Below are 112,491 nucleotides of genomic sequence, written 5' to 3'. Positions count from 1 at the left end.
CCACACCAGCCACATGCGGTGCAGCCATCGAGGTGCCGCTGTAAGACGCATACGCCGCATTCCCCGGTACCGTGGTGCCGCTGTTGAGCGTGGAGACGATGGCCTGCCCCGGCGCTGCAATATCCACGCCTTTGCCGAAGTTGGAGAAGCTGGCCTTGGCGCCCGCCGAGGTGGTGGCCGCCACTGCGATTACGTTCGGGCAATTGGCCGGCACGCTGGTGGCCACATCCATATTGCTGTTGCCTGCCGCCACCACCACCGAGCTACCACGCGTCACCGCACCGGCGATGGCTGTGCTCAGCGTTGTCGAACAACTCCCCGCACCACCCAGCGACAGATTGATCACCGTGGCCGGATTCGGATTGGCCGGCACACCGGTGACCTTGCCGCCCGATGCCCAGACGATCGCATCGGCGATATCGGACATGTACCCGCCGCAGCGGCCCAATACGCGCAGCGGCAGCAACTTGGCATTGAACGCCGTGCCGACCACGCCGCCGGCATTGTTGCCGACCGCCGCCACGATGCCGGCCACATGCGTGCCATGCCAGCTGGAGCTGGAGGCGGACGCACCGGCCCCGCACTCGTTTGCCGCCGTCCAGTCGCCCTGGTCGGCGGCATTAGCGTCGCGCGCATTGCCGTCGCGCGCCGTCGCCGGGTCGACGATGAAGTCGTAGCCGGGCAGCACATTGGCGTCCAGATCCGGATGCTTGGTGATGCCGGTATCGATCACCGCCACCACGATGCCCTTGCCGGTGGTGCGGTCCCATGCCGGCCGGATGTTGAGACCGGCGGTGCTGGTGCCCATCGCCCACTGCTGCGGCACGCCGGGATCGTTGGGCACCAGCAAGGGGCGCATCAATACGTCCACTTCCACACGTTTGACGGCCGGGTCGGCGGCAAGGCGCCGCATCAGGCTTTCCGCATCCACGCGATCCAGTTTGCGATCGGCCACCAACAGCATCGGGCCGGTGCTGAGCCGGCGCGTGGCGGACAACCCCAGCGCGCGCCCGCGCTGTGCAGGCACGGCGCTGGCGATCTCGCGCCACGGCGCAGACAGGCCGGTCGCACGGCTGCTGCCGACACGGTCCTTGTAGCTGACGATGAAACGTTGATGGGTGGAACTGGACGCCAGCCCTTGCAGGCTGACCTCGCCGGCAGTGGCATAAAACGTGCAGGACAACGCACAGACAAACGCAGCGTGGCGCAGCACACCAACCGAGACATGCGACATGGATCAACCCTCCCCAAGGAGCTGAAAATTCGGAAGACAACGCGCTGACGCCCTCTGCGACGCGCACTGCCTGATCGTGGGGCGGTTGCACACGGCCATGCCTCACGTGCGGTGGCTATCGGCGCGCCGTTTGCGGGGCTGAAGCGGCAGCAAGGCTCCCCCATGCGCTTTGTTCAGCCATTGCCTCCGCCGGTTGGCCGACGCCCAGTCGTGGCCTATGCCCAAACGCACACTGCCCCGCCGAAGCGGGGCAGTGCAGGATTCAAAACACCGACAGCTGCGTCGGGGCCGGCCCGACGTCGATGCCGGCGGTCAGGCCGGCATCGCGCCTCGCCTTCGCCTTACGGGGTCTGGCTGACCGCACCCGCCGCGTTGACGATACCGGCGCCGCAGCCGCCCGAGCAGGCGCCCGGCAACGGACGTGCGGTGTTCTTCAGCAGGGTTTCCACCGCCGCCGGCGTCAGCGGACGGCTGGCCGCCGATTGCACCAGCGCAACCACACCGGCCACGTGCGGGGCCGCCATCGAGGTGCCGTTGTAGGACGCGTAGCTGGCGCTGCCCGGCGTGGTGGTGCCGCTGTTCAAGGTCGACAGGATCGCCGAGCCCGGGCCGGAGATGTCGATGGTGGTGCCGAAGTTGGAGAAGCTCGAACGCGCACCGGCCGAGGTGATCGATGCCACCGAGATCACGTTGGCGCAGCTGGCCGGGGTGAAGTTGGCCACGTTGGCATTGCTGTTGCCGGCCGCCACCACCACCGTGGTACCGCGCGACACCGCACCGTTGATGGCGTTCTGGTAGGTGCTGGAACAGGTGCCGTTGCCGCCCAGCGACATGTTGATCACCTCGGCCGGATTGGCGTTGGCCGGTACGCCGGACACCGTGCCGCCGGACGCCCACACGATGGCGTCGGCGATATCGGATGTTGTGCCACCGCAAAGGCCCAGGGCGCGGATCGGCACGACGCGCGCATTGAATGCGGTACCGGCAACACCGGTGCTGTTGTTGGTGACCGCGGCAATCGTGCCGGCCACATGGGTGCCGTGCCAACTCGAATTGGCGGCCGGCACGCCGGTTCCGCACTGGTTGGCAGTACGCCAGTCGCCCTGGTCAGCCGGATTGTTGTCGCGGCCGTTGTTGTCGCGCGCGCGCGCCGCATCGCTGATGAAGTCGTAGCCCGGCAGCACGTTGGCATTGAGATCCGGGTGACTGGTAATGCCGGTGTCGATCACCGCCACCACCACCCCGGTGCCGGTGGCGGTATCCCAGGCCGGACGCACGTTGATGCTGGACGAGGTGGTGCCGAAGCCCCACTGCTCGGACAGCCGCGTGTCGTTCGGGGTCAGCGTCGGATACATGATCTGATCGATTTCCACGTAGTCCACGCTCGGATCGGCGGCGATGCGGCGCATCAGCGTCTCGGCTTCGGCACGGTCCAGGCCACGGCTGGCCTTGAGCACTTCCGACCCCAGCGCGGTGCGGCGCACGTGGCTCAGACCCAGCGCGCGACCGGCGCGGGCCGGCACGGCGGAGGCGACCGAATTGAGCGATGCGCGCATCGACGTCGGGCTCACTGTCGGGCTGCTGCCGTCCTTGTACTTGACGATGAAGCGGTCCAGCGTGGGCTGCGATTCCAGACCGGACAGATTGACCTGACCGGCAAACGCCGGCACGGCCAGCAGGGAGGTCAGCGCGGAAACACCCAGCACTACCAGTGCGCGTGTAGGTGCACGACGTTGCGACACATTGGACATCGATCGTTCCTCAAGAAGTAGAAGTGCCGCAGCTGCGGCGAGATGACCGAGCCCTTGCCGCAACACCGCGGATCGGGCCGGACGAAACGGGCGCTGGCGCCCGTCGAAACGACTGACCGGTGTCCATTCCGGCCGAGCGGCAATGCCCTGCCTGCGCCTGCCGAAACGGCAGACGTGGGCGGACATCGCAGATGGGGTGTCGCGCTGGGACAGCGCTGCCTGGCCACGCGGCCAGACAGCGCAACAGCGTCGAACGGCAACGTTTAGTAGCTGGCGCTCAAGGTCACGCCAGAGAACGTGCTGTACGCCTTGACCCGCACGTAATACGTGCCGGAGGGCACGCTGATGTTGCAGGTTTCGGTATTGCCGCTGAGGTACGGACGGCAGGCGTAGGTGGTGTCGGTCGGTGCACTACCGGCGCGCACGTACAGGTCTGCATCGCCGGTGCCGCCGCTGATCGCCACGGTCAGCGTGCCGCTGCCGGCGGGAACAGCGATGGTGTAGTTCAGCTCCGCACCGCTGGCCGCGCCCAGGCCGCTGACCGGCGTGCCGTTGGTCAGCGTGTTGCCGGTTCCGCCACCGCCACCACCGTTGCTGCCGCTGATGGCCGCCGTCACCGCGGCGTCGGCATTGACGATGCCGGCACCACACCCGCCGGAACAGGCACCCGGCAACGCGCGTGCGGTGTTCTTCAGCAAGGTTTCCACCGCTGCCGGAGTGAGCGCGGTCGGCGCGACCGACTGCACCAGCGCGACCACGCCGGCCACATGCGGCGCCGCCATCGAGGTGCCGTTGTAGGACGCGTAGCTGGCACTGCCCGGGGTGGTGGTGCCGCTATTGAGCGTGGACAGGATCGCCGAGCCGGGCGCGGACACATCGATGCCGGCGCCGAAGTTGGAATAGCTGGCCTTGGCACCCGCCGAGGTGGTGGCCGCCACCGCGATCACGTTGGCGCAGTTGGCCGGCAGCGAGCCGGACACGTTGGCCGAGCTGTTGCCGGCCGCCACCACCACAGTAGTGCCGCGCGACACCGCACCGCTGATGGCGTTCTGCATGGTGGTCGAGCAGGCACCGCCACCACCGAGCGACATGTTGATGACCTCGGCCGGGTTGGCGTTGGCCGGAATGCCGCTGACGCTGCCGCCCGACGCCCACACGATGGCGTCGGAGATGTCCGACAACGAGCCGCCGCACTTGCCGAGCACGCGCACCGGCACGACCTTGGCGTTGTAGGCGGTACCGGCCACGCCGGTGCTGTTGTTGGTCACCGCAGCGACCGTGCCGGCCACATGGGTGCCGTGCCAACTGGAATTGGAGGCCGGAATCCCGGTGCCGCACTCGTTGGCGGCATACCAGTCGCCCTCGTCTGCAGGGTTGCTGTCGCGGCCATTGCCATCGCGCGCAGCCGTCGCGTCGCTGATGAAGTCGTAGCCGGGCAGGATATTGGCGCTGAGGTCGGCATGCGTGGTGATGCCGGTGTCGATCACCGCCACCACGACGCCGGTCCCGGTGGCCTTGTCCCAGGCCGGACGGATGTTGAGGCCGGCATTGGTGGTGCCAAAGCCCCACTGCTCGGACAGCCGGGTGTCGTTCGGGGTCAGCGTGGCGCGCAGGATCTGGTCCACTTCCACGCTCTGCACGTTCGGGTCGGCGGCCAGTTGCCGCATCAGGGTCTCGGCCTCGGCACGGTCCAGCGCGCGGTCGGCCTTGATGAGCTCGGGCCCCAGCGCCAGACGGCGCACCGCGTTCAGACCCAGCGCCTTGCCGGCCTTGGCCGGAACCGCGCGTGCGGCGGTGCGCAGCGAGGTGCTGAGCACAGTGGGACTGGCCAGCGCAGTGCTGCCGTCCTTGTAGGTCACAATGAATTTCTGGTGGGTCTGGGCAGTGGCAAGACCGTCCAGGTAGACCTCACCGGCAAACGCAGGTGTTGCCAGCAACAGGGAGGTCAGCGCGGTGGCGCCCAGGACGGTAAGCGTGCGAGGACGCTTGCGGAATGACTCGTTCGACATCGAATTCCCTTCCAAATCAAAGAGAACCGCCTTGGCGGTGTAATCCGGCACCGCCTGCATAGGTCGGCGCCGAGTCCCCGAATCAATCCCCTGTTATTGATCCGTTCAGCGAACCTATCCCACTCCAACCAGACTGGACAATACGAAATCGACACTTTTGAAACTTAAATATCAGTTTTGTGACAAGCGTCATGTCTGCTCAGTCCGCTTCCCACAGTTTTTTGACGGGATGCATGTCGCTCTGCTGCATGGCAGGCAAAAAAAAGCCCCTGCGCTGACGCGCAGAGGCCTGTTTTTGACGCTGTAGCGCTGACTCAGGACAAACGTACCAACCAGCCATGCCGGTCCGGCACGCGGCCGTACTGGATATCGGTCAATTCCTGGCGCAGCGACATGGTCACCTCGCCCGCCGGCGCGGACAGATCGCCCACCGCAAAGCCGTCGCCCTTGAGCTCACCGATCGGGGTGACCACCGCGGCGGTGCCGCAGGCAAACACTTCGACAATCTCGCCCGACGCCACGCCCTGCTTCCATTCGTCGATGGACACCTTGCGCTCGACCACACGCATGCCGCGGTCGCGGGCCAGCTGCAGGATGCTGTCGCGGGTGATCCCTTCCAGGATGCTGCCGGACAGTTCCGGGGTCACCAGGCTGCCGTCCTGGTAGACCAGGAACACGTTCATGCCGCCCAGTTCTTCGATGTACTTGCCTTCGACCGGATCCAGAAACAGCACCTGCGAGCAGCCCTGCGCATAGGCTTTCTGCTGCGGCAGCAGCGAAGCGGCGTAGTTGCCGCCGCACTTGGCCGCGCCGGTGCCGCCCTTGGCCGCACGTGCGTATTCGGTGGACAACCAGATCGACACCGGCGCCACGCCCTTGGCGAAGTACGGGCCGGCCGGACTGGCGATCACGTAGTACGAGGCCTTGTGCGCGGCGCGCACGCCCAGAAAGGCCTCATCGGCGATCATGAACGGGCGGAAATACAGGCTGGTCTCCGGCGCCGACGGCACCCAGCCGGCATCCACGGCCACCAGCTGGCGCAGCGATTCGACAAACAGGTCCACCGGCAATTCCGGCAGCGCCAGACGACGCGCCGAGCGCTGCAGGCGTTCGCCGTTGGACTGCGGGCGGAAGGTCCAGATCGAGCCATCGGCATGCCGGTAGGCCTTGATGCCTTCGAAGATCTCCTGGCCGTAATGCAGCACCGACGCGGCCGGGTCCAACTGCAGCGGGCCATAGGCACGCACTTGCGCGTCGTGCCAGCCCTGCTCGTTGTTCCAGGAAATGGCGACCATGTGGTCGGTGAAATGCAGCCCGAAACCGGGCGCGGCCAGGATCACGGACAGTTCGTCGGCGCTGCGCGGCGACGGAGAACGGGTGGAAGCGAAGGACACGGACACCGGAAGATTCCTGTATGGCGGGCGAAAGGACACGGCGCCACATCTGCGGACATGGCGCCTGACGATCAGAGCATGCCGGTCTCGAGACGGGCCGCTTCGGACATCATATGCCGGCCCCACGGCGGGTCGAACACCAGCTCGACATCGGCCTCGGCAATGGTGGGGATCATTTCCACCTTGCTGCGCACGTCGTCGACCAGGATCTCGCCCATGCCGCAGCCGGGCGCGGTGAGCGTCATCTTGACGTCCACCCGGCGCTGATTGTCCTCTTCGCGATGGCTGACCACCGCTTCGTAGACCAGGCCCAGATCGACGATATTGAACGGAATTTCCGGGTCGAAGCAGGTGCGCAACTGCTGCCACACCAGTGCTTCCACTTCTTCGTCGCTGGCGTTGGCGGGCAATTCCAGCCCCGGCGGGGCCTCCTTGCCGATCGCATCGCCATCCTTGCCGGCAATGCGGAACAGATTGCCTTCGACAAAGACCGTGTAGCTGCCACCCAGGGCCTGGGTGATATAGCCATAACTGCCTGCGGGCAGGGTCACCGAATCGCCCTGCGGCACCATGACGGCATCGCAATCGCGTTCGAACTGGACGGGTTCGCTGCTACGGGAGTACATGGGCTGGATATGGGGCCGCGCCGGACGCGCGCAAGTCGGCCATTCTAGCCGACCGCGATGGCGCCGCCGCCGCTGGCCGCCAATCCCTTCAACGACGCTGCATTCCATCTACCAATGCAGTGCGTCGCAAAGTGCGGCATGCGCTCTATCATGTGTGCACTGTCAGGAGCTCCAATGCCGCCCACCTCCGCGTCCGCCAGAAGCGCCCACTGGCTCTGGCCCCCGCTCCTGTTGCTGGGAAGCGTCACCGCCCTCATCGCCTGGCTGCTCATCGCCCTTGCGCTCGGCAACCAGGCCGGCTGGATGGCGGTACTGGTTGCACTGGAAGTGGTCTGGATGCTGCGCCTGGGCACACTGCGCGCCGGCAGGTTGCGTATCGGCGTGGCGGTGGCGACCACCGCATTGATCATCGTCGGTGCCAACTGGGGCATTGCCTCGGCGCAACTGGGCGGGTCGCTGGGCCTGGACCCGTGGACCTCGGCCCAGAAAATGGGCCCGCGCCTGGCCTGGACCCTGCTGCAACTGGCCAATAATGCGTTCGACCTGCTGTGTTATTTCGCAGCGGTGGTCGTGGCGTGGTGGGCTGCGCGCTGAGCAAGGCGCAGTTGTCGCGGTAGCCGAAGCAGCAATGCGTTGAAGCGGATGCCTCGGTCATACAGATCCAGATGGCGCTGTTCTTCGAAGGCTGTCGTGCCTCTTTGTGACGACGCAGCGATGCCCGGAGCTCTGCGACTTGGCTGCAGGGCCCTTGCCCGCCCACCGTCGCGGGACACGCTGCAAGTACGCCCTTGTAAGCTCTTTGGCGGCATCCATGCCGCCAAAGGTCCCGCGACGGTGGGTGGGCAAGGACCAGTCAAGCTGGTCGGTGTGTGTGGTTGCGAGCAGGGCATGACGTGCGCTGATCGGGTCACTGTGCGTCGACCAGCTTCTCACCACCTTCTCATCGCAAGCCGAGCAGCAGACCGGCTTCAAACACGCAATCCAAACACTTTCATTTGCATAGCGCGGCGCAAGACCCGCAGCACGCTTTCAAGAAAGCAGCCGACCAACTCTCTGGTGCGGTGTCCTCGCCGATTGCGGGACCCTTGGCGGCATGGATGCCGCCAAGGAGCCTCCAAGGACGGATTCACGGCGTGTCCCGCAAGCGGTGAGGGCACCGCACCCTCGACGAGCTGAGCGTTGGACTACCTCTGGACACTGCTGCGACTCGAAAGCTCGGCAGCTTGTTTGCGACTGGCTGGAGATTGCGGATAGATCACGCGTGAGCTGCCGATCTGCGCCTCAGCTGCAAGGAACTTGGCAGCGAGCACACCGCCCTCGACCAATCGGCTTCTCAAGTGCATCCGCGACATCAGTCTTACGAGACCTCAATGCCCGCCCCCATCCAGCGCCTTTAGCTCGCTGACCAGCGCGCTGGCCGCTTCGGCACCGTCGCCGTAGAGCATGCGGGTGTTGTCGGCGTAGAACAGCGCATTTTCGATGCCGGCAAAGCCGGTGCCCTTGCCGCGCTTGATCACCACCGTATTGCGTGAATTGACCACGTCCAGGATCGGCATGCCGTAGATCGGGCTGGCCGGGTCGGTCTTGGCGACCGGGTTGACCACGTCGTTGGCGCCGATCACCAGCGACACATCGGTGCTGGCGAACTCGGGATTGATGTCGTCCATGTCGGCGATCAGGTCGTACGGGACGCCGGCTTCGGCCAGCAGCACGTTCATATGCCCCGGCATGCGCCCGGCGACCGGGTGGATCGCAAACTTCACCTTGACCCCGCGCGCGATCAGCCGCTGCGCCAGCTCCCAGATCTTGTGCTGCGCCTGCGCCACCGCCATGCCGTAGCCGGGCACGATCACCACCCGTTCGGCGAAGGCCATCATCGCGGCCACATCGCTGGCCTCGATGGGTTTTTGCGCGCCGCTGATCTCCTGCGCCTGCCCGCCGCCACCGAAGTTGGAAAACAGCACGCCGCTGATCGGCCGGTTCATCGCCTTGGCCATCAGCCGGGTCAGCAGAATGCCGGCCGCGCCCACCATCATCCCGGCAATGATCAATGCCTCATTGCCCAGCACATAACCTTCAAACGCCACCGCCAGGCCGGTAAAAGCGTTGTAGAGCGAAATCACCACCGGCATGTCGGCACCGCCGATCGGCAGCGTCATCAACACGCCCAGCGCGAGCGCCACGGCGAAGAAGGCGATGATCGCCAGCGGCTGCAGGCTGGTGGCGGCCCAGATGCCGAGTGCCAGGACTGCCAGCGCCACCAGCAGATTGACCGCCTGCTGGCCGGGGAAGGTCACCCGTCGGTCAAGCCGGCCGTCCAGTTTGGCCCAGGCGATGATCGAGCCGGACAACGACACCGCCCCGATCGCCGAGCCGATCACCGCCAGCATCACCGTGGTGGTGTCCGGCCGCCGCGCCGCCAGTTCGGCGATCGCCTGCGCGCTCCAGTGCGCAGTGTCGCGATTGGCGAAGAAGGAAAACCGCAGCAGCTCCACCGCGCCAATCGCCGCCGCCGAGCCGCCGCCCATGCCGTTGTACAGCGCCACCATCTGCGGCATGTCGGTGATGGCCACCTTCTTGGCCGACCACCACGCCACCCCGGTGCCGATGGCCAGCGCTGCCAGGATCAGCGGCACGTTGTGCAGTTCCGGCAGGAAGAACGTGGCCACCGTGGCGATCAGCATGCCCAGCCCCGCCCAGCGGATGCCGCTACGCGCGGTCCTGGGAGAGGCCATGCGTTGCAGGCCGAGCAGGAACAGGGTCGCGGCGATCAGGTAGCTACTCTTGATGAGGATCGGCAAAAGGTGCATCAGCAGCCACGCTCCAGAGAAGGACATCTGCCCGAACGGCAGCACATAAGCCAGGAAGCCCAGCGCGAAGCCGAGCAGCGGGACAAGCACGGCCGCGGCCAGCACCGCTGCGATGCGATGCGTAGGCGCCGTACGTTCAATCTTTCGCGTCGCGCTTGGCCGGATCCGGCTTGCTGGATTTGAACATGTCCAGCATCCGCTCGGTCACCACATAGCCGCCGGCTGCATTGCCCGCGCCCAGCACCACCGCGACGAACCCCAGCGCTTTTTCCAGCGTGGTGTCGGCATGCCCAAGCACCACCATCGCGCCGATCAGCACGATGCCGTGGATGAAGTTGGAGCCGGACATCAGCGGGGTATGCAGGATCACCGGCACCCGCGAGATGATCACGTGGCCGGCGATGGCCGCCAGCATGAAGATGTACAGCGCTACGAACCCGTCGCTCATCGTCTTTCGCTCCACTGGCCGGTGCGGCCCGCCGATCATACCCACGCATCGGGCATGTCAACCGAATCGGCGCTGGGCCGTTGACGTCGTATCGTCTTCGCGGAAGCTACGCTGTGCTGGTGGGAACCCCTTTCGATCCGCAGCCTTCTACAACGGCCGCCGCCGTCCCCGTGTCGCTGGATGCCTTTTTGGCGGGCATCGGTCCGCGTGCGTTCCGTTTTGCCGAGGCCGGTCTGCGTCACCGCGAAGACGCGCTGGATGCCGTGCAGGACGCCATGGTCAAGCTGCTCGGCTACCGTGAACGGCCGGCCGAGGAATGGACACCGCTGTTCTGGAGCATCCTGCGCAGCCGCATCATCGACCTGCAGCGCCGCCGCACGTTCCGGCTGAAATTCTGGGCACCGGCCGAGCGCGCCGATGACGAAGGCCCGATCGAGTGGGCCGACCCCGGCATCGGCCCGGTCGGCGCGCAGCAACATCAGCAGGCCTACCAACGGCTGGTTGAGGCGTTGCGTAGCCTGCCGGCGCGCCAGCGCGAGGCGTTCACGCTGCGCGTGCTGGAAGACCTGGATGTGGCCACCACCGCCAAGGCGATGGGCTGCTCCGAAGGCTCGGTCAAAACTCACCTGTCGCGCGCGCGCGACGCGTTACAAAAACAGTTCGAGGATTTCCTGTGAACCGCTCCCACGATCCGGCCCAGTTCGATGCGCAACTGCGCCAACTGCATGCCGCCGCGCTCACCAGCCTGCCGCCGCAGACCCTGGCACGCCTGCGCCAGGCACGCCACGCGTCGGCGCCGCGTCCACGCCGCGGCTACTGGTTGCTGGCCACCGCCTGTTCGGGTCTGCTGGCCGTCGCTATCGGCCTGCAACTGCGACCGGGCGACACTGCACCCACAAGCGTCGCGCCGACCCAGGCAGTGGCCGGCAACAGCGCCGGCACCGACACCGACGACCTGCTGACCCAGAACCCCGACCTGTATGTCTGGCTCGGGTCCGATACCGCTTTGGCCATGGAATGAGCACGATGACCCGCACCACCCGCCTGCTGTTGACCCTGCTGCTCTGCGCCGGGCCGTGCGCGTCGCTGTTGGCACAGGACCGCCCGCCGCCGGGCCCGCCAGGGCCACCGCCGATGGACGGACACGGCCCGCATGGCCCAGGCCCACGCAACGAGACGCCGATGCCGGAGTGGGACAAGCTGACCCAGCAACAGCGCCAGGTGTTGATCGATGCGCTGCGCGAGCGCTGGAACGATGTGCCCGAAGAACGTCCGCGCATGTACCGGCATGCCAGTCGCTGGCTGGACATGACTCCCGAACAGCGCAAGCAGGCCAAGGCCGGCATGGACCGCTTCCGCAACATGAGCCCGGACCAGCGCCGCGAAGCCAAGGCCTTGTTCGACCGCATGCGCGCGCTCAACCCGCAACAGCGCAATGAGCTGCAACAACGCTGGCAGAAGATGAGTCCGGCCGAACGCAGCGCCTGGTTACGCGACCACCCTCCGACGGACGATTGAACGCCGCCGCACTGGCGGCGCAGCAGCGCGACGGCGTGCAATCAAGCCTTGACGGTCACCCCCATCGCGCACCAGCGACACTTAGAACAGCCACTGCGCGACTCAAAGCGCACGCAGCGCGCTAGGCCGCCAGTGTGGCCGACCAACGCGTCTTCGCCAGCAACTCATCGTCCCAGTCGAATGACAGCGCACCGTCGCTGATCAACAACGCGGCGAACGCGTAGACGTTGCGCGCGAACATCTCGCTGGCATGCACGGCGCCCTGGCTTGCCAGATTGAGCGGCCCGGCGACCACCACGCCATCGAGATCGACGGTTTCGCCGGGACGCGTGGCCGCGCAATTGCCGCCGGTTTCCGCAGCCAGATCCACGATCACGCTGCCGGCGCGCATGCCCTGCACCATCTCCGTGGTCACGATCTTTGGCGCCGGTCGCCCCGGCACGGCCGCAGTGCAGACCACCACATCCACGCCTTTGAGATGCTCGGCCAGGCGGCGCTGCTGCTCGGCGCGTTCGTCGTCGGTGAGTTGGCGTGCGTAGCCGCCTTCGCCGGCAGCGCTGACGCCCAGATCCAGAAAGCGCGCGCCCAGGGATGCGATCTGCTCGCGGGTTTCCGGGCGCACGTCGAAGCCTTCCACCTGCGCGCCCAGCCGTTTGGCCGTGGCGATCGCCTGCAAGCCGGCCACGCCCGCACCGATCACCACCACCTTGCAGGGGCGCATCGTGCCCGCGGCGGTGGTGAGCATCGGGAAGAACCGCGGCGCCAGTTGCGCGGCCAGTAACACCGCCTTGTAACCGGCCATGCCGGCTTGCGAACTCAGCACGTCCATCGATTGCGCACGCGTGGTGCGCGGCAGGCGCTCCAGCGGAAATGCGACCAGTTCGCGCGTGGCAAATGCCTGCGCACGCGCCGGGTCGGCATCGGGTGCGAGCATGCCGATCACCACCGTCTGCGGTTTGCACAACAGCAAGACCTCGGTCGGCGGTGCCTGCACACAGAGCAGCATGTCGGCCTGATCAAGCGTGTGTACGGTGGCAAGTTGCGCACCGGCCTGCAGATACGCCGCATCGTCCATGCTGCTGGCGCGGCCGGCGTCCGGCTCGATCCACACGCTGGCGCCAAGCGCGACCAGCTTCTTGACCGTTTCCGGCGTTGCCGCCACCCGACGTTCGCCCGCTGCGTGTTCTTTCAGCACCAGCACCTGCACAGCCATGGGTTGCTCCGGTCTCGCGCTCAGTGCGGCGATGCTAGCAGAGCGCGGCCGCGGCGCCTGGCACGTGTGCTGCGCTGGCTGTCGGCCAGGTCGCACGTCAGCCGGTACCGCGTTTTCCTCGCAGATCGCGCCTCAGGGTTCAAGCACCGCATGCAGCAACGGGGCGAACACCAGTTCCGGCGCAAACGCGCGCAAGGCGTCGTGCTTGCGGTCGATCGCCAGCGACGCATAGCCGTGCACTGCGCTCCACGCCAGCAGGGTGCGCTGTTCCAGCAGCTCGGCGTCTGGCGCGCTGCCGTGACGGGCACTCCACTGTATGCGCACCGTGTCGCGCAGACAGGCCATGGCTGCCTCGCTGGCCTGTAGCAGCCGTGGCAGGCTGCGCGAACGCAGGTCCAGGCCCAACATCAGCCGGAACTGCTGCGGATAGTCGATGGCGAATCGCAGGTAGCCCAGTCCACAGCCCAGCAGCGGGTTGGCAAGTTCCTGCTGGGTTGCGTGGATGCGCGCGAGCATGCGTTCGTAGCCATCGGCCGCCACTTCCGCCAACAACCCGTCCAGCGAGCCGAAGTGGTGCGCGGGTGCGGCATGCGAGACCCCGGCGCGGCGCGCACATTCGCGCAAGGTCAGCCCACGCACGCCCGATTCGCCGACCAGCTCCCAGCCAGCGCGACGCAATGCGGCCGGCAGATCGCCATGGTGATAGCCAGCAGGAACGTCTGATCGCGACATGGCGGCTTCGTTTATCGGGAGCTCAGTGGAGCAGATCATCTTGACGCTGACAAGATTCAATCGGCAGACTTGTGTCGCATCTTGTCGGCGACAAGATGTTCGACGCGCCCTCCCCTACAAGGACTCCCCCATGAGCTCGTCCATCGCCAAATTGCGTGCGCGGCTGCTCCGCGGCCTAATGAGCGGCATCAGCCGGCTGGCCCCCGGCCCGACGGGCCGCTCTCTGGCGCGCCGTTTCGTCACCCCGGGTGCGGCCGGGCGCCGGCAGGCGGCCACCATCGCCGCGACGTTGACCGATGTGCAGCAGCAAACCCTGCGCATCGACGGCATCGACATCGCCGTCTACCGATGGGGCGACCCTGCGCAGCAGCCGTATGTGCTGCTGTCGCATGGCTGGGCCAGCTATGGCCTGCGCTTTACGGCCTGGGTGCCGCAGCTGCGCGCACTTGGCTATGCGGTGCTCGCGTTCGATCAGGCGGCACATGGCCTGAGCAGCGGCAGGATCAGCAACATGCCGCATTTCGTAAAGATACTGCGCCAGATCGGCGAGCGCTTTGGCCGCCCTGCGGTGTTCATCGGCCACTCGCTGGGTGCGGCATCGGTGGTATTTGCCGACGACCCGGCATGGCGTCCGGCCCGTTATGTGTTGATCGCCCCGCTGGTGGCGCCAGCCGCCAGCGCGCAACGTCAGTTCCGCGCCTTCGGCATCGCACCCGGCGCATTCGCACCGTTCGAAAATTGGCTGATCCAGCTCACCGGCAAGTGTTTTGCCGACTTCGATGCGACCGCGCATCTGCCGCACTTCGATCGCCCGGCGCTGATCATCCACGACCGCCGCGACCGCGAGACGCCGTGGGAAGAAGGCGCACGCTTTGCCGCACTCTGGCCAGGCGCGCAGCTGTTCAGTACCGAAGGACTGGGCCATAACCGGATGGTCGATCACGCCTCGGTGATCGCGCGGGCGCTGGAGTTCATTGGCCCGGCATCGGGCTGAAGACTGCGCTCTGGGATGCAGTCATCGCGGGCGTGGTTGCCGGAGTGCATGCGTCAGGGCAATGCGTCGGTTAAGAGCGGCTGACAAAAGGACTGTGCTCACCGCCAAGCGGGCGCGGCCGGTGCTCGGTGCGGCATGTACCACGCGTACACTCCGGTTCCTCCGAGCCGTCCACACCCACCTGGCGAATGCTCGCTACGTTTTGTTAGCCGCTCTAAGCGTGTTGCGCAATCCGATCGCAAATGCAGCGCTTACATATTGCGCGACAAGGCAGCACACGTCGCGTTTGCTGCTGCAATGATTCCGCGCCTGCCGATGAGTCACTTCGAAAGAGTCGCCTGGCCATCCGAACCGCCACGACGCCTCAAACATCCGGCGCCTGCCGCAGGAGCCCGACGGCTCCAGGAGCCCAAACGCCGGCACAGCAAGACCCTCGCGATGGTCGCGCCAGCGACGCATATCCACTCTTCAAAGCACGCTCGCCGAAGACGGCGATACAGCCTCCGTCGCGCAGCGACAGCGCTGCGCAGTCCGTGCAATCGCTCAGTGCACCGTGCCGTTGTTGTGCAGCGGATCCAGCCGGTCGATCACGCCCTGCATCGCACTGTCGAACGCGCCATCGTTGATGTGTTCGCGCAGGCGCCCCAGCCGCACCATCACCGCCAGTTCTTCCGGCGAAGCGACGCAGAAACGCACACCGCGGCGGTTGACGAACAACAGCCGCTGCGAGATCGGGCTGACCCACGACAGCTTGCCGGCCTGCACCTTGCCGTCCTTGTCGACGAAATCCAGCCAGGTGCCGATGTCCATCGCACGGAACCGTTCGGCGTCGGCACTGTCGATGCTCTGCGCCACCGCTTCGGCACCCAGCACTACGCTGACGCTTTCGGCCGCTGGCGGCGGCAGGTTGACCTGCGGCAGTTCCGGCAAGGCTTTTTCCAGCTCCGGGCGTGCCTCGGCGATGGCCTGCAAGGTGTCGTGCAATGCGGTGATCGCCACCACCACCGCGTCGCCATGCAGACCAACGCTGGCGAACACGCGATGCAGCGCCGGTTGCCAGACCTGCAGCCACGGCTTGCCGATGATGTGGCGGCGCGCCTCGCTCAGTTCTTCCAGCACGCCATCGGCCAGCGCCAATGCCTCGACCGTGCCGGGACCTTCATCGCCGTCGCGCAGGATCGCCATGGTCAGGTGATGCAGCCACGGCTGGCGCAGGAAGTCTTCCACCGCCTTGGGCAACGGCGCACCGGCCAGCACGCGCTGCTCCAGCTCCGCCAGCGCGCGGTTGCGCGCCAGCTCCAGTTTTTCCTGGCCGCGCTGGGTTTCGGTGGCGCGGCGCTCGGCAATTTCCACACGGCGGCGGTGCTGCGACAGGAAGTCGCGGAACTCTTCTTCCAGGGTCAGGAAGATCGCCAGGTTCTCGTTGAATTCGGCCACCAGACGGTCGACGATTTCTTCGACCTTGCCCATCAGCACGCGCTCGGCGGCGCTGTCGCCGTTGTTGCCCTCGCAGGCCTCGGCAAGCGAATTGAGCAGGCGCCGCGCCGGGTGAGTCTTCTGCACGAACATCTTGCGGTCCAGCAGCGCCACTTTGACGAAGGGCACTACCAGCCGGCCGATCATTTCGCGCGAGCGGTTTTCCAGATCGCGCTCGTCCAGCATCACGTCGAACAGCATGCCGACCAGGTCGATCGCATCCTCGTCCATCGGGTCCAGCTTTGCGGTGGCCGGGTCCACGCCCAGACGCGTAGCGCTGTTGAGCACTTCGTTCTTCAGACGCTGCGCAAGCGATTCGTTGTCGTCGCCGATGGCCGCCTGCAGCGTTGCGCTGGGCGTGGCCTGCAGCAACGACAGCACCGACATCATTTCGCGCTGGCTCAGCGGGCGTTGCTGGCCCACTGCTACCGACGCAGCCGAGGCCGTGCTGTCGCGCACGCTACGGGTCTGCTGCAACAGTTCATGCAGTGCATCCAGCAGCATGCCCTGGCTGCCGCCAGGATGATCGGCCTCGCCTTCCATGCCGCCAGCGCCGCCACCATCGGCATGGCCGCGTTGCGCGGCGGCCTGCATGCGGCCGCGGCTATGCGCCCAGCGGTCCAGGAAGCGATTGGCCCAGGCTGGCGCGTATTGGTCGTTCTGATCGTCGCCGCCCATTTCGGCATCGCCGCCATAAGCGTCGGCCTGCGCGCGCGCTTCGGGCGTCTCGCCACGTGGCTGCATGCGCGGCGGCGGGCGCTTGGGCTGCGAAATTTCCGGCATCACGCCGGCCTTGACCAGAGTTTCGTCCAGACGCGCATACAACTTGCCGATCGGTTCGGCCAGGTCGCGCTCGCACAGCTTGATCACGACCAGGCGCACTTCCGGCGCCAGATCGCAGGTGGCGAACGCTTCGTGGATCGCCACGCCAAGATGTTCCGGACCGAACGGATTGGTGTCGGCCACCAGTTCCAGGCCACCGGCAATCCAGCCCAGGCGGCGATCGACACGCGCCAGCACCTGCTTGAAATCGCGCAGCAGCACGGTGGCCAGGTTGCGCACTGCCAGCCGCGATTCGAGTACGTGCTCGGGCACCAGACTGAGCGGGCCGGTGCCCATGTCGCCGGCCAGTACCACTTCGGCCGACAACGGCGTGCCGAGCAACAGCGCCTGCCAGCCGTCTTCCAGCTGTTGGCGGAATTGGGTGGTCACGTCTTCGCGCTTGCGGCGCAGCTCGCGCATGCCATCGAGAAACAGCAACTGTGACGCGCCGGCGGATTCGGCGCGATCGAACAGGACATCATCGAAATGTGCGACTGCAGCTGCAAACACCTGCACCAGCGCGGGCACGAACACGTCGTGCGCCTGCTCGAGCAAGCGTTGGTCACGGCCCGGATGTCCCGACGGACTGGGCTGAAAAGTCATGCGCAAAGGCTCCCCGCCTCTGCAGGCGTGAAAATATTCAAACGAGTAAAAACAGACGCGGCCCCAAATTCCGCCCTCGCATGGTAGGCGTTTCGCTCGTTCGTTAAGTGTGACGCAGCTCTCACTTTACTCGTGACCGCCCAGGGTTTGCGTGTCAAGGAGACATCGTAGCCCGCAACCTTGCGGTGGAGCCTGCCGGCACCCGTTATACGCCTGCGGGGGTTAAGCCTTGAGGGGGGTCAGACGCGTCCAGCCCGTCGACCACGTCCTGCATAGCGCTGTAGAAAGCGTCTTCTTCACGGTGCAGGCGCAGGCGATCCAGCCAGACCATCATGGCCAGCTCTTCCGGCGAGGACACGCACAGCCGCCCGCCGCGCCGATTGACGAACATCAGCCGCCCGGAAATCGGGCTGATCCACGACAGCTTGCCCGGTTGGACACGGCCTTCGCGGTCGACGAAGTCCAGGCTGGTGCCGATTGCCATGGCGCGAAAGAAGTCAGCGGTGATGCGGTCGAACTCCACCTGCCCGCCCGCATCGAGCATCGGAGTCAACGGCTCTGCCACCGGGTCGGCGGGGCTGGGCACCAAGCTCAATGCGGTCAGGGTGGGGGCAAGCGCTTCCGCATGGGCAGCAGCTGGCGTGGGCACCAGCGCGCGCAGCAATTCCTGCAAGGCCTGTTCGGCCTCGCGCGGCCCCAACCCGGCCAACGCAAACGCCTGCAGCAACGGCGCACGCTGTGCATCCAGCCCGGTATCGCTGCGCGCAGGCGTCAGCTGCGCCAACACGGCGTCGCCCACTGCAATGGCGGCGTCCGGGCCCGGGCCGGCGCCATCGGCGCGCAACGCAGCCTGTTGCACGCTCGGATGCCAGACGCGGCTGAGAAAGTGCTCCACCACCGGCGGCAGCGATCCGCGTGCCAGCCGCTCGGCCAGCGCCTGGGCGGCAATGCTGCGTGCCCGTTCGCGGCGTTCTTCGGCACGTTGCAATTCGTTGGCGCGGCGCTCGGCAATCTCAACGCGTCGCCGGTACTGCTCGTAACTGGCGCCGAACTCGGCTTCCAACGCCAAGAACACCGCTGGATGCTCGTCGAAGTCGCGCACGATGGTGACGACTGCCGCCTCCACCTGCGCCAGCAAGGCCTGTTCGGCCGCGCTTTCGCCGCCATTGCCGTCGCAGGCATCCACCAGCAGATTGAGCAGACGGCGCGCCGGGTGGCCATCGCGCACGAACAGATGGCCGTCGAGCATCGCCATCTTGGCCATCGGCACCAGCAACTGCCCCAGCAGGCGGCGTTGCGCATCGGAAAGCTGGCTCTGCACCAGAATCGCGTCGAACAGCAGCGCGATCAGGTCCAGCGCATCGGCATCGTTGGGGTCCAGGCAGGTGGTGACCGGGTCGACGCCAAGCGAGGCAGCCGCGCGCATGAGGTGCTGCCGCAGTGCGTGCGGCAAGCCACGCTGCCCGTCGTCGATGCTGTCGAACCCGGCGCCGGGCATGGTCTGCAGCAGCGACAACGCCGAAACCACCTCGCGGGGCGACAGCCGCCGCTGCGCGGCCGACTCCAACCGCCCGGTATCGGGCTCGCGCAGGTGGCGCGCCTGTTGCAGACGCTGGTGCAACGCGGCCGGCAGCACTTCGCGGCCGCTGCGCAGATGCACGTCGATCACCTTGACGTCGACCAATGCCCCCTGCCCGCCGGACCAGTCGGCAAAGAACCGTGCGATCCAGTCCGGCGTCTCGGTGGTGTCCTCGTTGCCGGTCTTGCCCTGGCGCGGGATGCCGCCGCGGCGATGGCGCGCTTGCGGCAACTCGCGCAGGCTGGCAACCTGCGCCAACGCCTGTTCCAGCTCTGCGTAGCGCTGGCCTACGCGCGGCATCAGCTGCTGCTCGCAGACCTTGATGACCGCCAGATGCACCTTCGCCGCCAGCGTTACGCCCTGGAAGGCCTCGTACAGCGCCACGCCTAGGTGCTCAGGGCCGAACGGATTGCTGTCGCCATCGATGCGCAGCCCGCCGGCGATGAAGCCCAGATAGCGATTGAGCCGCATCAATTCCGGCCGCCATTGATGCTGCAACGCGCCGGCCAGATTACGCACCGCCAGACGGACTTCAAGATCCTGTTCGGGCAGCAGGGTCAGCCCGGCCGCGCCGCGTGCCAACGTGCGTTCGGCCGACAACGGCCGCGCGGACTCCAGGCCCTGCCAGGCCTTGGCCAGATGCCCGCGAAAGCGCGCGGTGATCGGCTCGCGCTGCTGCCGCAAGGCCTGGATGGCTTCCATGAAATCGTTCTGGGCCGCGCCGGCATCGGCCGCCAGGCGGAACAACGCCTCGGCCAGCGCGTCCTGCACGTCGATAAACGCATCGGCCAACGGCACCAGCACGATATCGCGCACCTGATCGAGCAGTTGCGGGTTGCGGCTGGGCAGAGGATCGGTGGACACGAACTGGGTCATCGGACAACGCTGAAGGAGCGGGCAGGAAGGGGCGATGCCATTGCAGCAGGCGTCACCCGGCCGGCCATCATGCGGCGGGCGTTGGGAAGGGCCCGTCTATAATTGACGCATTCGTCGCCCAGAACCGCAAATTATGCATGCACCGTATTCGCTACAGGCGCTGGACGCGCGTCGTTCGGTCCCCTCCAAACAATTGGGCGAGCCCGGCCCGGATGAAGACACCTTGCTGCGCATGCTGACATCGGCCGTGCGGGTGCCCGACCACGGCAAGCTGGTGCCGTTCCGTTTCTTGCGCATCAGCGGCGACGCGCGGCATGCCCTGGGCGACTTTCTGGCCGAACGCACCCAGGCCGCTGATCCGCTGGCACCACCAGCCGTAGTTGAAAAAGACCACAACCGCTTCAGCGACGCACCGTTGGCGATCGTGGTCATCGCCTCGCTGCGCCCCGAGCACAAGGTGCCCGAGCAGGAACAGCTGCTCACCGCCGGCTGCGTGTGTTTTGCATTGCTGCAGGCCGCGCAGGCGCATGGCTTCGGCGCGCAGTGGCTGACCGCCTGGATGGCCTACGACCCGGCCGTCAGCGGCTATCTGGGCCTGGGCGAAAACGAGCGCATCGCCGGCTTCATCCATATCGGCACGCCGCGCATGCAGGTGCCGGAGCGCGAGCGTCCGGACCCGCGCGCCTTGTTGCGCGACTGGACCCCATGAGTACGCTGCCGGGTGCCATTGCCGCGGCGCTGCCGGGCGGTCCGCGCCCGGAGCCGCTGTATCTGATCGATGCCAGCCTGTACGTGTTTCGCGCCTGGCATTCGATCCCGGACGAGTTTCAGGACGCGCAAGGCTGGCCGACCAATGCGGTGCACGGCTTTGCGCGTTTTCTGCTGGACCTGCTGGAACGCGAGCGCCCGCAGTACATCACCATTGCCTTCGACGAAGCGTTGGACAGCTGCTTTCGGCATGCCATCTACCCAGCCTACAAAGGCAACCGCGAGCCGGCGCCGGATGCATTGCGGCGCCAGTTTGCGCATTGCAAGGCGCTGTGCGCGGCACTGGGCCTGAGCGTGCTGGCGCATCGCGAGTACGAGGCCGACGATCTGATCGGCAGCGCCTTGCACAGCGTGCGCGCGCAAGGCTTGCGCGGGGTGATCGTGTCGGCCGACAAGGATCTGTCGCAGTTGCTGTTCGAGCACGACGAACAGTGGGATTACGCGCGCAACTTGCGCTGGGGCATGGACGGGGTAAAGGCCCGCCATGGCGTGCATGCGCATCAGATTGCCGACTATCTGGCGCTATGCGGCGATGCGATCGACAACATACCCGGCATCACCGGCATCGGCGCCAAATCGGCAGCCGTGCTGCTGGCGCATTTCGGCAGCCTGGATGCCTTGCTGGAACGCATCGACGAGATCCCGTTTCTGCGCTTGCGCGGCGCCGCGCAAATGGCCGTGCGGCTGCGCGAACAGCGCGACCATGCGTTGTTATGGCGCCAGCTCACCACCATCGCATTGGACGCACCGCTCGGCTTGACCGACGCCGGCTTCACGCGCACGCAGGCCGATGCGGACATGCTGGCCGGGTTATGCGACAGCCTGCGTTTCGGGCCGCTCACGCGCCGACGCTTGCTGGCCGTGTGCGACGGCGCCGCACTGCCGCCCCCTCCCGCTTCCCTGTCTCAAGGCACCTACCCATGAACCGACACGACACCCCGCCCACCGTGGTTTACGAAGGCAAGTACCAGCGCATGGTCGTGCGCGGCACCTGGGAATATTCCGAGCGTGTGCACGCCGGCGGCCTGGCCGCGATCATCGTGGCGGTGACGCCGGACGATGCGATGTTGTTCGTCGAGCAATTTCGCGTGCCGCTGCAGGCGCGCACCATCGAAATGCCGGCCGGGCTGGTGGGCGATGTGCATGCCGATGAGTCGATCGAGCTATCGGCGATCCGCGAACTGGAAGAAGAAACCGGCTGGACCGCCGAACACGCCGAGGTACTGATGATCGGCCCCACCTCGGCAGGCGCCAGCAGCGAGAAGATCGCCTTCGTGCGCGCCACCGGGCTGCGCAAGGTCGGCGCTGGCGGCGGCGATGCCAGCGAAGACATCACCGTGCACGAAATCCCGCGCGCGCAGGTCGGCGCGTGGCTGGTGCAAAAGATGGCCGAGGGCTATCAGATGGATCCCAAGTTGTGGGCCGGGCTGTATCTGGTCGATCACGCACTGGATGGCACGCCGCGTGGTTGATGCCGCTGCCGGTCACTTGCTTGGCCCCGAGGATCCGCCAGCGTTCACCGTGCACAACGCGCAGGCGGCATCGCCGTGGCTGTTGATCGCCGATCACGCCGGCCAGCGTGTGCCTGCACGGCTGGCCAATCTGGGCCTGCCGCAGCAGGAGCTGGACCGCCATATCGGCTGGGATATCGGCATCGCACAGGTCACCCGTCTGCTGGCCAACGCGCTGGATGCGATCGCCATCACCCAGACCTATTCGCGCCTGGTGATCGACTGCAACCGGCCCGATGGCGCGGCCAGCCGAATGCCGGAGATCAGCGACGGCACATCGATTCCCGGCAACCTGGCGTTGACCGACGCCGATCGCCAGCAACGTATCGATGCGATCTTCGCGCCCTACCACGCACGCATCGCGGCCGAACTGGATGCACGCGCGCAGCGCGCCCAACCGACGCTGCTGGTGTCGATGCACAGCTTCACCCCGGTGATGGCCGGCAACGCGCGTCCCTGGCATGCCGGCGTGCTGTACCACCGCGACACGCGACTGGCGCATCGTTTGCTGGATACCTTGCGTGCAGAAGCGGATCTGGTGGTTGGCGACAATCAACCGTACGCGGTGAGCGACGCCACCGACTACGCCATCCCGGTCCATGGCGAAGGCCGCGGCCTGCTGCATGTGGAACTGGAAATCCGCCAGGACCTGATCGGCGACGCCACCGGGCAACAGGCATGGGCAGATCGATTGGCGCGCATCCTGCCGCCGCTGGCCCAGGCGCTGTTGCCGCGCTGAAACGACAATCCCCGTAGGAGCGTGCCTGCGCGCGAGGAAGCGTTATCGATAACGCCTGAGCTAAGCCGACCTGCGAATCGGTTTCGGCTTGAATGAATTGTTAGGCCGCAGGCACTGCATGGGCCGCCCACAGAATCTCAAACGTTTGAGAGCTAATGGAAATGCCATTGAACTCGAGTGATTCGTTGATCTCGGTAAGTGATGGCACCTCAGCATTGCCCAGCTCTGTCCCAGGGGAGTTTCGGTCCTGGGATGCAAAGCCGACCTTGCCGCCCGAGAAGAACTCAAGCTTACGGATCTCATAGCGACGGTGATCCAGCTCAGATACCAGTCGCACTGGTTCATTAGAGTCTTGATGCAACCACTCAACGTCGATGTATTCCATGGCGCCTAACTCCAAGACTGAGCCGACCCACGAATCGGTTTCGGCTTGAATGAATTGTTAGACTGCGCGCCAAGCAGCCGGCACTTTAGATCACTGACATCCAATCATGCTCATCAAGTAGTGCGATGAACGCGTCAATTGAGTCACGTGACAACTCTAGTGTTGCGCGGTAGCCGCCCCGAGGATGTATATTCACCAGCGTAACGTCTGCAACACCAGGGGCGCTCTTAAGAAGATCAAGAAGCTGGCGGCGCTCGTCGTCTGAGTAGGTATTGGAACCACGTCGTCGCATGAGACGTTGATACTGGCGCATGATCCAAAGACTCTTGTGACACCGATTAAGCAACCTAACGGCTTGATAAGCCGGCCTGCGAAGCAAATCTGGTTTTAATGAACTGTCAGGCCACGCCACCGGGCAGGATTGTGGCTGCAACTTCTTTTTCAATGAGGATAACGCTTCCAGGGAGCAGATCGCCCTTTGATGCTCCTGTGAATAAAAGAACAATTCGCCACCGCTGGTCAGCCGAAACCTCTGGGTCAGGAATGTTGAAGTGAATTCAACAAAAACGGCCAGTCAGCTCGACCCTAGCGCCGTCGGTACGAAGGACGGTTACATCCGCTGAAAAATCGTTCCAACGTCCAGGCGGCACCGCGAAGTCTGGGGTGACGGCCAGGCCGATGGAGGACAGATCGAAACACTCTTTTACGGCCAGTAATTCAACCTGCGTCATGTCAGCCCATCGCCTCTTCGCATGCAGGCATGCTCCCACAGGTCATGCACCAGTGTGGGCTGGCGCATGCCGTGACGGCGCTTGACCGGCGTCGCTCAGGCAAACCCGTCGGTCGCGCGCACCAGTGCATCGACATTTTCCGGCTCGAAGGCCGAATGTCCCGACGCCGGGCTGATCTGCAGCTGCGCCTTCGGCCACGCCTTGTGCAGATCCCAGGCACTTTGCAGTGGGCACACCACATCGTAGCGGCCATGCACGATCACCCCGGGGATGTCGGCAATGCGGTGCGCATCGCGCAACAACTGGCCTTCCACCTCGAAGAAGCCCTTGTTGACGAAGTAGTGGTTTTCGATACGTGCGAAAGCCAACGCAAAGTGCGCGTCCTCATGCCCGGTGACGAAGTCTTCGTCCACATGCAGAAAGCTGGTGGCACCTTCCCACACGCTCCAGGCCTTGGCGGCGGCCAGACGCGTGGCCTCGTCGTCGCTGGTCAGGCGGCGATGGAAGGCGGCGACCAGATCGCCGCGTTCGTCGGCCGGGATGGCGTTGATGTAGTGCTCCCATGCATCCGGGAACAGCCGGCTGGCGCCTTCCTGATAGAACCAGTCCAACTCGAAACGACGCAGCAAAAAGATGCCGCGCAGCACCAGTTCGGTGACCTGCTGCGGGTGGGTTTGCGCATACGCCAAGGCCAGCGTCGAGCCCCAGCTGCCACCGAACACCTGCCAGCGGTCGATGCCCAACTGCGTGCGCAAGCGCTCGATGTCGGCGACCAGATCCCAGGTGGTGTTGTCGGTGAGATCGGCATGCGGGGTAGACCGCCCGGAGCCGCGCTGATCGAACAGCACGATGCGGTACTTGGCCGGGTCGTGGAAGCGCCGCATCTTGTCGTTGCAGCCGCCGCCCGGGCCGCCGTGCAGCATCACCACCGGTTTGCCGTGCGGGTTGCCGCACTGTTCGAAATACAGCGTGTGGCGGTCGTCGACCTTCAGGCTGCCCTGCTCGTAGGGCGTGATCTCGGGATAGAGCGTGCGCATGCGTCGGTCCTGGGCGAAAACCCGCATTGTAGCGATCGACGATGGAGCCAACGGCGGTGTCTTCCCGTGGCGAGGTGTGACTGCGCATGCCGGCGCGCAATGACTGCACCGTCGGCGACGTTGCACCAGCCAGCACTACCGCGTAGCGCCCTCCTCCCAGCAGCCCAACGTCACCCGATCGCGCTGTTCCAGATCCTGATGCGTGGCCACCTGCGCAAACCCGCGCGTGCGCAGCAACTCGGCCACGGCCGGGCCCTGATCCCAGCCATGCTCGAGCAGCAGCCAGCCGCCTGCGCGCAGATGCGCGGGCGCATCGGCCACGATCGAACGGATGTCATCCAACCCGTCGCTGCCGGAGGCCAGTGCGCTGGCCGGCTCGTAGCGCAGATCGCCCTGCGCAAGATGTGGGTCGCCGGCTGCGATATAGGGCGGATTGCTGGCGATCAGATCGAAGCGCTCGCCGGCCAGTGGTACGAACCAGCTGCCCTGCCGGCACTCCACGTTCGATAGGCGGTGGCTGTCGGCGTTGCGCTGGGCGATGGCGAGCGCGGCCGCGCTGGCGTCGGTGGCGATCACCTGCGCCTGCGGCCGCTCGCTGGCGATCGCCAGTGCGATCGCGCCGCTGCCGGTACCCAGATCGGCCACGCGCCGGGCGGGCGCCTGGTCCAGCCGCTCCAGCGCCAGCTCGACCAACGCTTCGGTGTCGGCACGCGGAATCAGCGTGGCCGTGGAGACGGCAAGGTCCAGGGTCCAGAACCCGCGCGAACCGGTCAGGTAGGCCACCGGCTCGCCAGCCTGCCGCCGCTGCACCAAGGCGTCGAAGGCCTGCGCGATGGTCGGCGGCACCGGGTCGCGGCCGTGCGCGAACAGCCAGGCGCGGTCGCGGCCCAGTGCATGCAGCAGCAGCGGCTCGGCATCGGCACGCTCGATCCGCAGCGCAGCCTGCCGCAGCAGCTGTTCGGCGGGGATGCCTGCAGGATCGTCGCTCATACGGGTCATTCACTCATGCGAAACATCGGCCGACCATTATCGGAGATGGAACGGCCCACCCGCAGCGCCAGATGCCGTCTGCAATATCGATAGCCAAAACCTATCTATACAATTCCATTAATCGATTTGAGAAATCTATCGATCCTGCCTACCATGACGGCTGTTCCATCCCCTGCCCCCCTTTCATCGCACGAGGAAACTCAATGTCTCTCATCAACACCCAGGTCCAGCCGTTCAAGGCGAATGCGTACCACAACGGCAACTTCATCGAAGTCACCGAGGCCAGCCTGAAGGGCAAGTGGTCGGTGCTGATCTTCATGCCCGCCGCATTCACCTTCAATTGCCCGACCGAAGTGGAAGACGCCGCCGACAACTATGCCGCGTTCCAGAAGGCTGGCGCAGAGGTGTACATCGTCACCACCGACACGCACTTCTCGCACAAGGTGTGGCACGAGACCTCGCCGGCCGTGGGCAAGGCGCAGTTCCCGCTGATCGGCGACCCGGCCCACAAGCTGACCCGCGCCTTCGGCGTGCACATTGAAGAAGAAGGCCTGGCCCTGCGCGGCACCTTCATCATCAATCCGGAAGGCGTGATCAAGACCCTGGAAATCCACGACAACTCGATCGCCCGCGACGTCACCGAGACGCTGCGCAAGCTGACCGCAGCGCAGTTCGTGGCCAACAATCCTGGCCAGGTCTGCCCGGCCAAGTGGAAGGAAGGCGCCAAGACCCTGGCTCCGTCGCTGGACCTGGTCGGCAAGATCTAAGCCGCCGCGCATCCCTGGCCCGGTTCATCGGGCCGGGGGTGAACCGGAGCCGGTGCCAGGCTGCCCGCCTGCCAGCGCCAGCACGCATCCCGACCTCGCGCCGGCTGCGGTTCACCTCCTTCCTTCCCCGGCGACCTGCCTTTCGGCAGCGACGCCACGCCTTCCCCTTGCCCATTCCCAGGAGTTTTCCATGTTGGATGCCAATCTCAAGACCCAGCTGACTGCCTACCTGGAACGGGTCACGCGCCCGATCCAGATCCACGCCTCGATCGACGACAGCGACGGCTCGCGCGAAATGCTCGACCTGCTCGAAGACCTGGTGCTGCTGTCGGACAAGATCAGCCTGGACGTCCACCGCGATGACAACCAGCGCAAGCCCTCGTTCGCGCTGACCTCGCCGGGCCAGGACATCTCGCTGCGCTTTGCCGGCCTGCCGATGGGCCACGAGTTCACCTCGCTGGTGCTGGCGCTGCTGCAGGTGGGCGGTCACCCGTCCAAGGCTGCCGCCGAGCTGATCGAGCAGGTGCAGCATCTGGATGGCGACTACCAGTTCGAAACCTATTTCTCGCTGTCGTGCCAGAACTGCCCGGACGTGGTGCAGGCGCTGAATCTGGCGGCCGTGCTCAACCCGCGCATCAAGCATGTCGCTATCGATGGCGCATGGTTCCAGGACGAGGTCGAAACCCGCCAGATCATGTCGGTGCCCACCGTCTACTTGAACGGCGAGCTGTTCGACCAGGGCCGCATGACGCTGGAGCAGATCGTCGCCAAGCTCGACACCAATGCCGCAAAGCGCGATGCCGCCAAGATCGCCGCCAAGGACGCCTTCGACGTGTTGGTGATCGGCGGTGGCCCGGCCGGCGCGGCAGCAGCGGTGTATGCCGCGCGCAAGGGCATCCGCACCGGTGTGGCCGCCGAGCGTTTCGGTGGGCAGGTGCTGGACACCATGTCGATCGAAAACTTCATCTCCGTGCAGGAAACCGAAGGCCCGAAGATGGCGGCCGCGCTCGAACAGCACGTGCGTCAGTACGATGTGGACATCATGAATCTGCAGCGCGCCGAGCAGCTGATCCCGGCCGGTGCCGATGGCCTGGTCGAGATCAAGCTGGCCAATGGCGCTTCGCTCAAGAGCAAGACCGTGATCCTGTCCACCGGTGCGCGCTGGAGGCAGATGAACGTGCCCGGCGAAGACCAGTACAAGAACAAGGGCGTGGCCTATTGCCCGCACTGCGATGGTCCGTTGTTCAAGGGCAAGCGCGTGGCGGTGATCGGTGGCGGCAACTCGGGTGTGGAAGCGGCGATCGACCTGGCCGGCATCGTGGCGCATGTCACGCTGGTGGAGTTCGACGACAAGCTGCGTGCCGATGAGGTACTGCAACGCAAGCTACGCAGCCTGCACAACGTGCGCATCATCACCAGCGCGCAGACCACCGAAGTGCTGGGCGACGGGCAAAAGGTCACCGGCCTGGTCTACAAGGACCGCACCGGCGGCGACAGCCAGCACATCGATCTGGAAGGCGTGTTCGTACAGATCGGCCTGCTGCCCAACACCGAGTTCCTGCGTGGCACGGTGGAGCTGTCGCCGCGCGGCGAGATCATCGTCGACGACCGTGGCCAGACCAGCGTGCCGGGCGTGTTTGCGGCAGGCGATGCCACCACGGTGCCGTACAAGCAGATCGTGATCGCGATGGGCGAAGGCTCCAAGGCCGCACTGAGCGCATTCGATCACCTGATCCGCTCCAGCGCACCGGTCAGCGCCGAAAACGTTGCGCAGGCCGCATAAGCGCAACGACAGCCATCGCCCGGCCATGCCGGGCGCTAAGCTGCATCACGCGTCAGTCGTTAACCGTCACCGCCTTGAGGGCTGCTGCACATGAATCTGCGTGACTTGAAGTATCTGGTAGCCCTGGCCGACCACAAGCATTTCGGACGCGCCGCGACGGCGTGTTTCGTCAGTCAACCGACGCTGTCCACCCAGATCAAGAAACTCGAGGACGAGTTGGGTGTGCCGCTGGTAGAGCGCGCACCGCGCAAGGTGATGCTGACGCCGGCCGGCCGCGAAGCGGCGATGCGTGCACGCGGCATCGTTGCCGAAGTGGAACAGATGAAGGAAGCCGCGCGGCGCAGCCAGGATCCGGAAGCGGGTACCGTGCGGCTGGGCATCTTCCCCACGCTGGCGCCCTATTTGTTGCCGCATGTGGTGCCGCGCATCCGCGAGCGGTTTCCGCGGCTGGAGCTGCTGTTGATCGAAGAAAAAAGCGACCGACTGATGCACCAGTTGCGCGAAGGCCGCCTGGATGCGGCGCTGCTGGCGCTACCGTTGCAGGACGATCAGCTGCATGCGGAATTCTTGTTCGAAGAACCCTTTGTGCTGGCAGTGCCGGAAGGCCATCCGCTGTCGCGCCACGACAGCATGACGCTGGACGATCTGTCCGAACAACGCCTGTTGTTGCTGGAAGATGGCCACTGCCTGCGCGAACAGGCGCTGGATGTCTGCCACCTGGCCGGCGCGTTGGAGAAGTCGGAATTCCAGGCAACCAGCCTGGAAACCCTGCGTCAGATGGTGGCTGCCAATGTCGGCGTCACCCTGCTACCGCTCCTGGCAGTCAAACCGCCGGTCGCCCGCTCGGAAAATATCCGCCTGATTCGCTTCCGCGAAGACAAGCAACCCAGCCGCCGCATTGCCATGGCGTGGCGTCGCAGCTCGGCCATGACCGCCTTCCTGGAGCAGCTGTCGCAGTTGTTCAAGGAATTGCCGGAGAGCCTGTTTACGCTGGATCAGCCTGCGACAGGCCCCAAGGCGGTGGCGGCTTAGGGAATCGGGAATCGGGAATCGGGAATCGCAAAAGCGTTTCATGGCTGTGGTCGCTTTGCGCGACAGATCGTAGACAACAAACATCGGCGGCGCGCAAGCGACGCCTTTTTTTTTTCCAGCTGGTGTTTTTCTTCGGCTGCAGATTCGTCGGTGTAGCCACTCCCCTCTGCTGGCCTGCATGCGCGACGTTCGATCCTGCCATCTGCGCCCTTAAGAACTCTCTCGCAGCGCTCGCTTGATCGCCGCGTTAACGCCAGTGGCTTAAAAAAAGAACCACGTCGGCCTGCCCCAAGTCACCGCACGTTTCCGCCGGTCAGCATGTATTGGGATCGGCCAACGGCGCCCTCATCTTGTCGGTGCCGCTTGCCATGTTGGCGAGCCGTATTCGTCAGGAGAGTGCCATGACTTCCCAACATCACAGCGGCTTGCCGCCATCCATCCTTGTTTCCAGCCACGACCTCGCGCGGCTTGAGGCCTTGCTCGATTCCCCCGCCTTCAACAAGCATCCCGCCGCCACTGCGCTGAGCGACGAACTGGGCCGCGCACGTGTGCTGCCGCCCGACCAGATTCCCGGCGATGTCGTCACCATGCACTCGCGCATCGAATGCGAAGACCAGCTGCACGGCGAACGGCATACGCTCACCCTTGTGTACCCGCATGAAGCCGATGTCCAGCACAGCCGCATCTCGGTGCTCGCGCCGGTGGGCAGTGCGCTGCTTGGCCTGTCGGTCGGCCAGAGCATCGACTGGCGCACGCCTGACGGGCGCGACCTGCGCCTGCGCGTGACCGCCGTGCACGATCAACCCGCAGCCGCGGGCGACTTCCAGCGCGCGGCGCGCTAACGTAGCGCGCTGCGTCATCCCCGACCCGTTCCACGATTCGAGAGAACCCGCATGACTGCATCCCCCTCCAAGCTTGCCCAACTGCGCGACCTGTCTGTCGTTGTTGCCGACACCGGCGATTACGACGCCATCAAGCGACTGAAGCCGGTCGACTGCACCACCAATCCCACCCTGGTCAAGAAGGCGCTGGACCTGCCGGTCTATGCCGATCTGATCGAGCGCGAACTGGCCTGGGGCCGCGAGCACGGCGGCGACGATCGCACCGCCACCATCCACGAGGTCGCCGACCGTCTCACCATCGGCGTGGGCGTCAAGCTCGCCGAACTGGTACCGGGGCGCGTGTCTACCGAAGTGGACGCCGACCTGGCTCACGACACAGAGGCCACCATCGCCAAGGCGCGCAAGTTCATTGCGATGTACGCCGAGCGTGGCGTGTCCAAGAACAAGATCCTGATCAAGATCGCAGCGACCTGGGAAGGCATCGAAGCCGCCCGTCAGCTGCAACGCGAGGGCATCGACTGCAACCTCACGCTGATCTTCAACCACTCGCAGGCGCTGGCCTGCGCGGAAGCCGGCGTGTTCCTGATCTCCCCGTTCGTGGGCCGCATCCTGGATTACTACGTCGCCCAGGGGCAGACCCCGGCCAACATCGATGAAGACCCGGGCGTGGTGTTCGTGCGCACCGTCTACAACGAGTTCAAGCGACGCGGCTCGTCGACCGTGGTGATGGGCGCCTCGTTCCGCTCCACCGCGCAGATTGAAGCGCTGGCCGGCTGCGACCGCCTGACCATCTCGCCGGATCTGCTGGAAAAGCTCGACGCCGAACACGGCGAGTTGCCGCGCAAGCTCTCCCCGGCCAAAGCCGAAACCGTGCAGATCACGCCGATCAATAGCGACAGTTTCGCCACCGACCTGGCAGCCGACCCCATGGCCACCGAAAAGCTGGCCGGCGGCATCGACACCTTCGCCAAGGATCTGCAGGCCCTGCGCAAGACCATCGCAGACAAGCTGGCCGGCTGATCGTCTCAACGTACAAGTGCGACCACCAACGCCCGCGGCCGATGCTGCGGGCGTTGTCGTTTACGGGGTTGCAGCGGCAGTCGCACCGGGGCGTGGAATCCCGGTCGGAGACGACTTCCCGCGTATCCGATACAACACCCGCAAGTCGATGCCGCTGCGTCCCGCACCTCTCTGGCGCTGGCACACGCTGTCTATTGAGGTAAAGCAGGTAACGCGACGGATCTGATCGACACTGCGTGCCTCGCACAGCGTTGCCATCCTCTGCCGCCCCGCGCATCTGTCAAGCAAGCTCCGTTCGAGCAGCCGATGGACCAGGCCGCGATACCGCCCGCCCCCTGCGCGTCTGCACACCTTGCTTACAATCGCCGCGCGTGCACTGCCTAGAATCCAGAGACCTCAACTGGTGTAGCGGACAATGGCAAACATTGCAGTGGTGATGGTCGATGGTGTGGCCGATTGGGAAATCGGTGTGGTGCTGCCAGCGGCGCGCGAGTGGTTTGGCGATCAGGTGGCGATTGCCAGCATCGATGGCCAGCCGGTGCAGTCCATCGGCGGGCTGCGGATCGCTCCGGAATTCGCGCTCTCGGATCTGGCGCCGCTGGACGCAGACCTGTGGATCCTGCCCGGCAGCGAGCGCTGGCAGGCAGGTGAAATCCCCGGCTTAAGTGGTCTCTTGGTCGAACGCGTGCAACACCAGCGCCCGGTCGCGGCGATCTGCGGCGCCACCATCGCTTTGGCCTATGCCGGCCTGCTCGACGACCGTGCGCATACCAGCAACGCGCTGGCGTTTTTGCAGGAACATGTGGTGCCCTATGCCGGGGCCGCGCAGTATCGCCATGAGAAAGTCGTCACCGCTGACGGCGTCATCACCGCACCCGGCACCAGCCCGGTCGGCTTTGCGCTAGCCTGCATGCGTCTGCTGCATCCCGAACGCACCGACACGCTTGCGCAGCTGCGCGGCATGTTTGCCGGCGAATTCGTCTGAACCAACGGATACAAGCACGCCCGGCTCATTGCACTCACTGAATGCTGTGGTTCACCGCACCGATGCATTGCACCGATTGGCTGCAATGATCCGCTGGGCCAGTTTGCCTATCAACCACACGAGGCGACGGCAGCGCGTCTTGCGCACGCCGCACAAAAAAAGATGGCTACGTCGTCTCCGACGTAGCCATTCAAGTTGCCTGGCATGCACTCCCATGCGCTGCCTGATCGTGATAACGCTGCCGGTCACTATTGGCCATCGGCGCGCTGCCACGATCACGTGGTTGACAGCGCTTCAATCCGGCCTGCCTTTCCGTCAGGCATCCAGCCCGATCGGGCAGCTCACTCCCGTGCCGCCAAGCCCGCAATAGCCATTGGGGTGCTTGGCGAGATACTGCTGGTGATCGTCTTCGGCGTAGTAGAACGTGGGCGCCGGGAAACGGATCTCCGTGGTGATTGCGCCATACCCTGCGGCATCCAGCTGCTGCTGATAGGCGTCGCGGCTGGCAAGTGCCGCGTCGTATTGCGCTTGCGTCGTGCAATAGATGGCCGAACGGTATTGCGTGCCGACATCGTTGCCTTGCTGCATGCCCTGGGTGGGGTCATGGCTTTCCCAGAACGTGCGCAGCAACTGCGCAAACGACGCCGATGCTTCGTCGTACACCACCAACACCGCTTCGGTATGGCCGGTCTGTCCGGAGCACACTTCCGCGTAGGTCGCATTGGGTGTCTCGCCGCCCGCATAGCCCACTGCGGTGGTGTACACCCCCGGCACGCTCCAGAACTTGCGTTCCGCGCCCCAGAAGCAACCAAGCCCGAATTGCACCTGGGCCAGGCCGGTAAATTCCCCGCGCAACGGGTGACCGTTGATCAGGTGCGTGTTGTGTAGCGGCAGCGCTTGCTCGCGTCCTGGCAGTGCCTCGCCCGGACGTGGCATACGTTGTTTAAAGGCGCCGATTCCCAGCATGGTGCAACTCCGCAATCGTGAGGATTGCCTGCTGGATGGCGCCGGCCGCAGCAGCTTTCAAGCCTGCCCGGCCGGCGCTCGCCGCCGATGCAGCGCTTACTTGGCCTTGGCGACCGCCGCACGCGTATCGACTTCCGGCATCGCCGAGCTGTGGTGGTTGATGATCAACCACTTGCCGTCGCGCTTCTCGTAGACGAAGGTGTAGCGCGCCTGCACATCGCTCTTCTTGCCGCTCTTGTCGGTCAGCGTGAAGGTGTAGACGCCGGCATCCACCGCGCTGTCGTCATCGAGCACACGCACGGTGCGGTAATTGATCACGCCCTTGGGCTTTTTGGTCAGGAACATTTCGAAGTAGTTTTCGATCTGCTCGCGCGAGGCGCGCACTTCGTTGGAGACCGTCGGCAGCAGCACGCCGTCCGGCGCGTACAGATCGGCCACCTTGTGCGGGTTACCTGTCGCCAGCGCGGCATTCCAGGTGTCGAACAGCGCAGCGACTTCGCGCTCTTCGCCGCCAGCCGGCAGTGCGGCCTTGTCTGCGTAGTGCATCACACCGCCAGCCAGCGCCGGGGTGGCAGCCAGAGCCAGAACCAAAGAGAACAGGGTGCGGCGCATGGAAAATCTCCGTTAGGTTGTTGTGGGTGCCTCATCGGGCAAGCTCAGTATCGAAATCAAGCACCCCCAACAATTCTGCCGATTGGCATATACTCAAATATGCTGATCGGCCTAGAACGAACCTATGGAAGCCCCTACCAATGCTGGCGATTGGCGCCTGACCTTGCGGCGCGAGGCCTCAGACAGCGCACGTTGGCAGGCGCTCTTGGAGGCGGCCGTGGCCCTGCGTCAGGCCCACACGCCGGAGCAAGCCTGCGATGCAGTACTGAGCCGCGTGCTGCTGTTGCTGGGCCTGGAGCACGGCGCCGTGCTGGCGCAGCGCGGGCCGCGCGCGCAGGTGCTTGCCAGCCGCGGGCGGGCACTGCCGCCCGGCGCCAGTGCGGCCGGCGACGGTCACGAAGCCGCCTGGCTGATGCCGCCGCGCCCAAGCGACATGCGCGAAGCCAAAGTACCGATCCATGCCCTGGGCACCACCCACGGCATGCTGTGCGTGGCCTGGACCGACAGCCGCACTGCGCCCGGCAACGATGACGTGCAGGCGCTGCAGGCCTTCGCACTATTGCTGCCGGCGATGGTGGCCGAACCGGCCAAGCCGATCGCCACGCGTCGGCGCAAACCCCAGCAGGACGACCGCCTCAGTGCGCTGAGCAAACGCGAGAAACAGGTCTTGTCGCTGCTGCCACGCGGACTCACTAATGCCACGCTGGCAGCTGAACTGGGGATTTCTCCCGGCACGGTAAAAGTGCATGTGGAGCGAATCCTGCAGAAACTTGAGGTAAAAGATCGCACCCAGGCCGCGGTGTACGCGGTCCATGCCGGACTCGCGCTATGAATGCATTGGCAGTGCGTTGGAACGATTGGCCAATCACCCGTAAAAGTCTGGCGGTGGTGACACTGCCGTTGCTGTTGCTGGCCGTGGCGCTGATGGCGATCTATAGCGTGGAGCGGCAGAACATCGCCGCCGAAAACGATGTGCGCCAGACACTGGAAGTATTGAGCGACCTGTACGAAGCACACGCGCTACTGGCCGAAACCGCAGCCGGTGTGCGCGGCTATCGCCTGGTGCGCCGCGATGAATTCCTCACCCCGTACCGCGATGCCGAACCGCGGTTGCAACGCGTGGCCGAACGGCTCTCCCAACGCATCACCGACCCGGTGCAGGCGCAGCGATTTGCGCGTATCAAGCCGCTATTTGCGGAAAAAATGCAGGGCTGGCGTCGTTTGCTGGCACCGGACCTGAGCCGCGAAGAAGAGATCCGTCAGCTCTGGGACGGCAAGTACAAGCTCGACATCCTGCGTGCCGAACTGCGCGAGTTGCGCAATTACGAAACCGCGCAGTTGCAAGTGCGCACCGCCAAGGCGCAAGGGTTGCGCCAGCGCAATCTGATCATCACCCTGAGCGCGGCCATGCTCGGCGGCCTGGGCGCAGTGTTTGCCGTGGCGTGGTTCGCATCGGCCTTATCCGGGCGGCTGCGCACGCTGGCGGCCAACGCCGACCGACTGGGCGAAGGCCTGCCGCTGGCACCGCAACCGCGCGCCGGCGATGAGTTGGGCCAGGTCGGCCAGCGGCTGGCGCAGGCCAGCGAACTGTTGGCCGCCCGCGCGGCCGAAGCGCAACTGGCACGGCGCGATGCAGAAACCGCCAACCGCGCGAAAACCGAATTTCTCTCGCGCAGCAGCCATGAACTGCGCACGCCGCTCAACGCGATTCTGGGCTATGCGCAGGTGCTGGAAATGGACCTGCCCGAGCCTGGCCACCGCCGCCATCTGCAGCACATTCTGGGCGCCGGCCGGCACTTGCTGGGGCTGATCACCGAGCTGCTGGACATCGCACGGATCGAAGCCGATCAACTGGATCTCAGCCCGGAACCCATTTCGGTGCGCGCGGCCGTGCACGAAGCGCTGGGCCTGATCGCGCCGGATGCCGACAAGTACGGCATTGCATTGCAACCGGCCGCCATCGAAGGGCCGTGGACGGTCCGCGCCGACGCGCAGCGGCTGCGTCAGGTGCTGCTCAATCTGCTGTCGAACGCGGTCAAGTTCAATCGTCCCGGCGGTCAGGTGCAGGTCACCGCACAGGCAGATGGCGAACAACTGCGCATCACCGTGGCCGATCAGGGCACGGGGCTGACGCCTGCGCAGATCGAGCGCTTGTTTACGCCGTTCGAGCGACTGGGCGCCGAGCGATCGGCCGTGGAAGGGACTGGTCTGGGCCTGGCACTGAGCAAGCGCCTGATCGAGGCGATGGGTGGGCAGATCGGCGTGGACAGCAGCCGAGATGGCGCACGCTTCTGGATCTCGCTACCGCAAGGCGAGCCGCAACCCAACGAGCCAGCACGCATCCTGCTGCCGCCCAGCACCAGCGGCAGCGCGGTGTGCCGGCTGCTGAGCATCGAGGACAACCCGTCCAACCAGGCGCTGATCCGCACACTCACCGAGCGTCGCCCGCAATGGCACTTGCTCGAAGCAGCCAGCCTGGCGCAAGCGCGCGAGTTGTTGCAGCAGGGCGTGCCGGATCTGATCCTGCTGGATCTGCACCTGAGCGACGGCAACGGCGAGGAGCTGTTGCGCGAGTTGCAAGCGCAGCCGGCCACGGCGCAGGTGCCGGTGGTGGTGATCAGCGCCGATGCCACCACCGCCACCCTGGCGCGCGTCGGCAATCAGGGCGTGCGTGCGTATCTGACCAAACCGCTCGACGTGGCGGAATTCTTCACCGTGATCGACAGGCTGCTGGCATGACACGCGACGAAATCCTGGGCTCTCGCATCCTCATCGTCGACGACGAGCCGGCCAATGTGCGGCTGCTCGAAGACCTGCTGCAGCGCGAAGGCTTCCAGCAGGTCATCGCCACCACCGATCCGCTGCGGGTCATGGGGCTGGTGTCGGCGTTCGCGCCGGACCTGATCCTGCTGGATCTGAAGATGCCCGAGCTAGACGGCTATGCGCTGCTGGAACAGCTGGCACGGCTGTCCGATCCGGGGCATTTCTTGCCGGTGATCGTACTCACCGCCGACCCCAGCCGCAGCGCACGCCACCGCGCTCTGGGCCTGGGCGCCAAGGACTTCTTGACCAAGCCGCTGGACACCTTCGAAGTCGCGCTGCGGGTCTGGAACGTGGCCGAAACCACGGTGCTGTTCAAACGCCTGCGCGCGCTGGCCGCGCCAGAGGCCGCGCCGCCAGGATGGCGTCAGTCGGAATGATGCGTGCGCGTCGTAGGAGCGCACCTGGGGGCGACCGGGCTTTGCCGATAACGCCCGCACAGGTGCGCACCCGGGCGCGATGAAGTTTTGTCGATAAACGCCTCATCGCGCCCGGGTGCGCTCCTACGGGTGGCGCTGCGCTGCTTCAAGGCTATAGCGCGCGGGTGACTTCGCCGCACAGGCCGATGTCGGCCAGCACCGCCTGCGCCTGACTCAGCTGCAGGTCGGCCACGCACACCTGCAGCACCCCGAAGGCCGGCAATTCGCCGGCGCCGCCCAGCAGCGATTCGCCGAACACGAAGGCGGTGATGCCGGCATCTTCCAGCGCGTGCTTGGCCAGATGCGCATCGATGATGTGACTGGCGCGATAGGCGATCTGCATCAGCCGCGCTCCGCGCGTTCGCGTTCTGCGCCGTTGCGCCATTCGCGTAGCGCCGGCAGCGCATCCAGGGCAGCCAGGTAATCGCCAGCGGCCTCGAACAGCGGTACGCCATAGCTGGCAAAGCGCAGCGCCACCGGGGCGTACATCGCATCGACGATGCCGAATTCGCCGCACAGGAAGTTGCCGGCATGGCCGTGCTCGGCGCGCAGGCTGGCCCACAGGGCCTGGATGCGGGTGATGTCGCGCTCGGCCGCTGCATCCCACTGCGCCGGGCCGAGGGGACGGGCCAGATCCATCGGCAGTTGGGTGCGCAACGCGGCAAAGCCCGAATGCATTTCGGCCGCGGCCGCGCGCGCCTGGGCACGCACCGCCAGATCCGCCGGCCAGCCGCGGCCGTCGAGCCAGCGCTCGTTGATGTATTCGCAAATCGCCAGCGAGTCCCAGACATGCAGGGTGTCGTCCCACAGCACCGGCACCCTGCGAGTGGGCGAATAACCGGCGATGCGCGCCTGGAACTGCGGCGTGTCCAGCGGCAGGCAGACTTCCTCGAACGGCACCTGGAAATGCCGCAATAGCAGCCACGGCCGCAACGACCAGGAAGACAGGGTTTTGTCGCCGATCACCAGACGGGGCAAGGGCATGCGCAGCTCGCTGCAGAGGGTCGGCGCAGCGTACGCGTCGAGGCCGGCCACCGCCAGCCGTGGCCGATCGGGTGCTGCAGCGCCCGTCACGCACGGCCGCGACGGCGTCACCGCCTGCCACCGCGTCCTTCGATAAGGTCTAAGACTGGCCCTTGACCACGGGATGTCGCTGCTGGCCGGGCGCGCGGAGCCCACTGACGGTGCCGACGGCGGTAAAAACATCGCAAAAGGCGCCGCACTGCCCCACCGCCTACCCCTAACCGGTGCCACCGCCTAAACTTGCGGTTTACTTATTGCCGATGCCCCGCATGTCCGAGATTCCAGCCACCGACGCCACCGCCCCGGCGGAGAAGAAAGACTTCATCCGCCAGATCGTTCGCGAGGACCTGGCCAGCGGCAAGCACACGGTCATCCGCACCCGCTTCCCGCCCGAGCCCAATGGCTACCTGCACATCGGCCACGCCAAGGCGATCTGCCTGGACTTCGGCCTGGCAGCCGAGTTCGGCGGGCTGTGCAATCTGCGCCTGGACGACACCAACCCGGCCAAGGAAGACCCCGAGTTTGCGGCCGCCATCCAGGACGACGTGCGCTGGCTGGGCTACGAATGGGCGCAGCTGCGCCACGCGTCGGACTACTTCGATGTGTATTACCTGGCTGCGCAGAAGCTGATCCGCGACGGCCATGCGTTCGTTTGCGATCTGAGTGCAGAGCAGGTGCGCGAATACCGCGGCACCTTGACCGAGCCGGGCCGCAATTCGCCGTACCGCGAGCGCAGCGTCGAAGAAAACCTGGACCTGTTCGGCCGCATGCGCGCCGGCGAATTCCCCGATGGCGCACGCACGCTGCGCGCCAAGATCGACATGGCCAGCGGCAATATCAATCTGCGCGACCCGGCGCTGTACCGCATCAAGCATGTGGAGCATCAGAACACCGGCAACGCCTGGCCGATCTATCCGATGTACGACTTTGCGCATTCGCTGGGCGATGCAGTGGAAGGCATCACCCACTCGCTGTGCACGCTGGAATTCGAAGACCACCGCCCGCTGTACGACTGGTGCGTGGACAAGGTGGACCTGGCCGGGCATCCGGCGCTGCTGCAGCCGCTGCTGGACAAGGGCCTGCCGCGCGAAGCGGCCAAGCCGCGTCAGATCGAGTTTTCGCGCCTCAACATCAACTACACGGTGATGAGCAAGCGCAAGCTCACCGCGCTGGTGGAAGAACAGTTGGTGGATGGCTGGGACGACCCACGCATGTACACGCTGCAGGGCCTGCGTCGTCGCGGCTATACGCCGGCGGCGATGCGCCTGTTTGTGGACCGCGTGGGCATCAGCAAGCAGAACTCGCTGATCGACTTCTCGGTACTGGAAGGCTGCCTGCGCGAAGATCTGGATACCACCGCAGCGCGCCGCATGGCGGTGATCGACCCGCTCAAGCTGGTGCTGACCAACCTGCCCGACGGCCATACCGAGACACTGCAGTTTTCCAATCATCCCAAGGACGAAAGCTTCGGCACACGTGAGGTGCCGTTCGCACGCGAGCTGTGGATCGATCGCGAAGATTTTGCCGAAGTCCCGCCCAAGGGCTGGAAGCGGTTGGTGCCGGGCGGCGAAATCCGTCTGCGTGGCGCCGGCATCGCGCGCGTGGATGAGGTGATCAAGAACGACGCCGGGCAGATCGTCGAGCTGCGCGGCTGGCTGGATCCGGAATCGCGCCCCGGCATGGAAGGCGCGAACCGCAAGGTCAAGGGCACCATCCATTGGGTCAGTGCGGTGCATGCGGTAGAAGCGGAAATCCGCCTGTACGACCGTCTGTTTTCGGTGGAAAAACCCGACGACGAATCCGAAGGCAAGACCTACCGCGACTATCTCAACCCCGAGTCCAAGCGCAGCGTGCGCGGCTATGTGGAACCGTCGGCGACGCAGGCGGCACCGGAGCAGGCGTTCCAGTTCGAACGCACCGGTTATTTTGTTGCCGACCGCCGCGATCACAGCGCGGCCACGCCGGTGTTCAACCGCAGCGTGACCTTGCGCGATACCTGGGCCAAGTAAGTGCGACAACCACTTCGGCGATGCTTGCGGCAACGCAGGCGTCGCTGAGTGGTTGGAGCGGCCAACAAAACGTAGCGAGCAATCGTGATGGTGGATGCGGACGGCGCACTCATAAGCGGTGTGTACGAGTGGTCCATGCCGCACCGGGCACTGGCCTCGCCCGCCTGGCGGCTGCATAGGAGTGTTGCTAGCTGCTCTGAATGTGCGCATGCAAGCGTTTACCCACCTTGTTCGAACAGCCAGCTTGCGGCCATCCGGCTGCTGATCGCTGCGGTGTCGTAGTCACCACGCCCACCCATGCACGCGGCGGCCAATCGTCCGGCGTGACGTCGGCAATCGAACGATCACTCAGAGGAATGTCAGATCGCATTGGGCACGCTGCTTACGGGCGCACGACTGTTGCCCCCCCTTTATCGCGACACACAGCCATCTCAGGGCGGCCGGCGTGCGTGATCGGCGAGCTTGATCAACGCAGCGCTGCACTGCACGCTGCGGTGGATGGCATGAAGGAGACGCACGATGCGTGAGCGCATGATGATGGGCGTCGCCTGCGGCATCGGTGCGGGCGCGTTGTGGGGACTGGTGTTTCTGGCGCCGCAGTTGTTGTCGGCGTTTACCCCGCTGCAATTGGCGGTGGCGCGCTACCTGTCGTATGGCGCGGTCGCCGCGCTGGTGCTGGCACCGCGTGCACGACAAACCGCCGCCCGGTTGGGCCGCGCCGAGTGGTGGGCGCTGGTCCATCTGAGTCTGATGGGCAATCTGATTTATTACGTCTTGCTGGGCAGCGCCGTGCAGTGGGCCGGTAGCGCGGCCACGGCGCTGATCATCGGGTTGCTGCCGGTGGTGGTCACCATCATCGGTACGCGCGCTGCCGGCGCGGTGCAACTGCGGCGGCTTGCCGCGCCGTGCGCGCTGTGTGTCATCGGCGTGGCGCTGGTCGCGCTGGATACCGTGCAGGACGACTCCGGGCAACAAGCGAGCGACCGCCTCACCCGCATTGCCGGCTTGCTGTGCGCAGTTGGTGCACTGGTCTCGTGGTCGGCGTATTCGATCGCCAATGCGCGCTGGTTGCGTCGCCGTCCCGACCTCTCCGGTGGCGACTGGTCGCTGCTGACCGGCGTGGTCACCGGCGCACTGGCCGCGTTGCTGGCGCCGGCGGCGATGATTGGCAGCGCAGCGCATGCAACGATCGATTGGGCAAGTTTTTGGGGTGTTTCGCTGCTGCTGGGCATCCTGGCATCGGTGATCGGCAACGCCTTGTGGAACCGCGCCAGCCGCGTGCTGCCACTGACCCTGGTCGGGCAGATGATCGTGTTCGAAACCGTGTTTGCGCTGCTCTACGGGTTTGCCTGGGAAATGCGCCTGCCCACGCCACTGGAGCTGGCCGCGATCGCCTGCCTGCTGGTCGGCGTGCTGTGGTGCGCAGCGCTGCATGCGGAAGCGAATTGACGCAACCGGCCTGCGCGCGCATCGGCCTAGATTGCACGCTGTCTTCAATGGAACACCACCATGTGCCTCCCACGACAAGGCAAGCGAGCGCTCTACGGAGCGGTCTTTTCACTTTCGATCGGCTTGGCGGGCTGCTCGCAGCCGCAACAAACCGTACAAGCGGTCACCCCGGCCGACGTGCTGTGCATGTTCGTCCCCAACCCGCCCGACGCCGAGCTGCCCAACGCCGACCGCGATGAAAGCATGCAGCAGTTAGCGCTTGCCAACCGTTGCAGCTCTGCGCTGCGCCGGCGCCGATGATGACGTCGCAAAAACCGGCAGTCCCCATCAGCGAATGGCGATTGCCTGTGACGGCGCCCGCCACTGCGATGACCAACGCGCGTTCCACCACTGCACATCGGCGCGCGCTTCTACGGCCGGCTCGCTCTTGCGCGCGTTGTGACCGGCAAATGGCGCAGTGCGTCACCCGGTCGGGCACTCTGCGATGCGTCAGGTGTCATACGGACCACATTTGCGGCGGCCAGGCCTTACCATGAAACTCACTTACCGTGATCGGAGCAGCCACATGTCCCGTGCCTTGTCCTGGTGTCTAAGCAGTCTGTTCCTGATCGCATCCCTGGTTCTGATGGGCTGTGTGACTGCCCCGCCCACCGAAGCGGCAACCCGTCCGGCGGTGTCGCCGATCAAGCTCGCCCAGGTGAATACCACCTGCCGCACCGATGCCGACTGCATGGTCAAGGACGTGGGCAGCTGTTGCGGCAAGTTGCCGGCCTGCGTCAACGTCAACAGCCCTACCAACCCCAAGGCCGTTGCGGCGCAATGCCAGGCCAGCGGGATGGTGGGTGTCTGCGGCTTCCGCCCGATCGACGCCTGCCAGTGCGTTTCCGGCCAATGTGCCGCAACGCGGGCAACGACCGATACACTGAGACCTTGATTCGTCTCAGCAACCGGTCCACTGATGCTCTACGCGCAAGTCCACCTCACCCTGCCCGCCTGGATTCATGAGTTTGTAGACGCCAGCCGCGCCTATCCCGGCGACGACGACAAGGTGGCGCTGGCCATCGCGCTGTCGCGGATGAACGTGGAGGCGCGCAGCGGCGGCCCGTTTGGCGCTGTCGTGTTCGGCCCGGATCATCACATCATCGCAGCTGCGGTCAACCGCGTGGTGCCGCAAAACACCTCGCTGGCGCATGCAGAGAACATGGCCTACATGCTCGCGCAGCAGCGCCTGCAGACGCCACGCTTGAACGACGTGCTGTCGCCGGTGACGCTGGCCACTTCTGCGCAGCCATGTTGCCAGTGCTATGGCGCCACGGTTTGGGCCGGTATCGACCGCCTGTTGATCGGCGCACGCGCAGAAGACGTGATGGCACTGACTGAATTCGACGAAGGCCCGCTGCCTGCAGACTGGGTGGGCGAGCTCACCCGCCGCGGCATCGAGGTGGTCCGCGATGTGCAACGCGAACAGGCTTGTGCGGTGCTGCGTAGCTACGGCGAGGGCGGCGGTGATCATTATTGACCTGTCCTTGCGAGCGCTGCGGTGAGCGGGCTGCTGTGTTATTGCCGCCAAGGCTTCGAGCCGGAACTGGCGGCCGAACTGAGTGCGCGCGCCGCGTTCGTCGGCATCGCCGGCTATGCGCGTACGCAGCGCAACGATGGCTATGTGCTGTTCGTCTGCGATGAGGCCGCGCAACTGGCTGCAAAGCTGCACTGGCGCGAGCTGATCTTTGCGCGACAGAAACTGGTGGTACTGGCCGAACTCAAGGGCATCGACCCCAAAGACCGCATCACCCCGATCCTGTCCGCCCTCGAAGGGCAGACGCGCTTTGGCGATCTGTGGGTGGAGCACCCGGATTCGGACGCTGGCAAACCGCTGGCGGGCCTGGCGCGCAGCTTCGGCAATGCGTTGCGCCCGGCACTGCGCAAGGCTGGCCTGCTCACCGACAAACCGCAACCGCGACTGCCGCGCTTGCATGTGTGCTTTCTCGATGGCGACCACGCACTGCTGGCGGTAGCCGATGCCGACGACAGTGCGCCTTGGCCACTGGGCATTCCGCGCCTGAAGTTGCTGCCGGAAGCGCCATCGCGCTCGGCACTGAAGCTAGACGAAGCGCTACTCACCCTGCTCACGCCCGAGGAACGCGAGCGCCTGGTCAAGCCCGGCATGCGCGCGGCCGATCTGGGCGCCGCTCCCGGCGGCTGGACCTGGGTGCTCACCCGCCAGCATGTGCATGTGACCAGCGTCGACAACGGCCCGCTACGCGAGCATGTGCTGGAGACCGGGCTGGTCGAACATCTGCGCGCCGACGGCTTTCACTGGAAGCCGGCGCAACCGCTCGACTGGATGGTCTGCGACATGGTCGAGCAACCGCGCCGCGTGGCCGAACGCATGGCCACCTGGGTACGCGAAGGCTGGTGCCGCCACACCATCTTCAATCTCAAGCTGCCGATGAAAAAGCGCTGGGACGAGACGCGCCTGTGCCTGGATCTGTTTGAACAGCAGGCCGAAAAATCGCTGACCGTGCGTGCCAAGCAGCTGTATCACGATCGCGAAGAGATCACCGTGCTGGCGATGCGCGACTGAGCTGAGCTGGGATTGGGGAGTCGGGATTAGGGAGTGGTAGAAGCGGTTGGGCGGCGCGTTGTTTGCACGTGTTAGCCGTAGATTCCGGCAGTTATTGCGCAGTGAGCACGGTGTTTGTGATGGGCGTGCAGACGCTGGAGCAGATGCGGGGATGCGGGAGTTCGAGACTCGGGATTCGTAGAAGCGGTTGATCGGCGCATTGCCGGCACGTGTTAGCCATGAATTCCGCCAGTCGTTGCGTGGTGAGCTCTGTGCCTGTCGTGCACAGACGCTGGAATGGAAGTGGTGTAGCCGTGGCTGGTGGTGGATCTTGAAGGCTGGTGGCAGCTTCCAGCCCCATGCTTCGGTCGCACATTGCTGCGGCTTGTTGCCTCACTATGTCGGCGGCCTATCGACCGCCGAAACCAGCTGACTTACAGCACGATGCGCTTGCTGCCTTCACGCGCGGAGCGGTAGATCGCATCGACGATACGGATATCCCGCAAGCCTTCTTCGCCTGGCGCACGCAACGGCGTGCCATTGATGATCGCCAATGCGTCTTCGTCCATCTGCAATGCCTGCTGATGCGGCACTTTGACATCGAAGACGCGGCCGTCGCTGGCCTTGCCGGTGACGCCTTGATAGCTCTGAAACGGCGACAGCTCGTACCAGCCGCGCTCGCAGTCGGCGCGCAGCACATTCATGTTGGCACCGAAGCTGGTCTTGCATGCCGCACGCACGGCATTAGGAAACTCCAGCGTGAAATCCATATGTTCGTCGACCTCGTCGAACAACTCGGGACGGTCGGTCCAGCGCTTGGCGGTCACTGCCAGCGGCTCGGCGCCCACGGTGTACCGCGCGGCATTGAGCGGATACACGCCCATGTCGTACATCGCACCGCCACCGAATTCCGAGCGCAGCCGCCACGGGCGATCGGCCTTGGTCGTATCGCGATAGCCGTTGTAACCGGCCTCGGCACGCACGCGTTGCATCGCGCCGAACGGCTTCTCGCCGGCCATCGCAATCAGACGCCGCGTATTGGGTTCGTGCTGCATGCGGTAGCCGATCGTCAACGCCACCCTGTTGCGTTTGCAGGCCGCAATCATCGCCTCGCATTCGCCCGCATGCATCGCCATCGGCTTTTCGCACCACACATGCTTACCGGCCGCCGCCGCACGCAATGCAAGCGGTGCATGCAAGTGAGTAGGCGTAACGATGTAGACCACATCGATGTCGTCGTTGTCGGCGATACGGTCGAAGTTGTCGTAGTTGTAGACATTGCGATCGGCAATGCCGTACTTGGATTGCCACTGCCCAATCTTCGACGGCGTGCCGGTCACGATGCCCGCCAGCTTGCAGTGTTTGGTCAAAGCCAGGCCCGGCGCGAGTTGCTCGCTGGCATAACTTCCCAACCCTGCCAGTGCCACATTGAGCGGTTTTCCCGGCTTCTTTTTCGGCAACGCCCATGCAGGTGCGCCAAGCAGGATGCCGGCGCTGCCGAAGGCGGCAAGCAAGCGGCGACGTGTCAAGGATTCCACGGACATGCAAACCTCCTTCTTAGAGAGAATAGCGACCAGCGTTTGCCAAGCGGCATCGTGCAGACGGCATTAGCGCAGCGGACGCTGCGATGCACGCGCGACATGGCACGCATCGGCCACATCGGCTCGACGACACGCCGGCATGTATCGGCTGCTCCGATCCACTACTGCCCGCGCACCTTACTTGATCGCACGTGATCATCGCCATGGTCGCGCTGCACGGTCTGGCACACTGCCGACGATCATCTCTGGAGGATTCCGCATGACCGCTGCTGCCCGCCATCGTTTCCTGCCACTGGCCTTGTTGTTGTCCAGCTCGCTCGCCAGCGCTGCCGATCCGCCGTTCGTTGCGCGCGACCTGATTGGAGATGGCGCATTCACGCATAACGCCGAGGGCCCAGCAGCAGGCCCGGACGGCGCGCTGTATGCGGTGAATCTGGGCAAGGACGGCACCATTGCACGCATCGCGTTGCAAACAGACGGCAGCGCAACTGCCGAGGTGTTTGTTACCTTGCCTGCCGGCAGCACCGGCAACGGCATTCGCTTTCGCGACGGCGCGATGTACGTGGCCGATTACACCAGCCACAAGATCCTGCAAGTGAATTTGCCCACGCGCGCGGTGAGCACCTTCGCCTCGCTGCCCGATTCCGATGGTCCCAACGATCTGGCACTGGCACCCGATGGCAGTTTCTACGCCAGCGACCCGAATTGGAAAGACAACAGCGGCCGCTTGTGGCACATCGGTCGCGATGGCGCAGTGCGGCTGCTGGAATCGGGCATGACCACCCCGAATGGACTGGACGTCAGCCCGGACGGCAAGCACCTCTACGTCAACGAGAGCATGTCGCGCAAGGTGTGGGTGTACGACCGCCTGGACGATGGCAGCGTGCGCAACAAACGTCTGCTGATCGCGTTTCCCGATTTCGGTATGGACGGCATGCGCTGCGATGCCGACGGCAATCTGTATATCGCCCGTTACGATGCCGGACAGATCGCGGTGGTGTCGCCGACAGGCAAGTTGCTGCGCACGGTCGCGCTGAAAGGCCGCAAGGCCAGCAACGTCGCCTTCGGTGGCAGCGACGGCAAACAGGTGTTCGTCACCCTGCAGGATCGCGGCGCAGTTGAAACGTTCAGATCCGATCGCCCCGGGCGCGAAACCGGACGCTGAAACTGCTGCGCGCGTCGCATTGGTTCTCAGGCCGCGCAACAGCATCCTGGCATCCTGCAGGTCACCCGCGGAGGACTCCCCATGCAACCCATCGAACTCAAGGATGCGGCCGCCTTTGGCAGCGAATTCCTGCGACTGACCCTGTTGCAGGGGTTTCAGTCGCTGACCAAACGCGACCTGGAACTGTTGATCTTCGTGCTGCTGGAGCGAGATGGCGCCATCTCGCGCAATAGCTCCAACGCCCTTGTCGCACTGCAGCTGCGTGTCACCTCGGCCAAGGTCAAGGCCTTGCGTCGCGATGGCTATGCGCGCTGGCGCGCGTTGGTGCCCGAAGAAGGCGACGCGGCGATGCAGCGCATCGTGGCCAACGTGCTCACCGAAGACAACCTGCGCTCCGGTGCCAAGCACGTCAGCGAACGCAGCCGCAAAGAAGGGTTCCTGGCGGTGCGGATCGAACATCCCGACGACGCACAGCAATTCGAGCAAGCCATTCTCGATGTCGGCGCGTTGCCGGTATACGAACGCAATCGCGAAGTGGTGGCGGTGCGCTTCGACACGCTACTGAAAATCGCCGAACGCTGGGGCTATCTGCAGCAGGATCCGCAGGCGGCGGTACGCGAATTGCAAAAGCTCACGCCCACCGCCGAAGAAGTGGCGGATTTGCTGAAAAAGGACATCGCGCAGCTGCGCTGGGACGATGTGCGTCGCGCACTCAACAGCCTGGGTGCCAAGGCAGTGGCCAGCACCGCGGAAGGCGGCTTGAAGGGCTTGCTCAAGATCATGTTTCCCTTCATCCCCGGCTGAGTGACCTGCAAGGCGACGGCAACCCGCCGTCGCCCCGCCAGATCCAGCGTTGATGCCGACGCTGCCCCGCCCGCTGCGCCCAGCTTGCGCAAGGGATCTGGCGATGCACCACATCCCACCCGCATGCCACCCACCGCAAGCTGCCCGCACCCTCTATCCTTAGCGGCTGTTCCACATCAGGGGGATCTGATGACCATCCGCCGTATCGCCACACTCACCGCACTGCTGCTCGTTTGCGGCATCGCCTCCGCCCAGCAGGCACCTACGCCGGCCAGCAGCATGCCGCTGATCGATGTGCCCAACGTCATCCGCACCCAACCGCTGTCCAGCGGTGAAATCACGCACCAGACCCAACTGGAACGCCCGCGCGGCGAGTCCAGCGTGATCGTGCGCTCGATCCAGCCCAGCAGCGTGGTCGGCAGCTACCGCATCGATTTCAAGGCGATGGACGTGGATGGCGATGGCCGCATCAGCCGTGCCGAAGCCCAGACCAACCCCGCGCTGGCCGATGAATTCGATGCACTCGACACCCGCCACAGCGGCTATCTGACCCGCGAGCAGCTGGCCGGCTGGCTGACCCAGTAATCACGTCGCACAGCTCGGCGGCACGCAGGCGCGCCGGTATTACGCGGGCGCGCACCGCACTTCAGTTTTCGACGCCCGTCCCCCTTGCAGCGCCCGCTTCGGTCGGCTAGATTGTATTTAACGGATACAATTTGGATGGATCGATGACCGCTCGCCTGGCACTTGCCAAAGACCTCGGCTACCAACTGCAACTGGCCACCTTGGCGTCCAGCCATGCCGCCCGCCAGGAACTGGCCGAGCTGCATCTCACCCCGGCACGCGTCACTGCGTTGATCCACATCCGCGACCAGCCCGGTTGCGACCAGACCGAACTCGGCAACCGCCTGCTGGTCAACCGCGCCGCCGGCATGAAGATCGCCAACGCGCTGGCCGAGCAAGGCCTGATCGAACGCCTGGCCGGTCGCGACCGTCGCAGTAAAGGCCTGTATCTGACCGAGCAAGGCCACCGCACGCTTGAGGTGGCACAGGCCTGCCTGGCGCGCGCCGTCGCGCGTACCTGCACCGGCCTGCAGGCCGCCGAGCAACAAACCCTGCTCCGCCTGCTCTGCAAATTGAACGCCAGCGCCACGCTGGAGCGGACAACCGTGGTAGAGACCGCGTTGGCCGAAGACCTCTGAACCCGCAGCCCCCGACTTGAAGGAGACGCCGCTTGAACGAGCATGACGTGGTATCGGTTCGCATCGAAAACCGCATTGCCTGGGTGAAGTTTGCACGCCCGGACAAGCGCAACGCGATGAGCCCGGCGCTCAACCGCCGCATGATGGATGTACTGGACGAGCTGGAATTCGACGACAGCGTCGGCGTGCTGGTGCTCGGCGGCGAAGGCACTGCCTGGTCGGCCGGTATGGATCTGAAAGAGTACTTCCGCGAAACCGAAGCACAGGGCCTGCGCGGCGTGCGCCGTTCACAACGCGAGTCCTACGGCTGGTTCCGGCGCCTGCGCTGGTATCAAAAGCCCACCATCGCGATGGTCAACGGCTGGTGCTTCGGCGGCGGCTTCGGCCCCTTGTTCGCCTGCGATCTGGCCATTGCCGCCGATGAAGCGCAGTTCGGCCTGTCGGAGATCAACTGGGGCATCCTGCCGGGCGGCGGCGTGACCAAGGTGGCGGTCGAACTGCTGTCCATGCGCGATGCGATGTGGATGACGCTGACCGGCGAAATGGTCGACGGCAAGAAAGCGGCCGAATGGCGCCTGGTCAACGAAAGCGTGCCGCTGGAGCGACTGGAAGCACGCACGCGCGAAGTGGCCGAGTTGTTGCTGCGCAAGAATCCGATCGCGCTGAAGTACGCCAAAGACGCGGTGCGCCGCGTGGGCACCATGACCTACGACGAAGCCGAAGATTATCTGGTGCGCATGCAGGAAGCGGCCAACTCGTTCGACAACAACGCCCGCAAGGAAGGCATCCGTCAATTCATCGACGAGAAAAGCTACAAGCCTGGCCTGGGCGAATACGACCTCAAGAAAAACAGCGCCTAAGCACGTCCTACGGCGCCTGAAGCGATGCGTGCAACCCACGCATCGCTGGCGCTGCCAGTGGTTTTCTGCACCGAGGAGGGAGTATGGAAGCCTTATCCGCAACACTGCGCGGGATTGCCGCGCGTGGGCCGTTGGGCCTGTTCATCGACGGCCAGTGGCGCGCAAGCACAGGCGATCGCCATGTCGATGTGATCGCCCCGCATACCGAAGAACGCCTGCTGCGCTACACCGAACCATCGCATGCAGATACCGAAGCCGCGGTGGCTGCGGCACGTGCCGCCTTCGACACCGGCCCCTGGCCGCAGCTGTCGCCACCCGAGCGCGGGGTGATACTCAAGCGCGTCGCCGACCAGCTGCGCGCACGCATGCCGGAGCTGGCCGAAGCCTGGACCGGCCAGGTTGGCGCCACCATCGGTTTCAGCCGGCGCGCCTCGCAACAGGCGCCCGGCCTGTTCGACTACTACGGCGATCTGATCGCCATGCATCCGTTCGTCGAGCCGCGCGCACGCGCCAATGGCGGCCGCGTGCATGTGGTGCAGGAACCGGTCGGTGTGGTCGTGGCGATCACGCCCTGGAACGCGCCACTGGTCCTGCTCTGTTACAAGGTCGCCGCTGCGCTGGCTGCAGGATGCACGGTGGTGGCCAAGCCCTCGCCAGAGACCCCGATCGATGCGTACATCTTGGCCGAATGCATCAGCGCCGCAGGCGTACCCGATGGCGTGTTCAATCTGTTGCCGGCCGGTCGCGAGGTCGGCGAACAGCTGATCCGGCACCCGCTGGTTGACAAGGTTAGCTTCACCGGCTCCACCCAGGCCGGGCGACTGATCGGCGTGGCCTGCGCCGAACGCCTGGCGCGGGTCGGCCTGGAGCTGGGCGGCAAGTCGGCCGCCATCGTGCTCGAAGACGCCGACCTCGCCAAAGTGCTGCCCAGCCTGGTGCCCTACTCCATGCCGATCACCGGGCAGGTATGTTTCGCGCTGACCCGCGTACTGGTGCCGGCGCAGCGGCGCGACGAAGTCCTGCAGGCATATTGCGCAGCGCTGAGCGCAGTTAAGCTCGGCGACCCGTTCGCCGCCGACACCGGCATGGGTCCGCTGGCGCTCGGCCGGCAACTGGAACGCGTGCAGTCCTACATCGCACAGGGCAGCGCCGAAGGTGCGCAGCTGGTGATGGGTGGCAACCGCCCGGCGCATTTGCCGCGTGGATTCTTCATCGAGCCGACGGTGTTCGCCAACGTCACGCCGGACATGACCATTGCCCGCGAAGAAATCTTCGGCCCGGTGGTGAGCTTCATCGACTATCACGATGAGGCCGACATGATCGCCAAGGCCAATGCAAGCGACTACGGCTTGCACGGCACCGTCTATAGCGAGGATGTTGATCGCGCGTATCGCATTGCACGACGCGTGCGCAGCGGCAGCCATTCGATCAATGGCATGTGGGTGGATATCGAGATGCCGTTCGGCGGGGTCAAGCATTCCGGAATCGGTCGCGAAGGCGGCATCGAAGGACTGCATGCGTTTCTCGAAACCAAGACCGTCTATCTCGGTTGAGTTCTACGTCACCGGCTACGCGGCGAGCATGCCTGCGTAGCCGCAATGCAACGTGCCGTACACCACGGCACGTCATCTCCGCTGGTGTATTAGCAACGTGTCTGTGAACGCGTAAAGCGTGGTTGCGCGCACGCGTCAACCTTCCTGCCATCTCCGTCGCACTCACGCACGTCACTCCCCCATTCTGCATTCGGAAAGACAGCGCCATGACCATGCCGACCGACTCGATTTCCTTCCATGCCCGCCTCACACCGCACCGGCTTGCCGCGCGCGACCTGTTGCTGGAGCAGGAGTGGACATATGCCGAACTGGACACCTTGATCGGCCAACTGGCCGCCCTGCTGCAGACGCGCGGCTGTGTCGACGGCGAACGGCTGGCCGTGCTCGCCCGCAATTCGGTCTGGCAGGTCGCGCTGCACTTCGCCTGTGCGCGGGTCGGCGCGATCTATGTGCCGCTCAACTGGCGGCTGAGCGGCACCGAGCTGGACACCTTGCTGCAGCGTGCGCAGCCGCATCTATTGCTGGGCGACGATGTCGCTGCCGGACGCGCGCATGCCGAAGCGCTATCAAGCTTCATCGACAGTGCCAAGGCGCTGGCGCCCGCCGAAACGTCCTACATCCCGCCCGAGCGCGTGAGCCTGATCCTGTTCACCTCGGGCACGTCCGGCCAGCCCAAGGGCGTGATGTTGAATGAGCAAAACCTGCAGCAGGTGGCGCACAACTTCGGCGTGACCACACGTGTGGATGGCAACAGCAGTTTCCTGTGCGAAGCGCCGATGTTCCACATCATCGGCCTGGCGACCAATGTGCGGCCGGCGCTGGCGCTGGGTGGGTCGATCCAGGTGTCGAGCGGCTTCGAACCGAAGCGTACATTGAGCTGGCTCGGCAACCCGGCGCTGGGCATTACCCACTACGTCGGCGTGCCGCAGATGATGCAAGCGTTCCGCAGCCAGCCCGGATTCGATCCGTCAACGCTGCGTCACCTCACCGCGCTGGTCAGCGGCGGCGCGCCGCATGCCAGCGACGATCTGCTCGGTTGGCTGGACGATGGCATCCCCATGGTCTGCGGCTTCGGCATGAGCGAAGCCGGCACGGTGTTCGGCATGTCGGTGGATTGCGACGTGATTCGTCGCAAGCTCGGTGCGGCGGGGATTTCGTCACCGGGCGTGCAAACGCGGGTGGTGGATGGCGATGGCAACGACTGCCCGGCGGGCATGCCTGGCGAACTGTTGTTGCGCGGCCCCAACCTCAGCCCCGGCTATTGGCGCGACCCGCAGGCCACTGCGGAGATGCGCGACGCACAGGGCTGGTTCCGCACCGGCGATATCGTCAAGCGTGATGCCGACGGCTTTTTCTGGGTGGTGGACCGCAAGAAGGACATGTTCATTTCAGGCGGCGAAAACGTGTATCCCGCCGAGATCGAAGCGGTACTGGCGGATCACCCGGACATCCGCGAATGCGCCGTGGTCGGCATCGCCGACCCACAATGGGGCGAGGTGGGCTACCTGGCGATCGTGCCAGCCGCTGAGGCGACGGATCTGGAGCAGATCCGCAGCTATCTGGTCGAGCGCCTGGCCAAGTACAAGGTCCCCAAACACCTACGCCTGGTCGAGGCCCTGCCACGTACGGCAACCGGCAAGCTGCAGAAGGCGCGGTTGAAGGATGCCTTGGCCAACGACGCCTGAGAGCGGTGGCAACCGTGCGGCGTGGGCGTGCGTATTGCCGCCACACTTGGACTTTGCTTACTCCGATCACCGCGATGAATACTGCTCGAGTACTCCGGCGCGGGACCAGCCGGGCACGATGCAGCGTTCAATCCAGCGCGCCTCGCATCCCTGCGCATTCCACAAATACTGCCGAATAGTGCAACTCCCCAGGCCAGCGCTGCATCGCATCCGTCCCGGTCGACGATGCAGCTCCCGCTTGGGGAATTCTATCGTCGGTTATGCAGACGCATCCAGCAGAATATCGTGCTCGCCAATCTGGTCGTCCACCCACACCGCGCCTTGCTGGGCCATGAGCGCCAGCTGGTGTTCCAGCTCACGCATCAACAACCGCACACCGGGTTTGAGGATGGCGCTGCTGTCGCGATAGATCACGCCACCTGCGCGCGCCTGCGACGGCTGCTGCAGCTGGAAGGCCCGTAACTCGCCGCGTGCGATGTCGCCGGCCACCATCATGCTTGGCATCACCGCAATGCTGTCGGTGCCGAGCAGAATCTCGCGGGTGAAGCTTGCAGAGCTGGAACGCAGTTGATCGCGTGTGGCTAGCCCATGTTCGCGCATGACCTGCGCCACGTCGCGCTCCACATGCTGACTCAGCGTCGGCAATACCTGTCGGTACGCGGCCGCTTCGGCGATGCGCACCGGGCCATTGGCGAACAAGGGATGGTCGCTCCGCGCCACCAGCGCAATCGGATCCTGGTACAGCACCTTGCGGACCAACGCATCGTAGCGGGCCAGCGGATACAACCGGCCAACGACCAGATCCACCTCGTTTCCGGCGAGCTTGGGCAGCAATTCATCGGTACGGCCATGCAGCAGGCGCACACGCAGCGTGGGCTCGGCACGGTACAAGGCAGCCAGCACCGACGGCAGCAGGCCGCTCGCCGCCACCGGCAACGCGCCGACGGTGATAGTGAGCGCATCGTCCTGCAGCAGCCCTTCGAAGGTGTCCTGCGCGCGGCGCAGCTGGCCGAGCACGACGTGCGCGGTCTGCACCAGCACCTCGCCCATCGCATTGGGACGCACGCCACGTGAATGGCGTTCGAACAGGGGCGCACCGACGATCTCTTCGATCTCCTGCAAGGCACGCGTGAGTGCAGGCTGGGTGACGTTCAATACGCGTGAGGCGCGGAGCAGGCTTTTTTGCCGATCCAGCGCCTCGATGACACGTAGATGCCGGACCTTGATGCGGTGTTCGAAGAACACGGAGGACATGGTCATAGGGGGTGGGCCTTACGTTGGAAAGTCGGATGGCAACGCCCGGCCAGCGACCGGGACGCGCAGCTCAGCGTGCCTCGGGCACACGCCGGGTCTGCATGAAGTCTTCGAACGACTCGCCGCGCATGATGGCGTAGACCTGCAGATTGGTCGTGCGCACCACACGGGCGAACTTTTCGATCACAAAAAAATTGGCGCCGTACTGCACCAGTCCGAGCCAGTCGCGCGCACGGATCAGCGCTTTCTCGTGTTCGGTGAGCTCGGCTTCCTGCATCAACACTTCCGCGTCCTGCAAAAAACGATCGCGCCACGGGGCGCGGATCATATGCCAGAAAAAACGATTGAGGCGTAGTGCGCGATTGCTGGTGCGCAGATCGAACAGGTAAGTGCCGTCGATCTTGTCCATGCCTTGTACTTGCGGATTCATATGCAGGCCCTCATGCCGCGTTGGCGGTGCGCGCCAGCAGCTCTGCCGAGCGCGGCGCATCGGCGCGTTCTTCGCCCGGCTCGTACAGCACCACGGTCATCGCGGTCGTCGTCATCAGGTAGTAGTTCTGATGCAGTTTGCGGATCGGCCCATCCAACGCACCGCGCATGGCCAGCCACATGATCTGCTCCACGCTCTCGGCACCGCCCAGGCGCACATAGTCGGTATGGGTGAGATCGGTCAGCGTTTCCGGCGCGTGCTGAAAGCGGTCCAGAAACTCCATGTCCCAGTCGGTGTTGTTGAAACCGGTGCGCTCGCCATGGATCTGGTGCGACAACCCGCCGGTGCCGACCACCACCACTCTGAGATCTTCCGGGTATGACTCGATCGCACGGCGCACCGCCTGGCCCAGCCGAAAACAGCGACGCGCGGTCGGCAGCGGGTATTGCAGGACGTTGATCGCAATCGGTACCACCGTGCCCGGCCAGTCCGGCACATGCGGCCACAGCAGTGGCAACGGCGCCGCACAGCCGTGGTCGATCGGCTTGTCCTGAAACACGGTCAGGTCGAATTCGTCGTTGACCAGGCATTCGGCGATATGCGCCTGCAGCTGTACATCGCCACGGATCGGAGGCAGGTTGCGCAGCCCTGCGCCCTCGTCGGCGACCGGAAAGCGCTCGCCCACGCCCAGGGCGAAGGTCGGATAGAGATCGAAGAAGAAGGTCGTGCAGTGGTCGTTGTAAAAAAACACCAGCACGTCGGCCCGTTGTTCGGCCAGCCACTCGGCCACCGGCGTGTAGCCGTCGAACAACGGCTTCCACACTGGATCCTGTTGTTTGCCCTTGTCGTAGGCCACCCCGATGGTGGGAACGTGCGAGGTTCCGATGCCGCCGATGATGCTAGCCATGCTTTGCTCCTGCTGCGCACCACTGCCAGGAGAGGCAGAGCGCACGTCATTGATTGAGTCAGGATCGACGATGCAATGGATCCCAACACGGACGACCAACCACTGCGGATCTCCAAAACGGTATCCTTGGGATCCAAAGTGCCATCAAGCGATCTCATCCGCAAGGTTTTTATACAAGTAATTGCTAGTTTCCCCTTCGAAGGAACGTGCGCTGCGGTACGGCGCGAGAGAATGGAGCCAATGGCGAACAACCACCGATTGCAAGCGGTCCAGCAGCTACGCGAATTGATCCTGTGCGGCGCCTTTGCCCCGGGCGAGCGCATCACCGAGGCGGCCCTGGCCGAGCGCCTGGCCATCTCGCGCACGCCTATTCGCCAGGCATTGCCGGCGTTGTGCCAGGAGGGTCTGCTGGTGCAGGTCGGCAACCGTGGCTATGCGGTACGGCGTTTCAGCCAACAGGAAAGCCTGGATGCACTGGAGGTGCGCGCACTGATGGAGGGCATGGCGGCACGCACGGTGGCCGAACAGGGCGCGTCGGCCGCATTGCTGTCCACCCTGCACGCCTGTCTGTGCGAAGGCGACCGGCTGTTTGCCAAGCGCAGCCTCGATGCCGGCGATGAGCAGACCTACGGCGCGATCAATGCCCGTTTCCATCGCGCCATCGTGGTGGCGGCGAACAAACCGATCCTCACCGAGACGGTAGACCGCTGCACGCTGGTGCCGTTCGTCAGCCCGGTCAACGTAGTGTTCGGTCAGCGCTCGGCCACGCTGGCTTACGACGATCTTTATTACGGACACCGGCAGCATGGCGCGATCGTCTCTGCCATCGAACAACGCGATGGCGCGCGGGCGGAGTTGCTGTTCCGCGAACATGCCAATACGCAACGGCACAGCATGGGCATGTGATGCCTCGTAGTTGCACGGGGCCGCGCGCCGAGTAGAGACACTGGCATCGATGCGCGTGGATCGGATGTCGGCCGTACCTGCGACGCAGGACCACGCATAGAGCAAGACATGGCTACATTCGACCCTGCACGCCGACCAAGACGGTCGGCGTGCAGGGCGGCTTGCTTGCGCTATAGCGAGTGCACGAACATCAGGTTGAAGGTGTTTCCGGCCACCGAATTCTTGACCTCGACCGGCAGGTAGACATTGAAGTTGAGCACGTTCTTCGGGTCCAACCGCCACGAGAGCCCTGGCCCCATGTAGAACTGCGTGCGTTTGCTGTCGGGCACGCGCTGGCCATTAGTCCGGTTGTCTTGCAGCTGCCGCAGGTAGAAGCCGTTGACACCGACCCGCAGCTGCTCGGTCACCTTGACCGAGCTGGCAAAATTCAGCCACGCCAGATCGCCTGCCTGGCCGTTGCGGAACTGGAAACCGGGAATTGGCGGCACTCCACCGGCACGGTCGGTGCGGAAGTTGTACATGTAATGCAGCCGCATGCTGACCTCCCAGTTATCGGTGGGCTGTACCGTGAATGCCCAATGCGGCGAGAACGACCAGTAGCCGGTGCTCTGGTTGATCGCGATGTCGCGATCGAACTTGCCCACCGGTGCAAATGCCACCAGGGCGAAGCGCTGAAACAGCAAGATCCGGTCGTTGCGCATCACCGGCGGCATCTGCAACGCCGCCCCGACCGCAATATCGCCAACGCCGAATCCGTTGTCGCTCAACCGCACCGGGCTGTCGGCGGCAAACGAGGCATTCTGGTTGACCAGCGGCACGATGGCATCGACGGAAATCGTGCCGCCCAGCCATTTGTAGGGCGTCACGTAAATGAGCTGGGTCAGCGCTGCCGAGCTGCTGATCTTTGGATCACGAAACGCCAGCGAATCGTTGCCTTGCGCATCCAGCACGGCATTCAGGTGTGCATGGCGCAGATATTCGATCACCGTCCAGCCAGGTTGGGTGGAGCCAAAACCATCGAAAAAACTGGTGCCACCCAGGTTGATGCCTTGCGGCACCGGAACTGTGTCAGGCACAGCCTGTGCGAAGGCCGCCGCCGGCGCCAGCGCACCCAGTAGCAGAGTCAAGCTGCCGGCGCGCAAGCGATGCGACCGGAGCGATGAGCGACGACGACCAACAAACGAACATGCGCGTTCCACTAGGGGATTCTCCAACGAAGATGGGCGATTGAGGCAACGCGACTGGGGGGAGAGCAGTGTCGAGATGTCGCCTGTAAGGGCCGGCGGCATCGTTGAACAGACAGACAGCGATCAATCTCGGTCAGTGCGCCTCGACGCGCAGCAGCAATGCGCCGAGGCGTTGCTTGAACAACCACTGGTTGTCCTGGTGCACCAGCACATCGTCGAAGGTGCCGATCAGTGCAGGCGCCTGCGCCGTCCAGGGGACAGACGCGTCGGCCTGCGGTGCGCTATAGAGCAGCACATGGCTATGCGCATGAGCCAGCGTGCTCGATTGGACGCTGACCAGGGTATTGAGCATCAAATGACAGGTGTTGCGTGGCGCGCGAGCGCGGAAGGCCTCCAAGATCGCTTCGCGTCCATGCACCGGCACGTCCGGCGCGCTCGGTCGTGCAAAGACGCCGTCGGCAGTGAACAGCGCAGCCAACGCCTGGTGCTCATGGCGGTCGTTATGCAGGGCGAACCGGCGAATCAGCTGTTCGCACGCAACGATGATCGAAATATCTGCAGACACGCAGCAGCCTCCCTTGGCGGTGGAATGACACAGATAAAGCGCTAGCGATACTTCAGCGCAGGACAATTCCCGAGACGACCGAACTGACGCCGCCTGCGGTACGGGCGATCACGTGCTCAGCCACTCGCGCAGCGCGGTGCTCACCGCAGCGGGCGCTTCCACCGGCGCCATATGCCCGCAATCTTCGAATACGACCAGGCGCGCCTGCGGAATCTGCCGCACCATGTCCTGATGCCGTGCCAGCGGGCTCCAGGCATCCTGGCGCCCGACCCCTAGCAAGGTGGGGCAGCGAATCTGCGCTAGCACCGGCGCGGCATCCGGGCGCTCCAGCAACGCGTTGACCTGGCCAGCGAAACTCTGCGCGCTCTGCCGCTGCACCATTGCGCTGAGGTCTTGCATCAAACCGGTATCGGCGCTGCGTGCGGGGTGCAGCATCGGTGGCAACCAGGCCAGCGCCAGCGCATGCATGCCTTGCGTCTGTGCCAGATCCACCAGCGCTTGGCGCTCCTCGCGTTCGCCATCGCGACGCGGTGCAATGCCGGTATCGAGCAGTGCCAGCTGCGTCACCCGCTCGGGCGCCTGACGCATGATTTCCAGCGCAACCCGCCCGCCCATCGAATGCCCGGCCAACGCAAACTGTGGCGGTGCGCCAGCCAGCACGTGGGCCGCCATCTGCACAATGCTGTCGAATCCGGGGAAATCCAGCACCTGCACATCGGCCAGATCCGCCAGCGCGTCGCGCTGCGGTTGCCAGATGGCGGCGTCGCAGAGCAGGCCGCAGAGCAGCAGCAAGGTGGGTCTGGAGGTGTGCGAAACGGAAGTCATGGCGCGACTGTAGCCACGCCGGCCGCGTGCGTCGTATGGAAGATGTGGCCTACGCTATAAGTCCATAGACATAGAACGTCAGCTATGCCGGCCAGCCACAGCGCAGGCCGACAGACGCGAGATGGCTTACGCGCCGCCGGAGGCGCGCTTCCACAGCACATCGACCAGCGGCGGCAACCTGCCGGCGAGGCCAAGCGCGGCACCGCGCAACAGGGTCAGGTGCATCTCGTCGTTGGAGAACACCGTATTGATCGCATCGAAGCCATAGGCGGCCACGGTATTGTCGCTGCGGCGGGTGCGCGCCCAGCGTTGCAGGCGATGCGGCGCGGCCCAGTCCGCACGTTTGGCGAGCGCGCCGCGCACTTCCTCGCGCAGCGCAGCGACATCGCGCAGGCCCAGGTTGACGCCCTGCCCCGCCAACGGATGCACCACATGCGCAGCGTCGCCCAGGGTCAGCACGCGGCCACTGACGTACTGCTCCACCAACTGCCGTTGCAGCGTGAATGCAGCGCGTGCGGAAACCACACGCACCTCGCCCAGACGCGCGGCAAAGGCTTGGGTCAGCTCGCGCGCGAACGCCGCATCGTCGAGCGCCAGCACGCGCTCGGCCTCGCGATCGGGCAAGGTCCAGACAATCGAACTGCGGCCTTCGGCAAACGGCAGGAATGCCAGTGGCCCGGTGGTCAGAAAGCGCTGCCAGGCCGTGGCCTGGTGCGGCTGTTCGGTCTCCACGAAGGCAACCACGCCGCGTTGTGCGTAGGCGTGCCGCGACACCGGCAAGCCGGTCAGGTCGCGCAAGGTGGACGACGCGCCATCGGCGGCGATGGCAATCGCCGCTTCCAGCCGGCTGCCATCGTCCAGACGCAGACGCACGCTGTTGGCGTCCTGCTCCAGTTCGGCCACACGCGCCGGGCAGTGCACTTCGATCCCCGCGCTGTGCACGGCCGCCCACAGGCGATCGACCAGTAGCGCATGTTCGACGATCCAGCCGAGTTGTTCGCGGCCCAAGGTGTCGGCGTCGAAGCGCAGCTCGCCGCCACCGCCGGCATCCCAGACCCGCATGCGCCGATACGGCTGCACGCGACCGGCGCGCACGCTGGCCCACACGCCAAGACTGTCGAGCAGCGCGGCGTTGTCGGCGGCGAAGGCATAGACCCGCAGGTCGGGCTGATCGGCAGGCCAGCGCGCGGGCTCGCGCCCTTCCACCAGCGCAACGCTCAAACCCGCGTCGGCCAGCGCCAGCGCACAGGCGGCGCCAACCACGCCACCGCCGACGATCACCGCATCGCGCGCACCGCGGCGGCTCATGCGATCCCCCGGCACAGCTGCGGCACATCGCCACGGAACCCCATCGCCCCGCCGACCAGCATCGATTGCAGCGGCGCGGCCTGCGAGGTTGCGAGCAATCCCAGGCTGCGCAGCGGCCGCAGCAACGGTGCCGGATTGCCGGTCAGCCGCGCCAGCCCGCTGGAGAAGCCGATCGTCTGCTCGCGGTCCACGCGTCGACGCGCCACATAGTCGGCCAGCAGCGCGCCGCTCCCGGCATCGCTGCGATCGTGTTCGATCAGCTCTGCCAAGGTGAGCGCGTCGCGCAATCCAAGATTGAAGCCCTGCGCACCGATGGGGTGCAGCGTCTGCGCGGCGTTGCCGAGCAACACCACGCGCTCGGCGATCAGGTTGTTGGCCAGCACCTGCACCAGCGGATATGCACTGCGTTCGCCGCTGGCGACAAAGCGCCCGGCGCGCCAGCCGGCCGCGCGCTGCAGCCGGGCCAGCCAGCCAGCCTCGTCGAGCGCGGCGACCGCATCGGCCTCGGCGCGCGCCACACAGTGGATTGCGCCGTAATGACGGTCGCCCCGCGGCAACAGCGCGGTCGGCCCGTGCTCGCCGAAGCGCTCCCACGCGGTGCCATCCGGCGGCCTGGAGGCGCGCACGCGCGCCACGAACAAGGTCTGCAGGAAATCGTGCGTGTCGGTCTCGATATGCAGCAGTTCGCGCACTGCGCTGTGGCTGCCATCGGCACCGACCACCAGCCTGGCGCAGACGCGCTGCTCGCCGTCGTCGGTCGCCAGCCGTAGCGTGCGCACGCCATCCTGCACCGGTTCCACGCCGATGCAGCGCGCCGGGCGATACCGGCGCAGCTGCGCCAACTCGTCCAGGCGTGCCAGCAGGGCGTCGCCGAAGTCGCGGGCCACCACCACTTGCCCAAAGCTGTCGCGCCCGTAGTCGGCGGCGTCCAGCTGCACGCGCCCGAAATCGCCGGCGCGGCTGACGTGGATGCGCCGGATCGGCCCGGGCGGGCTACGCAACTTGGCCATGACGCCCAGTACGCCCAAGGCGTTGACGGTAGCGGCGGCGAAACTCAGATTGCGTTGATCGAACACGGCCGGCGGCGTGCCGGCTGGCGTGGCTTCCACCAGCCCGACATCCAGGCCGAGGCGGTCCAGCGCAATCGCCAGGCTGGAGCCGACCAGGCCGCCGCCAACGATCAAAACGTCATGTGGATGTGTCATTCGCCCATGATAAGCCCTCGCCCGCAGCGCATCGCGCGCGCCGGATGAGACACGTTGACGCGTCCAGCCGGTCTGCCGTTGTCATGCCTGCCGATGCCGGGCGCAGCGCAGGCCAGGCAGTGGCGCGGGCACGCCAGGTTCCACGCTACACTCCCGCACCTGTAATCCGGCCACCTCCGCGCATGACTTCTCGCTCGCACGACACCCTGATTTTGAGCCTGCTCGCCGTCCTGATGGCGGCCACACGGATCAATCACTTCGCGCCGGTCCCGGACGCGTCCTGGGCGGTGTTTTTCATCGGCGGGTTTCATCTGGCTGCACGCAGCAAACTGGCGTTCCCGCTGCTGATGGGCCTGGCGGTCGCGGTGGACTGGCTGGTCATCACCCAGCAGGGCATGAGCTTCTGGCAGCACTACTGCGTGTCGCCGGCGTACTGGTGCCTGATCCCGGCGTACTTCGCGCTGTGGGCCGGTGGTGTGTGGCTGCGCCGGCACTATCACGGGGCCCAATGGACTGCGCTGGTCGCACTGGTTCCTGCCCTGCTCATCGCCGTGGCGCTGTGTCAGCTGATCGCCCAGGGCAGCTTTTACTGGATCAGCGCCAGCGTGAGCGAACCCACCCTCGCCGGCTGGTTCAAGAACTACAGCGACTGGCTCTGGCCGTACCTGCGCAGCGCCGCGCTGTACGTCGCGGCCGCAGCCGTCATCCAGGTGGTTGCCGAGCGCCTGGCTGCGCCCCATCGCCAGCGCCAGGCCGGCTGAGCCATGGGCAACCGGCTCTCACGTATCTATACGCGCACCGGCGACGACGGCAGCACCGGGTTGGGCGATGGCAGCCGGACCGGCAAGGACGCCTTGCGCGTCAACGCCTACGGCACCGTGGACGAGGCCAATTCGGCGCTCGGCGTGCTGCTGGCCGCGCCCGGCGTGCCCACCGCGATTGCCGAGCTACTGACCACCGTGCAGCACCAGCTGTTCGACCTGGGCGGCGAGCTCTGCATCCCCGGCCATGCTGCCATCGAGGCGGCCGACATCCAGGCCCTGGAACACCACCTGGACCACTTCAACGACAGCTTGCCGCCGCTGCAGGAGTTCATCTTGCCGGCCGGTGGCGAAGCGGCCGCGCGCTGCCACCTGGCGCGTACCATCGTGCGCCGTGCCGAGCGCGAGACCGTCGCGCTGTCGCGCCAGGAGTCGGTGCGCAGCGAGGCGATCGGCTATCTCAACCGGCTCTCCGACCTGCTGTTCGTACTGGCCCGCGTGCTGGCACGTGTGGATGGTCAGCAGGAAGTGCTGTGGCGGCACGACCGCCGGCGCGGTTGAGCATGTGCCTGGCGCGGCGGACAGGCTAAAGTCATCTCATGCTGGTCTTTACCCATCCCGCCTGTCTCGGTCACGACGCCGGCCCTGAGCACCCCGAAAGCCCTGCCCGCCTGGAGGCGGTCGTCGACGCTCTGCGTGCTGCCTTTCCGGACCTGGACTGGCGCGAGGCGCCGCTGGCCAAGCTGGGCGACCTGTGCCGCGTGCATGAGCGAGAACAGGTGGACGCGGTGCTGGAGACCGCGTTCGAAGGCTATCGCCAGCTGGATGTGGACACCCGCATGGTGCCGGCCTCGCGCGCGGCCGCCCTGCGCGCCGCCGGCGCCGGCATCGCCGCCGTGGACGCGGTGATGCAGGACCTCACCCGCACCGCCTTTTGCGCTGTCCGCCCACCCGGCCATCACGCCACCGCGCAGGTGTCGATGGGCTTCTGCCTGTTCAACAACATCGCCGTGGCCGCCGCCCATGCACGCGACCGGCATGGCCTGGAGCGCATCACCATCGTCGATTTCGACGTGCACCACGGCAACGGCACCCAGGCGATCTTCGAACGCGACCCGGCCGTGCAGTATCTGAGCACGCATCAGTCCGGGCTCTACCCGCATTCGGGCAGCGTCCATGAGCGCGGCGTTGGCAATATCCACAACCTGTTGCTGCCGCCCGGCAGCGATGGCTTGCGCTTCCGCAACGTGTGGGAAGACGAGATGCTGCCGCTGATCGATGCCTTCCGCCCGCAGCTGATCCTGATTTCGGCCGGCTTCGATGCGCATCTGCGCGATCCGCTGGCCGATCTGATGCTGGACGACGATGATTTCGCCTGGCTGACCGGCGCGCTACGCACCCTGGCCGAGCGGCATGCGCGTGGCCGGGTGGTGTCCATGCTGGAAGGCGGTTACGACCTGCAGGCCTTGCGCGAAAGCAGTGTTGCCCACGTCGCCGCACTGCGCTGACCCACAGCGGCACGCCGGTCGCGCCACGGTTTGCGATGAACCTCGTCCTCTTCACGCTGGCGCTCTTCATTGCCCCTATGCGGGGTATGCGGCAAGCTAGTCGCCATTTTACTGGTTGAATCCACGCGTGCGCCGAGTTCTCCGCCTGCTGCCCCTGCCCTTGAGCATCGCCATCTGCCTTCCGGCCATGGCTGCCGACAAGCCGTTGAATTGGGGACTGTGCCCGGCCGTGGACCCGCTGCCTGGTTTCGATGGCGCGCCCGCCGCCGACCCCAAGGCCGCCGAAATGCGCCAGCAGCTGCCGACCGACATCGAAGGCGACCAGCTGTCCGGCACCAGCACCACTCCGCAGTACCAGGGCAACGTGGCGCTCAAGCGCGGCGACCAGTTCCTGGGCGCGGACAACCTGCGCATGGATACCGAGACCGGCAACTACATCGCCGAAGGCAATGTCCGCTACCAGGACACCTCCTTCCGCATGGTCGCCGACCGCGCCGAGGGCAATCAGGACACCGACGCCCACAAGGTCTCCAACATCCAGTATCAGATGGTGGACCGCCGCGGCAATGGCGTGGCGGAATCGGTGGACCTGCAAGGCCAGGTCGGCCAGATGCATCGCTCGACCTACACCACCTGCGATCCCTCGCAGCCGATCTGGCGGGTGCGCGCGCCCGAGATCGACGTCGACAACGAAGAAGGCTTCGGTACGGCGCGTAACGCCGTGCTGCAGATCGGCAAGGTGCCGGTGCTGTACTTCCCGTGGTTCAAGTTCCCGATCGACGACCGTCGCCAGACCGGCCTGCTATTTCCGCAGTTCGGCCTGTCCGGGCGCAACGGGTTTGACTACCTGCAGCCGATCTACCTGAATCTGGCGCCCAATTACGACGCTACCTTGTTGCCGCGCTATATGAGCAAGCGTGGTTTCATTTTCGGCACCGAGTTCCGGTATCTGTACGACGGCGGTCGCGGCGAAATCACCGGCAACTACCTGCCCAACGACAAGTTGCGCGAGAAGGACCGTGGCAGCGTTTTCTATAGCGGCTACCACAACGTCAACAGCCATTGGCAGGCCCGCAGCAGCATTTCCTGGGTCAGCGACACCCGCTATGTGGAAGACTTCACCAGCCGCTTGAACGGCATGGGCTCGGCGTCCAGCCTGCAGAGCACCATCGGGATCTACGGCACCGGCGAAACCTGGACCGCCGGCCTGATGGCCGACCGCTGGCAGCTGACCGACTACACCCTGGACGAGCGAGCCCTGCCCTATAACCGGCAGCCGCGTGCCTTTTTCACCTGGGAAAAGCCGTTCGGCATTTTCGAAGCCGGTGTCTATGCCGAGGCGGTGCGGTTTACGCATGACGACTCATATCAGGTGAACTTCGTCCCGAACACCAACGGCAATAACAACAACAACGGCGACGAATACGTCCGGACCAATATCCGTAACTTTGACTATGGCAGCGGCTCGCGCCTGGACGTCAAACCCTATATCTCGATGCCGTTGTCGGGTGCGGCCTGGTTCGTGACGCCGACGGTTGCATGGCGTTACACCGCCTACCAGTTGGACTCGACCTTGGCCAATACGGCGCCACTAACCGGCGACCGTTCGCCCACGCGCAGCCTGCCCATTGCTTCGCTGGACGCGGGCTTGTACTTCGATCGCGAGACCTCGCTGTTCGGCACCAACTATCTCAATACGCTGGAACCGCGCATGTACTACCTGTACGTGCCCTACCGCGACCAGGACGACCTGCCGGTCTTCGACACCCGTCCGTTTACCTTCAGCTATGGCCAGCTGTTCCGCGACAGCCGCTATACCGGCGCCGACCGTCAGAACGATGCCAACCAGCTGACCCTGGCGGTGACATCTCGTTGGCTGCGCCAGGAAGACGGCCGCGAGAAATTGTCGCTGAGCGCTGGCCAGATCCTGTACTTCAACGACTCGCTGGTCACCATCAATAACTCCACTGCCAACAGCGAACAACCCATCGAGCAAGGCAAGTCCGCCTGGGTGGCCGATGCCAACTACATGATCAACGACCGCTGGTCGATGGGCGCCACCTATCAGTGGAACCCGAACTCGCGCAAGGAAGATCTCGCCAGCCTGCGTACCCGCTATCTGCTCAACAACGACGGCATCATCAACCTGGCCTACCGGTATCGTCGCGATCTGATCAGTAACAACGACCAGCTCAAGCAGGCCGACTTCTCGTTCCTGTATCCGATCAACCCCACCTGGAGTGCGGTCGGTCGTTACTACTACTCGCTGCTGGATCGCAAACCGCTGGAAATCATCGGCGGCGTGCAGTGGGACAGCTGTTGCCTGGCAGTGCGCGCGCTGGTACGCCGGTTCGTGCGTAACCGCGACGGCGAGATGGACAACTCCATCCAGTTCGAGTTCGTGCTCAAGGGCTTGAGCTCGTTTGGCCAGAACACGGACCGCACTTTGCGCCGTGCTATTCTCGGCTATTACCGCGACGACCTGTACCTGGTCCCGCCCAGCAACACCACGACCAATCCGGACGATTACGATCCGAACCTGATTCCATGACCAAGCCTTTCTCTGTTCTTCTTGCCTCGTTGCTGGTAATCACCAGCACGGTCTCGCCGGTGGCATCGGCGCAGCAATCCCAGCCGCTGGATCGTATCGCCGCTATCGTGGACGAAGACGTGGTGCTGCAGAGCGAGCTCGATCGCGCTGTGCGCAACGTCAAGTCGCAGTACGCCGGTCGTGAAAACCAGCTGCCGCCGGACGATGTCTTGCAGCGGCAGGTGCTCGAGCGCCTGGTGCTGGTCAAGCTGCAGATCGGCCGTGCCGACGGCAGCGGCATCCGCGTCAGCGACGAGGAACTCAACCGCGCCGTTGCCAGCATCGCCCAGCAGAACGGCACCACCGTGGATGGTTTGCGCCAGAAGCTGGCCGCCGACGGCATGGCCTATGGCGATTTCCGCGCCTCGGTGCGCGACGAAATCATCGTGCAGCGCCTGCGCCAGAGCTTTGCGCAGAGCCGTATCAGCGTGAGCGAAGGCGAGGTGGATACCGCACTGGCCCAACAGGCCACGACCGGTAGCCAGTACCACCTGGCGCATATTCTGGTGGGCTTGCCGGAAGGCGCGAACGCCGACCAGATCGCCACCGGTCAAAAAAAGGTCGATGGCGTCAAGGCCTTGATCGACAAGGGCGAGTTGGACTTCTCCGCCGCAGCGGTGCGTTATTCGGATAGCCCGAACGCGCTGGAAGGCGGCGACCTGGGCTGGCGCAGCCTGGACGAAATCCCCAACGCATTTGCCCAGCTGATCCGCGACATGCAGCCTGGTCAGGTGGCCGGCCCGCTGCGTGGTCCAAGCGGTTTCCAGCTGCTCAAGCTGGTGGAAATGCGCGACGCCAATGCCGGCGGCGAAAAGAAGATGGTCACCGAGTACAACGCGCGCCACATCCTGGTCCGCATCGGTGACAATCAGACCGACGCGCAGGCCAAGGCCAAGATCGACACGCTGCGCGCCCGCGTTGCCGGCGGCGCTGATTTCCAGGCGACGGCCAAGGAGTCCTCCGAGGACACCAACAGCCGCGGCCAGGGTGGCGACCTGGGTTGGTTCCCGGCCGATGCGTTCGGCCCGGATTTCGGCAAGCAGGTTGAGGGCTTGGCCGATGGCGCCGTGTCCGAGCCGTTCCGCACGCAGGCCGGTTGGCATATCGTGCAGCGCGTCGGCAGCCGCCAGACCGACGTCAGTGCCGAAAACCAACGTGCGCAGGTCCGTGAAACGATCGGCCGTCGCAAGCTGGAAGAGGAATACAACCGCTACCTGCAGGAACTGCGTGGCGAGGCTTATGTGAGCTACCGCACCGGCGATCGCGCCGACGGCAATGCCACCGCCGAGCCGACCAAGAGCGCAGAACCCGCTGCCCCGACCCCGCCGCCGGCACAGCCGGCGCGCTGAGTCGATGATGGTCCCGTCGCTCGCGCTGGTGCCAGGCGAGCCGGCCGGGATCGGGCCGGAGCTGTGCATCCGGCTCGCCCAGCAGCTGCGCTCCGATGCACAGCTGGTTGCATATGCCGATCCCGACACCCTGAACAGCGCCGCAAAGGCGCTGTCTTTGTCTGTGCGCCTGCTCGACCCCGATCAGCCGGCACGGATGCCGGGCGACCTACCGCTCTTTCCGATTCGCCAGCCCGTCCCGACCCGCTTCGGCACTGCTGACCCGGCCAATGCAGCGGCCGTCATTGCCGGCCTGCTTACCGCTGCTGGCGACTGTCTTGCCGGCCGACGGCAAGGCATCGTGACCGGCCCGGTGCACAAGGCAATCATCAACGCCGGCGGGATCGCCTACACCGGCACCACCGAATTGCTGGCCGATCAGGCCGACTGCCCGGTGGTGATGATGCTGGCCAACAGCATCGTGCGCGTGGCACTGGTGACCACACACCTGCCGCTGCGTGCAGTGGCCGATGCGATCACCGCCGACGCCGTTGCGCGCTGCCTGCGCATCACCTACGCCGCGATGCGTCGCGACTTCGGCCTGGAGCACCCACGTATCGCCGTGCTCGGCCTCAATCCCCACGCGGGCGAAGACGGCCACCTGGGCCGCGAAGAACTGGACATCATCATCCCGATACTGGAGCACCTGCGCGGTGAAGGCATGCAGCTGATCGGCCCGTTGCCGGCGGACACCGCGTTCCTGCCACAGAAACTGAGCGGCTTCGACGCGGTGGTGGCGATGTACCACGACCAGGGCCTGCCGGTGCTCAAGTACAGCGGTTTCGAGCAGGCGGTGAACATCACATTGGGCCTGCCCTACCCGCGCGTGGCGGTGGATCACGGCACCGCGCTGGAACTGGCCGGACGCGGCATCGCCGATCCATCCAGCCTGATGGCGGCAACCGCGTTGTGCGCACGCTTGGCGGCACGCGGCTAAGCGCGCGCCCCACCTGCGCGATCGCCGCAGGTTATGAGCGTCTTACCTTACTGTGACAGCCTGGACGCGCAGCACCGACGCCGCGTGCAGCCGCCGGCTCCGTTAAACTGCGCGCATGAATTATTCCTTCAGCGCACCGGCCAAGAAGTCGCTTGGCCAGCACTTTCTTGCCGACCGGTATTACATCGACCGGATCGTCCAGGCGGTGGACCCGCGCGCCGGCCAGCACCTGGTCGAAATCGGCCCCGGTCAGGGCGCGATCACCTTCCCGCTGCTGCGCAAGCATGGCGCGTTGACGGTGATCGAGTTCGATCGCGACCTGATTGCTCCGTTGACCGAGGCCGCCGCACCGATCGGCGAACTGAGCATCATCCATCGCGACGTGCTCAGCGTGGATTTCACCGAACTGGCCAACGGCACGCCGATCCGCCTGGTCGGCAACCTGCCTTACAACATCTCCTCGCCGATCCTGTTCCATGCGCTGGACCATGCCGCTGCGGTGGCCGACATGCACTTCATGCTGCAGAAGGAAGTGGTCGACCGCATGGCCGCCGGTCCCGGCAGCAAGGTCTACGGCCGGCTCAGCGTGATGCTGCAGGCGTACTGCGAGGTCACCGCGCTGTTCGTGGTGCCACCTGGCGCGTTCCGGCCGCCACCGAAGGTGGACTCGGCAGTGGTGCGACTGGTGCCGCGCGACCCGGCCACGGTGATGATCAACGACCGCCGTCGCTTCGCCGATGTGGTGCGCGCCGGCTTCGGGCAGCGCCGCAAGACCCTGCGCAATGCCATGTCCACCGTCTGCGAACCCGCGCATTTCGAGGCAGCCGGCGTGCGTCCGGATGCCCGCGCCGAACAACTCGAGGTCGCCGATTTCATTCGGCTGGCCAATGTCGAGCTGGCTTGAGCGCCGCTCCCACACCGTTTTATTTAGACTTTTCCCATGCAAGATGATCCGCGCTATCGGGTCGAGGTCGAGGTGTCGCCGCGCTTCCTCGCTCATCAATCGACCCCGGAAGAAGGCCGCTATGCCTTCGCCTACAGCATCCGCATCCACAACGCGGGCGCCGTGCCTGCACGCCTGATCGCGCGCCATTGGCAGATCACCGACGCCAACGGCCGCACCGAGCAGGTGGATGGCGAAGGCGTGGTCGGCGAGCAGCCATGGCTACGCCCCGGCGAAGCCTTTCATTACACCTCCGGTGTGCTGCTGGAAACCGAGCAGGGACAGATGCAAGGTCACTACGACATGGTGGCCGACGATGGCACCGAATTCACCGCCCCGATCGCCGCCTTCGTGCTGAGCGTACCCAGGACGCTGCACTGATGACTGCTGGATTGATGGAGCGCACGCGATGAGCGTCTGGGCAATTGGCGACCTGCAAGGGTGCTACGACATTACCCAGCGGTTGCTGGAAAAGATCAATTTCGACCCCGCACAGGACACGCTGTGGTTCTGCGGCGATCTGGTCAACCGCGGCGGGCAATCGCTGGAAACGCTGCGTCTGGTGCATTCGCTGCGCGCGCACAGCGTGGTGGTGCTGGGCAATCACGATCTGTCGCTGCTGGCGATCGGTGCGCGCTCGGAGGAAGAGCAGCGCAAGGTCAATCCGGATCTGCAGCGCGTCGTGCTGGCCGAGGACCGCGACGTGCTGCTGGACTGGCTGCGCATGCAGAAGCTGGCCCACGTGGATCGCGAGCTGGGCTGGATGATGGTCCACGCCGGGCTGGCGCCGAAGTGGACCACGCAGCTGGCCGAAAAACATGCGCGCGAAGTCGAACAGCAGCTGCAAGGCGGCGGCTATCGCAAACTGTTGCGCAACATGTACGGCGATCAGCCGGGATGGTCGCCGGGCCTGAGCGGGTACGACCGCAGCCGCGCGATCATCAACCTGTTCACGCGCATGCGCTATTGCACGCCGCGCGGCCGCATCGCCACCGACGACAAGGGCACGCCGGGCACGCAGGCACAAGGACTCTACCCGTGGTTCGAGGTACCGGGCCGGGTCGAGCGCGATCTCAAGATCGTGTGCGGGCATTGGTCCGCGCTGGGATTGACGATCACCCAGGGCGTGCATGCCATCGATACCGGCGCGGTGTGGGGTGGCAAGCTCACCGCCCTGCAACTGGATACCGACGAATTGCGCGTGGTGCAGGTTCCGGGGCGCGAAGTCACTGCCCCGACCACACCTGCCGCGAATGCTCCACGGCGTCCACGCGAAGGTCAGGGCCGCCCGCGCGGGCGTGGCCGCGGACGTGGCAATGGTGGCGGCAATGGCGGTGGCAATGGCGGTGGCGGCAACAACGCGGGAAATGCGGGTAGCGGCACGGCTGCACCGGCCAAGCCACAGGGTGGCGTTGTTCCTGAGTAAGAGCGACTCACCAACCGGCTGCGCCCCCATGCGGGCGCAGCCGGTGCTCGGACCGGCATGTGCCACGCGTACGCTGCGCTCCGGTGCGCCGTCCACGGTCATCGGGTAGCCGCTCGCTAGGTTTTTCTTTACCGGCGCTTAGTTGCATGCAATCGGGCGCGCTGATCGCGCGCTGCGTCCTTGCCGGCTTAGCGACGCAGGTAATCCACAAAGGAAAACGCAAACGCATGGCGGTCATCGGCCGCATGCGTCTGGCGATGCGCTGGCACCCATACCGCCGGGTCGATCGGTGGAAAGTGCGTGTCGGCGCCATCCACCGCGGTGTCGACCTCGGTCACCGCCAGCACGTCGGCGCGCGCCATCGTCAGGCGATATACCTCGCCGCCGCCGATCACGCATAACTCCTGCGCGCCCTCCTGCTCGGCACGTTCGATCGCCTGATCGACCGACGCCACTGCCTGCATGCCCTCGAACGGCACTTGCCCCGAGCGCGTCAGCACCAGATTCAAGCGCCCCGGCAATGCGCGCCCGAGCGATTGCGCCGTCTTGCGCCCCATCAGGATCGGCTTGCCCATCGTCAACGCCTTGAAGCGCTTGAGATCGCCCGGCAATTTCCACGGCAGATCGTTATCGCGCCCAATGGCGTTGTTGCGGTCGAAGGCGACGACCAGAATCAGCTTCATGTGTCTGGAGATAGCTCGTTATAGATTTTCATTGCCGCATGCCGAGCAAGCATCCCCAAGAAAAAAATCGCAAGGTAGGCCAAGGCAATCGCGCCCAATGCTGGCTGCGATTGCTCGCTGAGCATTCTCGTCAAATCCAGTCGCTCACCTTTATACAAGGCAACTCCAAAGAAGCCGATGGGCGCAATGAGAACGATGCTTGTCAGATTGACGAAGAGACTTGCTTGCATCGTCATCAGCGAGTCGGCAAGTTTCTCTCGTGCTTTGTTCGAATTCTTCGTCATGACGCTCCTCCTCTTTCGATGAAAATCAGCATACGCAGCCTGGGTCTCATCGGTTGAGATCCGGCTTACACCGCCACCGGCGCCTTGATCGCCGGATGCGGGTCATAGCCTTCGATCGCGATGTCCTCGAAGCGAAACGCAAACAGGTCTGTCACTTCGGGATTCAGGCGCAAGGTCGGCAATGCGCGCGGGGTGCGCATCAGCTGCTCACGTGCCTGTTCGAAGTGATTCGAATACAGATGCGCATCGCCCAGCGTGTGCACGAAATCGCCCACGCCCAGGCCGGTGGCCTGAGCCACCAGATGGGTCAGCAGCGCGTAACTGGCAATATTGAACGGCACGCCCAGAAAAATGTCGCCGCTACGTTGGTAGAGCTGGCAACTGAGTTTGCCGTCGACCACATAGAACTGGAACAGGCTGTGGCATGGCATCAATGCCATCTGCGGCAGCTCGCCGACGTTCCAGGCGCTGATCACCAGCCGGCGCGAATCCGGGTTGCGTTTGATCTCATCGACCAACCACTGCATCTGGTCGATCTCAACGCCGTCCGGGCCGGTCCAGCGCCGCCACTGCTTGCCGTACACCGGGCCAAGGTCGCCATTGTCGTCGGCCCATTCGTCCCAGATGCGGACCTGGTTGTCCTTCAGATACCCGATGTTGGTATCGCCCTGCAGAAACCACAGCAGCTCGTGGATGATCGAGCGCAGATGCAGCTTCTTGGTGGTGACCAGCGGAAAGCCGGCATTGAGATCGAAGCGCATCTGCCAGCCGAACACGCTGCGCGTGCCGGTACCGGTGCGGTCGGACTTTTCGGCGCCGTATTCCAGCACATGCTGCAGCAGATCCAGATACGGCTTCACTTCGCCGCCTCCACCGTTACGGCGGTCGGCACCACCGGCTGCAACACCGGCGCGCGGCGCGACATCGCCAGCAAGACCAGCCCCACCGCAATCAACGGCAAGCTCAGAATCTGGCCCATCGTCAGCCAGTTGAAGGCCAGATAGCCGATCGGCGCATCCGGCACACGCACGAATTCCACGATGAAGCGGAACACGCCATACAACAGCGCAAACAGCCCCGACACCGCATAGCGTGCGCGCGGCTTCATCGAGAATGCCCACAACACAACGAACATCACCACGCCTTCCAACGCGGCTTCGTACAGCTGCGACGGATGGCGCGCGAACCGATCCAATGCGCCGGCGGCGTATTGCGCGTGAATCTGCGCTGGTGCGATATCGGCCAGTTCCGGCGCATGCGGGAAGATCACGCCCCAGCCGGCCTGTGTGAACTTGCCCCACAACTCGCCGCCGACAAAATTGCCGAGCCTCCCGAAACCAAGGCCCAACGGCACCAACGGCGCGACAAAATCCATCACGTCGAAGAAGTGCAGTCGATGCTTGCGCGCCCACAGCCAGCAGGCGATCAACACGCCCAGCAGTCCGCCGTGGAAGCTCATGCCGCCTTCCCACACCTTGAACAGGATCAGCGGATTGGCCAGGAAGGTCTCGAACGCATAAAACAGCATGTAGCCGATGCGCCCGCCCAGCACCACGCCGAGCATGCCGTAGAACAACAGATCGGAAAAACCGTCCATGTCCACGCCGGGCAGACGGCCGCGCAGGATGCGCGAGCGGCCCAGCGCCCAGGCCGAGAAGAAGGCGGCCAGATACATCAAGCCGTACCAGTGCACCTGCACCGGGCCAAGCGAGAAGGCGATGGGGTCGATGGCGTGCAGATAGATCATGCGGACCGCGTATCACAAAAAAGCGAGGCGTCTATTCTGACACCTCGCACGCCTTCAGCCTAAGAGCTGGGGCCGATCGGGCAGCTCGTCTTCATGCTGCATCTCCGCGCCGCGCGGGAAATGCTCGACCAGCAGCTCGGTCACCGCTTCGATGCCCGCCAGGACGGCCACCTCGTACTGGCGCTCGCGCAGGAACTGCTGCATGCGCCGGCACACTTCCGCCCACTGCGCCTCCGGCACCTGGCTGCGCAAGCCGCGGTCGGCAACCACTTCGATGGCGTGGTCGGCCAGCAACAGATAGATCAGCACTCCGTTATTGGCTTCGGTGTCCCAGGTGCGCAGCTGCGCGAACGCCTGATCGGCGCGCTGGCGAGCGGTGTGTGCGCTCCACAGCGCCCCGAGCGGCAGGTCCGCTTCGACCGCCACCATGATCTGGCCGGTATGGCTGCGCTCACTGGCGGCCACCGCCGCGGTGATCGCATCCATGCAACTGGTCGGAAATCTACGCTGCGCCGACGGCGCGAAAAGATGCCTGAGCCACCGCATTACCAGCTCCCCGAGGCGCCACCGCCTCCCGATGATCCACCGCCGCCGCCCCAGCCGCCACCGCCAAAACCACCACGGCCACCGCCTCCGAATCCTCCGAATCCACCACCGCCCCAGCCACCGCCGCCGACAAAGCGCCCCGGCGAGCCGGAGACCAGGCCCGCCAGCAGACCGATGACGGCTGCACCGGCGCTGGCGAACAGCAACGAGGTAAACAACAAGGCGGCGCCGCCGGCCGCGACACCGGTCAGTACGGCGCGCAGCGGACGCGGCAGGGCGCCGAGGATGCCGCGCGCCACCATCGCGACCACAAAACCGATAAACAGCGCCATGATCCAGCCGCCCCCACCATTGCCGACGCCACCCTCGGCGTGCCCGCTGACCGGTTCCGGGAGAGCTTCTCCTTCGATCAGGCCCGCCAGCGTCGCGGTCGCATCGCGGATACCGCCGCCGTAGTCGCCCTCGCGGAACCTCGGCGCCAGGTACTCCTGGATGATCCGGTTGGCCACGATGTCGGGAATGGCGCCTTCCAGGCCATAACCGGGCTGGATGCGCACGCGGCGATCGTCCTTGGCCACCAGCAGCAGCACGCCGTCGTCCACGCCCTTGCGCCCGATCTTCCATTGATCGAACACGCGCTGGGTGTACTGCTCGATCGCCTCCGGCTGTGTGGTCGCAACGATCAGGATCTGCAGCTGCGCGCCCTTGCGTTGCTGCAATGCCAGCGCCTGCTGCTCAAGTTGCTGGAGCTGCGCCGCATCCAAGGTGCCGGTGACATCGACCACCGGCGAGCGCAGTGGAGGGATGGCTGCAAGATCCTGCGCCAGCACCGAAGCGGGCAGCAGCAATAGCGCCATGATCCAAAACACCCACATGTGCGTTTTCCGCATTACCAACTCCTAGCTGATAAGTACTGACAGTGAATCAGCAATGACACTTAGCGTGGCTCACACAACGTAGCGAGCAGTCGCGAGGTGGGCGTGGACGGCGCGCTCAGAACCGGAGTGTACGAGTGGCACATGCCGCACCAAGCACCGGCCGCGCCCGCCTGGCGGTGAGCACAGTCGTTGTGCTGACCGCTCTTGGCTTTCTCTTCTCCCTGCGGAGAAGGTCTCCCGAAGGGGTAAATAAAGGAACGAGCGAAGCTACGTGCAGTGTCGTTACACGACGGCTTCGCCCCTCACACCCACCCCGCTCCTGAGGGGAGAGGGGCTTGATGCCGCGCATTTGAACGTTGGTTGATCACGCAGGCGATAGGTTGCTTGCCATCGCAAACGTCGCGATTGCCTCGACATGCCGTGCAGCACCCCGCGCAGTAGTTGAGACTGCGCAGGTGCATGTATTTACTGTGCCGGCTGCTGTGGCGGTTGTTGCTGCGGCGCTTGCTGATTGCCGAAGTCCACCTGCGGCGCGCGCGAAATCTGCGCTTCGTTCTCCACGCTGAAATTCGGCTTGGGCTGGTAGCCGAAGATCTTGGCAGTGATCACCTGCGGAAACGAGCGGATATAGGTGTTGTAGTCCTGCACGGTCTGGATATAACGGCCGCGGGCCACGGTGATGCGATTCTCGGTGCCTTCCAGCTGCACCTGCAGATCGCGGAACGACTGGTCGGACTTGAGCTGCGGGTAGTTTTCGCTGACCACCAGCAACCGCGACAGCGCACTGCCCAGTTCGCCCTGCGCCTGCTGAAAACTCTTGAGCGAGGCTTCGTCATCGGCATTGACCTGAATCTGCCCGACGCGTGCGCGCGCATTGGTGACTTCGGTCAGCACCTGACGCTCCTGCTGCGCATAGCCCTGCACGGTGCGTACCAGGTTGGGAATCAGGTCGGCACGGCGCTGGTACTGGTTGAGGACTTCCGACCAACCGGCTTTGACGCCCTCTTCCTTTTGCTGGATCGCGTTGTACCCGCACCCCGACAGCGAGGCGGTCAGGAGCAGCAATACCAGGGCACGCATCAGGACAGACATGCAGGCGATTCCGTTGAAAGAGAGCCGCAGCATGCCATGCGCCAAGTCAAACCCGCATGCACATGCGCCTGCCTGGCGTGCGAGGGGTAGTAGTGCGCCCCGAAACGACCGGCAGTCCCTGATGAGCAACCACGTCGATCTGCGGTCCGTGGCGACGGCGCTCGCACCCTGAGGCGAGCCGGCCGACGCATCGCGCCGCGCATTGACAGGCCATGCGTGCCGCGCAAGCTCACGTCCCGCTCCACCCTGAGTGCTCCAAGCGCTAGGTGCGAATGTCGTGACACGAGGCGCGCGCATGGTCGAGCAAGACGTGCCCATCCCTGCCGAGCACAGCAGCGCGCGGCTGCCGACGCAGGAGATCGCCTTGCGTCGGGCCGTCTGCGCGTCTGAGTGCCTGCGTGCCTGCGTGCCTGCGTGCCTGCGTGCCTGCGTGCCTGCGTGATCAATCAGGATGTGGCGCGCAACCGGATGCCCGTCAAGATCGCACCCGTTTCAAAACACCCGCGGCAGCAGAATCAACCCCCAGCACAACAGCACATTGATCAGCAGCAGAAACACTGCTGCCGATCCCATGTCCTTGGCACGGCCGGCGAGCACGTGGTGCTCGGGGCCATAGCGTTCGATCACCGCTTCGATGGCCGAATTCAACAGCTCGGCGGCCAACACGATCAACAACGGCGCGATCAGCGCGATGCGTTCCAGCGGCGACTGGCCGAGCCAGATGCCCAACGGCGCCATCACCACGGCCAGGCAGACTTCCAGCCGGAATGAAGATTCATGCAGCCAGGCTGCACGTAAGCCCTGCCACGACCAGATCGCGGCCTTGAGCATGCGGCGCGGTCCGCGCGGCACGTGTCCCAATTGATCGGCCATGCGTCAGTGCTTCCGGCCGCGAGGGCACGTCAGGGGACAAGAAGAACGCATGGCATGATCGCTGCTGGGGAAAGTGCGAATCTTGCACCGTGACGCTGCGCATCGCCAGCCACGGCCCGGTTTGCCCTCAGCTTGCAGACTGCTGCACCATGGGCAGCCCGCTCTCTAACTGCAGGTTTCCGTATGACTCGACGCGTCTTGCGCACACTGCTGTGCACCCTCGCACTGCTGTCCAGCCAGGCCATCGCACAGGCCCATCAGACTCCACACACCGCGCCCGCGGTGCCCGCGCAGGTGTCCAACGCGGCCTGGGAAGACGATATGCAGCGCTTTGCCGCCAGCGATGCGCGCCAGCCGCCGCCCAAGCATGGCATCGTGTTTGTCGGTAGTTCGTCGATCCGTTTCTGGGACACGCTGGCGCAGGATTTCCCCGGCAAACCGGTGATCAATCGGGGCTTCGGCGGCTCGGAGGTGCGTGACAGCACCTGGTACGCCGACCGCATCGTGATTCCGTATGCGCCACGCCAGGTGCTGCTGTATGCCGGCGATAACGATCTCAACAGCGGCCGCACGCCCGAGCAGGTCCGCGATGACGTGATGGCGTTCGTTGCGCGCATTCGGCGAGACCTGCCCGATACGCGCATCAGTTATCTGTCGATCAAACCCAGTCCCTCGCGTGCGCAGTTGCTGCCGTCCGTCATCGCCGCCAATCGCCTGATCAAGGACGCACTTGCGCCGCTGCCGCGCGTGGATTTTGTGGATGTCTACACGCCCATGCTCGATGCCAAGGGCAAGCCGCGCCCTGCGCTGTTTCGCGAGGACATGCTGCACATGACTGCAGACGGCTATGCCCTCTGGCGCAAGGCCGTGGCGCCGGTGTTGGAGCAAAAATAAGGATCAGCGAAGCGATCTGGTGGAACAGCTCATGCCGACGCTATCGAACGGCGACAACGCGCCTGGCAAGCACCACCCGACCTACGCCACCACCACCGCCACCGAGGTCCCTAGACCTGCCTCGCTGTGCAGCTCGATCCGCCAACCGAAGCGGTCGCAAAGACGCCGTACGATCGACAAGCCCAGACCGGTGCCCTGCGGGCGCGTAGGGTCGGCACGAAAGAACGGCTCGAACGCGCGCGCGCGCGCCTCTTCGCTCATGCCGATGCCGGTATCGCGCACCACGATGCGGTCCTGGCTGACTTCCACTTCGATGCTGCCGGTGTCGGTGTAGGCGCAGGCGTTGCGCAGCAGATTGCTGAGCACCACCCGCATCACCCGCGGCGGCGCGAACATCTGCAGGCTGCCGTCGCCGATCATCCGCAGCGATACCGGCTTGTCGCCGAGTAACTCGCGGGCGCTTTCGACTTCTTCGCCCGCCAGTTCGGCCGCATCGAAGGTCTCGCTTTGCGGATCGATCTCCGCTTCGCGCGCCAGGATCAGGAACGCGTCGATCACCGCTTCCATGTCGCGGCCGGCGCGCTGGATGCGGCGCAGGCTGCGCTGGGTGCGTTGCGACAGCTCGTCGTCGGCCAGCGCCATGTCGCTGGCCACACGAATCACGGTCAACGGCGTGCGCAATTCATGACTGGCATCGCGGGTGAAGTTGCGCTCGCGCGCGACGTGGTCGCTGACCTTTTGCCCGAGCGTGTGCAAGGCCGCAGCCAATTGCCGCGTTTCTCCCTGCAGTTCCGCAGGCAGCCGCTCGGGCGCCAGTTCGTCCACATCGGGGTTGCGTGGATCCCACTGCGAAACGCGCCGCGCCAGCCAGCTGATCGGCGACACCAGGCGCTTGGAAACCCGGTAAGTAAACCAGGACACCCCGTAGATTCCCAACAACACCACGATCGCCGGCACCACGCCAAACCACAGCGTCAGGTGGGCCGCGCGTGCGCGCGGAAACACCAGATACAACCGGCCTTCGGGGCGTTGATCGACATACACCAGCGCATCGGCTGCGGCAACTTCGCTAAAGCCGGGCGACAACCGCTGCAGCACGCGCGGTGCCGTGTCCCGGCCGGCACCGGCAGGCGAGAAATACCCTTGAATATTGCGTGTATCCGGCGGCGGATGATCCGGCGCGCTGCGCTGCATGCGCCAGAAGTGCACTGCCTCGTCGGCGAGCACAGTGCGCACCAGGCTGTACTTGATCACGAAGGAAATCAGATACCCGCCCAGCACAATCGCCAAGCTCGCCAGCGCGACCTGCAGCAGGAAGGCGAGACGTATTTTTCGCGGGAGCCCGTGTGGCATTGCTGCATCCAGGGGAGAGCGCCGGATTATAGGCAACGCTTCCGTGAGTCCGTCGTGCAGCCAAACGGCAGCACGGGAGAACGAGCGGCGCGTGTGCGCCTACAGGATCGGCCGGCCGCCAGTCGGCAGCCGGCCGGCGACATCAGGCCATCGGTTGGGCGATGTCGGCAATGCGATAGCCGGCGCTCTGCACGGTATGCAGCAGCGGGCGGTCGAACGGCTTGTCGATGATCTTGCGCAGGTTGTACAGATGGCTGCGCAGGGTGTCCGAATCCGGCAACCCATTGCCCCAGATTTCGCGCTCGATTTCCTGGCGTGTCACCACGCGCGGCGATTCGCGCATCAGGATGGTGAGCAGGCGCAGGCCGATCGGCGAGAGCTGCAGCTCGGTGCCGGCACGGGTGGCGCGCATGCTGACCGGGTCGAGCACCAGGTCGGCGACCTTGAGCACTTCCGAGCCCACCTGACGACGCTCGCGGCGGATCAGGGCACGCAGGCGCGCTTCCAGTTCCTGAATCGCGAAAGGCTTTGTCAGGTAATCGTCGGCGCCAAAACCCAGGCCGGTGAGCTTGTCGTCAAGCGTGTCGCGGGCGGTCAGCATCAGCACCGGAGTGGACTTGCGTGCGTCGTTACGCAGACGGCGGCACACTTCGATCCCGTCCAGGCGTGGCAGCATGAGGTCCAGCACGACCACGTCGTAGCTGTTCTCGGCGGCCAGACGGTAACCGTCCAGTCCGTCCTGCGCATAGTCGACCTCGAAGCCACGGCCTTCCAGGTACTCGCCGATCATTTCGGAGATATTGCGGTTGTCTTCAACGACCAGCACGAGGCCGGACGTTTCCTTGGTCTGACGCATGGACTTTCCTCGGTCTTCAGCTTTGTGAAACATGCCGGATCGGCGGTGGAAAGCATGTGAAGACCAAATAACGTTACATGACGCGCCTGGTTCAGCGCGCCAGCAGCGGGCGCAGCGCGGGCCACACCGTTTCCAGCACCTTGGGCTGCGCCGCCGCGGTCGGATGCAGGCCGTCGGCCTGCATCAAGCCGGGCTGCAATGCGACCTTCTCCAGGAAGAACGGCACCAACGCGGTTTTGTACTGTTTAGACAGGTCGGCGTAGGCAGCTTTAAGGCGCTCGCGATAGGCCGGGCCGTAGTTCGGCGGCACATCGATGCCCAGCAACAGTACCTTGGCGCCGGCCTGCTGGCTAAGCTGGATCATCTTTTCCAGGTTGCCCTTGAGCTGGGCCGGGGTCAGCCCGCGCAGGGCATCGTTACCACCCAATTCGATCACCACGACGCCGGGGTGGTGCTTTTGCAGCAGGCCAGGCAACCGGGTCAGCGCGCCCGATGTGGTCTCGCCGCTGATGCTGGCATTGACGACCGGCGGTGGCGTCGCCATGTCACGTTTCAGGCGTTGGTCGAGCAAGGTGACCCAGCCGGACTGCACCGGGATGTTGTGCGCAGCGCTGAGGCTGTCGCCGACCACCAGGATCGGTGCGGTCGCAGCCGGACTTTTGGCAGAGGCAATTCCCGGCGCAAGCAGGGACAGTGTCAGCAGCCACAGGGCCAGCGCGCCATATCGCAGTGTTCTTTCACGCATTCGGAGATTCCTCATCGACAGTCTGGCCCCCCGCTCCAGCACCCGCACCGCCATCGACGTCCGCGAGGTCGGCAAATCCGTCAGTGGACCGGAGGGAACACTTCACATCCTCGACAACGTCAGCTTGACGGTCAGTGAAGGCGACAGCATCGCCATCGTTGGGGCGTCCGGTTCGGGCAAGACCACCCTGCTCGGCCTGCTCGCCGGGCTGGACCTGCCCACCCGCGGCAGCATTGCGCTGTCTGGCCAGGACCTGGGCCAGCTCGACGAAGAAGCGCGCGCAGCCTTGCGCGCCCGCGAGGTCGGCTTCGTGTTCCAGAGCTTTCATCTATTGCCGGCGCTCACCGCCGAGGAAAACATCGCGCTGCCACTGGAACTGGCCGGGCGCGAAGATCCGGCGCGAGTGCGTGAAGTGCTGGAGGCAGTCGGCCTGAGCGCACGTGCGCGGCATTACCCGCGCCAGCTGTCCGGCGGCGAGCAGCAGCGCGTGGCGCTGGCGCGCGCGTTCGTGGCCAAGCCGCGCATTCTGTTTGCCGACGAGCCTACCGGTAGCCTGGACCAAACCACCGGCGCGCAGATCAGCGACCTGTTGTTCGCGCTCAACGCCACCAGCGACACCACCCTGGTGCTGGTGACCCACGACATGACCCTGGCGCAGCGCTGCCATCACATCTACCGCATCGACAGCGGCCGTTTGCACGCACAGACCGGCCCGACCGCATGAACGTACTGCGGCAGGCCGCGCGTGCGGTACGGCGGGAATTTCTGGCAGGCGACCTGCTGACCGTGTTCGCCGCGTTGGTGCTTGGCGTGGCGGTGATGACTGCAGTGGGGACCCTGGTGGACCGGGTGACCCTGGCGCTGACCTCCAGCGCGGCCGAAGTGCTGGGCGGCGATCTGGGTGTCACCGGACGCCAGGAGATCCCTGCCAACTTCACCGACGAGGCGCAGCGACGTGGGCTGCAGAACACGCGCATGGTCAGCTTTCCGAGCGTGTTGTTTCATGGCGAGGCCAGCCAGATGGCCAACATCCGCGGCGTGGGTCCCGGCTATCCGCTGCGCGGTCAGTTGCTGGTCTCCAAAGGCAGTAGCGACCCGGAAGGCACCCCCGCCACCGCACCGCCGCCGGGCCAGGCCTATGCCGACCCGCGGCTGCTGGAAGCCCTGGGCCTGCGCGTAGGCGAACAGCTGGAATTCGGCGCCGGCCATCTGACCATTACCGGCGTGCTGCGCGCCGAGCCGGATGCCTCCGGCGAATTGATGCAGCTGTCGCCGCCGCTGCTGGTCAATCGCACCGACATCGAGGGCGCCGGCCTGCTGGGCCCGGGCAGTCGCGCCTCGTACCGGTTGATGTTTGCCGGTGCGCCGAACGCGATCGCCGACCTGCGCGCGTGGCTCAAGCCCCGCGCCAGCGAGTACCGCCTGGTCGGCATCGAAGACACCCAGCGCGGCATGCGCGCCGCGTTCGATCGCGCCGGGCGTTTCCTGGCCCTGTCGGCATTGCTGGCGGTGTTGCTGTCCGGCGTGGCCACCGCACTGGCGGCCAACCGCTTTGCGATGCGGCGCATCGACACCGTGGCGGTGCTGCGCTGCCTGGGCGCAAAACAGCGCGACATCCTGGCGATGCTGTCGCTGCAATTGCTGTTGACCGCCATCCCGGCCTGCCTGGTCGGCATTGGCTTAGGCATGCTGGCGCAGGAAGGCCTGGTGCAGGCGCTGGGCAGCCTGATCCCGAACCGGCTGCCGCTGCCGCAGGCCACCCCTGCGCTGGCGGGTGCAGGCATCGGCCTGGTACTGCTGCTGGGCTTCGGCCTGCCACCACTGCTACGACTGCGCAACGTGCCGCCAATGCGCGTGCTCAACCGCAGCTTTGCCGCGGTGCCGCCGAGTTCGTTGTTGGTGTATGCGGCCGCGTTGGCCGCCACACTGGCGCTCACCGTGTATGCCACCGGCAACCTGGTGCTGGCCGGCTGGGTGTTGGGCGGCCTAGCCGCGCTGGCGGTGGTGGCGATGCTGCTGGGGCTGGGATTGTTGACGTTGCTGCGGCCGATCCAGCACCGCCTGCGCGGGGCCTGGAAGCTGGGCCTGGCCTCGCTGACGCGCCGACGCGGGTTGAGCGTGGTGCAGTTGGTCGGCCTGTCGCTGTCGCTGTGCGCGCTGTTATTGCTGGCGGTGGTCGGCCCCGGCCTGCTTGGTCAATGGCGCGACCGCTTGCCTGCGGACACGCCCAACTATTTCCTGATGAACATCCAGCCCGAGCAGACCGAGCCGGTGCTACAGACCTTGCGCGGCCTGGGCGTGGACAACGCGGCGGTGGAGCCGTTTTCCACCGGGCGGCTGATCGCGATCAACGACAAGCCGCCGGTGCGCGGCGACCGCGACCCGCAGGACGATGGCGATGGCGAAAACCGCCCGGTTAATTTTTCCTGGCGGCATGCGTTTCCGCCGGCCAACACCTTGTTGCAAGGCAAATTCTGGAGCGCCGACAGCAAGCAGGCCGAGGCGTCGGTGGAAGAAGGCTGGGCACAGCGCTATCAGCTCAAACTCGGCGACCGCATCACCTTGTTGCTGGGCGAACAACAGCGCAGCTTCACCGTTACCAGCATCCGCAAGGCCGATTGGGATTCGTTCCGGGTCAACTTCTTCCTGCTGCTCAACCAGGGCGCGGTAGGCGATGCGCCGTACAACCTGATTTCCGCCTTTCATCTGCCACCCGGCAATGCACCCAAGTTGGCATCGCTGAGCCGCGACTACCCCAATATTTCGGTCTTGGATATCGACGCGATTCTCGGCCGCGTGCGCGAGGTAATCGACCAGGTGGCGCAAGCCGTGCAACTGGTGATGGGCTTCAGCCTGCTGGCCGGCGTGCTGGTACTGCTGGCCGCGTTGCAGGCCACGGCAGGCGAGCGCCGCTACGACAGCGCGGTGCTGCGTACCTTGGGCGCACGGCGCGGGCAGCTGCGTGGCGCGGTGTTGGTGGAATTCGGCGCATTGGGGCTGCTGGCCGCGGGCCTTGCGGTGACGGCTGCCGCCGTCATCGGCGCGGTGGTCGGGCAGCAGGCGTTCGACATCGCACTTGCGCCGGATTGGCCGCGGTTGCTACTGGGCGGCGCATTCGGGTTGGCGTTGAGCCTGTTGGCGGGCTGGTCGGGCACCCGACGCATTCTGTCCACGCCACCTGCGTTGGCGCTGCGCACGGAGTAAGGCCCGCCATAGACGCGGCCAAGTGTTGGCGAATGGCCGCGTGCTGCGACGCGAAATGCGCTGCATGACCCACTGTCATGCAGCGCTGTGTCTTCGGCAGCGATCGGCATCGCCTGTGTCGCAACGCATATACCTGCAGCGCATAAGCACCTTGCCAATCGTACGTTCGCAGCCGCGGCACGACTGCCTAGAGTGACCAGTCCGGTCGCCGTTCGGGCGGCCTTTAGCTGTCGTCGAGGTGCCACCGTCATGGCCAGCGTGAGTTCTGCAGCGCGCGTGCAATCGCCGCGCAACGATGCCGCCGCCGTGCAGACGTCCGGCGTGCGAATCGTGCCATTCGATGCGCCACTGGGTGCGGAAGTCATCGGGCTGGATCTGTCGCAGCCGCTGGATGCCGCCACCTTTGCGCGCATCCATCAGGCACATCTGGACCACCACGTACTGGTGTTCCGCGATCAGCGCATCACGCCTGCGCAGCAGGTGGATTTCAGCCGTCGTTTCGGGCCATTGCAGATTCATGTGTTGCGCAATTTCCAGCTGCCCGGGCATCCGGAAGTGCTGGTGGTGTCCAACATCAAGGAGAACGGTGAGCCGATCGGACTGGGCGATGCCGGGCATTACTGGCACTCGGATCTGTCCTACAAGGAAACGCCCAGTCTGGGCTCGCTGCTGCATGCGCAGGAACTGCCCAGCGACGGCGGCGACACGCTGTTCGCCAATCAGCATCTGGCCTGGCAAACGCTGCCCGAGCCGCTCAAGCGCCGCGTGCAGGACCTGCGTGCCGAACATAGTTATCTCGCCAAGTACGAAGCGCTGCGCGCACGCAACCCGTGGCGCCCGGCGCTGACGCCCGAACAGATTGCCGAAGTAAAGCCGGTGCAGCACCCCATCGTGCGGACGCACCCGGAAACCGGGCAAAAAGCGCTGTTTGTCAGCGAACACTTCACCACCCGTGTCGTCGGCTTGCCCGACAACGAAAGTGCTGCGTTGCTGCAGACATTGTTCGAACACAGTACCCGCGATGCATTCGTCTACCGGCATCAATGGCAGGCGCACGACATGGTGTTCTGGGACAACCGCTCGGTGATGCATTTGGCCGCCGGCACGCCCGACCACCTGCGCCGTCGACTCAACCGCACCACCATCGAAGGCGACGCGCCGTTCTGAGCGTGCGCCTGTCCCCTCCTCCCCCTTTCGACTGGAGCGCCGCATGCGTTTGACCGTCACTTCTCACGCACCTTCGCAGCGCCGCACAGTCTCAAGGCGCGTCGCGGCGTTGCTGCTGGCAGCACTGCCGTTGCTGCTGAGCGCCACCGCGCAGGCAGAAGGAAAACTGCGCATCGCCAAGCAGTTCGGCATCGTCTACTTGCTGCTGGATGTGGCACAGGACCAGAAGCTGATCGAGCAGCAAGGCAAGGCCGTTGGCGTGGACATCGATGTGCAGTTCCTGCAGTTGTCCGGCGGCGCGGCGGTCAACGATGCCCTGCTCACTGGTTCGATCGATATTGCAGGCGCAGGCGTCGGGCCGTTGTTCACCATCTGGGACCGCACCCGTGGTCGGCAGAATGTGCGCGGTGTGGCCTCGCTGGGCAATTTTCCGTATTACCTGATCAGCAACAACCCGCGCATCAAGAGCATCGGCGACTTCACGCCGCAGGACCGTATTGCGGTGCCCGCCACCGGCGTGTCGGTGCAATCGCGCTTTCTGCAGCATGCCTCGCAACAACGCTGGGGCGACAAGGGCACCCATCAGCTGGACCCACTGCAGGTGGCATTGCCGCACCCGGATGCCGCCGCAGCGATCATCCGTGGCCGCACCGAAATCACCGCACATTTCGCCAGCCCGCCGTTTCAGGAACAGGAACTGGCGCGCAACCCGGCCGCGCATATCGTGACCAGCTCCTATGACATCGAAGGCGGACCGTCGTCGGCCACGGTGTTGTACGCCACCGAAAAATTCCGCCGCGATAATCCCAAGACCTATCGCGCCGTTGTCGCCGCACTGGATCAGGCGGCGAAATTCGTCACCGCGCATCCGGAACAGGCGGCGGATATCTTCCTGCGTCGCAACGGTTCGAGCATCGACCGTGCATTGGTCTTGCAGATTCTCAAGGACCCCAAGGTGCAATTCACCGTGGCGCCGCAGAACACGCTGAAGCTAGGCAAGTTCATGCAGCACAGCGGGGCGATCAAGCAGGCGCCTGCCAAGGTGGGCGATTACTTCTTCGATGATCCGCTGATTGCAGGCGGGAGCTGAGCGATGAGCACACCGTTGCTGCAAGTCGATCATGTCAGCCTGGAATACGCGTCCGCGCAGCGCGTGGTGCGCGCGACGCATCGGGTGCGCTTCGATGTGCATGAAGCAGATCGTTTTGTGCTGCTTGGGCCGTCGGGATGCGGCAAGTCCACTTTGCTCAAGGCGGTGGCCGGCTTTGTCAGTCCGCGCGAAGGACAGATCCGTCTGGACGGGCGCGCAGTGACCGGACCGGGGCCGGATCGAGTGGTGGTATTCCAGGAGTTCGATCAACTGGCACCGTGGAAGACCGTGCGCGAGAACGTGATCTTCGGCCTGCGCGCAGCGCGCAAACTCAGTCGCGCCGAAGCGCGCGAGCGTGCCGACGAAAGTCTGTCGCAGGTCGGGTTGAGCGCTTTTGCCGAGGCCTACCCGCACACCTTGTCCGGTGGCATGAAGCAACGCGTTGCCATTGCACGTGCACTGGCGATGCGCCCGCGTGTGCTGCTGATGGACGAGCCGTTCGCCGCCCTCGATGCATTGACGCGTTCGCGCATGCAGGAGCAGGTGCTGGAGCTGTGGGAGCAGTTGCGCTTCACGCTGTTGTTTGTCACCCACTCCATCGAAGAAGCGCTGGTGGTCGGCAACCGTGTGTTGCTGCTGTCGCCGCACCCAGGCCAGGTACGCGCCGAACTCAACGCGCACGCGTTTGGCCCGCATAGCGCCGGCAGCGTGGCGTTTCAACAGACCGCGCAGCGCATTCACCGCTTGCTGTTCGACCTGCCAGACGCCACGCTCGACAACGACAAGGTGGCGCCTTTGCGTCGCCCGGCCATACGTCAACGCGAGGCGCTGCCATGAGCCGCAGCCCTGCCGCCAGGCTGCCACCGCTCCCGCCGGTGCGCGCCGAGTACGAACTGACCGTCCAGCCGCTGGACCCCGCACTGATCGCCACAGCCGCGCCCGCGCGCTGGCAGGCGCCGCCGTGGCTGCGCAAGGCGCTGGTGCTGGCGGTGCTGGTGGCGGTGTGGGAGATCGCTGCGCGCGTGGTCGGCGACGATCTGATGTTGCCCAGCGCATGGCAGACCGCACGCGCGTTTTACGAGGGGTTGCTGTCGGGAGAATTGCTGCGCCGCGTAGGTGCGTCGCTAAAGGTGCTGGCGCAGGGCTATGTGCTCGGCGTGGTGCTGGCTTTTGTGTTGACCGCCCTGGCTGCCTCCACACGCTGGGGCCGCGATGTGCTGGGCACGCTGACGGCGATGTTCAACCCGTTGCCGGCCATTGCGCTGTTGCCGCTGGCCTTGCTGTGGTTCGGGCTGGGCACCGGCAGCCTGGTGTTCGTGCTGGTGCATTCGGTGCTGTGGCCGCTGGCGCTGACCACCTACGCCGGCTTCCAGGCGGTGCCTGAGACCCTGCGCATGGCCGGCCGCAACTACGGCTTGCGTGGTCCACGCTATGTGGCGCAGTTGCTGATCCCGGCCGCGCTGCCGGCGATCCTGTCCGGCCTGAAGATCGGTTGGGCATTCGCCTGGCGCACCCTGATCGCAGCGGAGCTGGTGTTCGGCGCCACCTCCGGCCAGGGCGGCCTGGGCTGGTACATCTTCCAGAACCGCAACGAGCTGTACACCGACAAGGTGTTCGCCGGCCTGGCCATGGTGATCGTACTGGGCCTGCTGGTGGAAGGCGTGGTGTTCCAGGCCATCGAACGGCTCACCGTGCGTCGCTGGGGTATGCAGCGCTAGCAGGGTGAGCGTGGGAGCCGCGACGTAAGGCGAGTCGTTTTGCATGGTCCTGCTGCAGACCAGCGTTTCGCACAGGCCTCCGACCGCCTTAGCCTGCGCCCGGTGCATCGAAACGGTCGCGTGCGCTTAACGGCGCTGGCTTATGCTGCCGGCCCCTTTCCTGCCGTCCGCCGTCATGCCCACGACCGCCTTCACTGCGTACCTGTACCCAATCCTGCTGCTGCTCGCCAGCAACGTGTTCATGACCTTCGCCTGGTACGGGCATCTGAAGTACAAAAGCACGCCGCTGATGATCGCGATTCTGGTCAGCTGGGGTATCGCGTTTTTCGAATACTGCCTGCAGGTCCCGGGTAACCGCATGGGCAGCGCGGTGTATTCGGCGCCGCAGCTCAAGGGCATGCAGGAAGTGATCACGTTGCTGGTATTCGCCGGCTTCTCGACCTTCTACCTGGGCCAGTCGCTGAAGTGGAATCACTGGGCCGCGTTCGGCCTGATCCTGGTGGCGGCATTTTTGATGTTCAAGGAATAACGTCTGTCTTGCCCGTAGGAGCGCACCCGGGCGCGACGGGCATTACCAGGAAGACCACATCGCGCCCGGGTGCGCTCCTACGACGTTCTCGTGCGTCATTCATCGATTCGACACGAGGTGATCACGCTGCTGGTATTCGCCGGCTTCTCGACCTTCTACCTGGGCCAGTCGCTGAAGTGGAATCACTGGGCCGCATTCGGCCTGATCCTGGTGGCGGCATTTTTGATGTTCAAGGAATAACGTCCGTTTCGCGCGTAGGAGCGCACCTGGGCGCGACGGGCATTACCAGGAAAGCCACGTCGCGCCCGGGTGCGCTCCTACGACGTTCTTGTGCGTCATTCATCGGCTCGACACTAGGTGATCAGGTTGCTGGTACTTGCCGCCTTCTCGACTTTACGTCGCTGAAGTGCACTCACTAGGCCGCGTTCGACCTGATCCTGGTGGCGGCATTTTTGATGTTCAAGGAATAACCGCCGCATTGCCCGTAGGAGCGCACCCGGGCGCGACGGGCATTACCAGGAAACCCCCGTCGCGCCCGGGTGCGCTCCTACGATAGCCGGTGGTTAGTTCGCAGGTTCAACCCACTGCGCGAAGACCGCGTCGAGTTGCGCGTCCTTGACCGGCTTGCCCTTCTGCACGGTGTCGGCCTGTTCGAACATCGGCATGATCATCGCCATGCCATCGGGTTTGGTTTTCAGATGCAGGCCCGGTGGCGTGTCCAGGAATGCGGCCCAGCGCGTGCGCACTTTGGCCCAGTAGCCTTGCGTGCCCTTCCAGTAGGCGTAGGCCGGAGCGAAGTCGACCTCGCTGGTCTTGCGGTAATCGTTGAAGCCGAACTCACGTGCGATGGCCTGCTGACTTCCATCGGGCTTGCGCAGCACCTTGGTGTTGAACTGTTCGTGCGTCCAGCCGTTAGGCGTGAGCGTGTGGCGATTGATCACCGACAGCGCGTTGTAGTCGCTGCGCTTGGTGTATTCGCGGCGCGGTAACGGGCGCCAGCTCAGATCGCTGGTCCAGGTCGGGTGACCATCGGCGTAGTCCCAGCGTCCGGTGCCGCAATAACGCGGCGCATCGCTCACCTCGAACACGCATTGCGTCCATGCACCTGTAGTCGTCATCGCCGGCACTGCGCGCACCCGCCAGGTCTGGTCGGAGGTGAACTCGAAACGCTGCGGCGCTTGGTAGACCCAATCCTGCCGCCAGTGCTTGGTCACATGCTTGGTCTTTTCATCCACCAGCAAATGTTGCAACACGATCTTGTGTGGCGTGTCTTCCACCACGATCACCACTTCGTTGGCAGCGCTGCGCATCGCCGATGCGCGCTCGTAACCGGGCTTGAGCAACACGGTTTCGTCGAAGGCGAAATCCACCGCGTATTCGCCCTGCATCGCCAAAATGCTCTGGCGATCGCGTTCGGGCTCTGCGGCCGCAGTGGCGACCACCGGCAACAGGCTCAGCATCACTGCAGGGAAATACGGAAACAATCGGCTCATCGGAATTCTCGGTCGTGGTCGTGGGAACGTCAGCGGCGCAAGCGCAGCAGCGACGTGGTCATGTCGGTGGGATCGGTACCGCGTGAGGTGGCCTGCGCAGCGCGCGAGGCGGCAGCGCGTGCGCAGCAGCAATCGTCCACTGCCACACGTCCGTCGATGCCTTCTTCGCGGGCCAAGCGCGCGGCGACGTCCGCGCCCAGCGCAGACACGGTCGCAAGATTGGCAGCCAGCGGCTGCTGGCGGTTGGCAGTGGACTGCAGGCGCAGTGCGCTCAAGCGCCAGCTCTCACCGCGCAGGCGTCCGGCCAGACGACGCCATAAGCGTTCGCCGACGCCCAGGCCGTGCGTCTCCGTCGGCAGTGGCGGCAAGCGCGAGACCAGGCGATCCCAACTCAAGAAATCGCTGTCCGGCAACAGATACAGCCGCCAGCAGCATTGGCCGTCGGCACCGAAGAACCAGATGCTTTCGCGCACGCCATCGCTGTCCACCTGGCGCGAGGCGGCGGCATCGACGGCGTGCTGCCAGCCATCGAGTTCATTGCCCAGCACGGGACGGTACAGGCATAGCACCGTGCCCAGCGCCGATAACTGCGGTGCGCGCGGCAATGCGGCGCGGTCGGCACGTGCAGCCGAGGACAACGGGAGTGAGCGGGCGATAGGCATGGCGGCTACCAACTCACCGCCAGGCTGACCGATGCCGTGCGTCCGGCGCCGGTGAACCGATCCAGCACCGTGTTGCTGGCCAGCGTGCCGTTGGGCAGCGCATTCCAGTCCACGTAGCGGCGGTCGGCCAAATTAAAGATGCCTGCAGTGACCTTGGCGCCGGGTGCGAATTCCCAATGGCCCATCAAGTCCAGCGTGGCGTAGCCGGCCGGCGTGTAGTAGCTGTCCAGCTGCGGCCGGCGCTTGCGTGCGACAAAGGTGCCGATCAATTCCGCACCCCAAGCATCGCTGTCGAAGGCGACGCCCAGCGAGCCGCGCAACGGGTCGACCGAATTCAGCGGCGTGTCGTCGGTGAGATTGTCGCCTTCCGAATAGGCCGCCGCGCTGTTCAACGACCAACCCTGCCAGCCGGCCAGCGCGCCCAGATCCAGCCCGCCGCGCGCTTCGGCGCCCTTGATCACCACATCGTCGACATTGCGCGACTGGAACAGCAGTAAACCCTCCGCGTTGACGCCAGCCGGCGCATACGATTCGATGAAGTTTCGATAGTCGGTGTAGTACACGCTCACCCCCAGATAGCCGACGGCATCGTTGAAGCGCAGCCCCAACTCGCCGCCGCGACTGGTCTCCGATTTCAACTCAGGGTTGGCGATGGCGGTGTAGCGCGCCTGCAGATTGGTAAAGCCGATATTGACATCGTTGTACGGCGGCGCGCGAAAGCCGTGCGCATAGTTGGCATACGCAGACCAGGCTTGCGAGAACCGCCACACCGCGCCGAATTTTGGCGACACCTGCGTCTGGTCGATGGTTGCCACCGCCACGCCGGGATTGTCTTCGCGAAAGATGTCATCCAGTTGCGGCGCAAGACGGAAGTAATCCACGCGCACGCCTGGAGTCAGCGACAACCTGCCATCCAGTAGCTCGATTTCGTCCTGCGCATACAGACCGAGCTTGGTGGTTTCGCTCTTGGGGAAATCACGCACCGGGAACACGTCCTGGCCAACGCGGTTGGTGATCGCGCCACTGGCCAGATTCACCGAATACCCATCGCGCTTGGCGCGCGTGTCGGTCCAGGTGCCGTCCAGGCCGTAGGTGATGTCGTGGGTCAGCGCCGCGGTTTCGATGCGCTTGTGCGCATTGACCAGCAACCCGTACACGCGCTGGTCGAAAGTGTGTTCGTTGTGGCGGCGCGTGTTGTTGCCACGCAACTCGTCGGTGCGTTGCAGGCTGTCGCTGTCCTGGCGATAGAGTTGCCATTGCAGATCGTCGGCGAGCGCCGCGTCCAGCGCGTCCAGCTCGTGCCGCAGCGACACCCGCGCGCGAGTCTGATGATCGCGGCCGTCCTGCGACAGAATGCGCAGCGATGGCGTGGTCACACGCGGGTCGATGCCGCTCAACGCTTCGATGCTGCCATAGTCCTCGTTACCTTCGACAGTGAGCTTGAAACGCTGCTGCGCGTTCGGTGCGTACACCAGTTTGGCCAGCATGCTGCGCCCGTCGATGGTCTGCGGATTGGCCGCGGTGCGCGTGAAATCGCGACTGCGGTTGTCGCCCTGGTTTTGCGCTTCCTGCCCCTGGCGATGTGCTACGGCCACCATGCCGCTCCAGCGCTCGCCGCCGAATGCGGCGGTCGCACCAGCAAACAAGCCGTTCCAGTCGCCTTCGTAACCGAACTTCAGCCCGACATAGCTGCGCTTATCGGCGCTCAGATAATCCGACGGATCCTTGGTGACAAACGCCACCACGCCACCCAGCGCATCGGAGCCGTACAGCGAGCTGGCCGGCCCACGGACGACCTCTACCCGCTTGAGCGTTTCGAGGTCGACAAAATTGCGGTTGGCATTGAGGTAGCTGCCGAAGGCAAAGGTGTCCGACACCGGCACGTTGTCCACCAGGATCGCGACGCGGTTGCCATCCAGCCCACGAATGCGAATACCGCTGGCGCCGGCAAAGCGACCACTGTTGCTGGTCACCGACACCCCGGGGGTGTAGCGGAACAGGTCCTTGAGTTCGCGCACCAGCTGGTTATCCAGTTGTTCGCGGTCGATCACATCCACCGTGGCCGGCACATCGATCAGTGCGCGCTGAGTGCGCGTGGCGGTGACCTGCAGGCGATCGAAGTCGTGCACCTCACGCGCAGCATCGCCGCCGGCGTCTGAGTCGGCAGCATGGGCACACAACGGAACAGCAGGCAGCGCAAGCGACAGCGCGACCACCAGCGGATGCAGGCGAATCATCTAGGAACCTTTGTGGGAGCCCCCCGGCAGCGCACGCTGCGGCATGCCGCATGCGGCAACCGGGGGTGGAGAGGTCAGCGGTGGGCAGCGGCGGCGTGCCCACATCGGTCGTGTTGTGCGGATGCCGGTCGGCACGGCCGCACTGCGCAGCGCAACGTCGGCTGCGAACACGCAATCACTGCGTGGCGCGCCTGGAGCGGTTGCGCGACGCGTCTGCCTCAGGGCCGCGGCCGGACGACCCGCATCGGGTCGCCCGCGTCGGCTCGGCAGGACTTACTTGGTCAAAATGAGCTTGTCGTTGCTGGTATGGCGCAGGCGATAAACGCGGTCGCCATGCTGGATCAGCACTTCGCGACGGCCCTTGAGCAGTGCCTCGCTGCTGATGAGGTCTTCGGCAGGCACAACACGCGGCACGGCACGGTCGCGCAGGTTGACCGGTTCGGAGCGGAGCAGCACGGGATGAGCGGTCATGATCTGGTTCTCCAGTCGGTTGGCCAGACAAATAATAACCATTCTCATTTAATGATCAAGAGCCATTCTCATTTGCGGCTCTCGATCTTTGCATTGCTTTGCATCTTTCGATTGACCCAACCAATCGTTAGCGGCGCATCGCTCAACGCGTCGCCGCGTCCACCCGCTCCCAACCCGCGGCATCCACCTGCACCAAGGTTTCCAGCGCCCCCAGGTTTTCTTCCAGTTGAGAGACCCGGCTCGCGCCCAGGATCACGGTGGACACATGCGGGTTGCGCAGGCACCAGGCGATGGCCAGCCGCGCCGGAGACTGCCCGAGCTCGGCAGCCACCGCGCAAAACGCGCGGGCCCGCTCGAGACGGCGCGACTCCGGTGTGCCCAGCACTTCGTCCTGCAGCCAGGCGTTCTCCGGCTGGCCCAGGCGGCTGTCGGCCTCCACGCCGCCGTTGTATTTGCCGGTTAACAAGCCCGACGCCAGCGGCGACCAGATGGTGGTCCCCAGCCCGGCCTCGCACAGTGGCGCGTACTCGCGCTCCAGCCGCTGCCGGTGCAGCAAGTTGTACTGCGGCTGCTCCATCGCCGGCGCATGCAGGTGTTCCTGCTCGGCGATGGCGATGGCCGCACGCAACTGCTCGGCGCTCCACTCGGAGGTGCCCCAGTACAGCACCTTGCCCTGGCGGATCAGCGCGTCCATCGCACGCACGGTTTCCTGGATCGGCGTGTCCGGGTCGGGCCGGTGGCAGAAATACAAATCCAGATAGTCCACACGCAAGCGCTTGAGCGCCGCGTGGCAGGCGTCGGTGACGTGCTTGCGCGAGAGCCCGCGCTGGGTCGGGCGCGGGCTGTCCACCGCACCGAAGAACACCTTGCTCGACACGCAGTAGCCATCGCGCGGCAGGCGCAGATCGCCGATCACATCGCCCATCACCTCTTCGGCGCGGCCACGTGCGTAGACCTCGGCGTTGTCGAAAAAATTGATGCCGTTGTCCCAGGCGGCGGCGATCAGGTTGCGCGCCTCGCCGCGCCCGATCTGCTTGCCGAAGGTCACCCAGGCCCCGAACGACACGGCCGATAGCTGCAGCCCGGTGGAACCCAGACGACGGTAAAGCATGGCGAACTCCTGCGACCTCCGGGGCACCTGCCCCGGACCGGCTTGCGCAGTTTACCGGGCCGGGTGCCCGCGCAACCCTGTGCCGGCCTTCTGAATGCCGCTCGCCTTGCCCGCCGACACCCCCTGCTCTAGGCTTCATCGTTTTGCCGTTGGCAGCCCGGGGAATGGAATGGTCGAAGGTTTAGGAAGGATCGGTTTCGGCCTGTTCGGTCTGGCGGTGCTCATCGGCATCACCTGGCTGTTTTCGACCAACCGCCGCGCGATCGACTGGAAGCTGGTCGGCACCGGCCTGTTGCTGCAGATCTCGTTCGCCTCGCTGGTGCTGCTGGTGCCGGGCGGGCGCGACGTGTTCGACTCGCTGGGCAAGGGCTTTGTGAAGGTGCTGAGCTTCGTCAATGAAGGCTCCACCTTCATTTTCGGCAGCCTGATGAACATCGAAAGCTACGGCTTTATCTTTGCGTTTCAGGTGCTGCCCACCATCATCTTCTTCTCCGCGCTGATGGGCGTGCTGTACCACCTGGGCGTGATGCAGGTGGTGGTGCGTGCGATGGCCTGGGCGATCACCAAGGTGATGCGCGTGTCTGGCGCAGAAACCACCAGCGTCTGCGCCAGCGTCTTCATCGGCCAGACCGAGGCGCCGCTGACGGTGCGCCCGTACATCCCCAAGATGACCCAGTCCGAATTGCTGACGATGATGATCGGCGGCATGGCACATATCGCCGGCGGCGTGCTGGCCGCGTACGTAGGCATGCTCGGCGGCAGCGATCCTGCGCAGCAGGCGTTCTACGCCAAGCATCTGCTGGCCGCCAGCATCATGGCCGCGCCGGCCACCCTGGTGGTCGCCAAGCTGCTGGTGCCGGAAACCGGCACGCCGCTGACCCGCGGCACGGTCAAGATGGAAGTGGAAAAAACCACCAGCAACATCATCGATGCGGCTGCGGCCGGCGCCGGCGATGGCTTGCGCCTGGCGCTGAACATCGGCGCGATGCTGCTGGCTTTCATTGCGCTGATCGCCTTGATCAACGCACCGCTGACCTGGCTGGGCGAGGTGACTGGCGCCGCTGCAGCGCTGGGCCGGCCGACCAACCTGTCGACGATCTTCGGTTACGTGCTGGCGCCGATCGCCTGGGTGATCGGCACGCCGTGGGTGGACGCCACCACGGTCGGGTCGCTGATCGGCCAGAAAGTGGTGATCAACGAGTTCGTCGCCTACAGCGAGCTGTCGCGGATCGTGAAGGGCGAAGTGCCGGGCGTGGGCCTGAGCGACGAAGGCCGCCTGATTGCCACGTATGCCCTGTGCGGCTTTGCCAACTTCAGCTCGATCGCGATCCAGATCGGCGGCATTGGCGGGCTGGCGCCGGAACGTCGTCACGATCTGGCCAAATTCGGCCTGCGTGCGGTGCTCGGCGGTTCGATCGCCACCTTCATGACCGCTACCATTGCAGGCGTGCTCTCGCACTTCGGTTGAGGCGGCGCGGGTTCATCGGCGTCACGGTCTAATCGCCGGACGCCACGTTTCTTCAAGTCATTCAAGCAAGCAGGTATTTATGAGTTCGGTCGTCGTTGTCGGGTCTTTCAATGTCGATCACGTGTGGCGCTGCGATGTGCTGCCTGCGCCGGGTGCCACCATCGCCGGCCGCTACAGCACCGGCCCGGGTGGCAAAGGGTTCAATCAGGCGGTCGCGGCCGCACGTGCCGGCGCCAAGACGCACTTTCTGTGCGCGCTGGGCGACGATGCCGGCGGCGCGCTGGCGCGCTCGCTGGCGGCGCACGACGGCTTTACGCTGATCGCCGAACCGAGCAATGAACCCACCGGCACCGGCGGCATCTATGTCGACGGCCACGGGCGCAACACGATTGTGATCGGCGCCGGCGCCAACTCGGTGCTGAGCCCCGGTTTTGTCGAGAACCAGCGCGCGCTGGTCGCCTCGGCACGCGTGCTGCTGGCGCAGCTGGAATCGCCGGCCGAGACGATCGAGTCGGCGCTGGCGCTGGCGCGCGAATGCGGTGTGCTGACCGTGCTCAATGCCGCGCCGGCCAACGCCCCGACCTCGATCGGCCTGCTCAAGCTGGCGGATGTGTTGACCCCCAACGAAACCGAATTCGCCGCGCTGCTCGGCCGCCACGTCGGCGAGCGCATCAACGCCGACGATGTCGCGGCGCTGGACGGCAACACGCTGCATTCGCTGTGCCGCAAGTTGTTGCCGGGCGGCACCGTGGTGGTGACGTTGGGCGCGGTGGGCGCCTTCATCTCGCACGCCGAAGAACAGCTGCGCGGCGACACCGCCGCGCATTACCGCGTGGGCGCAGAAAGCGCGCAGACGGTGGACACCACCGGTGCCGGCGACGCCTTCAATGGTGCGTTGGTGGCCTCGCTGGCGCAGTCGCCGGGCGCCAGCTTCATCACCCACGTGCGCTTTGCCACCCGCTACGCAGCGCGCTCCACCGAAGTGGAAGGTGCGGCCGCGTCGATGCCGCGACTGCTGCCGGACGCCGGCTAACTGCCTGCGCCTGTGGCGGCATCGGTTTGCGTTCACTCGCCCCGCCACGCCATAACTGACCGCCCGTCGCCGCGACGGGCATGCATTACGACAAGGAGTGTTCGATGCGTCGTTGTTCCCTGATCCCGTTGGTTGCGCTGTGCGCCCTGCTTGTCCCGCTGTCGGCCGCTGCGCAGCGCTGCGACTGGAACGGTACTGCCAGCGATGCCGACCGCGCGGCGGTGACCGTGTCTGCAGACAGCCTGCAACAGGCGATCGCACCGCACTACGACGATGCCGAGCAGGAAGACGGCGCCGCGCTGGCGCGCACGCTGCTGCAGCGTGCGCAGTCGCCGCAGCTGCCGGGCAAGCTGGACGGCCGCTGGAAGGTGCGCTCGATCCAGGTCGACCAGCGGTTCGCCTATGCCTACCCGTACTTCAAGGCCGAGATCAGCCGCGATGCCTGCGGCTATCGTTTCAGCAAGGTCAGCGGCTCGCAGCGCCGCAGCGGCACGCTGTATCCGCTGGCCAAGGACAGCCGCGAGTTCGCATTCCTTGGTGCCAGCACGGTCAACGACGAACCGGAAGGCCGCTACGCGCCCGGTAACATCTCCGACGGCACCAACGGCAACAGCGTCGGCCGCTTGGTCGCACTGGGACCGGACGAACTACTGCTGATCCTGGACGGCGGCGCCAAGGGCTTCGAGCTATATCAGCTGATCCGCTGATCCGCTGATCCTGGAATGTTCGGCTCGGTCGCCTCCGCGCGATCCGGCGGGCGCATGCGCTGACTTGCTGCAGCCTGGGTCCGCACTTGCGACCGCACGCACCCCTCCGGCGACGCCCGAGTTGGCAGCAGCGGCAACCGCAGCGACAATGCCCGCATGCAGATCGGCCCCTACTCCATCGCCCCCAAGGTGATCCTCGCGCCCATGGCGGGCGTCACCGACAAGCCGTTCCGGCTGCTGTGCAAGCGGCTGGGTGCCGGGCTGGCGGTGTCGGAGATGACCATTTCCGATCCGCGCTTCTGGGGCACGCGTAAGTCGCTGCATCGCATGGACCATGCCGGTGAGCCGGACCCGATCAGCGTGCAGATCGCCGGTACCGAGCCGCAGCAGCTGGCCGAGGCGGCGCGCTACAACGTGGACCATGGCGCGCAGCTGATCGACATCAATATGGGCTGCCCGGCCAAGAAGGTCTGCAATGCCTGGGCGGGCTCGGCGTTGATGCGCGACGAGGCGTTGGTGGCGCGGATCCTGCGCGCAGTGGTGCAGGCGGTGGATGTGCCGGTGACGCTGAAGATCCGCACCGGCTGGGATTGCGACCATCGCAACGGCCCGACCATCGCACGCATCGCGCAGGAGTGCGGCATCGCTGCGCTGGCGGTGCACGGACGCACCCGCGACCAGCAGTACACCGGCAGCGCCGAGTACGCGACGATTGCGCAGATCAAGGCCGCGTTGGAGATCCCGGTGATCGCCAACGGCGATATCGATTCGCCGCAGAAGGCGGCGCAGGTACTGCGCGAGACCGGCGTGGATGCGGTGATGATCGGCCGTGCCGCGCAGGGGCGGCCGTGGATCTTCGGCGAGGTGGCGCATTACCTGGCAACCGGCACGCTGCTGCCGGCGCCGACGTTGTCCTTCGTCCGCGACACCCTGCTCGACCATCTACACGCGCTGCACGCGTTTTACGGCCAACCGCAGGGCGTGCGCATCGCGCGCAAGCATCTGGGCTGGTACGCCAAGGATCACCCGCAAAGCGCCGACTTCCGCGCGGTGGTCAATCGCGCCGAAACGCCCGAAGCGCAGCTGGCGCTGACCCGCGATTACTTCGACGCCCTGATTGCCGGCGTCGCGCCGCCGCTGCCGAACGCCGCCTGAGCTATCCCGGCTGTGCTCGCACGCGTGCCTGCACGCTGCGTGCGCCGCGTGCTGCCATCCGCTGCGCGCCATGGCGTGAAGTCGCTAACCAACCTGGCGCGCAGGCGTCAGCTGGGTGAAGACGGCGCGCTCAAGCGGAGTGCGAGCGCTACATGCCACAACGAACACGTGTGCACCGCCCGCCTGGCGGCTGCGCAGTCGTTTTGTGAGCGACTCTTATTGCGTCGACGCTGCCGGCGTAGCCACCGGCGTATCGACCTGTTCCAGATCGCCGGTCAGCGCCGTGCCGGCCGGCGCATGCCAGATGCGGTGCCACATCTGCGCCAGCACCGCACCGATCTGATCGCGTGCCACCGGCGCGCGATAGGCCGCCTGGACCTGGCGCGGGACGATGGGCTGCCACTGGCCACCGTCGCGATGCGCCACCACGAAGTTGAAGTTGTAGTCCGGCTCCAGGCCCATGCGCAGATCGCTGAGCATCAAATCGTCGTCGACCAGGCGTGCACGCATGAAGCCGCGATTGAACCAGGTCAACCGGCGCACCGAATCGAATGCCGCCACTTCGCCCAGTGCCTGGGTATTGCTGGAAAACCCACGGAACTGCATCGGTCCGGTGTCGGCCACCAGCGAACGCTCGCCGATCACATAGCCATTCGGCGTCATCGCCACCACCCGCCACAGCAAGGTGTTGAGCGGCATCGGCACCGAGAAGCGTGGCGCATCGGACAGCCCCATCGCCGCCAGCGCGCGGTCGGCTTCCTGATCGACCAAATGCTTGGCGATCAGCGACCAGCCCAGATAGGCCGAACTTGCCACCAGCCCGATCACCAGCACGTGCTGCGCCAGCGGGCGCGCGCGGGCGAACCAGGCAACCGCGCAAGCCAGCAGCAGCCATAGCGTGTACGCCGGGTCGATGATGAAGACGCTCGACCACATGGTCGGATGCGGCTGCAGCGGCCACCACAGCTGGGTGCCGTACACGGTGAAGGCGTCCAGCAGCGGATGGGTGATCAAGGCCAGCTGGATCGCCCAGAACCAGCGCGTGGGTGCGCTGGCCACGCGCCCGTTGCCGTAGCGCCGGAACAGCCACCAGATCAGCCAGCCGACCAGCGGCAGCACGAACAGCGAATGGCTCACGCTGCGATGCACGGTCATCAGGGTGACCGGGTCGTCGGTCAGCGTCAGCAGCGCCAGCGCATCGAGGTCGGGCAAAGTGCCCAGGGCCGCGCCGGCCAACAACGCGGCACGCCGCTGTCCGGGCGGCGCAATGGCAGCGGCGATTGCGCCACCAAGAACGATCTGGGTCAGGGAATCCATCGCCAGATGCTAGCAGGCCCGACATGCACGGATAGGCATCGACCCACGCGCTTTCGGTCGGCACACACCTGCGTCTGCGCAGGTGTGTCTTGAAGAGACACGCCGGGGCGACCAGCATCGCATCGCAGCAGCAGGCACGCTGCGCTGCTGCAGTGGATAGGCGTATGCAAGCGCGGCCTGGACGAGCGGCAGCCGTTCGTAGGGAACGCTACGGGCCTATCGCGGCAGATGCGCAGGAAGGCCCTCGACCTGCTACATGGCGACCCCGCGCCATTGACCCTCTGCTAGCTGGAGCAGACCGAGAAAGAGATGTATCGGCGTCACGGCCAACGCGACAGCGACAGCGACAGCGACAGCGCGACAGCAGCCTGCGCAACAACGACCTGGCGCGGATGGTCCACCGTTGGGAAGTTCCGCCCCCGGTAGAGACCGGGGCGGTCGAGTACCCTGTCTATCAGGGTTGAAGGGCGCACCCTGTGCGCCGCGGACAAGGAGTGCGGCAATGCCAGACAAACAGCACCAGTACAGGGTGAAGGTCACCTGGACCGGCAACCAGGGCAGCGGCACCTCGGGGTATCGCGCCTACAGCCGTGACCACCGTATCGAGGCCGAGGGCAAGGCCAGTGCGATCGACGGCTCGTCAGATCCGGGCTTCCGCGGCGACCCGGCACGCTGGAACCCCGAAGACCTGCTGGTCGCCTCGCTGTCGGCCTGCCACAAGCTCTGGTATCTGGGTTTGTGCGCCGATGCCGGCATCATCGTGCAGGCCTACGAGGACAACGCCGAAGGCGCCATGCTGGAGCAAGCCGATGGCGCCGGGCAGTTCACCTCGGTGGTGCTGCGCCCGCTGGTGACCCTGGCACCGGGCAGCGATCTCGCGCAAGCCAGGGCGCTGCACCACACCGCGCATGAAAAATGCTTCATCGCCCGCTCGATGAATTTCCCGGTCAGCCACGAACCCCAGCTGCAATTGGCCGAATCGAACTGAGCGGTGGGTTGCTCAAGGCTGTAGCGGTTGCTGTCGGGGGTAGCTGCCCACCGCCGACCACAGCGTTTACCGCTCGACACCGGTGCCGGCCAGATGTTCGAGCAGCTCGTGCAGTGGCACACGAGACCCCATTGCACGCCGTGCTGTCGCAGGGACGGCACTGGCCGGTGGGGATCATGATGCCTCGCTCGCGTATTGCCGCCTTTGCGTGATGCAGACAACTCACTGCCCGCTGCCGGGGCGTTTTGTCGGTTGTGCTTAACCCCACGGCATCGCGTTCAGGCGCACAATGCAACGGACACACGGGGCGTGTATCATCCGCAGCCATCTTTTCATCCGAATTAAGGGATATAAGCCTGATGTCCAGCTACCTGTTCACCTCCGAATCGGTCTCCGAAGGCCATCCGGACAAGATCGCCGACCAGATCTCCGATGCCGTGCTCGACGCCATCCTGGCCCAGGACAAGCGTGCCCGCGTGGCCTGCGAGACCATGGTCAAGACCGGCGTTGCGATCGTTGCCGGCGAAGTGACCACCAGCGCCTGGATCGACCTGGAAGCGCTGACCCGCAAGGTGATCCTGGACATCGGCTACAACAGCTCCGACGTCGGCTTCGACGGCGAGACCTGTGGCGTGCTCAACCTGATCGGCAAGCAGTCGCCGGACATCAACCAGGGCGTGGACCGCAAGAACCCCGAACAGCAGGGTGCCGGCGACCAGGGCCTGATGTTTGGCTATGCCACCAACGAAACCGACAGCTACATGCCGGCCGCGATCCACCTGGCGCACCGCCTGGTCGAGCAGCAGGCCAAGATCCGCAAGAAGAAGAACTCGGCGCTGTCCTGGCTGCGTCCGGATGCCAAGTCGCAGGTCACCCTGCGCTATGAAGACGGCGTTGCGACCGCGATCGACGCGGTGGTGCTGTCGACCCAGCACGACCCGGGCATCAAGCAGAAAGACCTGATCGAAGCGGTGCGCGAAGAGATCCTCAAGCCGGTGCTGCCGGCCAAGTGGCTGCACAAGGGCACCAAGTTCCACATCAACCCGACCGGCAAGTTCGTGATCGGCGGCCCGGTGGGCGATTGCGGCCTGACCGGTCGCAAGATCATCGTCGACACCTACGGCGGCTGGGCCCGTCACGGTGGCGGCGCGTTCTCGGGCAAGGATCCGTCCAAGGTCGACCGCTCGGCCGCCTATGCCGCACGCTATGTGGCCAAGAACGTCGTGGCCGCCGGCCTGGCCGACCGTTGCGAAGTGCAGGTCTCCTACGCCATCGGCGTGGCCGAGCCGACCTCGATCTCGGTCACCACGTTCGGCACCGGCAAGATCGCCGACGAGCAGATCGAAAAGCTGATCCGCAAGCATTTCGACCTGCGTCCGTTCGGCATCATCCAGATGCTCGACCTGATCCACCCGATGTATCAGCAGACCGCGTCTTACGGTCACTTCGGCCGCAAGCCGAAGGACTTCACCTACACCGACGCCACCGGCGCGCAACACAGCGCGACCGCGTTCTCGTGGGAAAAGACCGACCGCGCCGACGCCCTGCGCGCCGATGCAAAGCTGAAGTAAGCCACGCGCTCTTCGGAGCGTGGGTGTGTGTCGCAATGGGCCGCTAACGCGGCCCATTGCGTTTTAAGGCCTAGCGTCAGCATTCGTCCCTGCGGGGGCCTTCTCAGGGATCAAAGCCCCTCTCCCTGCGGGAGCGGGGTTAGGGTGAGGGTGCGGAGCCGCGCTGCACGGAAGGTCCATTAGGCTGCGCGCGTACCCTCACCCGCCCCTGCGGGGCACCTTCTCCCGAGGGGGAGAAGGGATCAAAGCCCCCTCTCCCTGCGGGAGATGGTTGGGGTGAGGGTGCGGAGCGGAGCCGCGCTGCACGGCACGTCCATTAGGCAGCGCGCGTACCCTCATCCGCCCCTGCGGGGCACCTTCTCCCGCCGGGAGAAGGGATCAAAGCATCTCTCCCTGCGGGAGAGAGGTTGGGGTGAGGGTGCGGGGCGGAGCCGCGCTGCACGGCGCGTCCATGAGGCTGCGCGCGTACCCTCATCCGCCCCTGCGGGGCACCTTCTCCCGCCGGGAGAAGGGATCAAAGCCCCTCTCCCTGCGGGAGAGGGGTTGGGGTGAGGGTGCGGTGCCAAGCTGCGCTGCACGGAAGGTCCATTAGGCTGCGCGCGTACCCTCATCCGCCCCTGCGGGGCACCTTCTCCCGAGGGGAGAAGGGATCAAAGACCTTCTCCCTGCGGGAGAGGGGTTGGGGTGAGGGTACGGGGCGGAGCCGCGCTGCACGACACGGCACGTCCATTCGGTTGCTTCAGGCAGAAAGGCGCGCTTCAACCTGACATCGCACTACCGCACCTACGGATCCAGCTTCAGCTGCTGCTCCAGCGCCTGCGCAAACGCGGGCAATGGGCACGCCATGCGCTGTTCGGGCGCACAGACATCCAGTGCCAGTTCCTGTTGCAGCGGCGGGTGTGCCAGGTCCAGCGGTGCCAGGGTGCGCAGTTGATCCAGCGATTGCGCCAGGTAGCGGGCACGCACCACGCGCGTTCCGTCGGGTTGCCGCCACAGGCCGAGCAGCAACGCACCGCCTGGTGGTGGATCGTCGGCGCCGTAGCCGGGCAGATGGAAGTGCACACCGAGCAAACTGCTCAGCGCGGCGATATGCGTGTCGCTGCCGACGAACACCGACAACCTGGGCGACTGCGCGTCGCCAAACCGTTGTAGCACCTCGCGTGCCAGCGGTGCACCGGAACGCTGCGCCATGTAGTGCGGGCGCGCGTAGATATCGAACAGCAGCGCATGCAGGCGCGAGACCTGCGCCAGGCGTTCGGGGGTGGCGCGGCCCCAGCCGACCTGCGACAGCGGCAGACCGTCGGCGTACTGCAGCAACAGCACCTCGCCGGTGCCGGAGGTCAGGTCGATCGGCCCACCCAAGGCCAGTCCACGCCCATTGGCCGATGGCGCCAGCGTGGACGGCATGCGCGCAAAGTCGCAGGGCGTGCGTGTGCAGCCCAGGATCTGCTGCATCGCCTGCAACTCGGCCGCATGGCCGTGTAGCACTGCGGCAGGGCCGCCGGTCTGCTGCTGGATCGATGCCACTGCAGCAGACGCATCGAACGGCACCGCGCCCGCCTCGATCGGCCGGAACAACGGGTCGTTACTGCCCGCCTCGCGGTGCCCGGCGACGATGCCGCAGCCGGGCGCCAATGCGTCGGCCAGCAAGGCACCGCTGTCGATGGTGCGCTGATCGGTGTTGGCCCAGACCGACACACTCCCTGGCGCCGGGCATCCCGTGTGCGGCAGCAGCGTCTGCTGCGTCAACCATTGACGCAGATACGCGCCGCTCAATCGCACTGCCTTGCGCCCGCGCGGGGTGAGCAGGCTGGCCGGGGTGGACCACTGCGGCCAGGGTTGGTCGGCGTACTGCGCGGCGGCCGCTTCACCCTGCAGCGGCGCACGCACACCGTGGCGGAACACCACCACCACGCGTTCCAACTGCTCGGTCTGCCCCGGCTGCCGATCCGCGACGGCAGCGGCACCGCGGGAGTCAGCGGGCAATCGACCACTCGCACGACCTGCCAATGCGCTGCGCGTCGGCGATGCACAGCCACCCAACACCGCTGCAAGCGTCAGCAGCAGGCAGACACCGGTGATCGCAAGCGCGCCACCACCTCGCCGCCCCCGCGCTGCGCGTAGCGAAGGTGACGCGATCCCCATCGCGTCACGCCCGCCCGCGCCGCATCGCGCGGACCACAGCGGCTCCCCATCGCCAGCCAACGTCCCGCAGCGCGATGCGCCCTGCCCCGCGCTGTCGACCCATCCCGCAGCGGCCTTGTCGTGCTGCTGCACCTGCGCTGAGATGCCCCACCCTGCACGATCAGACTCAGAACACATATTTGGCGGTCACCAAGCTGGTCATGCCCGAATCGACGATGTCGGAAATCGCCGTGGTGTCGTGCCCCACATGCGCCCAATAGCTGTGCTGTTTGGTGAGGTTGGCAACCGACAGATCCACGCGCAGATGCTCGCTCGGCGCATAGCCCAGGTGCAGGTCCACGCGGGTGATCGGCTTGATCCACAGGTTGTCCCAGCGCGCGCCCTGGTTGAGATAGTCGTACACCGACACGTATTCGCCAGAGTAGTGGTAGCTCAGATTGATTGACCACGGTCCCTTTTCGTAGAACAGCTCTGCGTTGGCGAGCAGGTTCGGGGCGTTCTGGATGCGTTCGTGCGCAAAGCCTGCTACGCCCAGATCCACGCGCGTGCTCTGTCGGGTGACATTGGCGCCGATGCCGAAGCCATCCAGTGGTGCGGGCAGGCCCTGGAAGGTCTGCCGCACGGCAGCTTCCATGCCCAGCACGCGGCCGTCGCCACCGTTTTGCGGACGCACGAAGCGCGTACTCGCAGTGCCGCTTTCGCCGGCATTGGCCGCATTGGAACCGCTCTCGTAGATGTAGTCGGTCAGGCGCTTGTAATAGCCGGCCAGCATCGCGTGACCGCCGGTCTCGTTCTGCCATTCGCCGGACAGATCCACATTGAGCGACTTGATCGGTTTCAGATCCGGGTTGCCTTCGGTGATGATGGTCTGGCCGTCGCTGGAAATATCCGTGGAGCGGCCACCGCCCAGCTGCACGAACGCTGGACGGGTGTAACTGGTCCACACCGAGCCGCGATACACCGCGCTGTCGCCCGCGGGCCGGTAGTTCACGAACACGCTCGGCAAGACCACGTTGTAACGCGTGTGGTTGTTGGCGAATGCGCCGACCTGCTCGGCCCCGTTGACGGCTGCCGGCTGCGCCCAGAACGTATTGGTGATGGCGGTATGTTCGAAGCGCACGCCCGGCAGGATTTCCCAATCGCCGGTACGCAGTGTCGCCATCGCATAGGCAGCACTGACTGCTTCGGTGGCGCGCATGGTGTTGCAGTTGAGGTTGTTGACCGCCAACTGCCCGCAACTATCGAAGCTGGCCGGCGTCAGCGTGCGTGCGATCAGGTCGTTGAGCGCGGCGTTGCTCAAGCGCACCGTGGGCAGTGCGTATTGCCCCGGATACACCGCATCGTAACGCTGCGCGATCAATCCGGTGTCGCGCAGCAAGGTGCCGTCGGTGTACTTGGCATTGGTCCAGTTACGATCGGTGAAGCTGCGCGAGCTGTCGACATACTTCACGCCGAACGCGATGCGGCTGAGCAGGCCGTCATCGAAATCGTAGCCCACATCGAACTTGCCGCCGCCCTTGTCCTGGCCGCTGTACTGTTTGGAAAGTTGACCGGTGCGGCGCGCGAACAGGCTGCCCACATCGGACGCCTGCACCTGCATCGCCGGAGTCAGCAACGGGATCGGGAAGCCGTCGCCGTCGTAACTGATGAAGCGGTTGGCGCCGTAGGCGAAGTTGGTCGAGGTGTATTGATCGTTGCGTGCAGAAATTTCCACGTGATCCGGGCGATCGTTGTTGCCGGTGCCGTAGAAAATGTTCGGCGCGAACGTCCAATGCCCCAGTTGTTTTTCCGCACCCAGCTGGACGGTGGCAAGGTCTGCTTCTTCCGGGTTGGTTTCGTACCAGTAGCGCACTGCGACGCGATTGATCTGCGGCTGATACACACCACTGGTGCCGATCTGGGTGAAGCTGACATTGGCCGGCACGAACTGGGTGTAACCGGTGTTCTGCTCGGTCTTGGCAAACGCGTAGGTCATGCGCGCATACAGATGCAGGCTGGGGTCCACACGCCAATCGAAGGCAGCATTGCCACCGTAGCGGCGGGTGTCGCCTTGCGAATACCCGATGTTGATGCCTGTGCTCTGCAGCACCTGTTGCGGGTCGCTCCCTGCAGCCAGATTGCCGCTGGCATCGGCACGCGCGAATTCCCAGGACCCATCGTTACGCGCCGCCGACGCGCCGGCCACTTCGCTGTTGACGAAATGACGCTCGTCGTAATACGCGCTGACCGCTACACCGAACTGCCCGGCATCGCCAAAACGTGCATGCCAATCGCCGGCTGCGCCGCTTCCCAGTCCGGAATCGCCGTAGTCGCGTGCGCGGCTTTCCATGCGTCCGCTCAAGGTCACGCTGCCGCCCTGGCGATCGGACGAGTCGAAGGCGCTGGGCGTGCGGTAGTCGATGGTGCCGCCGATCGCATCGCCATCCATGTCGGCGGTGGACGTCTTGTTCAACACGATGGTCTGCAGCCCCGATGGCGGCAACAGACTCAATTGCACACCACGGCTATACGGCATGCCCTGTGCCACGTTGATGCCATTGATCAGGTTGACGTTGTATTCGGCATTGAGACCGCGCACCGATGAAAACATGCCTTCGCCACGCGCCGCGCCATCGATGCCGCCGAAATACGACTGCCCGGTGTTGATCACATTGACGCCCGGCATCAGGCCCAATGCTTCGGCCACGTTGTGTACCGCAGTGGTCTTGAGATCGTCGGCCGACAACACGTTGACGGTGTTGGTCGCGGCCATCTGCATGTCGGTCGCGTTGTAACGGGTGGCGGCGACGGTGACCTTGTCCAACGTGGCCATTTCGCCTTGCGCAGGGGTTGCGGCAGCCTGTGCGGATTGCGCGGCAGCATGGCCGCAAAAAATCGACAACGACACGCATAAGGCCTGCGACAAGCGCGAAGGACGCAGCAACGAAGAACGAGCGATCATGATCAAATCCGATGGGTGCAGCAACGCGCCATGGACTCAAGCCACGGCGGCGCCACCACGATGTGTGAGAGAGCGACGTGGCCTTTGGCAGCGGACCTGCGCCACACCTGCAAGCAGGCGCCGCGCATGGTGGTGACGGCATATTTCAAAACCATGACGTACGCTACAGACATGACAAATGCGCGCAGCAAGCGCGCAAGTCGGCATAGTCGCTGGCGTATGGAAGCGTGGATCGCTGCCGGCATGCGCATACGGTTACTGGCGCGGGCGCACAGGAATCTTCGCAAAACGCGACATGACAACGCATGCTGCCGAGGCGTCATGAATTGTCAGCGATGCCTCTCGCAGCAAGGTGCCTCGCGTGTTTACAGACAGCACACTAAATGCGGTTGAAGGTGCGTGTGTGAGGGCAAAAACGATCACGTCACGTGCGGCGTCGCGGCCGACACGACGATGACGTTACGACCACCCTGCGCGGCAGTGCGCGAAACCAGCATCGAGTGGCCGATGCCGGCCGATGCAACGCGCACGCCCACCCGCTACCGCTTACCTGATGCTGCAAGCCTCATTCACGAGCGCAAGAAGATCTCGACCCGCCGATTGAGCTGACGCCCCCCCGGATTGTCCTGCCCGTTGACGGTGTTGGGCGCCACCGGTTGCGATTCGCCATAGCCCTTTGCGCCGGCGCCCTGTGCGGCGCCGCGCGTACGCAACGCGGCCAGTACCGCATTGGCCCGGCGCTCGGACAGCGCCTGGTTGTAGGCGTCATCGCCCTTGGCATCGGTGTGCCCGCGCACTTCCATCTCTTGGGTTGCCACCTTGCCGAGCGCGGCGGCCAGCGTGTCGAGCACGCGCGCGGCATCGGGGCGGATGTCGGACTTGTCGAAGTCGAACAGGATGCGGTCGTTCAAGGTGATCAGATAGCCGCACGCTGCACCGGGCGGGGCGAACTTTTGCAGCGGCGGGAAGCGGCCGGCCGGCGGTACTTTCGGCAGCGGCGGCATGCGCACTTCGCGCGGCGGGGTGCCGACCGTGCCGGTGCCGTCGCCGCGGTTCTGCACCAGACCATCCGGCCCGTTCCAGGTGCCGGAGCCATCGGCGTTGATGGTGACCAGGCCGCGCGGCCCATTCCAGGTGCCGCTGCCATCGCCGTGATTGTCGATCAGGCCGCTCTTGTCGCTGTTCCAGGTGCCTGCGCCCTTGCCATTCAAACTGATCAGGCCGGCCGGGCCGTTGTAGGTGCCGCCGCCGTTGGACTGCACGTCGATGAGGGCGTCGTCGCCACCCTGCCCGGACGCGTTGATGGTGCCGCTGCCATCGGCATTGACGTTGACCAGGCCGCCATCGAAGTTGGCGGTACCGCTGCCGTCGGCCTTGAGGTTGAACAGGCCACCGTCGCCGTTGCGCAGCAGGTTGCCGTTGGCATCCATGCTGGTAATGCCGGCATCGTTGATCAAGGTGCCGCCATCGCCGCAGCGCGCAGGTGCGACGCTGACGCCTTCGATCGGGTCGAGGATGTCCTGTAGCGAGGCCTCCAGCGCGCGTTGCGCCGGGGTCACGCCGACGATCTCGGGGATGACGATGGTGGGGATGGCCGGAAATTCCGGCGCGCTGTCATCCGCTGCTGCCGGCGCATCCGCAGCGCGCGTAGCCTCGCTCGCCGCGGGTGCGGCAGCGGCAGCACCGGCTGCATCCTTTGGACCTTCGCCACGGCCGCAACCAACCAGCAACAGGGGCACCCACAGCACTGCCGACAGCTTGCGCATCGCCTCTTCCTTGTTCGAGTCTGTACGAGACGTGCCTGATAGCACGAGCGCGGTAAACAAGGTGCTAAGGCCAGTGCGGATGCGTGTCGAGGGGCACTGGCAGCGGTATCGGTAAGTGCCTGCGCACTATTGCTGCGCGACCGGAGACCGACCCGGCAGTGGCACGGCAGCGCGACAAGCGACAAGCGACAAGCGACAAGCGACAACACAAGGATGTCGTCAGAGGGGTAGCTGCTGGATGAAAGGCGGGGGCCGCGACCATCAGGCGTCCGTCGCGTATGTCGCACGCGTCACCAGGTGCAACAGACATCGCGCGCAGCTGCATTGCTGCTTCACTGCATTTGTCGGCAACTGCCCGCAGCGTCCACCAATCGCGCGTGGCGTCCCCCTTACAACATCGCAGGCGTCGCGGCGGGCACGGGTGCGGGCGACTGACCCTGCGCAGGTGCCTCACCGGCTTCGGCCTGCAGCTGCGCATACAGGATGCGGCGAATCTCCAGAATCGCCTGCGGGGTTTCCTGCACGCTGTGCCAGGAGGTCACCACCAGTTCGGACGCAGCGCCGTCCAGATGCGCGCTGCGATACGGCACCAGTCCATCGTCGGACTCGGCCAGCGGCACCTGCGGTTTTTCGCGGCCGATGATGGTGTGGTACTGCACCTGTGGCGAGATCGGCAGATCCATCGTGGCGCGGACAAACGGGTCGGTATCACGCAGGTTGTCGATACTGGTGGGCGGCAGCAGGCGGCCCTTGCGCTGGTATTGGCCGCCGTGCCCCTCACGCTCGCTGTTGGCCAGGTCCTGCAGCACATCGCCGAAGTGATCCAGCAAGGCAATCGGCAGCCGCACCAGCCGGCCGACGAAGCGCCCCAGTCCACCTTCGGCCAAAGGCGTGCCGCGGTGCGGTGCGGCGATGAAGATGGCGCGGTCGATCTGCGGCATTGGCGAAAAATGCAGCAATGGCGACAATTTCGCGCGCACCCGTGCGCCGCGCTCGCCCTCCAGCCGATAGTCCTGCAGCAGCGAATTCCACAGCTGTTCGCCGGACGCAGACACCAGCAAACGCCCAATCACCCCGCCCATGCTGTGGCCGATCAACACCATGTCGTGCGAAGCGATCGCGGTGCCGGACGGATCGAAGTGGCGCAGGCTGCGCTCCACCAATGCCTGGATCTCCGCACGATTGACCGCAATCGGCGCGTTGGTCGGGTAATACACCTGCCAGATCTGATACTGCTGACGCAGGGTTTCATCGCCCATCACTTCATTGGCGACGTTGACCCACGCTTCCGGGCTGCTGGCCAGCCCGTGCAACATCAGCAGTACGCGGCGATTGGGGTCGTAGGGCTGCATCAGATACAGATGCGGGCGATCGATGCCGCGCGCGCTACCCAGCATCGAGCGCAGCGATTGCGCGGCAAAGCCCGACTTGGCCAGCCACAGCCCATAGGCAGCGGTGAAGTTGGCCGCCAGCGGCACATGCTGACCATGCAGCACCACCTCGTTCTGGCGATACGGGTCGTACGGCACCACGGTCACCGCATCGGTCCGCAACACCGCGTCCAAGGTGTCGCCATCGAAGCGCAACAGCAGCGTTGCCGGTGCGTACGGCATCTCGCTGAAGGTCGGCAGCGGGCGTTCGGGCGAGGTACTTGCGGAGACGGCTTGCTGCAAGGCCAGCCCGGCCGGGTCGCCCACCACCTGGGGGTCCACTTCGGCCACCAGTTCGGCACCGAAGCCATCGCGGCGGTAAGTGCTGCGCAATCCATTGAAGCGCAGCGCCGAAGCGGCAAAGATCGCACGCGGCGTATTGCCGCCACCCGGCAGCCGATACGCGGACATATCGACGGCCACCTGCCAACGGCCGACCTGCGTCGGTGTGGGCACGGTGACGCCGGCCTGCTGGGCGCGCGCAAACAAGCGCTCGACCACCTGTTGCACGGCGTAGTTGTAGTAGTCGCGCACCTGCGTCTGGCGGTTTTCGAATGCGCGCGCACTCGGCGCACGCGCGGTAAAGAACAGATAGGCATAGGCATGCCGCGCGGCTTCCAGCCAGGCCTGCACCGCTGCGTCGCTCATCTGCGCCGGGTGGCGACCGCTCAGGTCGATCGCATGCGCGGTCCACAATTCGGCTTGCGTGGCGAGGCGGCGCTCATCGCCGATACCCGCCACATTCGTGAGCTGCTGCACGCAAGGCAGCGGTTGCTTGCGGCACGACTTGGGTTGCAGCCCGGCCACCTGCAAGGTCTCGCTACCGGCCTGACTGAGCGCGCCGGTGCTGA

The 112,491-nt window shown here is 65.3% G+C and carries 104 protein-coding genes, 4 other RNA genes and 1 pseudogene (2 of these 109 cut by a window edge); 58 read left to right on the top strand and 51 right to left on the bottom strand.

What is annotated here, in order from left to right; translation table 11 throughout:
* The 5 genes from ASF90_RS14215 to sufT form a co-directional block, all read right to left on the bottom strand.
* On the bottom strand, nt 1-1,234 hold the 5' portion of the coding sequence (locus tag ASF90_RS14215; protein ID WP_055851289.1) for a S8 family peptidase. The gene continues 464 nt to the left of window position 1, outside the view; 1,234 of the gene's 1,698 nt are visible here — the first part of the coding sequence; the start codon lies at nt 1,232-1,234; its stop codon lies beyond the left edge, outside the window.
* A 341-nt stretch (nt 1,235-1,575) separates the two neighbouring features.
* Nucleotides 1,576-2,985, bottom strand: a complete 1,410-nt coding sequence (locus tag ASF90_RS14210) for a S8 family peptidase (RefSeq protein ID WP_055851285.1) — start codon at nt 2,983-2,985, stop codon at nt 1,576-1,578.
* A gap of 263 nt (nt 2,986-3,248) precedes the next feature.
* Nucleotides 3,249-4,994, bottom strand: a complete 1,746-nt coding sequence (locus ASF90_RS14205; RefSeq protein ID WP_055851474.1) for a S8 family peptidase — start codon at nt 4,992-4,994, stop codon at nt 3,249-3,251.
* A 314-nt stretch (nt 4,995-5,308) separates the two neighbouring features.
* Complete coding sequence (locus tag ASF90_RS14200) at nt 5,309-6,394, bottom strand: branched-chain amino acid aminotransferase (RefSeq protein ID WP_055851283.1); 1,086 nt, start codon at nt 6,392-6,394, stop codon at nt 5,309-5,311.
* Nucleotides 6,395-6,459: 65 nt separating this feature from the next.
* Nucleotides 6,460-7,014, bottom strand: coding sequence for a putative Fe-S cluster assembly protein SufT (sufT, locus tag ASF90_RS14195; protein ID WP_011260066.1), 555 nt, complete (start codon nt 7,012-7,014; stop codon nt 6,460-6,462).
* Nucleotides 7,015-7,188: 174 nt separating this feature from the next.
* Between sufT and ASF90_RS14190 the strand changes: the two genes are divergently transcribed.
* A complete protein-coding gene (locus ASF90_RS14190; RefSeq protein ID WP_055851280.1) occupies nt 7,189-7,608 on the top strand; it encodes a hypothetical protein in 420 nt (139 codons plus the stop codon).
* 773 nt (nt 7,609-8,381) lie between these two features.
* Here the strand turns inward: ASF90_RS14190 and ASF90_RS14185 are convergent.
* Nucleotides 8,382-9,851 carry an NAD(P)(+) transhydrogenase (Re/Si-specific) subunit beta gene (locus ASF90_RS14185; RefSeq protein ID WP_055851470.1) on the bottom strand — a complete coding sequence of 490 codons (1,470 nt, stop codon included), beginning with the start codon at nt 9,849-9,851 and terminating at the stop codon, nt 8,382-8,384.
* Nucleotides 9,852-9,960: 109 nt separating this feature from the next.
* Entirely contained in the window at nt 9,961-10,272 is a 312-nt protein-coding gene (locus ASF90_RS14180) for an NAD(P) transhydrogenase subunit alpha (protein ID WP_055851467.1), read from the bottom strand.
* 113 nt (nt 10,273-10,385) lie between these two features.
* On the opposite strand from ASF90_RS14180, the gene ASF90_RS14175 reads away from it, so the two are divergent.
* From ASF90_RS14175 to ASF90_RS14165, 3 genes are read left to right on the top strand one after another with little or no spacing between them, the layout of a single operon-like run.
* The gene (locus tag ASF90_RS14175) at nt 10,386-10,949 is read left to right on the top strand and encodes an RNA polymerase sigma factor (RefSeq protein WP_055851277.1); all 564 of its coding nucleotides are present in this window, start codon (nt 10,386-10,388) and stop codon (nt 10,947-10,949) included.
* Nucleotides 10,946-11,293: a hypothetical protein gene (locus ASF90_RS14170; RefSeq protein ID WP_055851274.1), complete on the top strand. Its 348-nt coding sequence runs from the start codon at nt 10,946-10,948 to the stop codon at nt 11,291-11,293. The genes ASF90_RS14175 and ASF90_RS14170 overlap by 4 nt, the downstream gene beginning before the upstream one ends.
* A gap of 5 nt (nt 11,294-11,298) precedes the next feature.
* Nucleotides 11,299-11,790 (top strand): DUF3106 domain-containing protein, encoded by a 492-nt coding sequence (locus ASF90_RS14165; RefSeq protein ID WP_055851463.1) that lies wholly within the window; start codon nt 11,299-11,301, stop codon nt 11,788-11,790.
* A gap of 121 nt (nt 11,791-11,911) precedes the next feature.
* Here ASF90_RS14165 and ASF90_RS14160 read toward each other — a convergent pair whose 3' ends face one another.
* Together ASF90_RS14160 and ASF90_RS14155 are read right to left on the bottom strand one after the other, a co-directional pair.
* Entirely contained in the window at nt 11,912-13,003 is a 1,092-nt protein-coding gene (locus ASF90_RS14160) for an NAD(P) transhydrogenase subunit alpha (protein ID WP_055851271.1), read from the bottom strand.
* A 132-nt stretch (nt 13,004-13,135) separates the two neighbouring features.
* Nucleotides 13,136-13,735, bottom strand: coding sequence for a TetR/AcrR family transcriptional regulator (locus tag ASF90_RS14155; RefSeq protein WP_055851269.1), 600 nt, complete (start codon nt 13,733-13,735; stop codon nt 13,136-13,138).
* Between the two features lie 130 nt (nt 13,736-13,865).
* Between ASF90_RS14155 and ASF90_RS14150 the strand changes: the two genes are divergently transcribed.
* A complete protein-coding gene (locus ASF90_RS14150; protein ID WP_055851266.1) occupies nt 13,866-14,729 on the top strand; it encodes an alpha/beta fold hydrolase in 864 nt (287 codons plus the stop codon).
* A gap of 135 nt (nt 14,730-14,864) precedes the next feature.
* A non-coding RNA gene (locus ASF90_RS22430) (sX9 sRNA) lies at nt 14,865-14,940 on the top strand.
* 332 nt (nt 14,941-15,272) lie between these two features.
* Here ASF90_RS22430 and ASF90_RS14145 read toward each other — a convergent pair.
* Nucleotides 15,273-17,630: a DUF1631 domain-containing protein gene (locus ASF90_RS14145; protein WP_055851264.1), complete on the bottom strand. Its 2,358-nt coding sequence runs from the start codon at nt 17,628-17,630 to the stop codon at nt 15,273-15,275.
* A gap of 205 nt (nt 17,631-17,835) precedes the next feature.
* Entirely contained in the window at nt 17,836-20,085 is a 2,250-nt protein-coding gene (locus ASF90_RS14140) for a DUF1631 domain-containing protein (RefSeq protein ID WP_055851261.1), read from the bottom strand.
* 133 nt (nt 20,086-20,218) lie between these two features.
* On the opposite strand from ASF90_RS14140, the gene ASF90_RS14135 reads away from it, so the two are divergent.
* From ASF90_RS14135 to ASF90_RS14120, 4 genes are read left to right on the top strand one after another with little or no spacing between them, the layout of a single operon-like run.
* A complete protein-coding gene (locus ASF90_RS14135; RefSeq protein ID WP_055851257.1) occupies nt 20,219-20,794 on the top strand; it encodes a nitroreductase in 576 nt (191 codons plus the stop codon).
* Nucleotides 20,791-21,777 (top strand): 5'-3' exonuclease H3TH domain-containing protein, encoded by a 987-nt coding sequence (locus tag ASF90_RS14130; protein WP_055851254.1) that lies wholly within the window; start codon nt 20,791-20,793, stop codon nt 21,775-21,777. Before ASF90_RS14135 ends, ASF90_RS14130 begins: the two co-directional genes overlap by 4 nt.
* Complete coding sequence (locus ASF90_RS14125; protein WP_005988855.1) at nt 21,774-22,325, top strand: NUDIX hydrolase; 552 nt, start codon at nt 21,774-21,776, stop codon at nt 22,323-22,325. The genes ASF90_RS14130 and ASF90_RS14125 overlap by 4 nt, the downstream gene beginning before the upstream one ends.
* Nucleotides 22,306-23,103 (top strand): N-formylglutamate amidohydrolase, encoded by a 798-nt coding sequence (locus ASF90_RS14120; protein ID WP_055851251.1) that lies wholly within the window; start codon nt 22,306-22,308, stop codon nt 23,101-23,103. The genes ASF90_RS14125 and ASF90_RS14120 overlap by 20 nt, the downstream gene beginning before the upstream one ends.
* 100 nt (nt 23,104-23,203) lie before the next feature.
* Here ASF90_RS14120 and ASF90_RS14115 read toward each other — a convergent pair whose 3' ends face one another.
* The 4 genes from ASF90_RS14115 to prmC all read right to left on the bottom strand — a co-directional run bounded on the left by ASF90_RS14115 (nt 23,204) and on the right by prmC (nt 26,246).
* Nucleotides 23,204-23,488, bottom strand: a complete 285-nt coding sequence (locus tag ASF90_RS14115) for a hypothetical protein (RefSeq protein ID WP_055851247.1) — start codon at nt 23,486-23,488, stop codon at nt 23,204-23,206.
* A gap of 557 nt (nt 23,489-24,045) precedes the next feature.
* On the bottom strand, nt 24,046-24,219 hold the full coding sequence (locus ASF90_RS23485; RefSeq protein WP_156364973.1) for a hypothetical protein: 174 nt from the start codon (nt 24,217-24,219) through the stop codon (nt 24,046-24,048).
* A gap of 95 nt (nt 24,220-24,314) precedes the next feature.
* Nucleotides 24,315-25,256, bottom strand: coding sequence for a prolyl aminopeptidase (gene pip, locus ASF90_RS14110; RefSeq protein WP_055851244.1), 942 nt, complete (start codon nt 25,254-25,256; stop codon nt 24,315-24,317).
* A gap of 135 nt (nt 25,257-25,391) precedes the next feature.
* The gene (gene prmC / locus ASF90_RS14105; protein WP_055851239.1) at nt 25,392-26,246 is read right to left on the bottom strand and encodes a peptide chain release factor N(5)-glutamine methyltransferase; all 855 of its coding nucleotides are present in this window, start codon (nt 26,244-26,246) and stop codon (nt 25,392-25,394) included.
* Between the two features lie 203 nt (nt 26,247-26,449).
* Between prmC and ahpC the strand changes: the two genes are divergently transcribed.
* The 6 genes from ahpC (at nt 26,450) to ASF90_RS14075 (ending at nt 32,675) form a co-directional block, all read left to right on the top strand.
* Complete coding sequence (ahpC, locus tag ASF90_RS14100; protein ID WP_011036070.1) at nt 26,450-27,013, top strand: alkyl hydroperoxide reductase subunit C; 564 nt, start codon at nt 26,450-26,452, stop codon at nt 27,011-27,013.
* Nucleotides 27,014-27,203: 190 nt separating this feature from the next.
* The gene (gene ahpF / locus ASF90_RS14095) at nt 27,204-28,796 is read left to right on the top strand and encodes an alkyl hydroperoxide reductase subunit F (RefSeq protein ID WP_055851236.1); all 1,593 of its coding nucleotides are present in this window, start codon (nt 27,204-27,206) and stop codon (nt 28,794-28,796) included.
* A 90-nt stretch (nt 28,797-28,886) separates the two neighbouring features.
* Complete coding sequence (locus ASF90_RS14090; RefSeq protein ID WP_055851233.1) at nt 28,887-29,828, top strand: LysR substrate-binding domain-containing protein; 942 nt, start codon at nt 28,887-28,889, stop codon at nt 29,826-29,828.
* A gap of 401 nt (nt 29,829-30,229) precedes the next feature.
* Nucleotides 30,230-30,670 carry a nucleoside diphosphate kinase regulator gene (gene rnk / locus ASF90_RS14085; RefSeq protein WP_055851460.1) on the top strand — a complete coding sequence of 147 codons (441 nt, stop codon included), beginning with the start codon at nt 30,230-30,232 and terminating at the stop codon, nt 30,668-30,670.
* Between the two features lie 51 nt (nt 30,671-30,721).
* Entirely contained in the window at nt 30,722-31,690 is a 969-nt protein-coding gene (tal, locus tag ASF90_RS14080) for a transaldolase (RefSeq protein WP_055851230.1), read from the top strand.
* Nucleotides 31,691-32,105: 415 nt separating this feature from the next.
* Nucleotides 32,106-32,675: a type 1 glutamine amidotransferase family protein gene (locus ASF90_RS14075; RefSeq protein WP_055851227.1), complete on the top strand. Its 570-nt coding sequence runs from the start codon at nt 32,106-32,108 to the stop codon at nt 32,673-32,675.
* Between the two features lie 315 nt (nt 32,676-32,990).
* On the opposite strand, the gene msrA is transcribed toward ASF90_RS14075, so the two are convergent.
* Together msrA and ASF90_RS14065 are read right to left on the bottom strand one after the other, a co-directional pair.
* On the bottom strand, nt 32,991-33,641 hold the full coding sequence (gene msrA / locus ASF90_RS14070) for a peptide-methionine (S)-S-oxide reductase MsrA (RefSeq protein ID WP_055851225.1): 651 nt from the start codon (nt 33,639-33,641) through the stop codon (nt 32,991-32,993).
* A 96-nt stretch (nt 33,642-33,737) separates the two neighbouring features.
* The gene (locus ASF90_RS14065; protein WP_055851222.1) at nt 33,738-34,253 is read right to left on the bottom strand and encodes an SgcJ/EcaC family oxidoreductase; all 516 of its coding nucleotides are present in this window, start codon (nt 34,251-34,253) and stop codon (nt 33,738-33,740) included.
* A gap of 124 nt (nt 34,254-34,377) precedes the next feature.
* Between ASF90_RS14065 and ASF90_RS14060 the strand changes: the two genes are divergently transcribed.
* From ASF90_RS14060 to ASF90_RS14050, 3 genes are read left to right on the top strand one after another with little or no spacing between them, the layout of a single operon-like run.
* Nucleotides 34,378-35,085 carry a response regulator transcription factor gene (locus ASF90_RS14060; protein ID WP_055851220.1) on the top strand — a complete coding sequence of 236 codons (708 nt, stop codon included), beginning with the start codon at nt 34,378-34,380 and terminating at the stop codon, nt 35,083-35,085.
* Nucleotides 35,082-36,992 carry an ATP-binding protein gene (locus tag ASF90_RS14055; RefSeq protein ID WP_055851218.1) on the top strand — a complete coding sequence of 637 codons (1,911 nt, stop codon included), beginning with the start codon at nt 35,082-35,084 and terminating at the stop codon, nt 36,990-36,992. Before ASF90_RS14060 ends, ASF90_RS14055 begins: the two co-directional genes overlap by 4 nt.
* Nucleotides 36,989-37,453, top strand: a complete 465-nt coding sequence (locus ASF90_RS14050; RefSeq protein WP_055851215.1) for a response regulator — start codon at nt 36,989-36,991, stop codon at nt 37,451-37,453. Before ASF90_RS14055 ends, ASF90_RS14050 begins: the two co-directional genes overlap by 4 nt.
* A 151-nt stretch (nt 37,454-37,604) precedes the next feature.
* Here the strand turns inward: ASF90_RS14050 and ASF90_RS14045 are convergent, their stop codons facing one another.
* Both ASF90_RS14045 and ASF90_RS14040 read right to left on the bottom strand, forming a co-directional pair.
* Nucleotides 37,605-37,835: a DUF2007 domain-containing protein gene (locus ASF90_RS14045; RefSeq protein ID WP_055851211.1), complete on the bottom strand. Its 231-nt coding sequence runs from the start codon at nt 37,833-37,835 to the stop codon at nt 37,605-37,607.
* Complete coding sequence (locus ASF90_RS14040) at nt 37,835-38,476, bottom strand: glutathione S-transferase family protein (protein ID WP_055851457.1); 642 nt, start codon at nt 38,474-38,476, stop codon at nt 37,835-37,837. The genes ASF90_RS14045 and ASF90_RS14040 overlap by 1 nt, the downstream gene beginning before the upstream one ends.
* 308 nt (nt 38,477-38,784) lie before the next feature.
* Here ASF90_RS14040 and ASF90_RS14035 point away from each other — a divergent pair, with 308 nt between their 5' ends.
* Nucleotides 38,785-40,524: a glutamine--tRNA ligase/YqeY domain fusion protein gene (locus ASF90_RS14035; RefSeq protein WP_055851208.1), complete on the top strand. Its 1,740-nt coding sequence runs from the start codon at nt 38,785-38,787 to the stop codon at nt 40,522-40,524.
* A 59-nt stretch (nt 40,525-40,583) separates the two neighbouring features.
* Here ASF90_RS14035 and ASF90_RS22425 read toward each other — a convergent pair.
* Nucleotides 40,584-40,661, bottom strand: a non-coding RNA gene (locus ASF90_RS22425) — sX9 sRNA.
* A gap of 382 nt (nt 40,662-41,043) precedes the next feature.
* Between ASF90_RS22425 and ASF90_RS14030 the strand changes: the two genes are divergently transcribed.
* The 5 genes from ASF90_RS14030 (at nt 41,044) to rlmM (ending at nt 44,557) form a co-directional block, all read left to right on the top strand.
* On the top strand, nt 41,044-41,973 hold the full coding sequence (locus ASF90_RS14030) for a DMT family transporter (RefSeq protein ID WP_055851205.1): 930 nt from the start codon (nt 41,044-41,046) through the stop codon (nt 41,971-41,973).
* 60 nt (nt 41,974-42,033) lie between these two features.
* The gene (locus ASF90_RS14025) at nt 42,034-42,273 is read left to right on the top strand and encodes a hypothetical protein (RefSeq protein ID WP_055851202.1); all 240 of its coding nucleotides are present in this window, start codon (nt 42,034-42,036) and stop codon (nt 42,271-42,273) included.
* A 265-nt stretch (nt 42,274-42,538) separates the two neighbouring features.
* Complete coding sequence (locus tag ASF90_RS22420) at nt 42,539-42,907, top strand: hypothetical protein (protein WP_082473551.1); 369 nt, start codon at nt 42,539-42,541, stop codon at nt 42,905-42,907.
* 24 nt (nt 42,908-42,931) lie between these two features.
* Nucleotides 42,932-43,492: a nucleoside deaminase gene (locus ASF90_RS14015; protein WP_055851196.1), complete on the top strand. Its 561-nt coding sequence runs from the start codon at nt 42,932-42,934 to the stop codon at nt 43,490-43,492.
* A 21-nt stretch (nt 43,493-43,513) separates the two neighbouring features.
* The gene (gene rlmM / locus ASF90_RS14010; RefSeq protein ID WP_055851193.1) at nt 43,514-44,557 is read left to right on the top strand and encodes a 23S rRNA (cytidine(2498)-2'-O)-methyltransferase RlmM; all 1,044 of its coding nucleotides are present in this window, start codon (nt 43,514-43,516) and stop codon (nt 44,555-44,557) included.
* 413 nt (nt 44,558-44,970) lie between these two features.
* Here rlmM and ASF90_RS14005 read toward each other — a convergent pair whose 3' ends face one another.
* Nucleotides 44,971-46,080, bottom strand: coding sequence for a Gfo/Idh/MocA family oxidoreductase (locus tag ASF90_RS14005; RefSeq protein WP_055851190.1), 1,110 nt, complete (start codon nt 46,078-46,080; stop codon nt 44,971-44,973).
* 256 nt (nt 46,081-46,336) lie between these two features.
* Here ASF90_RS14005 and ASF90_RS14000 point away from each other — a divergent pair, with 256 nt between their 5' ends.
* The 7 genes from ASF90_RS14000 to ASF90_RS13970 all read left to right on the top strand — a co-directional run bounded on the left by ASF90_RS14000 (nt 46,337) and on the right by ASF90_RS13970 (nt 53,346).
* Nucleotides 46,337-47,242, top strand: a complete 906-nt coding sequence (locus ASF90_RS14000; RefSeq protein ID WP_055851188.1) for an SMP-30/gluconolactonase/LRE family protein — start codon at nt 46,337-46,339, stop codon at nt 47,240-47,242.
* 81 nt (nt 47,243-47,323) lie between these two features.
* A complete protein-coding gene (locus ASF90_RS13995; RefSeq protein ID WP_055851185.1) occupies nt 47,324-48,046 on the top strand; it encodes a hypothetical protein in 723 nt (240 codons plus the stop codon).
* A gap of 189 nt (nt 48,047-48,235) precedes the next feature.
* Nucleotides 48,236-48,631, top strand: coding sequence for a hypothetical protein (locus ASF90_RS13990; protein WP_055851182.1), 396 nt, complete (start codon nt 48,236-48,238; stop codon nt 48,629-48,631).
* Nucleotides 48,632-48,774: 143 nt separating this feature from the next.
* On the top strand, nt 48,775-49,248 hold the full coding sequence (locus ASF90_RS13985) for a MarR family transcriptional regulator (protein WP_055851454.1): 474 nt from the start codon (nt 48,775-48,777) through the stop codon (nt 49,246-49,248).
* Nucleotides 49,249-49,280: 32 nt separating this feature from the next.
* Nucleotides 49,281-50,108 (top strand): p-hydroxycinnamoyl CoA hydratase/lyase, encoded by an 828-nt coding sequence (locus tag ASF90_RS13980; RefSeq protein WP_055851179.1) that lies wholly within the window; start codon nt 49,281-49,283, stop codon nt 50,106-50,108.
* 83 nt (nt 50,109-50,191) lie between these two features.
* The gene (locus ASF90_RS13975) at nt 50,192-51,661 is read left to right on the top strand and encodes an aldehyde dehydrogenase (RefSeq protein ID WP_055851176.1); all 1,470 of its coding nucleotides are present in this window, start codon (nt 50,192-50,194) and stop codon (nt 51,659-51,661) included.
* Nucleotides 51,662-51,867: 206 nt separating this feature from the next.
* Nucleotides 51,868-53,346 carry an AMP-binding protein gene (locus ASF90_RS13970; protein WP_055851173.1) on the top strand — a complete coding sequence of 493 codons (1,479 nt, stop codon included), beginning with the start codon at nt 51,868-51,870 and terminating at the stop codon, nt 53,344-53,346.
* Nucleotides 53,347-53,604: 258 nt separating this feature from the next.
* Here ASF90_RS13970 and ASF90_RS13965 read toward each other — a convergent pair whose 3' ends face one another.
* The 3 genes from ASF90_RS13965 to ASF90_RS13955 all read right to left on the bottom strand — a co-directional run bounded on the left by ASF90_RS13965 (nt 53,605) and on the right by ASF90_RS13955 (nt 55,937).
* Complete coding sequence (locus ASF90_RS13965; RefSeq protein WP_055851169.1) at nt 53,605-54,606, bottom strand: LysR substrate-binding domain-containing protein; 1,002 nt, start codon at nt 54,604-54,606, stop codon at nt 53,605-53,607.
* Nucleotides 54,607-54,670: 64 nt separating this feature from the next.
* Nucleotides 54,671-55,030, bottom strand: coding sequence for a protocatechuate 3,4-dioxygenase (locus ASF90_RS13960; protein WP_055851166.1), 360 nt, complete (start codon nt 55,028-55,030; stop codon nt 54,671-54,673).
* A 10-nt stretch (nt 55,031-55,040) separates the two neighbouring features.
* Nucleotides 55,041-55,937: a gallate dioxygenase gene (locus ASF90_RS13955; RefSeq protein ID WP_055851163.1), complete on the bottom strand. Its 897-nt coding sequence runs from the start codon at nt 55,935-55,937 to the stop codon at nt 55,041-55,043.
* A 231-nt stretch (nt 55,938-56,168) separates the two neighbouring features.
* On the opposite strand from ASF90_RS13955, the gene ASF90_RS13950 reads away from it, so the two are divergent.
* The gene (locus ASF90_RS13950) at nt 56,169-56,843 is read left to right on the top strand and encodes a GntR family transcriptional regulator (protein ID WP_055851160.1); all 675 of its coding nucleotides are present in this window, start codon (nt 56,169-56,171) and stop codon (nt 56,841-56,843) included.
* Between the two features lie 170 nt (nt 56,844-57,013).
* Here the strand turns inward: ASF90_RS13950 and ASF90_RS13945 are convergent, their stop codons facing one another.
* The 5 genes from ASF90_RS13945 to ubiH all read right to left on the bottom strand — a co-directional run bounded on the left by ASF90_RS13945 (nt 57,014) and on the right by ubiH (nt 61,933).
* The gene (locus ASF90_RS13945; RefSeq protein WP_236699274.1) at nt 57,014-58,042 is read right to left on the bottom strand and encodes a transporter; all 1,029 of its coding nucleotides are present in this window, start codon (nt 58,040-58,042) and stop codon (nt 57,014-57,016) included.
* Nucleotides 58,043-58,163: 121 nt separating this feature from the next.
* On the bottom strand, nt 58,164-58,595 hold the full coding sequence (locus ASF90_RS13940) for a nuclear transport factor 2 family protein (protein WP_055851152.1): 432 nt from the start codon (nt 58,593-58,595) through the stop codon (nt 58,164-58,166).
* Between the two features lie 108 nt (nt 58,596-58,703).
* On the bottom strand, nt 58,704-59,420 hold the full coding sequence (locus ASF90_RS13935) for an alpha/beta hydrolase (protein ID WP_055851150.1): 717 nt from the start codon (nt 59,418-59,420) through the stop codon (nt 58,704-58,706).
* Between the two features lie 126 nt (nt 59,421-59,546).
* Nucleotides 59,547-60,728 carry a UbiH/UbiF family hydroxylase gene (locus tag ASF90_RS13930; RefSeq protein ID WP_055851146.1) on the bottom strand — a complete coding sequence of 394 codons (1,182 nt, stop codon included), beginning with the start codon at nt 60,726-60,728 and terminating at the stop codon, nt 59,547-59,549.
* Nucleotides 60,725-61,933: a 2-octaprenyl-6-methoxyphenyl hydroxylase gene (gene ubiH / locus ASF90_RS13925; RefSeq protein ID WP_055851142.1), complete on the bottom strand. Its 1,209-nt coding sequence runs from the start codon at nt 61,931-61,933 to the stop codon at nt 60,725-60,727. Before ubiH ends, ASF90_RS13930 begins: the two co-directional genes overlap by 4 nt.
* A 182-nt stretch (nt 61,934-62,115) precedes the next feature.
* On the opposite strand from ubiH, the gene ASF90_RS13920 reads away from it, so the two are divergent.
* From ASF90_RS13920 to ASF90_RS22415, 10 genes are all read left to right on the top strand, one after another.
* Nucleotides 62,116-62,694 carry a hypothetical protein gene (locus tag ASF90_RS13920; RefSeq protein ID WP_055851139.1) on the top strand — a complete coding sequence of 193 codons (579 nt, stop codon included), beginning with the start codon at nt 62,116-62,118 and terminating at the stop codon, nt 62,692-62,694.
* Between the two features lie 3 nt (nt 62,695-62,697).
* Nucleotides 62,698-63,255, top strand: a complete 558-nt coding sequence (locus ASF90_RS13915; protein WP_055851135.1) for a cob(I)yrinic acid a,c-diamide adenosyltransferase — start codon at nt 62,698-62,700, stop codon at nt 63,253-63,255.
* 38 nt (nt 63,256-63,293) lie between these two features.
* Nucleotides 63,294-64,202 (top strand): histone deacetylase family protein, encoded by a 909-nt coding sequence (locus ASF90_RS13910; protein WP_055851131.1) that lies wholly within the window; start codon nt 63,294-63,296, stop codon nt 64,200-64,202.
* A 115-nt stretch (nt 64,203-64,317) separates the two neighbouring features.
* Complete coding sequence (lptD, locus tag ASF90_RS13905; RefSeq protein WP_082473548.1) at nt 64,318-66,753, top strand: LPS-assembly protein LptD; 2,436 nt, start codon at nt 64,318-64,320, stop codon at nt 66,751-66,753.
* Nucleotides 66,750-68,141, top strand: coding sequence for a peptidylprolyl isomerase (locus ASF90_RS13900; protein WP_055851125.1), 1,392 nt, complete (start codon nt 66,750-66,752; stop codon nt 68,139-68,141). The genes lptD and ASF90_RS13900 overlap by 4 nt, the downstream gene beginning before the upstream one ends.
* A 4-nt stretch (nt 68,142-68,145) precedes the next feature.
* Nucleotides 68,146-69,117, top strand: coding sequence for a 4-hydroxythreonine-4-phosphate dehydrogenase PdxA (gene pdxA, locus ASF90_RS13895; RefSeq protein ID WP_055851122.1), 972 nt, complete (start codon nt 68,146-68,148; stop codon nt 69,115-69,117).
* Between the two features lie 115 nt (nt 69,118-69,232).
* On the top strand, nt 69,233-70,021 hold the full coding sequence (rsmA, locus tag ASF90_RS13890; RefSeq protein ID WP_055851119.1) for a 16S rRNA (adenine(1518)-N(6)/adenine(1519)-N(6))-dimethyltransferase RsmA: 789 nt from the start codon (nt 69,233-69,235) through the stop codon (nt 70,019-70,021).
* A gap of 36 nt (nt 70,022-70,057) precedes the next feature.
* The gene (gene apaG / locus ASF90_RS13885; protein ID WP_046964432.1) at nt 70,058-70,441 is read left to right on the top strand and encodes a Co2+/Mg2+ efflux protein ApaG; all 384 of its coding nucleotides are present in this window, start codon (nt 70,058-70,060) and stop codon (nt 70,439-70,441) included.
* 28 nt (nt 70,442-70,469) lie between these two features.
* Nucleotides 70,470-71,486, top strand: a complete 1,017-nt coding sequence (locus ASF90_RS13880) for a symmetrical bis(5'-nucleosyl)-tetraphosphatase (RefSeq protein WP_055851116.1) — start codon at nt 70,470-70,472, stop codon at nt 71,484-71,486.
* A gap of 57 nt (nt 71,487-71,543) precedes the next feature.
* Nucleotides 71,544-71,618: non-coding RNA, sX9 sRNA (locus ASF90_RS22415), on the top strand.
* A gap of 56 nt (nt 71,619-71,674) precedes the next feature.
* Here the strand turns inward: ASF90_RS22415 and ASF90_RS13875 are convergent.
* The 9 genes from ASF90_RS13875 to ASF90_RS13840 form a co-directional block, all read right to left on the bottom strand.
* Nucleotides 71,675-72,169 (bottom strand): dihydrofolate reductase, encoded by a 495-nt coding sequence (locus ASF90_RS13875; RefSeq protein WP_055851113.1) that lies wholly within the window; start codon nt 72,167-72,169, stop codon nt 71,675-71,677.
* Complete coding sequence (locus ASF90_RS13870) at nt 72,166-72,453, bottom strand: hypothetical protein (protein ID WP_055851109.1); 288 nt, start codon at nt 72,451-72,453, stop codon at nt 72,166-72,168. Before ASF90_RS13870 ends, ASF90_RS13875 begins: the two co-directional genes overlap by 4 nt.
* Nucleotides 72,454-72,518: 65 nt before the next feature.
* A complete protein-coding gene (locus ASF90_RS13865) occupies nt 72,519-73,313 on the bottom strand; it encodes a thymidylate synthase (RefSeq protein WP_055851105.1) in 795 nt (264 codons plus the stop codon).
* The gene (gene lgt / locus ASF90_RS13860) at nt 73,310-74,200 is read right to left on the bottom strand and encodes a prolipoprotein diacylglyceryl transferase (RefSeq protein WP_055851103.1); all 891 of its coding nucleotides are present in this window, start codon (nt 74,198-74,200) and stop codon (nt 73,310-73,312) included. Before lgt ends, ASF90_RS13865 begins: the two co-directional genes overlap by 4 nt.
* A gap of 54 nt (nt 74,201-74,254) precedes the next feature.
* Nucleotides 74,255-74,746, bottom strand: coding sequence for a TPM domain-containing protein (locus ASF90_RS13855; protein WP_055851097.1), 492 nt, complete (start codon nt 74,744-74,746; stop codon nt 74,255-74,257).
* Nucleotides 74,746-75,636 carry a TPM domain-containing protein gene (locus ASF90_RS13850; RefSeq protein WP_055851094.1) on the bottom strand — a complete coding sequence of 297 codons (891 nt, stop codon included), beginning with the start codon at nt 75,634-75,636 and terminating at the stop codon, nt 74,746-74,748. The genes ASF90_RS13855 and ASF90_RS13850 overlap by 1 nt, the downstream gene beginning before the upstream one ends.
* A gap of 54 nt (nt 75,637-75,690) precedes the next feature.
* Nucleotides 75,691-75,767, bottom strand: a non-coding RNA gene (locus ASF90_RS22410) — sX9 sRNA.
* Between the two features lie 322 nt (nt 75,768-76,089).
* Nucleotides 76,090-76,716 carry a LemA family protein gene (locus ASF90_RS13845; RefSeq protein WP_055851091.1) on the bottom strand — a complete coding sequence of 209 codons (627 nt, stop codon included), beginning with the start codon at nt 76,714-76,716 and terminating at the stop codon, nt 76,090-76,092.
* A 492-nt stretch (nt 76,717-77,208) separates the two neighbouring features.
* On the bottom strand, nt 77,209-77,589 hold the full coding sequence (locus tag ASF90_RS13840) for a diacylglycerol kinase (protein WP_055851088.1): 381 nt from the start codon (nt 77,587-77,589) through the stop codon (nt 77,209-77,211).
* A gap of 183 nt (nt 77,590-77,772) precedes the next feature.
* Here ASF90_RS13840 and ASF90_RS13835 point away from each other — a divergent pair, with 183 nt between their 5' ends.
* Nucleotides 77,773-78,483, top strand: coding sequence for an SGNH/GDSL hydrolase family protein (locus ASF90_RS13835; RefSeq protein WP_055851085.1), 711 nt, complete (start codon nt 77,773-77,775; stop codon nt 78,481-78,483).
* Between the two features lie 81 nt (nt 78,484-78,564).
* Here ASF90_RS13835 and ASF90_RS13830 read toward each other — a convergent pair whose 3' ends face one another.
* The 3 genes from ASF90_RS13830 to ASF90_RS13820 all read right to left on the bottom strand — a co-directional run bounded on the left by ASF90_RS13830 (nt 78,565) and on the right by ASF90_RS13820 (nt 81,452).
* On the bottom strand, nt 78,565-79,836 hold the full coding sequence (locus tag ASF90_RS13830; RefSeq protein WP_055851081.1) for a HAMP domain-containing sensor histidine kinase: 1,272 nt from the start codon (nt 79,834-79,836) through the stop codon (nt 78,565-78,567).
* A 142-nt stretch (nt 79,837-79,978) separates the two neighbouring features.
* A complete protein-coding gene (locus ASF90_RS13825; RefSeq protein ID WP_002811889.1) occupies nt 79,979-80,692 on the bottom strand; it encodes a response regulator transcription factor in 714 nt (237 codons plus the stop codon).
* A gap of 91 nt (nt 80,693-80,783) precedes the next feature.
* A complete protein-coding gene (locus tag ASF90_RS13820; RefSeq protein WP_193552430.1) occupies nt 80,784-81,452 on the bottom strand; it encodes an arylesterase in 669 nt (222 codons plus the stop codon).
* A gap of 91 nt (nt 81,453-81,543) precedes the next feature.
* Here ASF90_RS13820 and ASF90_RS13815 point away from each other — a divergent pair, with 91 nt between their 5' ends.
* From ASF90_RS13815 to ASF90_RS23480, 8 genes and pseudogenes are all read left to right on the top strand, one after another.
* The gene (locus tag ASF90_RS13815; RefSeq protein ID WP_269079390.1) at nt 81,544-82,161 is read left to right on the top strand and encodes an ATP-binding cassette domain-containing protein; all 618 of its coding nucleotides are present in this window, start codon (nt 81,544-81,546) and stop codon (nt 82,159-82,161) included.
* On the top strand, nt 82,158-84,641 hold the full coding sequence (locus ASF90_RS13810; RefSeq protein WP_055851073.1) for an FtsX-like permease family protein: 2,484 nt from the start codon (nt 82,158-82,160) through the stop codon (nt 84,639-84,641). The genes ASF90_RS13815 and ASF90_RS13810 overlap by 4 nt, the downstream gene beginning before the upstream one ends.
* A gap of 249 nt (nt 84,642-84,890) precedes the next feature.
* Nucleotides 84,891-85,808 carry a TauD/TfdA family dioxygenase gene (locus tag ASF90_RS13805; RefSeq protein ID WP_055851070.1) on the top strand — a complete coding sequence of 306 codons (918 nt, stop codon included), beginning with the start codon at nt 84,891-84,893 and terminating at the stop codon, nt 85,806-85,808.
* Nucleotides 85,809-85,851: 43 nt separating this feature from the next.
* Nucleotides 85,852-86,898, top strand: coding sequence for an ABC transporter substrate-binding protein (locus ASF90_RS13800; protein WP_055851065.1), 1,047 nt, complete (start codon nt 85,852-85,854; stop codon nt 86,896-86,898).
* A gap of 3 nt (nt 86,899-86,901) precedes the next feature.
* Nucleotides 86,902-87,735: an ABC transporter ATP-binding protein gene (locus ASF90_RS13795; RefSeq protein ID WP_055851062.1), complete on the top strand. Its 834-nt coding sequence runs from the start codon at nt 86,902-86,904 to the stop codon at nt 87,733-87,735.
* A complete protein-coding gene (locus ASF90_RS13790; RefSeq protein ID WP_055851058.1) occupies nt 87,732-88,616 on the top strand; it encodes an ABC transporter permease in 885 nt (294 codons plus the stop codon). The genes ASF90_RS13795 and ASF90_RS13790 overlap by 4 nt, the downstream gene beginning before the upstream one ends.
* Before the next feature lie 175 nt (nt 88,617-88,791).
* Nucleotides 88,792-89,145, top strand: a complete 354-nt coding sequence (locus ASF90_RS13785) for a DMT family protein (protein WP_055851451.1) — start codon at nt 88,792-88,794, stop codon at nt 89,143-89,145.
* 114 nt (nt 89,146-89,259) lie between these two features.
* A pseudogene (locus ASF90_RS23480) lies at nt 89,260-89,385 on the top strand (DMT family protein); the annotation flags it as partial.
* A gap of 323 nt (nt 89,386-89,708) precedes the next feature.
* Here the strand turns inward: ASF90_RS23480 and ASF90_RS13780 are convergent.
* From ASF90_RS13780 to ASF90_RS13760, 5 genes are all read right to left on the bottom strand, one after another.
* Entirely contained in the window at nt 89,709-90,638 is a 930-nt protein-coding gene (locus ASF90_RS13780; protein ID WP_055851054.1) for a DUF6607 family protein, read from the bottom strand.
* 29 nt (nt 90,639-90,667) lie between these two features.
* On the bottom strand, nt 90,668-91,300 hold the full coding sequence (locus tag ASF90_RS13775; protein WP_055851051.1) for a hypothetical protein: 633 nt from the start codon (nt 91,298-91,300) through the stop codon (nt 90,668-90,670).
* A 5-nt stretch (nt 91,301-91,305) separates the two neighbouring features.
* On the bottom strand, nt 91,306-93,537 hold the full coding sequence (locus tag ASF90_RS13770; RefSeq protein WP_055851048.1) for a TonB-dependent hemoglobin/transferrin/lactoferrin family receptor: 2,232 nt from the start codon (nt 93,535-93,537) through the stop codon (nt 91,306-91,308).
* Between the two features lie 273 nt (nt 93,538-93,810).
* Nucleotides 93,811-94,050 (bottom strand): hemin uptake protein HemP, encoded by a 240-nt coding sequence (locus tag ASF90_RS13765; protein ID WP_005991480.1) that lies wholly within the window; start codon nt 94,048-94,050, stop codon nt 93,811-93,813.
* Between the two features lie 100 nt (nt 94,051-94,150).
* Nucleotides 94,151-95,119, bottom strand: a complete 969-nt coding sequence (locus ASF90_RS13760) for an aldo/keto reductase (RefSeq protein WP_055851043.1) — start codon at nt 95,117-95,119, stop codon at nt 94,151-94,153.
* A gap of 169 nt (nt 95,120-95,288) precedes the next feature.
* Between ASF90_RS13760 and ASF90_RS13755 the strand changes: the two genes are divergently transcribed.
* The 4 genes from ASF90_RS13755 (at nt 95,289) to dusB (ending at nt 99,482) form a co-directional block, all read left to right on the top strand.
* The gene (locus tag ASF90_RS13755) at nt 95,289-96,587 is read left to right on the top strand and encodes a nucleoside transporter C-terminal domain-containing protein (protein ID WP_055851040.1); all 1,299 of its coding nucleotides are present in this window, start codon (nt 95,289-95,291) and stop codon (nt 96,585-96,587) included.
* Between the two features lie 79 nt (nt 96,588-96,666).
* On the top strand, nt 96,667-97,620 hold the full coding sequence (locus tag ASF90_RS13750) for a ribokinase (protein WP_055851035.1): 954 nt from the start codon (nt 96,667-96,669) through the stop codon (nt 97,618-97,620).
* A 104-nt stretch (nt 97,621-97,724) separates the two neighbouring features.
* A complete protein-coding gene (locus ASF90_RS13745) occupies nt 97,725-98,327 on the top strand; it encodes a DUF4893 domain-containing protein (protein ID WP_055851030.1) in 603 nt (200 codons plus the stop codon).
* Nucleotides 98,328-98,483: 156 nt separating this feature from the next.
* Nucleotides 98,484-99,482 (top strand): tRNA dihydrouridine synthase DusB, encoded by a 999-nt coding sequence (dusB, locus tag ASF90_RS13740; protein ID WP_055851027.1) that lies wholly within the window; start codon nt 98,484-98,486, stop codon nt 99,480-99,482.
* A 216-nt stretch (nt 99,483-99,698) separates the two neighbouring features.
* Here the strand turns inward: dusB and ASF90_RS13735 are convergent, their stop codons facing one another.
* The gene (locus tag ASF90_RS13735; protein WP_055851023.1) at nt 99,699-100,799 is read right to left on the bottom strand and encodes a metal-dependent hydrolase; all 1,101 of its coding nucleotides are present in this window, start codon (nt 100,797-100,799) and stop codon (nt 99,699-99,701) included.
* A gap of 502 nt (nt 100,800-101,301) precedes the next feature.
* On the opposite strand from ASF90_RS13735, the gene ASF90_RS13730 reads away from it, so the two are divergent.
* Both ASF90_RS13730 and metK read left to right on the top strand, forming a co-directional pair.
* A complete protein-coding gene (locus tag ASF90_RS13730; RefSeq protein ID WP_055851019.1) occupies nt 101,302-101,787 on the top strand; it encodes an OsmC family protein in 486 nt (161 codons plus the stop codon).
* A gap of 359 nt (nt 101,788-102,146) precedes the next feature.
* Nucleotides 102,147-103,358, top strand: a complete 1,212-nt coding sequence (gene metK, locus ASF90_RS13725) for a methionine adenosyltransferase (RefSeq protein WP_055851016.1) — start codon at nt 102,147-102,149, stop codon at nt 103,356-103,358.
* A 783-nt stretch (nt 103,359-104,141) separates the two neighbouring features.
* Here the strand turns inward: metK and ASF90_RS13720 are convergent.
* The 4 genes from ASF90_RS13720 to ASF90_RS13700 all read right to left on the bottom strand — a co-directional run.
* Complete coding sequence (locus ASF90_RS13720) at nt 104,142-105,680, bottom strand: histidine-type phosphatase (RefSeq protein WP_082473547.1); 1,539 nt, start codon at nt 105,678-105,680, stop codon at nt 104,142-104,144.
* Nucleotides 105,670-108,444, bottom strand: a complete 2,775-nt coding sequence (locus tag ASF90_RS13715; protein ID WP_055851013.1) for a TonB-dependent receptor — start codon at nt 108,442-108,444, stop codon at nt 105,670-105,672. Before ASF90_RS13715 ends, ASF90_RS13720 begins: the two co-directional genes overlap by 11 nt.
* Before the next feature lie 569 nt (nt 108,445-109,013).
* Entirely contained in the window at nt 109,014-110,270 is a 1,257-nt protein-coding gene (locus tag ASF90_RS13705) for an OmpA family protein (protein WP_193552556.1), read from the bottom strand.
* A 329-nt stretch (nt 110,271-110,599) separates the two neighbouring features.
* Nucleotides 110,600-112,491, bottom strand: partial view of a hypothetical protein gene (locus tag ASF90_RS13700; RefSeq protein WP_055851005.1) — the 3' portion only. The gene runs 139 nt beyond the window's last position; 1,892 of the gene's 2,031 nt are visible here — the last part of the coding sequence; its start codon lies beyond the right edge, outside the window — the gene reads right to left on this strand; the stop codon is at nt 110,600-110,602.

This window comes from Xanthomonas sp. Leaf148 (assembly GCF_001423585.1).
GTDB lineage: Bacteria > Pseudomonadota > Gammaproteobacteria > Xanthomonadales > Xanthomonadaceae > Xanthomonas.
Note: the sequence above shows the minus strand (reverse complement) of the source record. Positions and strands in the feature narration are given on the sequence as shown.

What these genes read in the sequence shown, in the direction of transcription:
- ASF90_RS13760 (WP_055851043.1), bottom strand. Translation starts at nt 95,119, where the DNA reads ATGCTTTACCGTCGTCTGGGTTCCACCGGGCTGCAGCTATCGGCCGTG.
- ASF90_RS14120 (WP_055851251.1), top strand. Translation starts at nt 22,306, where the DNA reads ATGGCACGCCGCGTGGTTGATGCCGCTGCCGGTCACTTGCTTGGCCCC.
- sufT (WP_011260066.1), bottom strand. Translation starts at nt 7,014, where the DNA reads ATGTACTCCCGTAGCAGCGAACCCGTCCAGTTCGAACGCGATTGCGAT.
- ASF90_RS14190 (WP_055851280.1), top strand. Translation starts at nt 7,189, where the DNA reads ATGCCGCCCACCTCCGCGTCCGCCAGAAGCGCCCACTGGCTCTGGCCC.
- ASF90_RS13715 (WP_055851013.1), bottom strand. Translation starts at nt 108,444, where the DNA reads ATGATCGCTCGTTCTTCGTTGCTGCGTCCTTCGCGCTTGTCGCAGGCC.
- ASF90_RS13855 (WP_055851097.1), bottom strand. Translation starts at nt 74,746, where the DNA reads ATGCGGTGGCTCAGGCATCTTTTCGCGCCGTCGGCGCAGCGTAGATTT.
- ASF90_RS13985 (WP_055851454.1), top strand. Translation starts at nt 48,775, where the DNA reads ATGACCGCTCGCCTGGCACTTGCCAAAGACCTCGGCTACCAACTGCAA.
- ASF90_RS13820 (WP_193552430.1), bottom strand. Translation starts at nt 81,452, where the DNA reads ATGAGGAATCTCCGAATGCGTGAAAGAACACTGCGATATGGCGCGCTG.
- ASF90_RS14180 (WP_055851467.1), bottom strand. Translation starts at nt 10,272, where the DNA reads ATGAGCGACGGGTTCGTAGCGCTGTACATCTTCATGCTGGCGGCCATC.
- tal (WP_055851230.1), top strand. Translation starts at nt 30,722, where the DNA reads ATGACTGCATCCCCCTCCAAGCTTGCCCAACTGCGCGACCTGTCTGTC.
- ASF90_RS13785 (WP_055851451.1), top strand. Translation starts at nt 88,792, where the DNA reads ATGCCCACGACCGCCTTCACTGCGTACCTGTACCCAATCCTGCTGCTG.
- ubiH (WP_055851142.1), bottom strand. Translation starts at nt 61,933, where the DNA reads ATGACACATCCACATGACGTTTTGATCGTTGGCGGCGGCCTGGTCGGC.
- ASF90_RS13910 (WP_055851131.1), top strand. Translation starts at nt 63,294, where the DNA reads ATGCTGGTCTTTACCCATCCCGCCTGTCTCGGTCACGACGCCGGCCCT.
- ASF90_RS14150 (WP_055851266.1), top strand. Translation starts at nt 13,866, where the DNA reads ATGAGCTCGTCCATCGCCAAATTGCGTGCGCGGCTGCTCCGCGGCCTA.
- ASF90_RS13790 (WP_055851058.1), top strand. Translation starts at nt 87,732, where the DNA reads ATGAGCCGCAGCCCTGCCGCCAGGCTGCCACCGCTCCCGCCGGTGCGC.
- ASF90_RS13805 (WP_055851070.1), top strand. Translation starts at nt 84,891, where the DNA reads ATGGCCAGCGTGAGTTCTGCAGCGCGCGTGCAATCGCCGCGCAACGAT.
- ASF90_RS14015 (WP_055851196.1), top strand. Translation starts at nt 42,932, where the DNA reads ATGCTCTACGCGCAAGTCCACCTCACCCTGCCCGCCTGGATTCATGAG.
- ASF90_RS13920 (WP_055851139.1), top strand. Translation starts at nt 62,116, where the DNA reads ATGACTTCTCGCTCGCACGACACCCTGATTTTGAGCCTGCTCGCCGTC.
- ASF90_RS14050 (WP_055851215.1), top strand. Translation starts at nt 36,989, where the DNA reads ATGACACGCGACGAAATCCTGGGCTCTCGCATCCTCATCGTCGACGAC.
- ASF90_RS13900 (WP_055851125.1), top strand. Translation starts at nt 66,750, where the DNA reads ATGACCAAGCCTTTCTCTGTTCTTCTTGCCTCGTTGCTGGTAATCACC.
- ASF90_RS13775 (WP_055851051.1), bottom strand. Translation starts at nt 91,300, where the DNA reads ATGCCTATCGCCCGCTCACTCCCGTTGTCCTCGGCTGCACGTGCCGAC.
- ASF90_RS13780 (WP_055851054.1), bottom strand. Translation starts at nt 90,638, where the DNA reads ATGAGCCGATTGTTTCCGTATTTCCCTGCAGTGATGCTGAGCCTGTTG.
- pdxA (WP_055851122.1), top strand. Translation starts at nt 68,146, where the DNA reads ATGATGGTCCCGTCGCTCGCGCTGGTGCCAGGCGAGCCGGCCGGGATC.
- rsmA (WP_055851119.1), top strand. Translation starts at nt 69,233, where the DNA reads ATGAATTATTCCTTCAGCGCACCGGCCAAGAAGTCGCTTGGCCAGCAC.
- ASF90_RS13745 (WP_055851030.1), top strand. Translation starts at nt 97,725, where the DNA reads ATGCGTCGTTGTTCCCTGATCCCGTTGGTTGCGCTGTGCGCCCTGCTT.
- ASF90_RS14160 (WP_055851271.1), bottom strand. Translation starts at nt 13,003, where the DNA reads ATGGCTGTGCAGGTGCTGGTGCTGAAAGAACACGCAGCGGGCGAACGT.
- ASF90_RS13870 (WP_055851109.1), bottom strand. Translation starts at nt 72,453, where the DNA reads ATGACGAAGAATTCGAACAAAGCACGAGAGAAACTTGCCGACTCGCTG.
- ASF90_RS14155 (WP_055851269.1), bottom strand. Translation starts at nt 13,735, where the DNA reads ATGTCGCGATCAGACGTTCCTGCTGGCTATCACCATGGCGATCTGCCG.
- ASF90_RS13875 (WP_055851113.1), bottom strand. Translation starts at nt 72,169, where the DNA reads ATGAAGCTGATTCTGGTCGTCGCCTTCGACCGCAACAACGCCATTGGG.
- ASF90_RS14060 (WP_055851220.1), top strand. Translation starts at nt 34,378, where the DNA reads ATGGAAGCCCCTACCAATGCTGGCGATTGGCGCCTGACCTTGCGGCGC.
- ASF90_RS14145 (WP_055851264.1), bottom strand. Translation starts at nt 17,630, where the DNA reads ATGACTTTTCAGCCCAGTCCGTCGGGACATCCGGGCCGTGACCAACGC.
- ASF90_RS14140 (WP_055851261.1), bottom strand. Translation starts at nt 20,085, where the DNA reads ATGACCCAGTTCGTGTCCACCGATCCTCTGCCCAGCCGCAACCCGCAA.
- ASF90_RS14075 (WP_055851227.1), top strand. Translation starts at nt 32,106, where the DNA reads ATGGCAAACATTGCAGTGGTGATGGTCGATGGTGTGGCCGATTGGGAA.
- ASF90_RS13930 (WP_055851146.1), bottom strand. Translation starts at nt 60,728, where the DNA reads ATGAGCCGCCGCGGTGCGCGCGATGCGGTGATCGTCGGCGGTGGCGTG.
- ASF90_RS13755 (WP_055851040.1), top strand. Translation starts at nt 95,289, where the DNA reads ATGGTCGAAGGTTTAGGAAGGATCGGTTTCGGCCTGTTCGGTCTGGCG.
- ASF90_RS14125 (WP_005988855.1), top strand. Translation starts at nt 21,774, where the DNA reads ATGAACCGACACGACACCCCGCCCACCGTGGTTTACGAAGGCAAGTAC.
- ASF90_RS14210 (WP_055851285.1), bottom strand. Translation starts at nt 2,985, where the DNA reads ATGTCCAATGTGTCGCAACGTCGTGCACCTACACGCGCACTGGTAGTG.
- ASF90_RS14205 (WP_055851474.1), bottom strand. Translation starts at nt 4,994, where the DNA reads ATGTCGAACGAGTCATTCCGCAAGCGTCCTCGCACGCTTACCGTCCTG.
- ASF90_RS14090 (WP_055851233.1), top strand. Translation starts at nt 28,887, where the DNA reads ATGAATCTGCGTGACTTGAAGTATCTGGTAGCCCTGGCCGACCACAAG.
- ASF90_RS14130 (WP_055851254.1), top strand. Translation starts at nt 20,791, where the DNA reads ATGAGTACGCTGCCGGGTGCCATTGCCGCGGCGCTGCCGGGCGGTCCG.
- ASF90_RS14005 (WP_055851190.1), bottom strand. Translation starts at nt 46,080, where the DNA reads ATGTCCGTGGAATCCTTGACACGTCGCCGCTTGCTTGCCGCCTTCGGC.
- ASF90_RS14065 (WP_055851222.1), bottom strand. Translation starts at nt 34,253, where the DNA reads ATGCGCCGCACCCTGTTCTCTTTGGTTCTGGCTCTGGCTGCCACCCCG.
- ASF90_RS13935 (WP_055851150.1), bottom strand. Translation starts at nt 59,420, where the DNA reads ATGACTTCCGTTTCGCACACCTCCAGACCCACCTTGCTGCTGCTCTGC.
- ASF90_RS14045 (WP_055851211.1), bottom strand. Translation starts at nt 37,835, where the DNA reads ATGCAGATCGCCTATCGCGCCAGTCACATCATCGATGCGCATCTGGCC.
- ASF90_RS13810 (WP_055851073.1), top strand. Translation starts at nt 82,158, where the DNA reads ATGAACGTACTGCGGCAGGCCGCGCGTGCGGTACGGCGGGAATTTCTG.
- metK (WP_055851016.1), top strand. Translation starts at nt 102,147, where the DNA reads ATGTCCAGCTACCTGTTCACCTCCGAATCGGTCTCCGAAGGCCATCCG.
- dusB (WP_055851027.1), top strand. Translation starts at nt 98,484, where the DNA reads ATGCAGATCGGCCCCTACTCCATCGCCCCCAAGGTGATCCTCGCGCCC.
- ASF90_RS14035 (WP_055851208.1), top strand. Translation starts at nt 38,785, where the DNA reads ATGTCCGAGATTCCAGCCACCGACGCCACCGCCCCGGCGGAGAAGAAA.
- ASF90_RS13800 (WP_055851065.1), top strand. Translation starts at nt 85,852, where the DNA reads ATGCGTTTGACCGTCACTTCTCACGCACCTTCGCAGCGCCGCACAGTC.
- ASF90_RS14000 (WP_055851188.1), top strand. Translation starts at nt 46,337, where the DNA reads ATGACCGCTGCTGCCCGCCATCGTTTCCTGCCACTGGCCTTGTTGTTG.
- prmC (WP_055851239.1), bottom strand. Translation starts at nt 26,246, where the DNA reads ATGAGCGACGATCCTGCAGGCATCCCCGCCGAACAGCTGCTGCGGCAG.
- ahpC (WP_011036070.1), top strand. Translation starts at nt 26,450, where the DNA reads ATGTCTCTCATCAACACCCAGGTCCAGCCGTTCAAGGCGAATGCGTAC.
- ASF90_RS13730 (WP_055851019.1), top strand. Translation starts at nt 101,302, where the DNA reads ATGCCAGACAAACAGCACCAGTACAGGGTGAAGGTCACCTGGACCGGC.
- ASF90_RS13970 (WP_055851173.1), top strand. Translation starts at nt 51,868, where the DNA reads ATGACCATGCCGACCGACTCGATTTCCTTCCATGCCCGCCTCACACCG.
- ASF90_RS13735 (WP_055851023.1), bottom strand. Translation starts at nt 100,799, where the DNA reads ATGGATTCCCTGACCCAGATCGTTCTTGGTGGCGCAATCGCCGCTGCC.
- ASF90_RS23485 (WP_156364973.1), bottom strand. Translation starts at nt 24,219, where the DNA reads ATGACGCAGGTTGAATTACTGGCCGTAAAAGAGTGTTTCGATCTGTCC.
- ASF90_RS13965 (WP_055851169.1), bottom strand. Translation starts at nt 54,606, where the DNA reads ATGACCATGTCCTCCGTGTTCTTCGAACACCGCATCAAGGTCCGGCAT.
- pip (WP_055851244.1), bottom strand. Translation starts at nt 25,256, where the DNA reads ATGCGCACGCTCTATCCCGAGATCACGCCCTACGAGCAGGGCAGCCTG.
- ASF90_RS13720 (WP_082473547.1), bottom strand. Translation starts at nt 105,680, where the DNA reads ATGTGTTCTGAGTCTGATCGTGCAGGGTGGGGCATCTCAGCGCAGGTG.
- ASF90_RS14025 (WP_055851202.1), top strand. Translation starts at nt 42,034, where the DNA reads ATGTGCCTCCCACGACAAGGCAAGCGAGCGCTCTACGGAGCGGTCTTT.
- ASF90_RS13845 (WP_055851091.1), bottom strand. Translation starts at nt 76,716, where the DNA reads ATGTCTGTCCTGATGCGTGCCCTGGTATTGCTGCTCCTGACCGCCTCG.
- ASF90_RS13950 (WP_055851160.1), top strand. Translation starts at nt 56,169, where the DNA reads ATGGAGCCAATGGCGAACAACCACCGATTGCAAGCGGTCCAGCAGCTA.
- ASF90_RS14135 (WP_055851257.1), top strand. Translation starts at nt 20,219, where the DNA reads ATGCATGCACCGTATTCGCTACAGGCGCTGGACGCGCGTCGTTCGGTC.
- ASF90_RS13990 (WP_055851182.1), top strand. Translation starts at nt 48,236, where the DNA reads ATGACCATCCGCCGTATCGCCACACTCACCGCACTGCTGCTCGTTTGC.
- rnk (WP_055851460.1), top strand. Translation starts at nt 30,230, where the DNA reads ATGACTTCCCAACATCACAGCGGCTTGCCGCCATCCATCCTTGTTTCC.
- ASF90_RS22420 (WP_082473551.1), top strand. Translation starts at nt 42,539, where the DNA reads ATGTCCCGTGCCTTGTCCTGGTGTCTAAGCAGTCTGTTCCTGATCGCA.
- ASF90_RS13825 (WP_002811889.1), bottom strand. Translation starts at nt 80,692, where the DNA reads ATGCGTCAGACCAAGGAAACGTCCGGCCTCGTGCTGGTCGTTGAAGAC.
- ASF90_RS13995 (WP_055851185.1), top strand. Translation starts at nt 47,324, where the DNA reads ATGCAACCCATCGAACTCAAGGATGCGGCCGCCTTTGGCAGCGAATTC.
- ASF90_RS13750 (WP_055851035.1), top strand. Translation starts at nt 96,667, where the DNA reads ATGAGTTCGGTCGTCGTTGTCGGGTCTTTCAATGTCGATCACGTGTGG.
- ASF90_RS13915 (WP_055851135.1), top strand. Translation starts at nt 62,698, where the DNA reads ATGGGCAACCGGCTCTCACGTATCTATACGCGCACCGGCGACGACGGC.
- ASF90_RS13880 (WP_055851116.1), top strand. Translation starts at nt 70,470, where the DNA reads ATGAGCGTCTGGGCAATTGGCGACCTGCAAGGGTGCTACGACATTACC.
- ASF90_RS13960 (WP_055851166.1), bottom strand. Translation starts at nt 55,030, where the DNA reads ATGAATCCGCAAGTACAAGGCATGGACAAGATCGACGGCACTTACCTG.
- apaG (WP_046964432.1), top strand. Translation starts at nt 70,058, where the DNA reads ATGCAAGATGATCCGCGCTATCGGGTCGAGGTCGAGGTGTCGCCGCGC.
- ASF90_RS13770 (WP_055851048.1), bottom strand. Translation starts at nt 93,537, where the DNA reads ATGATTCGCCTGCATCCGCTGGTGGTCGCGCTGTCGCTTGCGCTGCCT.
- ASF90_RS13765 (WP_005991480.1), bottom strand. Translation starts at nt 94,050, where the DNA reads ATGGTTATTATTTGTCTGGCCAACCGACTGGAGAACCAGATCATGACC.
- ASF90_RS14055 (WP_055851218.1), top strand. Translation starts at nt 35,082, where the DNA reads ATGAATGCATTGGCAGTGCGTTGGAACGATTGGCCAATCACCCGTAAA.
- ASF90_RS13795 (WP_055851062.1), top strand. Translation starts at nt 86,902, where the DNA reads ATGAGCACACCGTTGCTGCAAGTCGATCATGTCAGCCTGGAATACGCG.
- ASF90_RS14185 (WP_055851470.1), bottom strand. Translation starts at nt 9,851, where the DNA reads ATGTCCTTCTCTGGAGCGTGGCTGCTGATGCACCTTTTGCCGATCCTC.
- ASF90_RS14030 (WP_055851205.1), top strand. Translation starts at nt 41,044, where the DNA reads ATGCGTGAGCGCATGATGATGGGCGTCGCCTGCGGCATCGGTGCGGGC.
- msrA (WP_055851225.1), bottom strand. Translation starts at nt 33,641, where the DNA reads ATGCTGGGAATCGGCGCCTTTAAACAACGTATGCCACGTCCGGGCGAG.
- ASF90_RS13840 (WP_055851088.1), bottom strand. Translation starts at nt 77,589, where the DNA reads ATGGCCGATCAATTGGGACACGTGCCGCGCGGACCGCGCCGCATGCTC.
- ASF90_RS14165 (WP_055851463.1), top strand. Translation starts at nt 11,299, where the DNA reads ATGACCCGCACCACCCGCCTGCTGTTGACCCTGCTGCTCTGCGCCGGG.
- ASF90_RS13850 (WP_055851094.1), bottom strand. Translation starts at nt 75,636, where the DNA reads ATGCGGAAAACGCACATGTGGGTGTTTTGGATCATGGCGCTATTGCTG.
- ASF90_RS13975 (WP_055851176.1), top strand. Translation starts at nt 50,192, where the DNA reads ATGGAAGCCTTATCCGCAACACTGCGCGGGATTGCCGCGCGTGGGCCG.
- ASF90_RS14040 (WP_055851457.1), bottom strand. Translation starts at nt 38,476, where the DNA reads ATGCCCTTGCCCCGTCTGGTGATCGGCGACAAAACCCTGTCTTCCTGG.
- ASF90_RS13835 (WP_055851085.1), top strand. Translation starts at nt 77,773, where the DNA reads ATGACTCGACGCGTCTTGCGCACACTGCTGTGCACCCTCGCACTGCTG.
- ASF90_RS13955 (WP_055851163.1), bottom strand. Translation starts at nt 55,937, where the DNA reads ATGGCTAGCATCATCGGCGGCATCGGAACCTCGCACGTTCCCACCATC.
- ASF90_RS14115 (WP_055851247.1), bottom strand. Translation starts at nt 23,488, where the DNA reads ATGGAATACATCGACGTTGAGTGGTTGCATCAAGACTCTAATGAACCA.
- ASF90_RS13830 (WP_055851081.1), bottom strand. Translation starts at nt 79,836, where the DNA reads ATGCCACACGGGCTCCCGCGAAAAATACGTCTCGCCTTCCTGCTGCAG.
- ahpF (WP_055851236.1), top strand. Translation starts at nt 27,204, where the DNA reads ATGTTGGATGCCAATCTCAAGACCCAGCTGACTGCCTACCTGGAACGG.
- lgt (WP_055851103.1), bottom strand. Translation starts at nt 74,200, where the DNA reads ATGATCTATCTGCACGCCATCGACCCCATCGCCTTCTCGCTTGGCCCG.